Raw genomic sequence first — 115,343 nt, 5'->3', positions numbered from 1 at the left:
TTCTGGGCGATGCAAAAATTGTGCTTGAAATGATTTAAAAACAAGGGAAACCTTAAGCTGTTTCTGCGCCGCATGATAAAAACCATGTAAGCCTCCAGCTAAGTCAGCCCCGACGCACAGCGCACCAAAATACATGGAATTTAAATGATTACGACTACGTTGATTCAAAGGCAGGCAAATAATAATTTCATTGTCGGTAAGTTGAAGTAACCGGGGTTTTAAATAGCCGATCATGCGAACTTTAAAATGGCTAAATTTCCAGAGAAACAATTTAAAACGAGTTAAGACATTCATGAATTTTCCTTTTTAATCATATCCATACTCTGTATGAGTAAACGCCCACCTCCATCGGCTTGTGGATTGGCTTCGATAACTATAAGCGAAAATGCAATTGTAAGATTTAATTCAGGAATTGAAACAACTTCATTAACGCGCCAATAATAGACTCCAAGAGCTTTACCTTGTTCAACGACGTAAGGCTCGGTAATAAAGGTAGGATGGAGTGTAAGTTGGTTTACTCGGATGACATCGAGGTAATTGCCTAAGAAATTGGTTAGAGCGTCCCAGGCATTTTCAGTATAATTTTTACGTAATTCTGAATCATCACTTGCTTTATAGGTGTAATCTACGGACAAAGTATTCAATAGAATTTGTTTTACCCACCGGCTGATTTGCTCATCATTTTGAGCATAAAGAGTCAATGGTGATATGAAAAGTACGAGCCATAAGAGGATCCTTGGCAAAAGAGCTTTCATCTTTAAAATCCTTTTAATGTTTTAAAATGAAGAACTTAAATCTTTTATTGTAGTATAATCTGTAAATTAAAAATGTGTACTGAAAAATTGCGTTTTCTTATGCTGCACGCGTCTTTTTTTTGACGTATAATTGTATACTTTGTAACCGCAAAATATAAAACGCAAACCTAGTATTTAAACCAAATTATCGAGTTTTATGCATACTATCACCATACGTGGTGCAAGAACCCACAATCTAAAAAATCTAGACTTGGATTTACCGCGTGATAAATTAATTGTAATTACGGGTTTATCTGGTTCTGGCAAATCCTCTTTAGCCTTTGATACATTATATGCAGAGGGTCAACGTCGCTATGTTGAGTCTTTATCTGCTTATGCACGTCAATTTTTGGCAATGATGGAGAAACCTGATGTTGATTCGATAGAGGGCTTATCACCGGCTATTTCTATTGAGCAAAAAGCAACATCTCATAATCCTCGTTCTACAGTAGGAACTATTACCGAAATATATGATTATTTGCGATTACTCTATGCTCGGGTGGGGGAGCCACGTTGTCCTACACATCATGTTAGCTTGCATGCGCAAACCATCAGTCAAATGGTAGATCATGTTTTGGCTTTACCTACCGACAGTAAAGTAATGATTTTGGCTCCGGTAGTGCGTGAGCGCAAAGGAGAGCAGGTCCAGCTTTTACAACAGTTGCAAGCCCAAGGCTATGTACGCGCTCGTATTGATGGGGAGTTGTGTGAATTGGATTCCCCGCCTAAGCTGGGTTTGCGCACGAAACATACGATTGAAGTCGTAGTAGATCGTTTTAAGGTGAGACCCGACATTGCTCAGCGTTTAAGTGAGTCCTTTGAAAATGCGTTAAATTTAGCCGAAGGCCTCGCCATAGTGGCTTCAATGGATAATCAATTTGATGATCTTGTTTTTTCTTCCAAATTTGCATGTCCCGAATGCGGATACAGTCTCAGTGAGTTAGAGCCCAGACTTTTTTCATTTAATAATCCAGTTGGTGCTTGTCCTGCGTGCGATGGATTGGGTGTTGATCAGTTTTTTGATCCAGATCGGGTTGTGCACGATCAAACCGCCAGCTTGGCTGAAGGTGCTATTCGAGGTTGGGATAAAAAAACTACTTATTATTTTTCGATGCTTGAGTCGCTTGCTGGGCATTATGATTTTGATGTCCATACCGCATTTTGTGATTTGTCAGAAGAGATTCGTCAGATTGTTTTGTACGGTAGTGGACGTGAGGTGATAGACTTTCATTATCATCGCCCTAATGGTGGATATACGGTAAAGCGACATTCTTTTGAAGGAATTATTCCTAATATGCAACGGCGTTATCGTGAATCTGATTCAGGAATGATTCGTGAGGAGCTCGCGAAGTATTTGTCCTCTCGCCCGTGCCAAATTTGTCATGGTGCACGATTACGAGAAGAAGCACGGCATGTATTTATTGATGATAAAAATTTGCCCGAAATTACCGCCTATTCGATCGAAAAAGCGTATCTGTTTTTTAAAAATCTGCGGATGACGGGATATAAAGGTGAAATTGCGGCCAAAATTAATAAAGAAATTGTTGAGCGATTAGGATTCCTGGTCAATGTTGGTTTGGATTACCTTTCATTAGCCCGCAGTGCTGAAACTTTATCTGGGGGAGAGGCGCAGCGTATTCGTTTAGCCAGCCAGATTGGTTCCGGGTTGGTTGGGGTTATGTATATTTTGGATGAGCCTTCCATTGGATTGCACCAAAGAGATAATGATCGGTTATTACAAACATTGATGCACTTACGAAATCTGGGTAACACAGTTATTGTGGTGGAACATGATGAGGATGCAATTCGCAGTGCTGATTTTGTCCTGGATATAGGTCCTGGGGCTGGGGTACATGGTGGTGAAATTGTAGCAAGCGGGACACCGCAAGAAATCATGCAATCACCCGCGTCGTTAACGGGGCAGTATTTATCTGGAAAGCAATCCATTGCAATTCCCACTACCCGCTTACCCGTTAACTCCGAAAAAATGATTCATCTAAAAGGAGTGGTTTGCAATAATTTAGTGGATGTCGATGTCAGTATTCCCTTGGGTTTACTTACTTGTATCACCGGAGTTTCAGGCTCGGGGAAATCGAGTTTGATAAACGATACTTTATATCCGAGTGCGGCTAACCTATTAAATAGGGCAAGTTTATTTACTCCAGGCTCAGCCAAAGAAATTGTGGGTTTGAATCTATGCGATAAAGTAATTGATATTGATCAGAGTCCGATTGGCAGGACACCTCGCTCTAATCCAGCCACATATACAGGCATTTTTACTCATATCCGCGAATTATTTGCAGCAACTCCGGAGTCTCGAGCAAGAGGTTATCAACCAGGACGATTTAGTTTTAACGTGCGTGGTGGGCGTTGTGAAGCGTGTCAGGGGGATGGTTTGATTAAAGTTGAAATGCACTTTTTACCTGATATTTATGTTTCATGCGATGTATGCAAAGGAAAACGTTATAATCGAGAAACCCTGGATATTCAGTATAAAGGCAAAAATATTCATGAAGTTTTAGAAATGACTGTTGAAGACGCAAGCCAGTTTTTTGCAGCGATTCCTGTTTTGGCAAGAAAATGTCAGACTTTGATGGATGTTGGTTTGTCTTACATTAAATTGGGGCAAAGTGCGACGACTCTTTCTGGAGGAGAAGCTCAGCGCATTAAATTATCTCGAGAATTGTCAAAACGAGATACAGGAAGCACTCTCTATATTCTTGATGAACCCACTACAGGATTGCATTTTCACGACACCAAACAGTTATTAGCTGTATTATTTCGTTTACGGGAGCAAGGGAATACGGTGGTGATTATTGAACATAATCTGGACGTCATTAAGACTGCAGATTGGATTATTGATCTGGGACCTGAAGGAGGAAGCAAAGGTGGCCGTATTGTGGCAACCGGAACACCGGAGCAAGTCGCAGTTTGTGAGCGTTCTTATACAGGACAATTTTTGAAGCCTATTTTGAAGGTGCGATAATTTTTTTCTAGTTGAAATTATGGGTTCAACATATTGGGTTTATTTAAATAATGATATAGATAAAAACTCGCTGGCAAAAGGAATGCCCAAGTAATTCCTACGAAAAAATAAAAGGGATAACTTTTTTCGATCACTACTATGTTACAAGCTTCACCAATTTTATACGCAAAAGGCATCATAAAAAGGATGAGTAGGAACCAAATGAGATAATAACGAGTCAATTTTTCATTAAGAATAATAAGATTCAATCCGAAACTTAACCAAATACAAATCATCCATGGAGCAGTAAAATAAGAGCTGAAGGGATTTGCTTTAAAATAAATATAATTTTGATGCAGCCAAATAGTATCAGTGAGTGAGCCAATAACCCCAATAAGAAGTGCAAAATAAAGAGCATTTAAATAAGGCAATCGATTCATTGATTGCCAGGCAATTTGCACGGCAATGATGACGAGGCCAATTGTTGTTCCAAGCAATACATCATTTTGTGCTGCAAAATAGAAACAGGCTATCCAACACAGATAATATGCTAAAAAGTGAACACACCATCCAATTTGACTTTTATTCATTAACTTTTACCCGTATGTTCTGGTTTAGAAAAAAATCCTCAGTCATTCCACTATTTTTTTTGTAATTTTCGATCTATAACTAAATTGTAGAAAATTTTACATAGGATGAAAAATGAGTACTTTTTTTATTGCCCTTATTATTATTGTAGTACTTTTATTCTTATGGGCTATTAGTGTTTATAACACTTTAATTCGCTTAATTGAGGCGATTAATAACGACAAAAAGCAAATAGATATCCAGTTGGACCGTCGATTTAAAGTTTTTGAATCGCTCATTGAGGCGGTTAAGAAATATATGGATTACGAGAAAACTACTTTAAAAGATGTAGTTGCCTTACGTAATCAAGCGCAAGCTGCTAAAGCTGCGGGAGATGAAGAAGGTCGTATGGCTGCGGAGAACCAAATTTCTCAAATTGCTTCAGGGCTGAATGTAGTATTTGAAAATTATCCCGATTTGAAAGCAAGTCAAAATGTCATGCAATTGCAGGAAGAAATTGTTAACACTGAAAATAAGTTGGCATATTCCAAGCAGGCTTATAACGATGGTATAGAACGTTATAATGCTAAAAAGAAATCGTTCTTTGAATCGATGGTGGTGTCTTTTTTTGCCTCTGCATTAGATAAGGATTTTGTTTACTGGGGGCTTCCTGAAGAACAGATTCAAGCTAAAGAAGACTATACCGTAAAATTTTGAGTTTAGAACATGGGACTTGAAGACTATCATGGTGGCGTAGGGAATTGGCGCGAACAAATACGGTTGAATCAGCGTAAGACCTATGGAGTAATCGCTTTTTTTGTTGCAATTTTTTTTGTTGTGGGTTTAATTGCTGATTTATTCGTTTTGCAATCGACCTATCCTCAGTTGACTTTGCAGCAATGTTTTACTGCGTTGGTTCATCTACGCGTGGTTCCCTATGCCACTCTTGTTATGGTGGGTATTGCTACAGTGTCGTTATTAATAACGTATGCATTTTATGATCGCATTATGTTATTAGGTACGGACTATCATGAAATCACCCCGCAAACAGCTCAAAATTTGCGGGAACAACAATTGTATAATGTCGTTGAAGAAATGAAAGTTGCCGCCGGTTTACAGTACATGCCTAGAGTTTTTATTATCGAAGCAGATTATATGAATGCGTTTGCGAGTGGTTATAGTGAAAAATCAGCAATGGTTGCAATTACTCGGGGTTTAATGGAAAAACTGGACAGGGCAGAACTGCAAGCAGTAATGGCTCATGAACTAAGTCACATTCGTCACTATGATATTAAATTAACGTTAACCGTGGCGATTTTAAGTAATATCCTTTTGATCGCAGTGGATATTCTATTTTATTCCGCAGTCTTTAAGCGTGATGGTAAACGAGAAGACAACCGTTTGTTAATGGTGATTATAATTCTTCGTTATGTGTTACCTTTACTGACCATTTTATTAACCTTATTTTTGAGTCGAACCCGTGAATATATGGCGGATGCTGGTTGTGTGGAATTAATGCGCGATAATGAACCTTTAGCTCGGGCATTGCTTAAAATTAATGAGGATCATCAACAACACGCCGAACAGTACTCAGCGGAATACGGTAATACTCCTCATGAACAGGTGAGGCAGGCATCCTATCTGTTCGATCCATCCGATATTGATCCTGTGAAATCGTTAAGTAGCGCGTTTGCAACCCATCCTTCAGTTGAACAACGTTTACAGGCTTTGGGATTTACGCGTAAATAAACGAATGGCATCAACTTAAAGAAAACCCAGACTCTGCTTCGCTCCGTCCAAACTTATTCATTTTCCTGATGATTACTCACGAAATCCCACGCCTTTTTTTAATAAAAACATATTGAGAAATGTCAGCAACACTAACATAAGACAAATAATTCCCATGGCTAAAGAAATATTGACTTCGCTTTGGCCAATCATGGCTTGTCGGAGGGCATTAACCATATACAAAATTGGATTGAGCAAAGAAACCTTCTGCCAAAACTCTGGCAGCATGTTAATACTGTAAAATACACCACCTAAGTAGGTGAGCGGCGTGAGTATAAACGTTGGAACAATCATAATATCATCAAAATTTCTCGCCACCATGGCATTGGTGAAGCCAGCTAATGAAAATACAGCAGATACCAGCAATACAACAAGTAACGTCATTGGTAAGTGACTTAATTCAATGGCTAAGAAAAAACTGGCAATGATGTATACCAAGACCGCGACAATAAATCCTCTACATATGCCACCCAAGACATAGCCGAGTAGCAAGAGACTGTTACGCATCGGACTTACAAGCATTTCTTCGATACTTTTTTGAAAGCGAACACTGTAAAGTGAAGAAGATACATTACCGTAGGAGTTAACAATAACGGACATCATAATTAATCCAGGAGCAATGAACATCGGATAGCTGACTCCTTGAATAGAGCCAATACGCGGACCGATTAAACTACCAAAAATGAGGAAGTAAAGCGTGGTCGTAATAACAGGTGGTAAAAATACTTGGCTTGCTATGCGAAACATACGAACCAACTCGCGTCTTACCAAAGTATATAATGCAACAACTTGTTGTTTAATGGCCATTTTTTATAAGATCCAAAAAGAGTTCTTCCAAGCGATTGGTTTTATTTCGCATACTATGAATTTTTATTCCGTGTTTGGTGAACAGAGCAAATGCATCATTTAAATTCAAATTATTGTCTACCCGAAGTTCTATGGTAGTACTATCAACCAGGGTGGGCTGAAAGGGAAATAAATCGGGTAAGGTATCGATACGGCTTTCTGTATTGAAAATAAAAGTTTGATGGCGCAGTGTTTGCAGTAAAGCCTTCATCGATGTATTTTTTATTATTTCCCCTTTATCTATGATGGCAATGTTTTTACATAATTGCTCTGCTTCTTCTAGATAGTGGGTGGTGAGAATAATCGTTGTGCCTTCCGCATTGGTTCGAGTGAGAAACTCCCACATGCTGTGTCTAATTTCTATGTCCACTCCTGCTGTAGGCTCATCGAGAATGAGTACTTTGGGTTGATGCACTAAAGCTCTGGCAATCATGAGTCGACGTTTCATTCCGCCCGATAAGTGTCGTGCGATGGAGTTTCTTTTTTCCCAAAGTCCCAACTGTTGCAAAAGGGTTTCAACTCGGGGCTGTGCGTTCTTTCGTGAAATTCCATAGTATCCTGCTTGATTTAGAAGGATTTGTTCGCAATTTTCAAAAATATTAAGATTGATTTCTTGAGGCACAAGACCCAAACAGGATTTGGCTTTCTCAGGTTCTTTTTCCAAATCATAACCATGAATGCTGATACTACCTGAGGTTTTATTGAGTAATGAAGTGATTAGACCAATGGTTGTTGACTTCCCTGCACCGTTGGCACCCAATAAAGCAAAAAAATCACCGGTATTTATGGTTAAATCAATGCCTTTTACTGCTTGTACACCATTAGCATAGGTTTTGAATAATTGTTTAATGTCTAAGGCATGCATAGAAGATCAAATGAAAATGAAAAGATTATTATACACAATAATCATATTGTTTCACGAACAAGGTTAGATTCTGAATTATCTATTTAATCGCTTGTTTCATCTTGTTTTTAGTAAATTGGAGAATGCACCTTGGTTTAATACAAAGTGAGCAGGTGTTTTCATCCAACCAGTAATGCTGTAACGAGGTTGATGGGTAACACATACTTCATGAGGCAATTCACTATTAAAACAGATGAAGCGATTTTCTAAGGGCAACACACTCTCAAGTAATTGATCCCCTATATTGTACAGTTTTAATTCGCCTCCAAAATCAGCGTTCCAATGCTTATTTAAATAATACACACATGAAATTTTTCGTGTTTTTTGCGCAGCGAACTGATCCACATGTTTTTTATAATAAGTACCAGGTTGATAGGCAGCAAAGTGGGTTTCAAATTCATGTATGCCTAAAAAAAGTGACTGATTCAATATTTGAGCCAACTGTTTTATTCGTTCTAAAAAGATTTGGATTGCTGGATCTTGTTCATTTCCTTCAAGCCACAAAATTTCATCAGTACGAATAGAATCATTTTTATGTAATTCAAGTTTCAGACCAATTTTAGCGCCGCGAAATAATCCTTGCTCATACAACTCTTGTGCTGTTTCGCGCAATGATTGGCACTGCGCTTGCTCAAGAAAACCATCGATAATACAAAATCCTTGCCTACAAAGGTCATTGATCAGTGGTTCGGAATCAATCAAAGTACACGCCCCTCAAGGTGATATTCATATTCGCGCCATTGTGGCATAAATTTACTCATTAACCCATAAAATCGTTTATTATGACTTGGTTCTAACAGATGAACTAACTCATGAACAAGGACATATTCCAGACAAATCGAAGGTTTTTTAATAAGATTAAGATTTAACCAAATACGCGCCGCTCTGGTGTTACATGAGCCCCAACGCGTTTTCATTTTTTTGATTCCCCATTCTGCTACTTTAACGCCCACAATAGCCTCCCAGTGCTGAATGAGCTCAGGCAATAACATTTGCATTTGTTGTTTATACCAGCGCTCAATGATGGTTTGTATTTGAATGGGGGTGCTGTTGGGTGGGGTATAACAGTACATCAGTTCATTATTGATTTTAATTTGCGCAGGTCCATGATGTTCTTCGATGATTAATAAATATTTGTTCCCTCTGAATGTTATTGTTGAGCCTGTTTCAAAGGTGCTCTCTTCGACAACAGCACGATTACGAATTCGCTCTCTTTGTTCATGAATCCATTCCCTTTTAGACTCGAGACTTTGTCTTATAAGTTGTTCGCTGAATCGAAGAGGAGCACTTACCTTAACTAAGCCATCAGGAGGGTAAATACGTAAGTTCATATTCTTAATTTTTTTTCTTGATATTTCTATGGGAATACCATCGAGTTCAATGATCATCTCATTAACATAATGTAGCCAGGGTGGAGCGCAGCATAACCCGGGAAAGTTATCAGAAAAACCCGAGTATTGCTGCGCCTCACCCAGGGTATGCTCATTCCCAAAGTATCAAGGAATTAATCTGAGCTATTGTACTATCTCTGTGCTCCGATACAAGGGCTGTCTATATATTCGCCATTAATATCCAAAACCATATTAACATTAGCACGTTGGTAGCGAGCCAGAATATCATATTCCTGTTTGGTGAGATAACCATAGGAATTACCACAATATACGAGTGAGGTAGCCCCTGGTCGAGGTTTCACCTTCACGGGTATGTCACATTCCCAACGAAATTGGGTTAAATCACAATTTGCGAATGCTAAACTTAAGGGTAAGAGAGATACAGCAATAGCTACATACCATTTCCTTTTCATAGTGTGCACCATTTGCATGTTTATGTTTTTTAAGTATAGGATAATATTCTAAAAAAGCAGTCAAGGATCGTCATGCTCTCATCCAGTTCCGAATACATTAAAGCCTTGCGCGAAGGAAAATATTTACTATTTTTAGGGTGGACCGATTTTATTACTCAAAAATATAAACTATTAAATGCTGATGACACCGTCAATTTTTTGATTTTTGAATGGTTAAGTAATGGTTATTTAGAAGAGGACGCTCAAAAGTTAGCTGTTGTACAAGCAGTATATGATGTGGAGTCTAAGCCTTTACAAGGAAAATTAGATTACTCCCTTAAATCAATTACCATTGCTTTATTTGTGTGTATGGTTTTTCAGAAACTTGAAGGAGATATAAATGAACTCTCAAAAAAAGAAAATGCCCGGGATGAAATAAATCAGTTTATTGAAAAAACGCTTATGAAGTTGAATCCCTTTACTTATAAGGAGCGATTAGAAGAAATGCAAACACGTTTTTATCAGTGGGTAGAAGATACTGATAAAAACGAGTTAGCCGATGCATTTGAAAAAATTCACGCTATTACACAGCCACGGTATCTTCTTGAAGAGTATATTTTACATTTAGAGCGTATCAAAATAAAAGAGGATAAACTTTATACTACGCGCTTAAGTTTGGCAAAACGTTTTCTTGGTTATTTGTTTGAGCAAACCGAATTAACTCCTGCGGTAGCGGAAGTAATTGCTACTTATGTTAATTCTCTTCGTGAGTTGCAGCCAGGTAAAGGGGAAGTAGAACAATTAGATAGAATCTCTCCTCCTTCAACTATTGAACAAACGTGGAGAAAAGTTACAGCGATAGGAATTAGCTTTTTTAGTATTGTTTTAGGCGATAAATCGATCGGGGAAGTAATTTCCGGGAGCCCTATAATCATTGAAACTGTGGATTCGCCTAGTTCCAACCTAAAAAAGTAGAAGAACAAGCAACTTCAACTTGAAAATATTCCAACATTATAAAAAATAAGGAATTATGACGAGTATTGCACCTACAAGTACCAATATATAGGTATTCGAGATAAACATTGGATAGAGCATTAATACAACACCAATGCTCAATAAAGGAACGTTTTTTTGTCTTTTCCCATAGATAAGACCAATAACGCTAAATAAAACGCCCCAAAGAAGATAGGCAATGGTCATATTACCTAGACTCATCATTTCATTGGTTATATCCTTATTGATAACCTAAAACTACTCTATTCTCATAAGCATAAGACTGCAAGTAGTTAGCCTATCTGCGAAGCTGCATAGAATTATAAAAAACTATATGTTAAATTGCGGCAAATTTCCTTCTAAGAATCCCTCTAACATGACTCGATTTTTTAAAATGAATTCCGGGAAGATAACGCTTGAAGAATGTGATAATTCTGAGAATGCTGAATTTATAGAAATTTATTGGAATTGGAAGGCGCTTGCTGTGCCAATGGTACTAGGGTTAGAAGACGCTGTAAAAAGGTTTACCGATCGATTTGAAATTAATGGTGATTCGTATTCGGTGATTAATCCGTCAACTTGGTTCGCCCTATTCGAGCACAATGCAAAATATTGCTCGGCTAAAGAAGCCGAGCTTTTGTCAAAAGCAACCTTAGCTATGCGCCCATCTTAGATAATGGGAATGCCAGAATGCCGAAAAGTATGCTGGACCAAATTGAATTGGTTAACTCATTGAACCAATTACCTGATGTACCAAAAAGCGTAATAGCACAAAACTTATCAAACTCTGAATTAGGGATGCTTATCCGTACCGCCAAATCGAGCAAGAGTTTCTTTCAACCCATCCTGGATGTTCGTAAATTCTTATATTATCTGGTGCGTGGAAACCATGATGTAATTCAAGAGATGTTATTAAATGATCCATGGATTCTGTTACAAAGGGGCAATGTAACGGATTGTTCGGGGCGTACTTTTGAGAATATTAGTGGCTTTGAATATGCGCTTTGGGCGCTTGATAAACATATGTGGGCGCTGATGCTCGATTGTTTACCTATAAATGGGGGAGCTTCCCAACAGGTATTAGAACAATTGCGTATCCAATACAACGAATTTAATACAAATACCAAAAAGGTAACTTATAGGCTTAATGGAAAAACAATTGTTGAAAAGCACTTTGATTTTGAGAATACCATTATTAAAGAGTTGCGAAAGCAAATTAATTTGACAAACACAACTGAACCTGATGAGTGGGAAGAATTCGTTGAGAAGCAATGGCGTGAAGGTGTCGGCGGTGCACAAAGGCTGTTGCCTATGCATGTTGTTGATGAGTACTGCTCGAATGAGCCTTTTGATCCTGAGCCAAAATTTACCGCGCAGCCCAAATCGTCAAGAAAATTTTTAAATGTGAAAACTAAAAAGTATGAAAGTTGGTTCGATGATGATTCTAAGATGGGTTCAGAATTTGCAATATATAAAGGTCGTAACGGGCCGCTCTCCATGTGTAGCGGCGTGTATTGGTTCGGTGCTCAGTATGATTTGGATGCCCTAATGGCGTTATGTAAAATAAGAACAAAGGACTTTTCCGATCTCGGATCGCAACTTAATGAACAGATGACTTTGGTTAATCATCCTCCATGGTTCTGATTTGACTGAGCGGGTAGTAGTGCTATTTCATTTAGTTTTTAGGGCAAAAAATACAAAAGGGAATTTTGGTTTGTGGCTCGACCCATGAAAGGCAATTGATGTTTAAGTGATGAAATTGAAAAATAAATACGCATAGCGTATAATTATCCATCAATTAAGAGGGAGATAATCATCCTCTAATAGTTTTAATTAATTCATAGGTGTCGATATGTACAAGTTTACTAGGGAAGAGAAAGTAAATATAGAGCTCAAAGCTCAACTAGTGGGATATTTAAATAATGCTGGATCAGATGTTAAACAAGTTATTATTACCATTGGTGCCGGGCCTAAGCCAAGTGATTCCTATGCCCAAAATATGGTTTTTGATTCAGAAAGCAAGCACTTAAATATAAATATTGATATAGGTTATCCAGGTGATTATCCTTGCGGACTTCTTAAAGTATCTGCTGATCCAACAAAATCCAATTTTATGAGAGATATGGACAAAGCATTAGAAAATAAAAATGCTGTAATTTTGTTTAATGACGATCTTTATTATGCATCACCTAAGGATTTTAATGTTTATAAACTGAATACAAAGAATTCGAATCAAGATGACGTTAATTTATTGAAATCAAAATGCGCTGATACATATCATGAGGCAGATGATGATGAATTAGAATTAATCGTCCGTGTAACAGACCGAGCTCAACATGTGAAGGCCGCGAGTGTTAATACTGACGATAAAAAATATTTAAGGATGCATTTTGATAGTTCAGTGGCTGCGATAATTAAAGAACCGATTACTGATTTACTCCGAAAGAATGTCACCGTGGTTATCTCTGATTTTCGATCTCCATCTCTTTCGGAAGATGTTCATACCTTGGTAAAACCTCTCTTGGATTATTATAGAAGTCCTAATAGTAATGAAGGTAATCTTGTCCTAACGCAAGGATATTTTGATTGTTATCCTTTGTTTTGGCCAACAAAAGAATATCTCTCCGCAAATCCGAGGGATACTAAGGACTATTCTGATGCGATGCATAAACTTCGTGATAGAGCCATGGGAAGTGAAGCTGTGGGTAATTATTTTGGTAAAGTAGAGGATGCGGTATGCTCTATGACGGTATTATTACCTGAACATAATACAGGTATTCTCTTTTCTTATCCTGCTATTGGAGAAATTAGTAAAGCGAAGGTAATAGAAAAACCAGATCTCCAGGATGAAGCATATCCGACCTGTACGCTTTTTTAAAAATGAATGAAAAATAAAAGCACTTAAGCTCCTGATTGCTTGCCATAGGTGATGCAGAGAAAAATGTTAGAATCAATCAAATAACCAACATTATTGTTTGAATGATGAATAAAAAAATTATTGCTGCAGCATCGCTGGGTACGCTGCTTGAAATGTATGACTACGCCATTTATGGATTTATGGCCCCTATTTTAGCAACTATTTTTTTTCCTACTACCGATAAGCATATCGCCTTAATTGCAACATTTGCTATTTTTGCAGCAGGGTTTTTAATTCGACCATTGGCCGCCTACTGGTTAGGGAATCTCGGTGATAGTATTGGCCGGAAAAAAACATTGACGATAACTCTTTTCGTTATGACTTTTTCATCAAGCTTTATCGGTTTATTACCTACCTATAAAGTCGCTGGCATCATCGCCCCAATATTGCTCACTCTCTGCCGATTAGTACAAGGCATTTCTGTGGCAGGGGAAATGACATTGGCAAGTATTTTCATCTATGAAAATGTGAGTATGCGTCATAAAGGGTTCGCCGTTAGTTTTGTGGCTTTGGGTTCTATTTGTGGATTGTTACTTGCAATCCTTATAAGCAAAATAACCTTGTTATTTTTTTCCAAACAGGAGCTTATCTATATTTGGCGTTTTCCATTTTTAATGGGAATAATCGTTGGCCTTGTCGGTGTTTACTTACGAAGTAAGACCAGGGAATTAATAGATATTTCAAAAGTAATTGCAAACAGACAACATCATCCGTTACGCAGTGCTTGGCATTATCGAAAAAAAGCTATTGTTACTATTTTTCTTTTGGCAATTTATTGCAATGGAAGTTTTTATACACTTTTTGTTTATATGCCATCCTATTTACAACAACACGGATTAGCATTACCTATAGCGATGGATGTAATTATGGTGGCAATGATTTGTTATGGCGTTGGTCTAATAGTATCAGGATTTATCTCTGATATTTTAGGGAGAAAATTTCCTTTAGCATTAAGCTTAATCGCAACTGTATTTTTCAGTCTAGGAATAAATTATATAGTTAATGGCGGTTCTTTACTGCAGATTACTTTTGGGTGCAGTATTTTGGCGATTATTATCTCTATTTTTATTGGGAGTGTATTTACCGCGAGCCTTGAACAATTACCACTAGAAGAACGAGCAAGTGGTTTTACTTTATTTTTTAACCTAAGTAACTCTTTATTTGGTGGCACAGCACCACTGATTATTTTGCTTTTGAGTTATGTTTTTACAAATTTTGCCTTTTCGGTTTTTTTGATTGTAATGGCTTTATTAACTTTTCCTGCTCTATGGTTAATGCAAGACAAATCATGAAGCTAAGAACTTACCTTAGGATGGATAAAACTTAGATTTTGGCTGAATCTGACTGAAGACCGTTCTGTTTAGAGCCGTTATTGGCAAGCCTATGATTTGTTAATATTGTCTTAATGTTGCTCAATTACAATGTAGCACTTCTAGTACTAATCAATAAATTGGACCAGCATGCAAGAGAAAACTGAAGATCAACTACCCGAGATACCCGCAGAGATTTTAGAATATATCATGACATTTCTAGGCCGCCCAAGAGATTTAGCGACTTTAGAATTAGTCTGTAAAGATTGGAAGGCCTTTGCTTCAAGTGATGTTGTTTGGAAGCAAGCTATAGGCCAAACAAAAGAAGAATTTGCACACCCTGAGTTATACACGATTTTAACCTTACCAAATATTTCTGAATTTAGTTATAGGTCTATAATAAGGAGTTATGCGCTTATTGAAGAAGAGCTGCAACGGTTCTTTCAAAATACAGAGTATGTTAAACAAATATCATTTCCTGAAGGAGTTGGAAATAAAACGATCTCTTCAGATAGCAATCCTAGAGGTTATAAGTATAAATACGAGAATGGGATTTTTATCAGCGAAGAAGAACTCCATCGTTTTTTTGGACAGGCACGTAAGGAAAGTAACGAATATACTTGTTATACCAGGACTGAGGTTTTTGCCCGCTATAAAGAAATAAATGATGAAATACATCTATATGCATTAAAACATATTACTGAACATAAGGAATGGACCATATTTCAGAAACCTTTTATTTTCAATCGAAACCTTGTAAATAATTTTCCTTCCGTGAAGCCGGCATCGACTAATACCGAAGATAAAACAGCTCTACCTGCTCAAAAAGCAGCGGATAGTTCATTACACCGTGCTTCTGTTTTCAAGGCAGCAAGCAATCATGCCGTGAAGCACGCAGAAGATAAAAGAGCTCAACCTGCTCAAAAAACAGCGTATCATCCGTTACACCGTGCTTCTGTTTTTAAAGCAGCAAGCAATCAGGTGAATCAACCAAAAATAGAAAGAAAAGCTCAACCATTAGCAACTGGTGCAGCATATCAGCCACAACACTTTCAACCGGCGCCGAAACCTGCTCCCGCAAGAACGCCAGCCGTCAACCGCGCACCAATTTGTTTACCAAACAATAGCGGCTCATGCACAATCTCTTAATGTGAATTTCTTTTTGCCTACTTCTTCGAGACTCCTCGCGGATGTAGGCTATTTGATCCCGTAAACAAGTCTTGAATATTTCAGGAGGTAAAAGAACCTACTGGGAACTCACTGGATAATTGTGAGAGGGCTATTAGCGCCCCAAAATTCTATTGATAATAGCTGTAGCTTGCTTATCACAAAAAATAGCATCAAGTTCTGGTTCAGTAACACAACCTATATTGTGACAATATTCCTGAGAAGCTAAAGCATCGATGCATGTTTTTACACCGTTTTGAATCAATGAAATGGTCTGCGCCAATCGCTGATCGTGATCATGGTTTGTTATGCCTTTATATTGATCGACTAAATCAGTTAATCCGTTCAATACTTGTTGACGTGCGGCCTGATGTTGTGTGCGTAACTCACATAGTTCTTTTGCCAAATCATGCGTATCATTATCGCCCATCACCTCATTGGTATCTTCAATACATTCAGCAAGGTTTAATCGGATTTTATTGTTATCAGCAGGAATAACTGGATTATCGGGACCGGTATAAGAGCTATTATCTGCAAAGGCTACAGTAGTTATATTTAAAAGAATAAATGCGGTTAATGCTAATATATTCATACTATTCCCTTATTATATGATTCGGCTTACCCATATACTAAATGATAGACTGGAAAAAGCCTTTGGTTTACATGTAATAGCAAAGGGCAGGAGATAATAGAATCTCTTTGGGCTGTTGAGAAATATGAAAAAGTTCCCACCTATTAATCTATTAAACGCACATCTATAAAATCCCCATTAAAATTGATTATTTATTGTTTGATAGATGTTAATTATGATCAAAATGGATGATTATGATATAATTCGTTCCATTCTAAGCATCAATTCAGTCAGTGAAATCAGTAATGGGCGTATCCATCGTTTTCCAGCCTGATGAATAATTTAGGAACTATACAATGAAAAAAAAGAGTTTTAGTTTTTTGATTATTTCCACAATAAGTCTACTATCCTCCTTTTCCTATAGCCAAAATATAGGCAATTCTCTTATCCCTGGTTGGCCAAGCTACCTAGCTATGGGAGCTATAACGAATGGTGCCCCGCAAGAGCCGACTAATATTCGTGTCGATGCTGTATTTACATATAATGGTGCGGGTGGCGATGGTGACCCTGGAAAAATAGAAACTCCTTATAAAATTTGGAACATGATTAACATGGCTAAAAATATAAAAAGCAAGACTGGCCATGCTGTTAATCCTGTGTTAGTTGAATACGGCTGGCAATTAAGTGGTGGTTGGAATCCGGATAGCGTTACTAATTTAGAAGATCTAACAAAACATTTTTTTAATCTAATGTTTTTGTCTAAAACATTAGAGGCAAATGCTTATAGTAATACCGGAACGTACGGCACTATTTTATTAAATCCAGATATGCTGGGTTACTTAGGAAATACAAATCGTATCGAAGCAGTTAAATCCTTATACATCCCAGTAGGTCAGGCAGTTTCTAACGCTTATTGTATGATGGGTAAAAAAGTTAATTTTAATCCTACTAGTACGCCTACTTGCACTTATGGATGGGACAATAAACCGGTAACAATCAATGGTACTCCGACTGATTTATTGCTTTGGCTCAAATCTAAAACAGATAATTATACTGCTGGACAAGCGTTTGCTACTTGTATCAACGAGTATGTGATGCCTCTTTGTAGTACCGTACCCCCAAGTCATGACATCCCTGATTTCTCAGATAATTTTAATGGATGGTTACAGGCTCAAAACTGGATGACTAAACATTTTGGACCTCATGTAGCTCTCGGAGTTCATGAAAATATTTCTGCAGTGCCAGAAGGAGGGTGGTGGATTCATCGGGGGCCAACTGCTGTGAAGCCTTATGTGGATAAGGTTTTGGCTGATTTAAAGAGTTTTGAATTATTCACTAGTAAGTACAAACCTGATTTTATTTATTTTGATCGATATGGTGCCGATGATTACAGTAGTAAATTTCCAAATTTACTCATTAATCAGGCAACATTTTATAATGATGCCGCCTGGAAAAATTTCCTAACAATGACGCAACAAATTAGTGAAGGGTTGGGAAAACAAGCAGGAAAAAGCTATATACCTGCAATGTTATGGCAGATACCTGCGGCCCATATCCCTACACAGGACGAACCTTTTCTTGAAGCACATGAAGAAGGTTCTGCTCCGGTATATTTTTTCGGTGATTCAAAGTTACAACGTGATTTAAGCAATACAGCATCCTGGATTAATCTAGATATTCCTAATTTACCTAAAGGGTATAGCTTATGTGCTGGAAAAAATGCGACTCGTTGTTTGACATTAAACAATTTTAATTGGGCTCATAATAATAACGAGCAATTAAAAAAGGCAGTTGATGCACACATATTTGCAATTTTGTGGGGGGCGGGTGCTTTTGCTACAGGAGTTTGGGAAGTACCTGGAACTACTTTTCCTGATAATGGATGGATGGCAAAAAAATTGTCGACTTACTATAAAAATCCGCAACCTTTTTCCAAGAATTAATCCCATTGCCGGTAAAATAAGTAAGCTTTAGTTAAGATTTGGTAATTTTTTGTTCTTTTTGCCCAATATGTAGTGCTAAATGATGAGGGTTTGCTACACTTAAACATTATGGCAGATGTCTGATGCAGGTTGGATGCGGAGTTTATGCTGTAGTTCTGAGGGTTGTATTTTCATCTGATGTACAAAGCCTGTTCATTTTATAAAATGAACGAGATGCTCAAACTTCATCGAAAATATCAAGGTCTCATTCCTATCTCATATTTCTTATAGATAACGAATTTTCATTGTCGAGGTGAAAATGAAATTCAAATCGTTAATGTTCTCCATACATGGATGGTTTGATACGAGTCTTAAAGAGAACCATTTACAGCAAGGTACGATCCACTGGGCCCGTGTTTTCATTTTTATATTTCTGCATTTGTGTTGTTTGGCAGTGTTCTGGGTGGGATGGAGTCTTACAGCTATTGTTACAGCCCTGTTCCTTTATTTTTTTAGAATGTTTGCGATAACTGGTTTTTACCATCGTTATTTCTCACATAAAACCTTTAAAACGAATCGGTTTTGGCAATTTATTTTCGCTGTAATAGGCACTGCAGCGGTACAACGAGGACCACTTTGGTGGGCAAGTCATCATCGCCATCATCATCGATATACAGAACAATCACAAGATCCTCATTCCCCCCTTCAACATGGTCTATTGTGGAGTCACGTCGGGTGGATTTTTTATTCAGACAATTTTAAAACAGACTACAAAGCGGTACAGGATTTTGCAAAATATCCGGAATTATGTTGGTTGAATCGTTATGATAATGTGGTCCCTATTTGCGTACTGTTCATTCTCTATTTTATCGGTAGTTTTTTAGCAAATTATTATCCTCAGTTACAAACTGATGGTCTGCAGTTAGTTGTTTGGGGGCTTATTTCAACAATCGCCCTCTTCCATGCTACTTTTTCTATCAATTCCCTATGCCATGTATGGGGCACAAAAACATTTGAGACAGGAGATGAAAGTCGTAATAATTTTCTGCTGGCTTTAATTACTATGGGGGAAGGTTGGCATAACAACCATCACTATTATCCACGCTCAACAAGCCAGGGATTTCGCTGGTGGCAAATAGATATTACTTATTATTTATTATGTTTTTTAGATAAAGTTAAAATTATTCATGATCTTAATAAAGTTCCACAGGAGTTAAGGAGAGGTAATGAAGTCATAAAGGCTTTAGGCGAAAAAAATGTAAATACGGAATAGTGTTTTCAAAACATAAGGAATAAATCAATGGATTTATCTAAGTGTTAGGTTGAGAGGTTGTAATGAAGATAGCAAATCAAAGGATATTATCTAAAGACGTTTTATTCGTATCCTCATTTCTTTTTGGTTATTTGCTTTTTTGCCTTTTGTTTAACAATCAAATTCTGATTCATGGGGTGTGGAACCTGGGATGGGAAGGAAAATTAATATTTTGCCTTATTGTTTACCATATAACGATGATTGTCTTCAGTATTTATTTACATCGATGCGAAACACATCGCTCCGTTGAACTTGCACCGGCTATAAGATATTTTTCCCGTTTTTGGCTCTGGCTTGCTACCGGACTAAATCGAGCGGAATGGGTTTCAATTCATCGATTACATCATCAAAAAGCAGATCTACCTGCTGATCCACACAGTCCATTATATAAGGGAACATTTAATCTATTTTTAAGTGGATTTGAAATTTGTGCTCAATGCAGTCCATCATCGTTAATAGAAAAATATGGCACTATCTCAGATAATGATGCACTTGAGAAATTTCTTTTTACTAAATTTCAATCTTTAGGATTGGTCATCTTTTTAGCGTTATACATCGTGCTTTTTGGATTGTGGGGGATGGTCATGTGGGATTTAAATATTCTTGCAATTACTACTGTTTTATTTGGAGCATTTGCCGCCCTGACTCATAAATGGGGTTATCGAAATTTTGATACTAAGGATAATTCGCGTAATTTAATGCGTATAGGTATTTTGTTAAATGGAGAGGAATTACATAATAACCATCATAACAATCCTGCATCTGCCAAACTTTCTTTTCTAAAAAACGAATTTGATTTGGGGTGGTTTTATATCACAATGTTAATGAGATTAAATTTAGCGAAACTTCGTACTTCTCCAACTATAGAAAGAAAAGGGGTTGAATACGAGCTTCATGCTAAAAAACGCTAGGCATCTATGCCTTATTCCACCATCCGCCACCTAGTGATTGAAATAGCGCTGCAGTGTCATTGTAACGAGCAGTTTCAGCTTGAATTACTTTTAAATGGATTTTTAAATAGGATTCTTTTGCCCTTAATACAGACAAATAGTTTACTTTACCGAGTTGGTATTGCATGCGTACTATTTTAAAATGTTCGTGGGTGTTTATTTCTGCATTTGCCCGTTCACGCAACAACTCAGCATCGAATTCCAGAGCATGTAATACATCTGCTACCTGCTGAAAGGCTTCGAGTACGACTTTTTTATACCGTGCCAATTCATAATCATATGCGGCAATGGCAAGTTTGCGTTTTGCACGTAATGCTCCACCTTTAAGAAGTGTTTGTGCTATTTGCCCGCCATAGTTCCATACATTATTTGCAGGATTGAACAAAGTACTCAGTGCAGTGGAATACCATGCATACGTAGCACCTATATTTAATTTAGGAAAGAGATTCGCAGTGGCAACACCTATTTCAGCACTTGTTTTATGCAATAATGATTCAGAGGATTTTATATCCGGTCTTTGTTTGACCAGAAGCGAAGGAAGGGTAACTGGCAGATCGATAGGTAATTGCATATTTTGCAGTGTAAAGTCAAAAAGTTCTGTTTCACTTGGTAATGACCCGGTAAGCACTGCAAGAGCATTATGTTTTTTAGCCAAATCATTTTTGAGGATAGGGAGTTGCGCTTGAGTTTCCTTAAGTCGATTTTCACTGTTAAGTAGGTCTACTCTGGAGGTATGTCCTAGAATGTAGTTGTTATGTTCTAATTCCACCAGTTTTTTTTGACATGCTATAAGCTTTTTTGTTGCTGAAATCTGTTCTTGCAACGATGCAATCGTGATGCCGGTTGTTACTATATTTGCGGTTAAAGTTAAATAAGTGGCCTCCAATTCAAAGCGCTCATAATCAATTGCTGCTTTTAGAGCTTCTAACTGCCGGCGATTACCGCCAAATAAGTCGAGATTATATCTTACACTAACCGAGGCATTGTAGAGATCAAATGTATTTACTGAGGAAAATGGAAGCGTTGTTCCTGGGGTAGGTGTAAGATTAATTCCTGTGGCAAGTAAGCTATTTCTTTCACGACTTCCTAAAAATTGGGTATCCACAGTAGGGAATAAATTTGGCCCTGCTTCAGCAAGCAAATTGGCTTGTGCTTTGCGCAAATTGGCTTTGCTCATTGCGATTGATGGGTTATTTTGTAATCCTTTTTCAATGAATGAATTTAATTCTTTTGAATGAAATAGTTCCCACCATGATCTGGATATATTTTTTTTAAAGTTGAATTGTTGTGGTTGGCCCGCCCGACTATGAGCACCGACTGTTTTAGTGTTCGCAGGCCCATTATTATATTGGGTCGTTTTGGGAGCATCTGGTGCATGAAAGTTAGGTCCAACCTTACAGCTTGTAAGGATTATTGTGCATAAAAATAAATAAATTTTTTGCATTTGGTCTTCTTATATAAATGATTAACATCATTAATTAGCGAAATGACTCGCTGTTAATGATTATAAAATCAAGTTGATACTAACCGGCTGTCCGGGATGTAAGTAATTAAATGCTGTTTTGACTGGTTTTGCCTCGACTCGATAAACAAATTTTGTTCTGGAACTTTCACTAAATATGTAAGGGGGGGTATATTCGGTTTTTGAAGAAATATAGCTCACGGTTGCAAGGAACGTGTCCTTACATCCATCACAGCTGATGGTGACTTGATTTTTTAATTTTAATTTTGATAATAAAGGCTCAGGAACATAAAAAATAACTTTTAGATTTTCAGGGCTAACAATTGATAATACAGGACGACCTGATAATACTAATTCCCCAACAGTAAAATAGGTATCGTAAACGTAGCCTGAAATTGAAGAGTATTTCTTTTTGTTTGATTCACTCCATTTTGCTTGTGTTAATTCTGCCATTGACGATTCGACTAATGCCTGTTGGGAGATTAATGATGCTTGAGCATTAAGATAATTGTTTTTAACTTCTTCAAGTTGTTCCAGGCTGACCCCGCCCGATTTTATTAGTTTTTGATAACGAGCCAATAATGTACTTTGATAATCAAGGTCGGCTTGTTTTACTTTGACTTGTGCCAAAGCCTGGGTAAGATTGGCCTTAGCTTTCTTGAGCTGAGATAGTTGCGGCTGTACATCTAGGGTGAACAGCAGTTCCCCTTTATTAATAGTAGTTCCTTTTGGGGCATCAAGGCTGATAAGATTTCCTGAAAAACGGCTTGAGATATAGGTATAATCCGCATCAACATATCCCTGTAATGAATTGTTCTTTTCCTTACAGCCCACCATCAGGGTGCAAATCATGATGAGAAACAACCACCTTGGAATGAATTCTTGCATATTATTTTGATCTTAAATGAATTTATCGATTCAATGGGCTGAAATAAAAAAACTTACCACCAAACAGTAACATCTGACAATATATATCCAAAGAAAATGAAATTCGTATTAGAAATGAAACACTCATTGGCGACCTGTTGTTTGTGAAAAAGGAACTGAATTAGGATAAGAGGTTAAATCGTAACGATCAATAGATTGTCAGTCCGGCTCATATTAAGATACGATACGACATTATAGATTAAGATTCATATCAAAATATTAAAGGTGCATTGATCATTCATCGTAGTCCACGCTCCGCGACTTGTTCGCGGAATCCAGAAATGGAGGATAAAGCTGAAATGTTTGATTACTAATCAGAGCATGCAGGAAAATGCTGAGGGTTCCTTAAGAAATTTGAATATAACTTAATGTTTTCAAATGAAATATACTCAACTTTCTACGTACGTAGGGTGGAAAAATTTCGTGTGGATCTCTCAGGGAAAAGTCGCGAGACGTAGCCGGTGAAGATGGATTGTCAACACACCTTATCTTTTTGGATATTTCTGAAAAAAATTCAGAAATTTGTTTGAGAAAAATTAGTAGTTCTAGTTCTCATTCAAGGATGATAAATGATTAAAAATGAATTTCTTCGTATTTGGTCGGTTGCAAAGAAAGAAATTATTCAAATTAGACGTGATATTTTGATTTTCTCATGGCTAATAATCATTCCAGTTATTCAAATATTATTGTTTGGTGCGATTATTAACACTAATCCCCGCCATCTTCCAACTGTTGTAATTACCGCTGAGGATACCTCTTTTACCCGTGCTTTGTTACAGGGTCTAAAAAACACGAATTATTTTTCAATTGAAACAATAACTGAAGATGAAAAAAAAGCAGAGCGACTTTTACTTAGTGGAAAAGTTCTATTTGTTATTAATATTCCACCTAATTTTACCCGAGACTTAATACGGGGAAAGCACCCACATGTATTAATTGAGGCTGATGCATCTGACCCTGTAGCCGTTTCAAATGCATTTCGAGCCGCATCTGAATTACCCGCGAAAGTATTTGAACATGAATTACAAGGTTCACTCAGTTATTTAGCTTCTAGGGAGGCCCCCTTTATTTTTGATATTCAGCCTAAATATAACCCTGAGAATATTTCTCAATACAATACGATACCGGGATTAATTGCATTATTAATCTTTTCAACGTTGACTGTTTTAACTGCTGTTTCTATAAATTCAGAGTTCGAGCGGGGGACATTCGAGACCTTATTAATAACACCTTTAACACCAGCCAATATTATTTTTGGCAAGGTTATACCCTATTTTATTTTAGGCTATTTGCTTTTATTTATATTGTTAGCAATCGCCTACTTTATTTTCTCTATTCCTTTTCATGGCAGTTTGACTCTTTTTTTATTACTTTTAGCGCCTTATTCTATCTCTAGCCTAGGCACAGGACTCGCTATCTCAGCAGTTACTCGAACACAATTTGCTGCTGTAGGATTAACCAACGCGTATGGTCTTGTCGCAATTATGGTTTCTGGTTTTTTATTTCCATTCACGGGCGTACCTCATTGGGCGCAATCGATAAGCCAAACGATCCCGTTGACGCATTTTTTAAGAATTACTCGAAATAGTATGTTAAAAGGGGCTGGGTTTGATATTTTATGGCCTGATACTTGGCCTATAATTTTGTTTTCAGTCGTTATTATTTTTTTTGGAATCTTACTTTTTAGAAGAACGTTAGATTAATAACTTATTATGGTAATAGGATACTGCTTATGAGAGAACAGATAATTTATGAAAAAGAACGTTGAACCATATGAGGATCTTATTTTACAACATCCTTTGTTCTGTCTTCTGAATCGTTTAAATGCGCATCAGTTAATTGGATATGCAAAACCTGAATCTGCTGAAGCAGAACAACTACTTGTTATTGAAGGGGAGCCAATTGATTGTATTTTTCTTATTGTTTCAGGAAGAGCTGACGTAACCAGAGCAGTTCATTCATTAGGAAAAAAACAGACTATGCGTATTTCTGAATTAAAAAGAGGGGATATTATTGGTTTATCATCAGAAGGATTTGTGTCCCATACAGGACTTTGTACAGCCACAGTAAAAGCGCTTACCTCCATGGAGTTACTAAAAATTAGCCTTTATGATTTCCTAAGTTTTTTGGAACAGCCACAAATAAAGTATCCCAATTTAAAAAAGTTAAGTGAAGAGTTTCTTTTAATTCAGTTTATTCGTGCCCATCATCTTTTTAGCGATTTTTCTCATGAGAAAATACAGACCATGGTGAAAACAGCAAAAAATATTAAGGTTATGGCAGGTTCCTATTTGTATAAAGAAGGAGATATTACGGATGCTTGTTATTACTTACTCAAAGGAGAGGTCGTTCTTCTGAGTAAAAATAGTAGTTCTACTGTAATTAAAATAAATCAAATGTTTGGGGATTCGGGCTTTATGACGGATACCAAAAGAAAGGAAGATGCTTTTGCTAAAATTGATAGCGAATTGTTAGTTATAGAAGTAGAGCTTGTTAAAAAATTCATAACCGTTCGTCGTCCCTCTTTATTGCAAAAAATTCTTTTGAAAATTATGGGAAGAAAATAGGACCCTATATGCATTCACCAGACAGGGAATGCAACTTTAACCGTTTCATAATGAATAATTGAGTAGATTCGCACAAATTTTTAATAGGTATTTTATGGATAAAAGCAATTATATTATTGACGTGAGCAATTTAACTAAAAAATTCGATAAATATCAGGCGGTCAAAAACCTAAATCTTAAAGTTGAATATGGTGATATATATGGATTTCTTGGACCAAATGGGGCAGGAAAAACTACCTCTTTAAGAATGTTATGTGGCTTAATTACTCCCGATTCAGGTACTGGTCAATGTGTTGGATTTGATATCGTAACCGAATCTCGCCAGATCAAGGCTCTTGTTGGTTATATGTCGCAGAATTTTGGTCTTTACAAGGATCTTACTGTTTATGAAAATATGATTTTTTTCTCTGAAGTTTATGGGGTTGTTGATAGAAAAAATCAAATTGAAAAATATTTGCATAAATTTGATTTGGAGCAATATAAAAATCAGATCGCAGGAACTTTGTCTGGTGGGTGGAAACAACGTTTATCATTAGCTGTTTCTTTATTGCATGATCCCTTATTGTTATTATTGGATGAACCAACCGCTAATATTGATCCTAAAGCAAGACGAGAATTTTGGGACTTGATGCATCAATTATCAAGAGAGGGAATTACCATATTATTGAGCTCACACAATTTAGATGAAGTAGATAAATGTAATAAAATTGCATACATGTGTTATGGACGAACCCTTATGTCAGGAACGATTGAAGAAATTTTAAACTCTGTAAATTTGACGACCTGGGAGATCAAAGGTACAAATATTGCGATGCTTTCCCATCAATTAGAGTCTACTGATGGCGTTGATCAAGTTTTACGATTCCATAATACACTCCATGTAAGTAGCAAAAATCAGGAGGAATTATCCAGAGCAATAAAGCCTTATATTGAAAATGAGTTTTTTTATGGAAGCAAAATTGAATCGACTTTGGAGGATGTATTTGTTTGGCTCTCGACGTTCGGTGAGCAGAGATTATAAATGATAAAAATAGAATTCTGTCGCGTTCTAGCAGTTGCTAAAAAGGAATTTATCCAGATCAAACGAAACATTTCCACTTTTTTGTTTTTATTTTTAATTCCCATAATGCAAATCTTGTTATTTGGTTTTATGATTAACACGAATCCCAAATATTTGCCAACAACGGTTATATCCTCTGAAAATAATTCGTTTACTCGCACATTGTTAGAGGGGTTTAAACACACAGAATACTTTTCCTTAAATTCTTTTGCCCACACTGAGAAAGAAGCAGAAAATTTGTTACTTAGTGGAAAAGGACTGTTTGTTATTAATATTCCTCCCAATTTTTCAAGAGATTTATTAAGGGGAGAAAAGCCCCATGTACTTATCGAAGCGGATGCTTCTGACCCCGTTGCAATTTCAAATGCCTTTCGAGCCGCCGCAGCTCTTCCAGCTCAATTGTTTGAACGTGATCTGTCTGGTCCTTTTGATTATCTTTCTTCCCGGCAAACACCTTTTGAATTTGATATCCATGCCAAGTTTAATCCTGAAGGTTTTTCACAATATAATATTGTCCCTGGATTAATTTCTGTATTGATGTTTACAACTCTCACGCTTCTAACTGCGATGTCAATTACAGCTGAATATGAGGTTGGTACGTTTGAAACACTATTAATCACACCACTTAGCGCTGCAAATATTATTTTAGGTAAGGTTATTCCGCATTTTATAGTGGGTTATCTAATCTTATTTATGCTCTTGATCATTTCTTTTTTTGTTTTCTCAGTGCCTTTTTATGGAAGTTTTTTACTTTATCTATTGATTATGGCACCTTACTCAATTGGAAGTTTAGCAATGGGATTAGCTATTTCTGCATTTGCCAAGACTCAATTTCAAGCTGTTGCTTCAACAAATGCTTATATCTTAGTTGCAGTAATGATTTCTGGATTTTTGTTCCCATTCAGTGGGATGCCGTTTTGGGCTCAAGGTATCGGTGAATTACTCCCCTTAACCCACTTTTTAAGAATTACGCGTAATATTATGCTGAAGGGTGCCGATTTAAGCATTCTATGGCCTGATATTTGGCCCATACTGTTATTCATGGTTCTCATTGTATTTTCAGCGATTTTGCTTTTTAGAAAAACTTTGGATTAAAGATATTAGCTGGATCAAGGAAGTTTGTTTTAAAAACAGATTTTTTTGTCAAAAAAATCCCCGTATAAACGGGGATATTGGAATTTGTTCAGGGATTAAATATTAATCCGCTTTTTTAACAGCTAACTTTTCTTTGATGCGAGCTGCGCGGCCAGCCAAATTACGTAGATAATAAAGCTTAGCACGACGTACATCCCCACGTCTTTTTACAGTGATGCTGTCAACAATTGGACTGTAAGTTTGGAATACACGCTCAACACCAACACCGTGTGAAATCTTACGAACAGTGAATGCAGAGTTTAAACCACGATTACGTTTTGCTATGACAATACCTTCAAAAGCTTGTAAACGCTCACGGTTACCTTCAATTACTTTCACCTGAACCAAAACAGTATCACCAGGATTGAAGTCTGGGATTTCCTTGCCTTGCATTTGCTCAGCATTCAGTTGGTCAATAATATTAGTCATGGACTACTCCTCAAATTGGTTCATCCTTTAGGAATCACCGTGTTCATACTTAAACTCAGCAAGCAATTGCTTGTCTGTTTCACTTAACTGTATTTTTTCAAGTAAATCTGGGCGTTTAAGCCAGGTTTTACCTAGAGATTGCTTTCGCCGCCACAGTTCTATATCTCTATGATGACCACCTAATAAAACAGGCGGCACCTCTAATCCTTCAATGGTTGCTGGTCGAGTATAATGAGGGCAATCCAGTAAACCATTCATAAATGAATCTTGTTCTGCTGAACCAAGATGCCCTAGGCTCCCCGGTATTAAGCGAATAATCGCATCGATGAATACCGTAGCGGCCAGCTCACCACCACTTAAAACAAAATCTCCAAGAGACCATTCTTCATCTACATAATTTTGAAGAATACGCTCATCAATTCCTTCATATCGCCCGGCAATAAAGAGCAGGGGTTGTTTGTCATTTGCCACGTGATTCAAGTCATTTTGTCGAATTACCTTGCCCTGAGGACTCAGATAAATCGTTTTACAGTGACTAGGCATTTGACTGCGTGCCTGCATAATTGCCCCTTTCAATGGCTCATACATCATCACCATTCCCGGGCCGCCCCCATAAGGCTTGTCATCAACTTGCCTGTAGGGCCTGGAAGACCAATCTCTTGGATTCCAGTAATCGAGTTTAACTAGTCCTTGCTCAATGGCTCTGCCCGTAACGCCATAATTCAAGGCATTAAGTATTTCGGGTATTAAGCTGATTACTCCGAGATGAAGCACCGCTTAAAAATCCATATCCCAATCAACAGTAATTAACTGCTGGGTGGAATCAACATCTAATATAAATTTTCCAGGTAAGTAAGGTATTAAGTGTCTTTTATTACCTTCTACAACTAGCACGTCATTTGCACCTGTAGGAATTATTTCAATGACCTTCCCAAAAGATTCTCCTTGTTGGTTGATCACCTTCATGCCTATAAGTTGATGCCAGTAATATTCACCAGGTTCCAGTTTTTCCAGTTGTTCCTGTTGAACTGCAATTTCTATATTAGTGAGCTGAGCGACAAGCTCACGCTCAGGATAACCTTCAATTTGGACTATGATGGATTTATTTTGTACTTCAGCACGCAACAATTTGATTGGTTGCCATTTATTGTTAATAAAGGCATGCCAATTTGCATACTTTAGAACATTATCACGAGGTTCTGTAAAGGAATGAACCGTAACAAAACCTTTAACACCATGAGGCCGGCCCAAACGGGCAATTATTATCCAGTTTTCCTGATTATTCACGTTATTAAGCAGCTTCGCCTTTCTTATTAAATTCTTTTATCAAAGCGCTGACGCGATCAGATAATTGTGCCCCTACTTTTTGCCATTGGCTCAATTTCTCTGTATCGATATGCAGACGTACTTCTTGTCCACGAGCTACAGGGTTAAAATAACCAATACGCTCAATATAACTGCCATCGCGGCGTTTGCGGCTGTCAGTAACGACCATATGATAAAACGGACGCTTTTTGGCGCCACCTCTTGATAAACGTATAACGACCATTATTTTCCTCTACTTTAGAGTGGTTACGTAAAAATGCCGTGTATTGTACGAAAATTAATTCAGCATGTGAAGTAATTCTTGTGAATTATTTAAAATCATCGGGTAATATGCCTTTTAATCCTGCCATACCACCGATTCCACGCATCATTTTTTGCATTCCACCAGGTTTTGTAAATTTCTTCATCATTTTTTGCATTTGTTCAAATTGTTTTAATAATTTGTTCACATCTTGTATTTGTGTTCCTGAACCTAATGCAATACGTTTCTTGCGTGAACCCACGATAAGTTTGGGAATACGACGTTCTTTGGGAGTCATGGAATTGATAATAGCAATGGTTTGTGCCATCGCTTTATCACTGACCTGTTTCATTGCCTGTTGAGGCATCATTTGACTGACGCCAGGCAATTTACTCATCATGCCAGCAATACCACCCATATTATTCATTTGCAGTAGTTGCTGTTTAAAGTCTTCAAGATCAAAGCTCTTGCCTTTTTTCAACTTTTTGGCTAGTTTTTCACTCGCTTGTTTGTCTGCTTTCCGCTCGACTTCTTCAATAAGAGTAAGAATATCCCCCATGCCAAGAATTCTGGAGGCAATTCGCTCGGGATGGAATGGCTCCAATGCTTCTACTTTTTCACCGCTACCAATAAATTTGATAGGTTGTCCCGTAATTTGTTTTACAGATAGAGCCGCACCGCCACGAGCATCACCATCTGTTTTAGTGAGAATGACGCCTGTTAATGGTAAGGCTTCATGAAAGGCTTTTGCTGTATTTGCAGCATCTTGGCCGGTCATGCTGTCTACAACAAACAGAGTTTCAATGGGGTTTATTTCTTGATGTAAGGCTTTAATTTCAGCCATCATATCGGCATCAATGTGCAAACGACCCGCAGTATCAATCAGCAACACATCCATATATTGTTTTTTCGCGGCATCAAGTGCTTTTTTGGCAATACTAAGTGGTTGTTCGTTTGCTTCTGCTGGGAAGAAGGTGACATCTATTTGTTCGGCTAATACTTTAAGCTGTTGTATTGCAGCAGGTCGATAAACGTCGACACTGGCTACCATCACTTTTTTGTTTTCAGATTCTTTTAAATAGCGGGCTAGTTTTGCAGTACTGGTAGTTTTTCCTGAACCTTGTAATCCTGCCATTAAAAATACTGCAGGGGGTTGGGTTTTAAAGTTAAGTTCAGCACGCTCATCACCCATGATATGGATTAATTCATCATGAACGATTTTAACAAAAGCTTGATCGGGATTTAACTCAGTTAAGACTGTCTGTCCTAAAGCTTTTTGTTTTACTTCTTCGATAAATTCTTTAATAACAGGTAAGGCAACGTCTGCTTCAAGCAGTGACATCCTGACCTCACGCAGAGCGTGTTGTACATTGTCTTCAGTTAATCGACTCTGCCCTCGTAGACTTTTAAAGGAGCGGGTCAACCGTTCGGTTAAGGTTTCAAACATGTTCTATTACCCGAAAAAAATAGGAACTATAGCACAGAGAAGCTATGATATGAAACTGTCCAGCTCATGATCTAATTTGATGTAAGCCCGGAGTACTGTTTCTACTTAAAATCTCAAGAATTAAGTCAATAGTTATTATTACAATGAAATCTAAAAGCATGCTCGCTACGAATTACCTGTTTTTTTCAGTCCATTTGCTGTTCAGTGAAGATTTGTTTGTTCGTATTGAAGAGGGAAGTTCGCATCGTGTTCACTTCTCTGGCTTGGGCTAATGATTTTGTGCATAAAGACAGGAAAAAAGGCAGAGATTTTCTTATAAAATCATGCTATTTTACAGTGCGAGCTAAAAATCTATGGGCTAGTAAATAAAATCAAGGAACATTTTGTTTAATTATTGCCCGATTATTAAGGGTTCCTTAAGCTAATTTTTTATATAATTAGGCTTCTGCACGCCCAAAACTGCACTGAAGGAATGCGATGATCGAGAAAAAACATTCACTGACAATTTTCAGTCTGACTATGATAACAGTTGGTTCTGTGGACAGTATACGAAATTTACCTGCTACGGCCTTATTTGGTAGTCAATTAATTTTTTATTTTGTTTTAGGTGCTTTATTTTTTCTAATCCCAACTGCCTTGGTTTCAGCAGAACTGGCCTCAGGATGGGCAAAGCAAGGTGGGATTTACATTTGGGTAAAACAGGCTTTTGGTAAAAAAATGGGTTTTTTAGCCATTTGGCTGCAATGGATAGAAAATGTAATTTGGTACCCAACAATTCTATCGTTCGTCGCAGGTACTATTGGTTATTTAATTAATCCTGCATTGACGAGTAACCCTTATTTTCTTTGGGCAGTAATCGTTAGTTCATTTTGGGGGGCTACGATATTGAATTTGCGTGGAATGAAATCGTCAGCCGCATTCAGTAATCTTTGTTCTCTTGCAGGTTTGTTATTACCCATGTCCTTAATTATCGGTCTTGGGGCTTTTTGGGTTACACAGGGTAATCCATTGCAAATCCAATTTGACATTCCAAGTATCGTACCTCATTTATCTGATAAATCCATGTGGGTTTCTTTAACTGCAATCATCATGTCTTTTTGCGGTATTGAAATCGCGACCGTTCATGCGAATGATGTAGAAAATCCACAGAATGCTTTCCCAAAAGTATTAATTTATTCAGTAGGAATTATCTTAAGCACCTTAATTCTGGGGTCTTTAGCTATTGCAATTGTTTTGCCTGGCAAAGACATCAATTTAGTAGCAGGAATTATGCAAGCATTTGAAGCATTCTTTTCCAGTTACCACATGTATTGGATGATGCCTGTGGTTGCTGTAATGTTGGTTTTAGGAGGGCTTGGTGGTGTAAGTAACTGGATAATTGCCCCCACAAAAGGATTATTGGTTGCAGCAGAAGATGGCAATTTACCCGATTATTTCCAACGTACTAATGCAAAAGGTGCCCCAATTGTTATGCTGTTCACCCAGGCAAGTATTGTCACTATTTTGTCAGCTTTATTCTTATTTATGCCGAGCGTGAATGGATCTTATTGGTTGTTAACCGCTTTAGCTGCTCAATTATATATGCTGATGTATTTTATTATGTTTGCAGCAGCCATTAAATTGCGAATTGAAGAGCCTCATCATCCTCGCGCCTTTGCGATTCCTGGTGGCCTAATAGGCATGTTATTTGTGGCTGGAATAGGTATTGTTGGTGTATGTGCTACGTTGGCCGTGAGTTTTATTCCCCCAGAAGGAATTAATGTAGGTGGCATGGCACGCTATGAGTTAACTTTAATTGGTGGTTTAATTCTCATGTGTTTACCCCCATTTGTAAGTTCTTGGAGAGGAAAAACACCAATATTGGATGCAGCTGTTCCAGATTAGTCTTATGTTCCTGAGCCTCTGTAAAAAGGATATGTAGCACCATGAACATACCAACAGAATCTAATGAGTTGCTGAGTCAGTTAATGGCAAGGTTACCTGAATTGGAATGGAAAATTGGCGAGCTCGGTTCATTTTTTTCAATTAAACGCTTGCCCAAAGGGGTATTTCGTTTAGACACAGAGGCAAATGGTGCTGCATGTATCGCAGAAATTAAAGCGGATATACATGCATTATCCAAACAACAAAATAAGCGTAGTGCTTTATATCTGGCAGAGCGAATTAGGCAAAAAATTAATATTTTAGTTGTCTTATGTCAAATGCATCAGGGCAAAAAAAAATCAGAAGAAAAAGTTTCCTTCGGCATAAAGATGTTGGGTACCAGACAACAATGGATAAACGATCTTGAGTTCGAAATTAATACCCTTGAAGAACAACAACACGCAATGACAAAGGCTTTGGAGCATCTCAGACATAGCCAAAATTCCAGTGCAATTTTGCATTTAAAAGCAGAGCTAGGTGAGTTAGAGCGTCGACTGACTTTAGCGAAAGAAACATTAAATCGAGCTGTTTCTTAATCAATAATCTTTTTCTGAGCCGAGTAATGCGGTAAATTTAGAGTCTGTTTACATTTCGGCAGTTTGGTCAAAAATGTAAATAGGCCTTAGAGTGCCTTTTTGGGCATTCATTACTAAAATAATGACTCAAACGTAACATTAACTTGTTGTTTTATGAATAACAAAGAAAATGATATGCGTGAATGGGTGATTACTAAAAGGAGCTTTTTTAAATGTCAGATAAATATTCTCAGATTACCAAAGATATTAGTACTCAATTAGCTAAAATGCGTAAGGAAATGCCGGAAGTAATGTCTGGATTCTCTGCTCTTGCGCAAGCGGCAACTAAAGACGGTGTGCTCGATAAAAAAACTAAAGAATTAATTGCTATGGCTCTGGCTGTTGCGAAGCAATGTGATGGTTGCATTGGATTTCATGCGCAAGCTTTGATTAAATTACAAACCACACGAGAAGAATTTTTAGAAACTTTAGGTATGGCAGTTTACATGGGTGGTGGCCCATCTTTAATGTATGCTGCAGAAGCTTTGGAAGCTTTTGAAGAGTTTAGTAAATAAGTAGATGTATTCTAATTAATGCGTGTACGTTCACGCAAAATCGAATTGTAGCCGGGGCGCAAGCATGCAACCCAGTAATCTGAAACTCGGGTTCCGCTGCACGCTACCCAGGCTACGCTCAGATACTCCTATCCCTTAAGCAGTTAAGGTTTTTCTGCTGAAGGTTGTCCTAATGCTGCCGAAACATGGAGCATTTCATTTTTTGCTGCTGTATTTTGTTTACATGGATAGTGTTTACTCGCACCTAACCAAGCTATTTGTGATACGGTCATTGAATCTTTATCGCTTTGCTGACTTGAGATTTCTTTATATGTTTGCTGAATCAACTCACAAAGTGTAAATGCATTTAGCTGTACCCCGGGTGGTAAACAATATACAGGATTTCCTTGATTTTTTGCGACTTCATTGGCCTGAATCATTGTTTCTGCAATACTTTCACAAGTTATGGTTAAAACATGGCGCGCAGAGCGAGCCCATGCTTGGGCTTGGGGGTCTGCTTTAACTTCCATCTGTGGAATATTATCCGCGATACTCATGTAATTTTTTATGGTGTCTGCATGAATACAATGACACAGAAATAGGAAACTGATTAATACAATACGCATAATTATATCCATCCAATCAAATGCCATGAGGCTTAATTAAACCCAGTTTAAAAGCAATTAATAAAAATATAAATAAACCTACTGAAATACTTATTCTTATCGTTAATGCTTTAACGGTGCGTTTAGAGTTCCCTGAATCACGAATGAGGAAGAAAAGACCACTTGCCAAAGATCCGGCAATGATAATCATGACGCAGATGATGATAATTTTAGTGATCATTTGTTATACTCCCGAAATTGCCGTCGAATTATGACTAACATTTAAACAATTAATTAATGATGCCTAGTTTAACCTGTTTTAAATTTCGTTTCACCCCAAGTTGGCCGATGTCAATTCTGGCGATCCTATTTTTTTCGTTATTTGTTCGCCTTGGCTTCTGGCAAATCCATCGTGCAGATGAAAAAACCAAAATGATTGTTGCACAAAAAACACAAGAGAGGCAAAAACCAGTTCCTTGGTCAGTAAAGAAAGAACTGCCGGTCCAATATGAACGTATCACGGTAAAAGGTCACTATCTATCACAAGTACTTTTATTGGATAATCAGCATCACAATCATCAATTTGGTTATGATGTCTTGTCTCCCTTGCAGTTGGCCGATGGTTCTATCATTGTGATTGATCGAGGATGGGTTCCTGGTGAACTGACGCGGCGAGTTCTTCCAAACATTCAGATTCCCAAAGGAATACTAGAATTACAGGGCGCAGTCTATTTTCCCAGCAAGAATCAATGGGTTTTAGGGCCTGCTCTAGAAGAAAGAGGGAATAAAACGATCATTTTGGAGCGTGTGGATCATCAACTGATCAGCCAAGTTTTGCAAAAATCAGTCGCTCCGTTTATTATTCGCCTCGACAAGCAAGACTCAAATGGATTTGTACGTGAATGGGAAACGGTATCCATGCCTCCGCAGCGGCATTTAGCTTATGCTTTGCAGTGGTTTGCTATGGCATTGGTAATACTAATTATATTTGTAGCATTAAATCTGAAGAAAAAAAATGAAAAAACAAGCCAGTAAATATTATATTTTAGTGTTGTTGGTTGTAATATTCGTCACTCCGGGCGTAGCGGCTTATTTATTTTACCAGCATCCTTCTTGGTTGGGGGCTACTCGGGTTAATAAAGGAACATTACTGAATCCACCAATCATGGTGAATGCCTTAGAAGGAAAATCCAAATGGCGTATTGTCTTTTGGAGTCCAGAGGCTTGTGACCAAGTCTGTATGAAGCAGCTGGATCTACTCGCCCGAATTCGTCTGGCATTAGGACGTAAATTATATCAAGTGGATCAGTGGCTTCTTCTCAGTGATAAAGCACCTTCTTTATCACCAGAACAACAAACCTATTTAAAGGAAATAGATTTTAAAGTGGCAAAATTATCTGCAGCTGAGGTTGTTACTAAAGATGCTTTATTGTCTGAAACAAACGTATTTATAGCTGATCCAGGTAATTATTTAATTCTCAGTTATACATCGCAGGTCAATCCTAATGATGTATACAAAGATTTGAAGTTGTTGCTCAATACAACAGAAAAGAGTGATTAATCTAATGCAGAATAAATTATTACGGTATGCAGTATCACTTGCTGTGCTTTTGTCTTTATTAGTGGTTATGCTTGGTGCATATACGCGTTTGACTGATGCAGGCTTAGGTTGCCCGGATTGGCCCGGTTGTTATGGTCAGATGGTTCTTCCTAGCGCTAAGGAAAAATTGCAGGCAGCACAAACCCAATACCCGCAAATTCCCATCGAATCGAGAAAGGCATGGACGGAGATGGTTCATCGTTATGCTGCAGGGTCTTTAGCTTTGTTAATTTTTTTTATAGGTTTTTATGTAGTACGCAAGCGCGTTCAGGGTAATAATTTGCCATGGCATTTGCCTGCTGCACTAATTATCTTAGTTTTCTTTCAAGCGGCTTTGGGGATGTGGACAGTAACCTTGAAACTGTTGCCAGTAGTGGTTATGGGACACCTCTTAGGAGGTATGCTGATCGTTGCATGCTTAAGTCGTTTTCGATTGCAAATCAGTGCAATAAAGGGACAGGATTTATCGCAATGGCGTCCTTGGTTACGACTCGGGGTGCTTATTGTGTTTCTGCAAATCGCATTAGGCGGTTGGGTAAGTTCAAATTATGCAGGGATCTCATGCATTGGGTTCCCGATGTGTAATGGTGTATGGTTACCTGAGTTACATTTCGCACAAGGATTTAATTTATTTTCACCTGTAGGGGCTAATTATCAAGGTGGTTTACTCGATCATGACGTAAGAGTAACGATTCAATTTATTCACCGATTAGGTGCGATAATTACTGCAGCTTATATTCTTGTGCTCTCCTTATTGATTCTATTAAGAAGCAGCTTTAGTTATCTTAAAACCGCAGCTTTAGTATTGTCTTTATTAGTATTAGTTCAATTTACTTTAGGTATCTTGAATGTAATTTATTTACTGCCAATTAGTGTTGCTGTAGCTCATAATGGGGTTGCTGCTCTATTATTGGCAACATTATTTAGTACGCTGCATTTTACACGTAAGGGGCAAAATGATGCACGCTGAGCATGTAGTTCAATCCTCGTCTGCTACTTGGCGTGATTATCTCGAGTTATGCAAACCTCGAGTTGTACTACTTATGTTATTGACGGTAGTTGTCGGAATGTATTTAGCCACTCCTGGCTGGGTTAGTATGCCGCTGTTGGTTTTTTCCTTGCTTGGTATTGGACTGTGTGCGGGAAGTGCGGCTGCAATTAATCATTTGGTAGATAAACGAATCGATGCCATTATGGCGAGAACCAAAAAAAGACCTGTTGCTAGTGGCCAAGTTTCAGTAGGGCAAGCGTTATGGTTTGCTTTAATCATGGGAACTCTTGGACTTACGATTTTGGTGATTTTTGTAAATCCACTCACCGCATGTCTTACGTTCATTACCCTGATTGGCTATGCTGGTATTTATACAGGTTATTTAAAAAGAGCCACCTCCCAAAATATAGTCATTGGTGGATTGGCTGGAGCTGCACCTCCGCTGTTGGGCTGGACTTCTGTTACAAATCAATTGGATCCTCAAGCTTTATTGTTGGTATTAATAATCTTTATTTGGACTCCTCCTCATTTTTGGGCTTTGGCTATTTATCGTTATGAAGAATATCAACATGCTCAAATTCCCATGTTACCTGTGACCCATGGTATTGCGTTTACTAAATTGAGTGTTTATTTATATACCATTTTATTGTTAGTAGTCAGTGTATTGCCATTTGTTGTGGGGATGAGTGGTTTATTTTATTTAATAGGTGCTTTAGTACTTGGTGCGCGATTCTTATTTTGGTCGCATAAATTATATCGTACCGAGAAGCCCGTAGTTGCAATGCAAACATTCAGATTTTCAATAGTATATTTGATGTTATTGTTTGTTTTTTTATTGATCGATCATTATCTATAAGGAATAGGTATGAAATATGTCCCATGAACCAGTAATTTTTGTAAAAGCAGTGGTTGTGAGACTTATTCCATGTATGTTCCTATAAGGGGGTAAAATGAGTTTAAAGGCTAAGAGTGTTACCTTTACTGTAGTTGTTTTGCTGGCTCTTGCAGGATTGTTTTCAGGAATTTTTGTAGGCCAGCATGTGCATTTTAAGAAAAAAATCGATGTGTCTACATTTCATGGTACTTATCTTGAAAACCCAAGACAAGTTAATCAGTTCAATTTAACAGGAATTGATGAAAAGCCGTTTGGCAACAAGAGTTTAAAAGGAAAATGGACTTTAATGTTTTTTGGTTTTACAAACTGCGGTTATGTTTGTCCCACTACTATGGCAGAATTATCTAAAATGTATCGGATTCTTGAAGAGAAGGGGGTAAAGAATTTGCCTCATGTTGTGATGATCTCAATTGATCCGGAGCGTGATAATCAAGAGAAATTAGGACATTACGTCACATCCTTCCATCCCAATTTTTATGGGGCACGAGGAGATGAAGAATCCATTAAGTTAATGACCCGAGAAATGGGCATTGCTTATGCAAAAGTAATTGAAAAGGGAAATAATGATGCAACAAATTATGATATTCAGCATAGTGGTGCTTTAATGCTGTTCAATCCTCAGGGAGAACTCAATGCATTTTTTACCACGCCACATCACGCCGATTTATTAGCGAAGGATTATTTGTTGTTGGTTTCTTAAGGGACAATTTTTATAAAATATATTTTTGTTGCTCCAAGGTGATTTTTACATTTTTGGACTAGGCTTTATTTATACGAGCGAGTTGTAAGAAGGCTCGAAATTTCTAGAATAATAAAAAAATTGAGGAAAGCGTTTTTCATGAAAATTGCAATATTGGCCACAAATCCACATTTGTACTCTCACAAGCGTCTGAAAGAAGAGGGAGAAGCTGCTGGTCATGAGATTAGAATTATTAATCCTTTATATTGTTATATGAATGTCGCTGCTTCCTGCCCTAAAGTTCATTATAGAGGGGGGTCACCTTTGCCTCATTTTGATGCGGTCATTCCAAGAATTGGTGCATCGAATACCTATTATGGCACTGCAGTTTTGCGCCATATGGAAACTATGGGGATGTATGCTTTAAATGAGTCTTTAGCCATTGCGCGTTCTCGGGACAAATTCCGCTCATTACAGTTATTAGCTCGCAAAGGTATCCCCATGCCCTTAACGAGCTTTGCTCAATCACCTGATGATACTGAGGACCTGGTTCGTATGGTTGGTGGTGCTCCATTAGTTATTAAATTATTGGAAGGAACACAAGGGAAGGGGGTTATTCTCGCAGATAGCCATCAATCAGCGGTGAGTATTATTAACGCTTTTAAAGAAATGCATGCCAATATTTTGGTGCAAGAGTTTATTGAAGAATCTCGTGGGGTCGATATCCGTTGTTTTGTTGTTGGGGAAAAAGTAATTGCTGCTGTGAAACGACAAGCGAAAGATGGAGAGTTTCGTGCCAATGTTCATCAAGGTGGAAAAGCGATTAAAGTAAAGTTATCCCCACAAGAACGTGCCATTGCCGTCAGTGCTGCTAAAACAATGGGATTAAAAGTTGCGGGTGTCGATTTAATTCGCTCGAACCATGGGCCTTTAGTTTTGGAAATTAATTCCTCTCCTGGTCTTGAAGGCGTGGAAAAAGCCACTGGCGTCAATATTGCCGGAAAAATTTTTGAGTACATTGAGAAGCATGCAAAACCGATCAGTGCGAATGATCGGTTTCATGGTTAATGTGTGCTATAGCTCACAGCAATAGAGCACCGAGTGAGTTAGCGTTTAGCGATACGAAACCTCGGGATCCTCTCCCTCTTGTTCCAGCTCTCCATTTAGAGTTTCGTTATATTTTCTTTTAAAAAAGGAAGTATTTTGGTGATCTTCATAGAACGATGTGGCATTTTCAAATTCAGCTTTTGTCTTATCAAGCATATTTGTAAACTCATCTACAACCCTCATTGTTTTTGGTGTGAGAATTTGCTTTCCGCTCGGATCACCTCTTAATAAAAGAAGCTGAGTTTCAATCTGATTCTCCATGTTCGTAATGTCATTATAATTTTCCAGATTTTTAAGAGAAAAGTTAGAGAAACTTTCTAAAAAATCTTGCCTTATTTTTAGGTACCTCAGTCGTTCATCATCTATTGGCACTTTACGTAATACCCTATCAATTTTTTTATGGCATGCATCAACCCGTTCTTGAATTTTAACTTGGGCTATAGCAAAGGCCATTTGTGGAGATGTTGTAATTTGCGTTTTAGAATTTAAGTTGCAATATTCCACTAAATCAGGTTTTTCAGGTAACTCCTTCCATTGCTTATACAGACTCTCAGGGAACAGGCGAACTCCTGCATCGTTTTGTTCTGCGTTGATCCAGTTTCCTGATTGCAAAGGATCTGGTTTTAAAAGAATGAGATCATTGGTTATGATCATATTCAATTTATCTTTACTCTTTCTTTTAAACCAGGCTTCAGCGCATTTTGAGCCGAATTCGCCGAGGGAGAATGCATTTTTATTGTATGCTTTAGATTCTGATAAGTCGGTTCTATTCAAATCCAGTTCTTGTGGTTCAAAGTTTTTTGTTTTCCAAGCTCTTCTCGAACCCATAAAGGCAACAACTTTTTGAAAATTGCTCTGTTCATGACCTTCCACTCGCGTAAAAATATGTTTTGTATCATCTAGATCTTCAATTTGCTTCAGTAATTTTTTTCCCGAATTAGAGACAACCCATGAGGTAAATGTTTCTGGAATAACAACACCTAATCCAGGAGTTAAAAAAGCTGCTTCACGAACTCTATTTTTTATGCCATCCATAAGTTTATTGGATTGGCTATATAAATCTTTAATACCGGTATATCCCTGATTATTGGCTAATTCAATAACGAGTTTTCTCATTTGCGACATTTCACGAACAATCCCGCCATCTGCAGCAATGACATCATTTCCACTCATATTATAAACATCAGCAGCTAAAAATTGATTCGCTTTTTCCATTGCTGCTTTAGCTGCATAGGATTTTCCTGAGGCGGAAGGACCTGCAACGATTACTACAGGACGTTCTTTCCATTTCGGCCCCTCAATATGTGATGTGGATTTGATGACGACCGCATCCCTGAATTCTTTACTATTCATTTCCTCTTCCAAGGCGAGTTTGAATAAACGAACACCTTGTTTACCAAAAAAATTGTTCCATTTCTGTGGTGGCTTGTTCAGGTTGAGTATTACGCTGTTCTATATTGCCCTTATATTCAGGAAAATTATGCTTTTGAATGTATTCTAAAAATTTTTTTCTAAAAAATTGAGGATCTGAAGAATCATAAGGGTCGAGATCTTCTTCAAAATCTTTTATATAGGATTGAGTTAACGCAATGCGAGTTTGTTCATATTCCTCTATACCTTGATACAGCTCTTGTTCTCCATTATAGCTGATACAAAACTTCCCTTTATTCTCATAGTCTCCAATTTGTTGCGTTAATGAAAGTATCGTTGATGCATCTATTGGTGCTCGCATAATACAAATACCCCATAAATTTATAAGCATGACGCTTTAATTATAGACAATTTATGTTTATGCGCGCATAAAACTTAAATAAATCTGTTAATGGGATTGATCACTCTTACCGACCAACCAATCAGCACTTACCTCGAATTCTTGCGCTAATGCATTGAGTAATTTTTCATCTGGATTTGTGGCGCCGCTTAGCAATGCCTCCGCTTTGAACTTGGGAATCTTAACCAACTTCGATAATACCTCAATACGTTCTGCACTTGATTCGGGTGCACCAATATTATCAAGTTCTTTATTTAGTCTTTCAGAAAATCTCTTATTAAGCATCGGTTTCTCCTAATAATGATTTAGGTTAGGTTGAAATACATGTAATTACTCCTCTAGTCATCGACCTTACAGCTAAGCTAAAAGAGCAGCTATCTTATTTATTTCATATAGCATAAAAATAAGGTTTTGCAATGATTGTCCTAAAACATTCAGCACTTTAGGCTTTTTCCTTCCTATTGAAACTCATTTTCTCAGGATAAACTTGATTTGGGTTGATCTGCACAATCTTTCAATTTAGTATTGACCCTCAAAAGAGGCTTGTTTGGGATAAACATGATCGAAGAAGTTGCTGTAAAATATCCTTGTGATTTAATTATATTCGGTGCTTTAGGGGATTTGTCGTGTCGTAAGTTATTTCCTGCACTGTATCAACTCGAACGCGCCAATTTGCTTCATGCCCATACTCGAATTATTGGCTGCGCGCGAGATCCCCTTACACTAACGGACTATGCGGGGGTAATAAAATCTAAAGTTCAATCTTTTATCAGTGAAGGGCTGGATGAGCAGGTTTGGTCCCGTCTCATTCATAAGATGACCTATTGTCAGGTTGATCTAACACAACCCGAAGATTATTCAAGAATATTAGATTATGTAAGTCCTGATGAGCGAATTACAATCTCTTATTTTGCAATTTCCCCTTCACTTTATGCTCAAACATGCCAAGGTCTATCAAGTATTGGTTTAACCAAGCAACCGTCACGAGTAGTCCTTGAAAAGCCAATTGGCCATGATTTACCTTCATCTATAGCCATTAATAATGAGGTAGCGCATTTTTTTGCTGAAGATCAAATTTATCGAATAGATCATTACTTAGGTAAAGAAACGGTATTGAATCTTCTAGTATTGCGTTTTGCCAACGCGATTTTTTCTTCAAATTGGGATCATCAGGCTATTGATAAAGTTGAAATTAGCGTAGCAGAAGAAGTAGGCGTTGAAGGGCGATGGTCTTACTATGATAAATCGGGTCAAGTAAGGGATATGTTGCAAAATCATCTATTACAGATCCTTTCTCTTGTGGCAATGGAACCGCCAATGAGTCTCTCTGCTGAATGCATTCGTAGTGAAAAATTAAAGGTATTAAAGTCATTACGCCCTGTTTCTCATATCCATGCCAATGAACATACGGTGCGAGCGCAATATGTGGGAAATGTAATTAAAGGCCAACAGATCCCTGGGTATTTGAATGAAGAGGGTGCCCATAAAAACTCAACTACTGAAACTTTTGTTGCGATCAAAGCATTTATAGATAACTGGCGCTGGTCTGGTGTTCCTTTTTATTTATTAACCGGTAAAAGACTATCAAAAAAACAAAGTGAAGTAGTGATTTACTTTAAACCCCAACCGTACAATGTTTTTAAACAATTAAAACAAGAACTTTCTCCTAATCAGCTCATCATTCGTTTACAACCAGATGAAGGGGTTGAGCTACGAATGATGAATAAAATCCCTGGTCTTAGTGAAAGTATGCAATTACGAGATAGCAAGCTGGATTTAAATTTTAACCATCTCTTTAATTCACAAAGAATTGCCGATGCATATGAACGCTTATTGTTGGAGGTGATGTTAGGTCATCAATATCTGTTTGTAAGTCGTGAAGAAGTAGAGCAAGCTTGGAAATGGATTGATGAAATTGAGAAAGCGTGGGAACGACAAGAGACCCCACTCTATACTTACCCTGCAGGTACTTGGGGGCCTTTAGAAGTAATTCGTTTATACAATGGCAAAGCGCATGTATGGGGTGAGCAAAATGCAGTTACGTAGTTTTAGTGAAGCCTCTATCTTAACAGAGGACTTAGTAGATCAGTTAAAACGAATTCTTAGCCATGCAGTGGAGCAACGCGGTCACGCTTATTTAGTGGTCTCGGGTGGAAAAACTCCGATTGATTTATTTAAAGCCCTGGCCAAAACCGATCTGCCGTGGGATAAAATTACAATAACCTTGACTGATGAGCGTTGTGTGTCGGCTCAAGACTCGGATCGAAATGAACGTTTAGTACGACAATTTTTACTGCAACATTATGCAGCAAAAGCTCATTTTTTGAGTTTATACAACGAAGGTCATTCTCTAGAACAAACAGAACACGAGATTGCGTCTCTACCTACTTTTGATGCGGTGGTTTTAGGGATGGGGACGGATGGGCATGTTGCATCTTTGTTTCCTTGCTCAGATGAACTGGGTATGGGGTTGGATGAGAATGCTGCAGCAGTACTTCGAGTTAGCCCAAAGACAGCCCCTCATCAACGAATAAGCTTATCGAAAAAAAGATTGTTAAAGAGTCGCGTTATCTTTTTGCATTTATTAGGTCAGAACAAATTGACTGTATTGCATCAAGCAATGGCAGAGCATAACTCTATGGTGATGCCAGTGAGTGCTTTTTTAAATAACTTTGATGCAAACGTTCAGGTGCTGTATGCACCTTAAGGAAAAAGAATGCACCCGGTTGTAGCTCAAGTTACGGATCGCATCCGTGAACGGAGTATCCGTAGTAGAGATGTTTATCTGAAGCATATACAACAATTACGTATTAAAGGCCCTCAGAGAAGTGTGCTCCACTGTGGTAATTTAGCGCATGGCTTTGCTGCCTGTGCGAAACAGGATAAAGCAAACCTGAGAGGGATGACTAAAGCAAATATAGCTATTGTTTCTGCTTATAATGATATGCTTTCAGCGCATCAACCTTATCTGAATTATCCTTCGTTAATTAAAAAAGCGATTTCTGCTGCGGGTGGTGTCGCACAATTTGCTACAGGCGTTCCGGCAATGTGTGATGGAATTACCCAAGGCCAGAGTGGCATGGAATTAAGTTTATTAAGCCGTGATGTAATTGCCATGTCAACAGCTATAGGTTTGTCGCACAATATGTTTGATGGCGGCCTTATGCTCGGTATTTGCGATAAAATTGTTCCTGGATTGTTGATGGCGGCTTTGAGCTTTGGTCATTTACCGTTCATTTTTGTACCAGCAGGACCTATGCCATCGGGTATCTCAAATCAAGAGAAAGCGCGTATTCGTCAATTGTATGCTGAAGGAAAAGTAGATAAAAATGCATTGCTCGAGGCAGAAGCTGCTTCATATCATTCTGCAGGCACCTGTACTTTTTATGGCACTGCCAATTCCAATCAACTTATTATTGAAACGATGGGGTTGCAACTTCCTGGTTCATCATTTATCAATCCTGGCACGCCTTTACGTGAGGCACTAACCTGGGCTGCGGCACAACAAATTCTTTCTTTAACGGATTTAAATAATCATTATATGCCCATAGGGCAATTGATGGATGTAAAAAATATTGTCAATGGTATTGTGGCATTATTGGCATCTGGTGGTTCAACGAATCATACCATGCATCTGATTGCTATAGCTGCTATGGCAGGCTATTCGATTAATTGGGATGATTTTGCTCAATTATCTGCCGTTACTCCCTTGGTTGCCAAGATTTACCCAAATGGATATGCAGACATCAATCATTTTCAAAGGGCTGGTGGTATGGCCTATTTTATCCATACTTTACTGGATGAACAATTGCTGCATGAGGATGTGCATACAGTGATGGGTTATGGTTTGCAACGATATACTCAACAACCCTTATTAGATAATGAGCAATTGCTATGGGTTTCTGGTCCTCCTTGTTCAAATGATGAGAGTGTATTAACGTCAGCTAAAACTCCATTCAAAATTCAGGGTGGTCTGCAAGTATTAAGCGGAAATATAGGCCGAGCAGTAATTAAAACTTCAGGACTTGCTGCTGGGAAAAGCAAAATCGAAGCGCCTGCAGTGGTGTGCTCCAGTCAGGATGAGTTTGAACAGATGTTTCAAGAAGGCGTTTTAGATAAAGATTGCGTGGTGGTGCTGCGTTTTCAGGGACCTAAAGCCTGTGGAATGCCCGAATTACATCAATTAACTCCTAAACTCGGTGTGCTCATGGATAAAGGGTTTCAAGTTGCTTTAGTCACTGATGGCCGGATGTCCGGAGCTTCAGGTAAAGTTCCTGCTGCGATTCATGTCACACCAGAGGCAATAGATAATGAAGTACTTTCTCGCATTGAAACTGGCGATATGATTTTAATTGATGCTGAACAAGGCATACTGCAATTATTAGTTACAGATTATGAGTTAGGATTAAGAACTAAAGCGATTTTAACTGAAGTGGGGTCTTACTTAGGTATGGGCAGAGAACTATTCAGCAGCTTAAGATCGCAATTTACAGGAGCTGAGCAAGGAGCATGTAGTTTGTTTCAGGGAAAAGAGTCGTGTTATGAATCATGATTTAAAATCTTATGCGATCGTTGCAGATATTGGTGGAACTTTTGCTCGGTTCAGCCGTGTTAATTTAGAAAATCTGGTTATGGATAAAATTGAAATTTATTCATGTGCTGCTTATCCCAGTTTTGAATCCGTATTTTTAGCCTATAAGTCACAACATGGCTTGGACGAAATAAGGCAAGCCGCTCTCGCTATTGCTTGTCCCGTTCTTGATGATGTGATTTGTATGACCAATACACATTGGCGTTTTTCTATCAGTGAATTAAAGCAAAAATTAGGGTTGACAGAGCTTAAGGTTTTAAATGATTTTAATGCGATAGCAATGAGTTTACCTGTCTTATCGAACCAGCAAATGCTTCAGATAGGAAGGGGGATTGCAGATCAAAATGGAACTAGAGCGATATTGGGGGCCGGAACAGGACTAGGCGTTGCGTTTCTTGTGCCAACTCAGGATGGATACTCTGCTCATGCTGGAGAGGGAGGACACATTAGTTGGGGTGCAAAAACGGAGCAAGAGTGGTTTATTTATCGTTATCTCCGACGAAAATATGAACATGTATCCTATGAGCGCTTGTTATCAGGCCAGGGTTTGGAAAATTTATATCACGCACTAGCTACTTTGCATCAAAAAGAGACAGGTCCTCTTACAGCATCGGAAATTATTGCTTTGGCTTTAGCACAACAATGTCCTGTTGCTGAGGCGACAGTAGCACAATTTTTCGCAATTTTAGGTTCTTATGCTGGAGACCTCGCATTAATTTTTGCTGCCTTTGGCGGTGTTTATATCGCAGGTGGCATTGTGCCTCGATTAATTTCATTGTTGCATGACAGTGATTTTAGAACTCGCTTTGAAGAAAAAGGGCGTTTTAGCGATTTTAATGCGAAAATCCCGACCTATGTGATTACAGCCGAGCAGCCCGGGATATTAGGGGCTGCAGTTTATTTAAAACAATCGTAGCCTAGATAAAAATGAGAATAATCAGATATATCCTAATGACACTAAGTTAAGATACTCCCCTAAAGCCTACGTTCCGCGCCTTGTTCGCGGAAACCAAGGAATGTAGGCTTCGTGACTGGATCCCGCGAACAAGGCGAGGGACGTAGGCGGGGAGGTAATAGGAAAATACTCTTAACTTAGAACCATAAAGATATATCCTATTTCTAATCCATGATTACATTTTGTCCATCTAGACTACTGTCGACTATAAGGAGAGGTTCATGTCGTTTCCAAATTGGATGGTGCGGCCGGAAGTTGTATTTTGTACATCACCTGTTATCCCAGTTGTTGTAATTAAAGAAATAGAGCATGCTCTGCCTTTAGCTACAGCGTTATTTGCAGGTGGTATCCATATAATCGAGGTTGCACTTAGAACGCCAATTGCCTTAGATGCCGTTAAGTTACTTCTGGATACCTTCCCTGAGGCGTTAATTGGGGTGGGAACAGTAACTACCCCAGAACAATTAGAGCAGGTTGCAGACATCGGTGCCAAATTTGCATTAAGCCCTGGAAAAACACAAGCCCTCCTTACTGCTGGATGTACTTCCAGCATCCCATTAATACCTGGTGTATCCAGTGTATCTGAACTAATGGAAGGATTAATTTTGGGTTATACCCATTTTAAATTTTTTCCTGCAACTGCTGCGGGGGGGGCTAATATGCTACGGGCGATGCATGGTCCTTTTCCCCAAGCAAAATTTTGTCCAACAGGGGGGATTAATGAGGGGAATTTTTCAGATTATCTGGCATTGCCCAATGTTTCCTGTGTTGGCGGCTCATGGATTGTTCCCGACGAAGCAATTAAAAAAGGCGATTGGGCATTAATTACTGATTTATCTCTTTCGGCGCGTCAGAGCGTACGAGGATGGGAGTAGATAAAGAGTAGCCTGATGATTTAGGGATAAGGTTGTTCATACCCAAATTTTGGATTATCGATCAAGGAGTTAAATATGCCATGGATTGTTGCAATTATCGGTTCGGTCGCTGGTTTTTTGTTTGGCTATGATGAGGGAATTATTGCGGGTTCTATAGAATTGGTCAAAAATCATTTTGACTTAAGTGCTACCCATGTTGGGGTAATGGCTTCAGCATTGCCATTTGGAGCTTTGTTCGGATCTATGTTGATTGGTGCGATTACCGCATCAAGAGGCGTGAAACGTTTTGGTCGTCGCACCTTACTGTCTTTTTCAGGCGTGTTGTTTTTTTTAGGTGCATTAGGGGCTGGATTTGCGGATTCAATTACTATACTCATTATTTCACGATTAGTTCTTGGCCTTGCTATTGGTATGGCTTCAGTAATGGCTCCCTTGTATTTAGCAGAAACAGCAACTTATGAGACAAGAGGTGCAGTAGTTGCTATTTACCAATTGGCAATGACTGTAGGAATTGTCTGTTCTTACTCAGTCAACTACCTATTTCTGGAGAACAGTGATTGGCGTGCCATGTTTGCTTCAAGTGCGCTCCCAGCCCTGATTTTATGCATCGGAATTTTACTTATGCCAGAGTCTCCTAGATGGTTGTGCAGTGTAGGACGTCGTGATGCAGCATCCAAGGCTTTAAAAAAACTACGTAGAAGTCATTCAGTCGATCATGAGTTGATGGATATCGAAATGACCTTGGCTAATGAACCCAAAAAGGGAAGCTGGCTGTTGCTGTTTAAAAGTCCCTTATTACCGGTTTTGATGTTAGGTACAATGCTATTTTGTTTACAACAATTGAGTGGAATTAATGTAGTTATCTATTTTGCACCCGAAATTTTTAAAAATTTAGGAATGAATAGTACTACCGGACAAATATTGGCAACCATTGGCATTGGTATAGTTAATTTACTGGTGACCATTATTGCGATGCTTAGCGTTGATAAAATAGGCCGTCGTAAACTCCTGTTGTTTGGTTTCTCCGGCATGTGTTTCAGTTTGTTGTCCTTATGCATGTTTTCAGGATATCAAGTCACTTGGCTACCATATTTATCAGTTGCTTGTCTCATTCTTTATATTTTCTCTTTTGCAGTGAGTTTGGGGCCAATACCACATATTGCAATGGCAGAAATATTTCCCCTTCATGTGCGTGGAGCGGGAATGGGTTTCTCTGCTATGAGCAACTGGACTTTCAATACAATCGTTATTTTTAGTTTCCCTCTATTAGAAAAAATGTTGGGTATTGAATATACTTTTGCAGTGTATGCAGTGGTTTGTCTTTTAGGCCTTATATATACCTATTTTTATATGCCTGAGACAAAAGGCATCAGTTTGGAGCAAATTGAGAATTACATTGTATCAGGTAAGCCACTGCGTTTATTAGGACGAGAAGAGGTACTTCCGATAGAAGAGGTTGATAAAAAAGAACCGTCTTATTTGACATCTACTTAAAATAGAGTAGAAAAAAACTAGCCAATGTTTTCAAAAATCATTGGCTAGTGAAGAATTTCATCGAAGATTATTTTAATTTATTGGTTAATTTATCTCTTAACTCAATCGCACGTAAAACAGCTACATAACTCCAAGTTAGCGATGACGCTCCTTGTTGGACTCCGGTATTTAAATTAATTTGCTCACTTAGTTTCATGTCTTTGCCATATTTTTTTATAAGTTTCAAATAATTATCACCAACTTGGATGTGTTTCACTATGGTTGATTTATTTATTTTGTTTAAAGGTAAATGATCAGCCAGCGTATAGTAATATTCAGCCATAGTCGCAGTTAAAATAAACCAGGGATTACCTATGCTATTGGTTTGATATCCATCGTAGGTATCTCCGGGATAACGACCAAATAAAATTTCTCCTGAATGATTTTTATTAATGGGAAACATTGAATTAAATTGTTCATACAAAGCTTCTACTGTATTTTGGACGTAGATGCTATCTGGAGCTAAAGCACCATCTTTTTGAAGATTAAATAAAATGCCCAGGATTATAGAGGAATCAAGCTCTAAGGTTTTTTGAGGACCTGGATGGGGAAAAAGCGTTGCTTGAATTGTTTTATGCACTGGATCCAAATGCTGTGTTAGACGTATGTCTATCAGTTTGGCTTGTTGTTCATAATAAACTGCCGCTTCATTATCGTTGAGTCTACGAGCAAGGGCTGCGCCTTCATAGAGTGCTTTTTGTTGAGCCATGGCAGTAAAGAAATGATATCCATACGCTTCTTCCCAAAGATCATAATTTTTATCAGACCAGTGATGGGCAGTGTACTCCAAATCCATTTTGATAACGCCCATTGAATTTGGATCCAAATTGTTATTATAAAGATTGGCCTGTACATATTCTGTTTCATCATCATCTAATAATTGTTGGGCAAAACGAATTAGAACAGAGGCTCTTAGGGCTGGCCCATCATTTTGTGGTCTGCCCCAAGAACCATCAAAAGGATAACCATTAATATAAAATTTGGGTTCTCCCAATATATCTTGTCCGGGTAATGGATCATATTGATGCTGAAGCTTTTGGCTCCAAGAAATATAATTAAATAAGCGTTCTTTATATCCAAACGCATGGGTGGATTCATACCAGGTTTCAATTAATGTCATGGCAATCGCCGAGTCGCGAATCCAATCATAATAGTAATCTGGATTTTGCTTGGAAGGAGCTGCTACTATTGCTCCATTAGATTGAATATTGGCAAAAAAATGTTGTCTTAGTTTTTGAACGTCCTCTGAACTAAATACAGAACTTATTGCTTGAGAAACAAAAAATATCATTAAAAAACAGATCCTTTTCAACATAATCTCCTATTAAAGTTGAACGATTTCATAGTACCTTAAAATAACTGTGCAGAGTATAGGGTTTATTTAAGAAGATAGGGGAGCTAGGTGTAGCCGAAGTCCAGGGTTAACTCGATTATTTATCCAACTATCAAAGAAGATTAAATTAATTTGTACAACTTAATAGGATGATCCCGATGTTTAAGCATAACATCGCCTACCAATTCAGCCTTAATATTAGAAACTTTGTTGTAGGCCTCTTCAGAGATAAGTAGGTTTGTATTGTACGTTTTATTGGACTGTTCAATATGAGCCGCTGAATTCACCACATCACCCATAACCGTATATTCAAGACGACTTTTTGCACCAATAGTACCTGTTATCGCATTGCCATAATGTACTCCTATTCCTAATTTAAAATCAGGAATATTACCCTTTTTTATTTCCTCTTCAGTACGTTTAATAATCTGTAAAGCCGCATTCACTGCATGTTCTACATCATTTCCACTGGAGATGGGGGCGCCAAATATTGCCATAAAACCATCACCTAAAAATTTATTTATAATTCCCTTATTTTCATGAATGATTTCAACCATATATTTAAATAGTTTATTAAGATGCTGAACAACGATAGATGGGTCAGCATCTTCGGCAAAACGCGTAAAATTTCTTATGTCCAAAAACATAATACAAACAGGTATATATTCACTTGCATTCGAATTTTTTGATAATAATTTGGATACAACTTCAGGAGAAACGTGCATACCAAAAATATGTTCGATTTTATTACGTTCTTGTTGGGCTTCAAAAGCGGTATTAAATTGTTTTTTCATTTGAGACGTCACAAATCCTGTAACTATACCTCCAATTAACAATAATGCTCCCCGAGCAGCATAGGAAAACCATCCTGTTAAATAGTAAACGATGCCTGAAATATCGGTATAATGCAAAAAATAATAGGATAGGCCCAAATATTGAAGTGCTGCGATTAATCCTGCAAAAAAACACAGCCATACATTTAATGTCAGTGAAGTCAGAAAAATAAAAATGAAATAAATTAAAACGGGAGGCATTACCAGAACATAAGCTGATCTTTGAAAGTTGGCAATGATTATAAGAGCCAATGTTGGAATACTCATTTCGATAAAAGCGAAAAAATACCGTAGAAGAGTGGGAATATTTTTCTTATAGCGCATATATTGACAAATAATTTGATGCATCAATAGAAAATATATCCCTATGGCCGCTAAATAACCTGGAAAGATTATGACCGATGTTTTACCGTAATATTGATAAAATTGTTGAGGTGCGTAAGAAATAAATAGGATCCACATCAGAGATAAACCAAAAAAAAAGAAGGCTAAGATTGTCGTTCTTAACCGTTCCGTTTTTAATATCTCCAACTCCAAAGGCGTCTGAGTCATTTGCATAAGTCCATACTCTCTTTTTTTAATTTTAGACTAAATATTGAACAAGAATGTTATTGAGAGTGTCCAAATGTTCTAGGGGCAGGGTTTAATTTTCTTATTGTTTCGCAGGTTTTTTTATAATTTGTGAAATCATAAAGTAGACGGCAGGAAGCACAAATAAAGTAAATAATGTACCAATGCATAAGCCTCCAATAAGTACTGTACCTATTGCATGCCTGGCTTCAGCTCCAGCATCATGTGAAAGTACCAACGGTATGGCACCAAAAACCATTGCACCTGTAGTCATGAGAATAGGGCGCAGCCTTAATGAGCACGATTTTTTTATCGCATCGGCTAATGAAAATCCTTCCTTTTGCAATTGATTCGCAAATTCTACAATCAAAATACCATGTTTACTGATTAGTCCAATTAAGGTGACTAAACCGACTTGGGTAAAAATATTTAGGGATTGACCAAATAAGTAAGCGAACAGTAAGGCGCCAAAACAAGCTAAGGGCACGGTGAATAGAATGATGAGTGGATAAACAAAGTTCTCAAATTGCGCTGCGAGAATGGCATAAATAAAGAGTATCGCTAAAGCAAATAACAAAACCATGGTGTGCGACGATTCATTATATGCTTTAGCAGCACCACTCCAACTTAATTTGTACTGGTTGGGAAGATTTTCTTTCGCTAGCGCCAAGAGCGCATTCATTCCTTTTTTAAAGGATTGTTTTTCAGGCAATTGGGCATATAAGGTTGTAGAACGCATTTGGTTGACATGTTCTAATGCAGTGGGTTGTGCTCGTCGTTTCATTTGAGCGACTGAACCCAGGGAAATGCGTTTTCCAGAGGGAGCTGTAAGATAAAGTTCATCTAGAGTCCAGGGTTTGGATGATCCTTTCAAGGTTAGATTGTAAGATACCCCATCTTTTTGAAATGATAATGACTTATCACTACTGAAAAAAACCTCTATGGTTTTAGCCAATTGTGCGGGGGTCAATCCTAATTGAGCTAAGGCGTTTTTATCTATATTTACGGAGTATCCCATCGAATCAAGGCGTAAATCATAGCGCGTAGAGGCAAATTTTTTGCTTTGATCCAGTGTTTTTTTCAAATGTTCTGTTGCCTCAAATAATTGTCGAAAATTTTCGGTGGTGGAAATAACCAGTTCTAATTCTGAGTTATTGCGTGCATCATCCACTCCAGGTAATCCTGAGTCCCAGCTCCAGACCGAAGCATCGACTGACGGTAGTCGCTCTGCTTTAGGCTTTAATGAATTAACAATTTGTTCTGCAGAACGAGTTCTTTGTTGATGAGGTTTTAAAGGCATAACAATGCTACTGCCCCAATTTCCTAAAAATGTTAATGTATTTTTCGCTTCCGGCACGGTACCTACGGACTTCTGCATGAGTTTTGTATTGGCTTCTAGAGTATCTAAGCTATCACCAGATAGAGGTGGAGTATAAATTCCTATCAAACCGCGATCTTCTTTGGGGGCTGTTTCGCCAGGCATTATTTTGTAAAGGAGCAGACTTAGACTCAATGAGAGAAATAGGATGAAAAGCGTTGTTTTTTTTCTATAGATAAGGATATCCAGTAATTTATAGTAATACTGAGCAAGGCGACTTAGTGATCTATCAATCACTGGCCATAAGTGTTTCGTATTTTTATGCAGGAATGTAGCACACATCAAAGGCGAAAGAGTCAAGGCTACCATTCCTGAGATGAATACACTTCCTGCAAGGGCGACGGCAAATTCAATGAATAATTGACCGATCATGCCATCAATCAAAGCAATAGGTGCATAAACACTAGTTAATGTTAATGTCATAGCGACGATGGCAAAGCCTATTTGTTTTGAACCTTTAAGTGCGGCATCCATGGGCGATAAATTTTCTTCGATGTGACGCCATATATTCTCAAGAACAATAATGGCGTCATCTACAACTAAACCAACAGCCAGTACCATCGCAAGAAGCGTCATTTGATTGATACTAAAGCCTGCAATTTTCAAAAATAATAAAGAGCCTAAAAGGGAAATTGGAATTGCAATTAAAGGAATAATGGTAGCGCGTATATTTCGCAAAAAGATGAAAATGATGACTAAGACTAAGAAAATGGATTCAAGAATCGACGATTGAATGTTTTTGAGGGATGCTTTAATAAATTCGGATTGATCAATTATGATTTTAGTCTTGATATCATCAGGTAAGCTTTTTTTCAAGATATTGAGTTCTTTACGGACGCTTTGTGAAACCTCTATAGGATTTGCATCATTAGCGCGATTAATGGCGAGTACTAATCCTGAATGACCGTTGACCTTAACTCGAAATTGGCTATTGTCGGTGGTTAATTGAATTTTTGCTAATGACTTAAGAAAAATTGGATGATGATTTTGAGTTTTGATTACTAGATTTTCATAGTCTTCTGGGGTTTTTAATTCAAAATCAAGTGTAGTAGGAATCTTATCTTGATAACTACCTGCAGGTAGTGATAAATGGTTATTAGCAATTGCATTGGCAATTTCATCAACATTAATTCCAAATGTATATAATTTTTTTTGATCTAATTGAACAGTATAAGTGAAGGGTTGCCCCCATACATCGACGGAAGCAACCCCTTTCAAGCTACGAAGAGTATTTTTTAGATTCAAATTGGCATAATGAGTAAGCTCTCCAAAATTTAAAGAAGAGGACTCCAGGGCAATGCCTATAAAAGGTAAGCCATCAGCTTGGCGCTGACGCTCGATAACGGGTGCCTTCGCTGTTGATGGAAGTTGAGCTAACCGTGCTGCCTCATGTGCAGCATTCAGAGCTTTGTCCATGGAGGTTCCTGGACGAAATCTTAAGGTAATATATGAGTTTCCTGGGTTAGAACGTGAAGTCATCAGTTCCAATCCTTCTACCCCAGCAAGCTGGTCCTCAAGTACATTAGTCACAACTGATTCGACTAATTCAGGGCTGGCATTGGGATAATTGGTATTAATCGTAATGACTGGAAAACTGATATTGGGATATTCTCTTAAAGGTAACGAGTTAAAACACAGTATTCCCAAGAGCAGAACCATGCAATTAAGAATAATTGCAATCACAGGATGTTTTAAAAAATAGCTTGTAAATTTCATAAGCGGATGGCTAACCTTTATAAATTAAGACTTCCAGTCCTGGATATAATCGCTCAGGGCTCTTACTTACTATTTGATCTCCAGATTTTAATCCTGAAATAATTTCTACATTATCTTGCTCTTGTATCCCTGTTTTGACTGCTATAAGTTCTATCTTTTTATCAACGACCTTATAAACATGAGTTTTCCCTTGTTTGAGAAATAAAGCTTGAGTAGGAATAACTAAAGTCCCTGTTTTTTTATTCACTACGAGTTGGCTGGATACACTAGCTCCTACTAAGCAATGAGTGCATTGAATATCGACATCTGCTGGGCACATATGGGTTTCATCATCGATCATTTTTTGTACATGATTTAAATGATAAAGTTTGCCTAATATATAAATTGGCTGGTTTTCTTCGATCGAATGATTATTCGTACAGGGAATATCAATTTCAACGGTTAATGAATCCGGATCGTAGATGGTAACTACCGCCGCGCCTTCAGTTACTTGTGCCCCTTCTTTAATTTTAAATGCACCAATAACGCCATCAAATGGAGCATAAAAACGCATATTTTTTAATTCAATTTTGGTTTTGGCTTTTTCTTTTTGTGAGTCTATCCAGATTCTTTTTTTCTCTTCCACTTCACGTGCACTAACAAACCCTGTTTTTTGCAAATTTTTAAGGCGTTGATATTGAGTGTTTTCCAATCGTTCTGTTTCTTTAGAGAGTTGATAGCTTCTTTCAATGTCCGGATTTGTTATTTTAGCAATTAAGTCACCCTTTTGGACTACTTGTCCTGAACTCATGAGGGTGTCAAGCATTCCAGATCCTTTGGCAATAAGAACCGTAGCATGTTTAGGGCGTATGGTGCCTATAAGCTTTATCTTTTTTTCAATTGTTGAAGGCGTTATAGTAACTGTCTCTACTATCTTAGGCGATGAGGCTGGAGACTTTGCCGCATGATAATAGAATGTATAGTACACTCCTAAACCGATAAGCAGAATGCTCGATAATCCAATAATCTTGAATTTAGAAACGAGGGTACTCAATACTTTGGCAATGATTAACTGGGGCTTCACGAGATGCTCCTAGGTTGAGAATCAGATTGCAAATGCGCCATGGTAATTATGGCTTTTATCCATAAAGGGTCGGCATTCATACAAGGCACGATAATTAATTCGTTACCACCAAGTGTTATCCATTGTTGTTTGAGACGGATTCCTATTTCTTCAAGTGTTTCCAAACAGTCGGCAACAAAAGAAGGGCAAACTATAATCAGTTTTTTAATGCCTCGATCAATCAATTCAGAGAGAATCTGATCCGTATAGGGTTTTACCCAGGGTGTTTTACCCAGTCTTGATTGGAACGCTGTACTGAAGCTATTGGGAGATAAGCCCAGTTCTTGTGCCAATAAGCGACTGCTTTCATAACATTGAGCTCTATAACAACCCTGAGTATTATCTATTAAAGAAGGGCAGGCTTCAGTGCAAATTGTCTTACAGGTGCTTTTAGTAATTTGGCGTTCAGGAATCCCATGATAGCTAAAAAGAACATGGGAATGCTCTTCTAGATACGCTTTAATGATTTGAGCTTGTGCTTTTAGGTACGCTGGATGTTGAAAAAAATCACGGATGATTGTGATTGATGGAATGAGATCCCAGCAGCGCATAATTCGCATGGCTTCAGCAATGGATGAGCCACTAGCCGCTGATGAATATTGTGGGTATAAAGGCAGAATAGTAATGGACTCACAATGTTTTAACTGATTTAAAGCGGTTGCAATAGATGGTTCTCCATAACGCATGCCAAGAGCAATAATGTGTTCTGAACCCACTTCTTTTTGTAATTGGTTTATTAAGTTTTGGCTATGAAAGAGTAGAGGCGAACCTTGCTCAGTCCATATGGATTGATAAGCATGGGCAGAACGTTTTGAACGGAAAGGTAAAATAAATGCATAAACCAGGACATAGCGGAGCAAACCAGGAAGATCGATAACGCGCTCATCAGTAAGAAATTCGCGTAAATAGCTCCTGACAGATGATGTATCTGCACTCTTTGGCGTGCCAAGATTTATGAGTAATAAACCATGCTTCATCAACTAATTGTTAACCTTAAATAGAATAAGGTCATCATACATGAAGACAGTTTTTAATTCAGTACTTGTATCAAATTAACTCGTGCTCTTAGCTAATGGACGCAGCACCAGCAAGATACTGCGTTAACTTAATTAAGCCATTACAGTATCAGCACTTTCATTAAGCACAATTACATTAGCTGCATGCAGACCTTTATCACCCTGTTCTACATCGTAATTGACTGTTTGTCCGGGAACTAATGTTTTGTACCCTGTACCATGAATTGACGAGAAATGAACAAAAATATCATCGCCACCATTTTCTGGAATAATAAACCCCCAACCTTTGGCATTATTAAACCATTTAACTTCACCTTTAGCCATATTTCCTCCTTTTCTAGAGTCCCATTGCTTAGACCCTATTGTTTCTCAATCGCTCTGACGTTTGAGGTCAGTTAAGCAATTGCATTTATCCATAAATGACAAGTGAACCTATTTTTTTATAGGTTGTTTTAACATAACGTAAAATAGACGTACTACTCAATAGTATTTTTTATAAAAAATATAATTGTGTTAATAATTCCTTAAGTTGTTTATGCTAATTTATTAGTTATGGTGTGATAGAAGGAATTCAGATGAGTCAATACAGTACTTCTAAAATGTTAGGGAAACTGGCTGTTGGACAAAACAATATCCGTACTGAGGACGTCTCGCAGGAAACAGAGGAGGTTGAAAAAGAATTGGCTGCGCCTCAATTAGTGCCCTCTGCAAAAAAACCATCTGAGGAATTAGAAATGAAAAATGTCCTGAGCAATATCTTAGGGCCCTCATTTTCCAAAGGATATTCCCCAATGGATAAAAATAATTAATTAAACTGTCATTCGTATAAAAATTGTCATCCGTAATCTTAGCCCCTCTCCTTGTAGAGGGGCCTATTTTGAATGTTAAGCCTGTAATTTATAGTATTCTTTATATATACGAATTGTGGTAAAAATATTATAAATTTTACGAACAACCAAGGTGCTAAAGCCTCTATTTAGGTATATACTTTTTAAAAGAGGCTATTATTTTGAGGCTTGAATATGGCAGGATTTGCTGAAACTGCACATTGGAGAGATTCCGCTCGAAGTGCTCGATTTTTTATAGTTGATGCTCGAGCTGCATTCCCTATTTTTTTATTTTTAATGCACATTAGGATCTGGACAGGGATTTTGGTTTTAATCTCTGCAGTGTTTTTTGGCATTATTGAGCATTACGGTTTTACAGTCCCTGTTTTTTTAAGGTGGATAAGAAGCGTTTTAGCTGGATCGCTTAAATCTTCTAAACCGTGGTGGCGATAAGATGGAACGAGATATTAGTAAATGCATGTCAGTTATTGCGGCAAGTTTAAATGCAAAATTTTATCTTAATGATCGATTTGTGAGTTACGATGAAGTTTTTGTAGATACCGGGTTGTTACCCGCTATTGCCAAACGAGCGGATCAATTGTGCTCTCTGTGTCTTGGGTATGGATTAGGAGCAACATTTGACGAGGCAGAAGGTGCTTTGTTAGGACTCAGAGTGATTTTTGATGAAGTAACACCTAATGTACTACGTTTGTTATGTATGACTGATGTGTTAAACGAATTGATTCAAGGTGGACCGAGTCGTGATTATACCCCTTTAGATGAGTTGATGTACGACTAGTTGCCTTTTGTGAAATGAATTGTAAAGAAATCGAAAGCACTGATGATTTTGCATACATTTACGATATTTTTTGATACACTAAATCTATTAAAGATTTATATGTTTTAGGGGTGATGCGATGGGAGTTATGAAAGGTTTTTTTGCTCACGGAGAACATGGACAAAGCGACGAGCCAGCTGCTACAGATGCTGTTAAGGAAATTACTAAATTAAAAGATACTGTTCTAAAAATGAGAGCAGTGGCTTTAGCAACGGGTAAAGATGGCTTGGATTTTCTTGACGAGGCAATAAATAAACTAGATGATGTAAACAATGTAGTAACTAAAGGCCCTGAAGCGTTGCAATCTCTGCAAGCCAAAGAAGCTAAGCAAACAACACCACTATTCCATGAAACTAAGCAACAACTTCAAGAAACTAAGCAACAAGATGTAGCCCAAGAAGAAGTCGAAAATGAAAGTGGGTCTCGCTTAGGAATGAGTTAATAGTAACTCCAAGTAAATTTAAATCTTTTTTTGTACTATTCACAAAGAGCTTACACGTCTCTTTGTGAATTTTATCTTTTTTATATAATCGAAATTACTGTTATACTCCTTAATATTGCATTGATTTATGCAGAGTGTTTCATTGTTAAAAGGTTACATTTGATGTTATGAAAAAAGAAACGTTCACCGAAGAGCATAATGACGCGATTCTTAAAGCATTGGATTATGCGATTCAAAATGGACCTTGGGATAAGTCAAATTTTCTGCGGTCAATTGGTAATCGCTTAGTTGGAATACGCGAGAATTTTGCCAAAAAAATTAATGCGCGCAGCCAAGCGCAAATTCGCTCTGATGCTCATTTAGCAAATCGTCTTGCTTTACGAAGTGGTCAGCAGGAAGTTTTTGTTTCTTTATATTCTTCGGATGGATCCAATCTACAGTCTTGGGAACGGATAATCACCAATTTGCCGCGGCAAATGATTTCTCGTCCAATCTACACTAATGAAGAGCAGGTAACAGCTGTAATTAAGTCAAAAGAGAATAAACAGAATGAGGCTTATGTAGCGATTTACATTAATAAAACAGATATTATTCCTCTCTCTCCTGATAAAATTTTATATGATAGATTAGGTAACCCCTTATTAACGTTAAAAGATAGATCTTTAGACGTAGAAAATATTACCCGTTTTGTTCATATAAGTGGTGTATATAAATATTCACGTGGTCGTTTGACTAAAGAACAGTGATCCTGTTTTAACGTTGTATAAAAGCATAGATATACTTGCGAATCTCTCGCAAAATTATCTTAGGGCAGTATATACTTAAAGCAAACAAATTATTTTTGAAGTAATCATTAATGGCACAACAACCGCAACAACAAGGTCAAGATAGTGGCATGGGTCCAATATGGGTCATGGTGCTGTTGTTTATTACTGGGTTTCTTATATGGAAAATGGGACATCAGTATATTGTGATGGTTGTTTTCCAAATTAATATTTTGCAAGCAAAATTGGTTAATCTTTTTGTTCATAGTGAGCAACTAGCAAGTTTGATTCAAATCATGCAAACAATAGATCCCAATGCAGTAAATTGGGAACAGCTGCTAGATACAACACGTGCTGTTGGTGACTTCATGCGTTACCCCGTGGTTCTTGTTCTTCTTGTCCTGGCAGTTCTTTTGTATCAGTCAAATATTACTCTAAAGTTTCGCAAAATTTATGATATGAAGAAATTACGTGAGCAAGAGCAATTTAACTGGCCTGCAATTATGCCTATAGTTAAAGAAAATTTGGTAGACCAAGATATAAATCAAGGTCCTTGGGCTATGGCTCTAACTCCAATGGAGTTTGCGCGTAAATACAATTTATTAAAAAAGGAAGATGTATTATTAGACAATCCTGTACCGGGGCAGGAGATGACAGCAGGGATTCGAAGAGGAGATGCGAAACGAGTTTTTACCCTGCAATTAGGCCCTTACTGGGACGGTTTTGAGCATTGTTCACCACAGGCTTACGCGTTGGCTGCTGTTTTCCTTGCTCGTATTAATCGGGATAGAGACGCCGCAAATAATATTTTAGCTACGTTAGATAAATCTTATGTGACAGGAAAGCTTGACTATTCAGTTGCTAGACCAACCATAGAAAAATATAAAAACACGGAAATTATACAGGAAGTTGTTTCAAAACACGCCTATACTTTAAGTGTAATGGCTTCATTACTGGAAAAAGCCCGGGATGATGGTGTTGTTCCGAGCGCTGAATTTTTATGGTTAAGGCCTGTTGATAGACGTTTATGGTATATGCTCAATTGTGTTGGGAGACAAACACCTTTTTCAGAAGTTGCGGGCGCATATGCTCACTGGAAAGCAGAAAAAGAAATGGGACGGCGTTCTTTGGTGCCAATGATAGATGAGGCGATTAAAGCTTTGGAGATTGCCATAAAAGAAGTTAAGTTAACACCCCGACAAATGCAGGAGTTAGAGCCATGATGCGAGGTATTGAATCACGTCATGAGTTAGATCCCACACTCTTACTTAGGGATACGCGAACTTTGACGCAGAGATTAGCTGATTTCTTCGCTGATCCAACTAATATTTCGATTATACTGTTTACTTTAGCAGCAATGTCTTATTATTTCTCCGAGGCTGCAACATTCTTAATGCTTGTAGGTGCTGGAAGTTTTCTTTACAGTTATACTCGGAAACAAAAACTCCCTTTCCGTCTTCCTCTAATTTCTAGAGTAAAAGATTACAACGATATGAAGCCAGGTGTTAACAAGCCTAATATGGCTCGTGGCATCGCTTTTTTCGGTAATGATCGAAAAACAGGGCATGAATTATGGTTTGCTAATGATGATATGCGTACCCATGCATTAATTTTCGGCTCAACCGGTAGTGGTAAAACAGAATGTTTGGTTTCGCTTGCTTTCAATGCTTTGGTCCAAGGCAGTGGTTTTATTTATGTAGACGGTAAAGGTGATAACTCACTCTATGCTAAAGTTTTTTCCATGGTCAGAAGCATGGGGCGTGAAGACGATTTGCTTCTAATTAACTTTATGACTGGTGCACGCGACATTATTGGTCCTCAAGAAAGAAGACTGTCCAATACCTTTAATCCGTTTTCTCAAGGTTCTTCCAGTATGTTAACCCAGCTTGTAGTGAGTTTGATGGGTGACTCAAAAGGAGGCGGAGATGGAGACATGTGGAAAGGTCGTGCGATCGCTTTCGTTGAGGCATTGATGCGTCTTCTAGTCTATATGCGTGATGAGGGGGCCATCCTTTTGGATGCTGATACCATCCGTAACTATTTTGATTTAACCCGGTTAGAAACCATCGTTGTTGATAAAATCTTCCCACGTGATAATCAAGAAAGTGTGAATATTGAACAAATTCCAAAACTGGTTACAGACCCTTTACGTAACTACTTAGGTACCTTGCCAGGTTACAATAAAGAGAAAAAAGGAAAGCAAGTATCACAGGTTTTGGAACAACACGGTTTTATTACCATGCAGCTGGTCAGAGCGTTTTCATCCTTGGCTGATACATATGGACATATTGTTCGTACGAACTTGGCGGAGGTAGATTTTAAAGACGTGGTATTGAACCGAAGGATTCTCGTTGTGTTATTGCCTGCTTTAGAAAAATCTCCCGATGAGTTGTCTAACCTTGGTAAGATTATTGTTTCTTCATTAAAAGCAATGATGGCTGCAGGTTTAGGAGAGGACGTTGAAGGGGATTATCGAGATGTGATCTTGAGAAAGCCAACGAATGCACCTACACCTTATATGTGCATTTTGGATGAGTATGGATATTATGCCGTTCAGGGATTTGCAGTGGTTCCTGCGCAAGCGCGTTCTCTTGGATTCTCTGCAATTTTTGCAGGGCAAGATTTACCTGCATTCCAAAAAGCCTCTAAAGAAGAAGCGGCATCCATTGGTGCAAATACGAACATTAAAATTTGTATGAAATTAGAAGATCCTACCGAAACATGGGATTTCTTCACTAAAACAGCAGGTGAAGCCTATGTAACTAAAGTGGATTCATTCCAGGCTAAAGATACCAGCATTGCGAATACCTATATGGACAGTAAAAGTTCTTCTTTTGAAAAGAGAGCTCGTGTTGACCTTTTGGATTTAAAAGAACAAACAGAAGGTGAGGCACATATATTCTTCAAGTCAAAAATTGTTCGTGCCCGCATGTTTTATGCGAACCCGAAACCTGTTAAGAAGTTGAAATTAAACCAGTTTTTAAAAGTCGAAGCGCCACCAGACGATTATTTAATGAAGTTACAAAAGCAATTGACTTCATTTCAGGCCATATTGGAAAGCGGCGATTTATCAATTAACAAAACTGCAGAAAGTGAAGAAATTACGCTTATTTCTAAGTTGTTACGTGAGTCTCCCATAGAGGAGCCGATAGAGCGAGGTGTCTCCGCCTTAATTGCATTCCATGGTCATAATGAACCTGAACCTGTCGAAGATCTGATTGAGGAAGAAGTCGAAGGTGCGTTAACAATATTTAGTCCTCTACGAGAAAATGAAGGTGCGCCTCCAGTGTTGGTTAGTGATAAAGCTGCATTCTCAGAGTCCTTATTACCCATTAATGAAACACGTAACCAGATGATGAACATTGAACGTCTAGCTGGAGCTAAAGATAAATATGCAGGCACAGTAGCGAATGAATTGATTAAAGATTTTCAATTGGCTACCAGTTATCCGCCTGAGGAGAGAGATTTCATCGCTCCCGATGAGTTAACCGACCTGGTTAAATCCTTGTCAGAAAAAATCGCAACAGAACGTGAAAAAGCGAGTAAAAAAGGCGAAGAAGAGTAAACTACACCATCAATTGTTTGATTTACTCTGCTTCATCAATCCTAGGTCCTTCTCAAGCCATGTTGATTCCTGGCTAAAAGCGTTTCAGACGCCTTAACACAAACTTTATTCCTTAAGCATTCAGGGCCCTGAGGCTATTTTATGTTGAGAAAAAATAATTCTAGCCGCTTTGTCTTTATACAAAAAAATGTAAAGCAATAAATAAATTTTCAAAAAAATAGCTATTTTATTGAATTCATTGTAACGTAATGATTTGTATCCTTTTCTTAAAGATGGAACACAACAGAACTACAGTCAGAATCATTTTGAAATGGTCATTTTGAAATATGAGGATAGTGAGTGAGATCAGTACGTATTAATCTAATTCAGGCTGTTGGATTGGTTGTCTTATTGACGTTGACCGCCTGTAAAGGTGACTATTGGGCTCTTGATAGAGAGGAGCCTAAATATCCTTGTAAGGTCCTTGGTGCCTGTGATGCCACCATCATGAAGCTCGCTAAAAAATTAAATAAAAAAGGGGTAAAAGTAATTACTATTGGCCAGGATTATATGATAAGTATCCCAGCGAATTATCTGTTTGAACCAGAAACCCCGCGTTTAAAATGGAAGTCTTATCCATTACTCAATGAAATTGCTGTATTCCTGAAACAGTTTCGAAAAATTGCAATTAATATAGCGAGCTACAGCAACAAGTATGTATCACCACAAAGAGAACATGCGTTGACTTTAGCCAGATCGCGAGTTGTTAGCGAATACCTTTGGTCTCAGGGAGTAGATAGTCGTTTTATCTTTACACAAGGATTAGGTAGTGATAAACCTATTATTGGGTTTACTAAAGGCGGTGATAATTCAATAAATGCAAGGGTAGAGATTACGTTTAGACGAGCTGTAGCATAGGGGAAATAATGAGTCGCGATTCTTGGGAATTGATAAAAAATAGTAAAAATTTCTATGTTATCTCCTATAGACGTGGATTAATCACTTTAATTATATCTTCAATAGTAAATTGCATTTTTGGAGTTTTAATCGTTTATATTCATTTAACACAGCCTGAACGGGATTATTATGCAACGAGTGGAATAGCACCACCTATTCAGTTGCAACCTATTTTGGCTCCGAATTTTACACCAAATGCGTTACTTCCTCCTGATCCACCAGCGGAGAGTGAGGATAAATTGATACCACAATAAGCAATAAATAGAGGATATTATGGCTGAAGATGCCTTGACAGTTGTCGCACTAAGAAACAAATTTTATAAAGACAGCCAGCGTAAAGTAATGCTTGCATTGTTAATTGCTCTTATTGTCAATATAGTTCTAGCTTCGTTATTGGTATACATGATTACCCATCCTCCAGCACCCAAGTATTTTGCGACGAGTATTAACGGTCGTATTACACCACTTTTTCCCTTAAATGAACCTAACCAATCCGATTCTGCAGTATTGCAATGGGCAAACCAAGCAGCTATTGCAGCATTTACGTATAATTTTGTGAATTATAGAGACGAATTACAGGCTTCATCTGGGTTTTTTACACCTGAAGGTTGGGATCAATTTTTAAGTGCTTTACAACAATCAAATAACTTGGATGCAGTCAAAGCTAAAAAACTGATTGTTTCGGCAGTAGCAACACGAGCACCCATTATCTTACAAAAAGGTGTATTAAACGGCAGTTTTTCATGGCGAGTACAAATGCCTATATTGGTAACGTACCAAAGCGCCAGTGAATTTACGCAACAAAATAATGTTGTTACTATGCTAATTACACGTGTTTCTACTTTAAATTCGCCTAGAGGAATAGGTATATCGCAATTTGTTGTGGGACCTGCCGCAGGTGGAGTGTCTTAATGAAAAAGCTGAACTGGTTTTTAAGGTTTTGTCTGATCTCCGGAATAGCTTATGGGGTTCCTGGTTCTTCTTATGCGCAGGACCAATCCGATAGTGCGCAACAGGCATTACAGCAGTTACGTTTGTTGCAACAACGTTTATCACAAAATCAGCCAGCAGCGCAAAATCAGCTCGCAGGCCAAAATCCAACAGCAGGGCAAAATCAAGCTCTTGGACAAAATCAAGCAGCCCAAAATCCAGAAGCAAATATTCCTATTCCTCTAGCAAATAATATTTATAAGCCTCCGCCACCAAATCCTGCAGCTAATTCTAATCCTAACCCTAATCCTAATGCGCCGGAGATAGTGACTCGAAATGATGAAGAGATTATTGATAACAAAGCATATAAGGATATGACACGAAGTCTCTATCCATTGAATACAGAGCAAATTGTTCATTTAAAACAATTAAATGAAACTATGGAATATGCAAAGTCTTCACCTGTAGGTACTCCACCAAAACCTACTGCAACTTCTCAATTCGTGAATTTATCACCAGGCTCCACTCCGCCCGTTATTCGTTTGGCGCAAGGATTTGTCTCTTCATTAGTTTTTCTTGATTCATCCGGCGCTCCATGGCCAATTGCTGCTTATGATTTGGGAGATCCAAACTCATTTAATATTCAATGGGATAAAACAAGCAATACGATAATGATTCAAGCACTGAAATTATACAATTATGGAAATTTGGCGGTGCGTTTGAGAGGTTTAAATACCCCCGTAATGCTCACCCTTATACCGGGACAAAAAGCTGTTGATTATCGCGTTGATTTGCGTGTTCAAGGTTATGGGCCAAATGCTAAAAGCATGCCGCTAGAAACAGGAATTCCGCCTTCAGCAAGTGAATTGCTTCTTCATGTTTTAGATGGTGTACCACCTCCCGGAAGTAAACGATTAAGTATTACTGGAGGTGATGCGCGGGCTTGGTTAGCTAACGACAGAATGTATGTTAGAACGAATCTTACTATATTGTCGCCGGGCTGGTTAGCAAGTATGACCAGTGCAGATGGGACGCATGCTTATGAAATGCAAAAATCCCCGGTGTTATTAGTCTCCTGGCATGGGAAAGTCATGCAGCTCAAGGTAGAAGGGTTATAAATGGCTGGCAGAAAAGAAAATATAAAATCGCTTTTTTCAAACACGCGTACGCGTGTGATCATCATTTTTACAGTGGCATTATTATTAATTGCTGTGGTGATAGGGTATATAAAATTAAGAGCTATAAATAGCGGTCCTTCAGCAGTTGCTACTGTTGGAAATACTCCAGGAGCCATCCAGTCTATCCCGGGTGTACTCAATCCAACAGCTCAATATGCAAAATTGCAGGAAGAACAAAATATTAACCAGGCGCAAAAAGCAGAGCAAAGTGGCGGTAGTGCGATTCCTACAATTATCCGCACCCAGGCTTTGGGTGAAGGCGTTGGCGTTATAGGATCTCAAGGAGGGCAAAGTGGTGTTGGGTTTGCGACATTAGCTCGTGAGAATGAAGAAGGGTCTCAAAAAAGTCTTTGGCTGCAGGCACTTCAAAACGGGGGGTGTTCAAAAACAGTTGTTAACCAGGTTATTAGTCAAGGAGCTCAATTATCCGATCTGAAAGAAGTGTGTAGTTGTGCCCAGTTAAAAGATAATGGTTATTCTTTAAAAGATTTGAATCAAGTTTGTCCGTGTAAAGAGTTAAAGGCTGCAGGCTATAATGCAAGGCAGCTTAAAGATGCAGGCTATAATGCTGAACGCTTAAGGGACTGCGGTTTTAATGCATGCGAATTACGTAACGCGGGCTTTACTGCACGAGAACTTAAAGATGCTGGTTTTTCTGATGATGAATTGAAAGGGGCAGGTTATTCTCCAGAGGAAATAGCCAATGCGAGTGGTTTACCGCCAGGGATAACTGCTGCGGACGTATTAAAAGCAGGTTGTAGTGTTGATGCTTTGACTAAATTACGTAAAGCTGGAGTTACTGCTTCTGCCATTCGACGCATCAGTGGATGTAGTGCAGCACAATTAAAAGCGGCTGGCTTTACTGCTAAAGAGTTGCGCGATGCAGGATTTAGTGCGGCCGATCTTAAACGAGCTGGTTTTACTCCAGAAGAATTGAAAGCAGCCGGATATAGTGCGAGGGATTTATTAAATGCAGGGTTTACCCCTGATGATCTTGCTAAGGCGGGTTATTCTGCGGCCGATATAAAGGCTGCTGAAGGTGAATTGCCCCCCGGCATTACTCCTAATGATGTTAAAAAAGCAGGTTGTGATGTTGATGCATTAAAAAGGGAAAGAGCTGCGGGGGTTAGCGCCGCCCTTATTAGACAGTATGCTGGATGTAGTGCCCAAGCATTAAAAGCGGCTGGTTTTACTGATGCAGATTTAGCAAATGCTGGTTTTACCCCGCAACAAATCAGTGCAGCAACTCCATTGACGGATGAGCAAATCAAAGCTGCTGGTTGTAACCCAGATAATCTGAAAAAACTCTTCGCAGCCGGTGTTTCTGCCAAACGCATTAAAGAATTAAATGGCTGTAGTGCGGAAGCTTTAAAAAATGCGGGATATGATGCTAAATCATTACTTGATGCGGGATATACACCGGCGCAACTTCTTGCGGCGGGATTTACTCCTAAGGACTTGCAAAATGCAGGATTGAGTCCTGCAGATATTCTTGCAGCCGGTCGGGTTGCAGATTGCAGTGTGGAATCATTGAAAAAAGCAAGAGCTGCAGGGATCAGTGCCCTCACTATTAAGAAAACACTTGGATGCTCTGCCAAAGCACTAAAAGATGCGGGTTATACTGCAAAAGAGCTTAAGGATGCTGGTTTTACAGCAGCTGAACTAAAAAATGCAGGCTTTAGTGCTAAAGATTTAAAAGATGCTGGTTTTAGCGCTAAAGAATTAAAGGATGCAGGTTTTAGTGCTAAAGAATTAAAGGATGCAGGCTTTAGTGCTAAAGACTTAAAAGATGCAGGCTTCAGTGCTAAGGATTTGAAGGATGCCGGATTTACAGCCGCACAGTTAAAAGCAGCTGGCTTTAATGCGAAAGAATTAAAAGATGCAGGATTTAGTGCTGCGGATTTAAAAAATGCTGGTTTTAGTGCAAAAGAATTAAAAGATGCAGGATTTTCTGCTGGAGATCTTTTAGGTGCTGGCTTCACACCCGATCAACTTGCTAAAGCGGGTTATTCAGCTGGAGAAATAAATGCAGCAGGGGCTACATTACCACCGGGGGTTACGCCAGATAGTATCAAAAACGCAGGTTGTAGTGTTGAGGCGTTAAAGAGGGAACGAGCAGCAGGAGTCAGTGCTGCATCAATAAAACAATATGCCGGATGTACTGCCGCACAATTAAGAGCCGCTGGTTTTACTGCCCAAGAGCTAAAAGATGCAGGTTTTAGCGCCAAAGATTTGAAGGATGCAGGATTCTCCGCTGCCGAATTAAGAGCAGCGGGTTTTAGCGCTAAGGATCTGAAAGATGCAGGATTTTCCGCAGCTGAGCTGCGAGCAGCAGGATTTAGTGCGAAAGACCTAAAGGATGCAGGGTTCACAGCAGCAGAATTAAAAGCAGCCGGTTATGGCGCTAAAGATTTGGCGAATGCAGGGTTTACCTCTGATGACCTAAAGAATGCTGGCTACAGTGCTTCTGAGTTAGTGAATGCTTTTCAAGTGGCTGGCTTGGGTGCTCCCGATGTTGGGCAAGGTACATTTAATATTGGCGGTGTCCCAACAGTAGGTCAAGGCGGAGCAGAGGGAGTTATAACCCCAGGGTCTGCCGCGAGTAATCAACAATTGCAAGATATTATTAACAGACAAAATCAGCAATTGGCTGAGCAAAAATATCAACAAAAAATTCAACAAAAAAGTTCTGACATGTTAACGGCGGCGAATCAATTAATCGCAGAATGGAAAAACGTGCCTACACAGACTTATACTTCAGGTAATGAAGAAAAAGGCGCTGCTGCTGCCGCTGCAGGAATGGGGCCTGGTCCTGGGGGAGCAGCCGTTACTCAGACCACCACCACTTCAACTACTCAAGTAAATATGATTAAAACGGGCGATGTACTGTTCGCTGTAATCGATACTTCCGTAAACAGTGATGAGCCAGGGCCTATTCTAGCAACTATTGTTTCCGGAAGACTCAAAGGATCCAAACTAATTGGTAGCTTTAATTTACCATCCAATGCCGACAAAATGGTTATTACATTTAACACAATGTCAATTCCTGGTGCACCAAAAACGATTTCGGTCTCAGCTTATGCAATTGATCCAAATACAGCAAGAACGGCTCTTTCAAGTAAAACAAACCATCACTTTTTATTAAGATATGGTTCATTGTTTGCTTCATCATTTTTAGAGGGCTTTGGTAATGCGTTTCAGTCTGCTAATACTACGGTCACCATAGGCGGTACAGGTGGTGGTAATAACGTAACCATTGCAAACGGTGTAGGTCGTTCTACTTTGGAAAATGCGGTGATTGGTTTAGCTACCGTTGGTAAAACTTGGGGGCAACAAGCTCAAGTATTATTTAATACACCTACAACTGTTGAGGTCTTTGCAGGAACTCCTGTTGGGGTCTTATTTACTCAGGATATACAATCTATTTAATTTGATGGTAGGTAAAAATGGCAGATAATGATCAAAACGATGAATATAAATTCGAAGAATTAGATTCTCTTGAGAACGAATCATTAGATACTTCAGAGTTTGATACCAAAAGCTCTGCTCCTGCACGATCAGGAGGAATGGAGCCCCCAAAGAATATTAAGCGAAATGCTTTAATTGCGGTAGGTGTTATTGTTTTTGCTATGTTGATGTATAAATTCATCGGTGGGATGTTCTCTAAAAGTACCACCCCTCCTAAGGAAAGTATAACTCCTGCTCCTGTAGCAGAAGTGACACCCACTCCTCCTCCTCCGGTGACAGAGATTCCTCAGGAACCTGTTCAATCACAACCGGTAGTTCAAGAGCAACCTCCCCAGCTTTCGGCGGTTCAAGAAAGCAATGCAGCGCTTCAGCAAAAAGTAGCATCTATTGAGGCCAGTCAACAAACGGTTCAATCCGAGGTTAGCTCAATGAACCAGCAAGTGGGGAATGTCAATAATAATGTAAATGCATTGAATGCTCAGATTACGAAACTAAATCAGATGATTAGTGATTTAAATAATCAGGTAGCCAAACAATCAGAAGTAATTAATGTATTAATAGAACGAACAAAACCTAAGCCTGTAAAGCGAGTAGTACATATTAAACCAGTAGCACCGCAAATAATTTATTATATAAATGCAGTAATTCCTGGTCGGGCTTGGCTAATTGGCACAAATGGTTCTACACTTACAGTAAGAGAAGGGACAAAAATCGCAGGATATGGGACTGTTAAGCTTATTGACTCCATGCAGGGTCGGGTTTTAACGAGTTCAGGGCGAGTAATTAGATTTAGTCAAGAAGATAGTTGAGGTGTTGTATGGCTGATACATGTACGGGCGGAAGTGTAGCTTGCTGGATATCAGGTCAAGTTAATATATTAACTAATATTGCAAATTCGCTAGTTCCTGTAGAGCGTCTTATTACAGGGGGGGCATATCTGATCGGTTGTGCTTTTTTGTTCAAAGCAGTCTATAGTTTAAAGACATATGGTGAAGCTCGTACGATGATGTCAAGTAATACGAGTATGAAAGAACCGATTGTATATTTATTTGTTGGCGCGTTATTTATTTATTTTCCATCGGCTTTTTCGACATTAATGGTGAGTACTTTTGGTTATCAAAATGTTCTCCAGTATGCTCCAACAGGAGGTAATAATACGACACTTGACACCTTATTCGGTAGCGGGAGTGTTGTAGGAAGACCCTTGACAATTATTATTCAGGTCATCGGTTTAGTTGCCTTCGTAAGAGGATGGGTGTTGATTGCACGCTCTGCTTCGCAAGGACAACCACCGGGAGGAACAGGAAAAGGTTTAGTTCACGTGTTTGGAGGGATATTAGCGATTAACATTGTAGGTACAATTGAGATGATTAATAATACTTTATATGGGACATCGTGACAGGCAGGACACGATATTAATTTGATTTAATTGTTAGTAATTTAAAATTGGGGAGAAAAAGGTGAAGAGTAAAGTCATTAGTAAATCTAGTTACAAATATTGGTTAGGCAGTTTTATTTGTTTAAGCTTATTGGCTTTGGTAAGTCCAGAGGCTTCTGCAGGCGGAATGTCTGTAGGGAAGATGGCATCAACGATTACCGGGTCATTTGAAAACTTGACGAAATTAATCACTGCAGGTTCTTATCTGGCTGGATTGGGATTCTCAATCGGTGCTATTATGAAATTTAAACAACACAAAGATAACCCCACCCAGATTCCAATAGGTACACCAATTGCTTTGGTATTTATCGCTGCGGCCTTATTATTCCTTCCTTCTATTCTAGGGGTAACCGGAGTAACAATGTTTGGCGGTAGTGGTGGTCAAACTGCAGGCCCAACTGGAACAATTTATACAAGCGGCAGCTAGTAGCATAGAAGTTGCTTTTATAATGGTAAGATTCATTTCTGATCCTCTTCCCGCAAGGGAAGAGGATCTTTTAATGAGTGTTGAACGAATAATTGCCAAAAAAAGTTAATTGTAATAAATGTGAGCCTAGAATATGGCAGTTAATCAAGAACAAAATAAATTAAAATTAATGGCTACGCCGGGTTCATGGCGTTTGTATTCTGCCAGAAAGGTGGACGAACGATTTAAGTCGTTCGAGCAAAAAGTATTTCAAAGAGATAGATATACGTGTAGGTTTTGTGGATTTCAAGCACGTTTATTTCAAGAAGTGGTAAACATTGATAATAATTATGCGAACAACAAATTAGATAACTTGGTGACCTCTTGTTGTTTTTGTGCCCAGTGCTTTTTTGTTGAATCTGTTGGCGTGGGTGGATATGGTGGCGGCACACTAATTTATGTTCCTGAGCTAACCCAAGCTGAGTTGAATAGCATATGTCATGTACTATTTTGTGCGATCACCAATGATACGGGATATAAGTCCAGTGCACAAAATATTTACCGAGCTTTCAAATTTCGTTCTCAACTCGTGGAAGAAAAATTTGGTGAAGGAACGAGCGACCCTGCAATTTTCGGTCAGTTAATGATTGATGCAGGTGTCAATGACGAAGAGAGAAGGGCTCAATTATTTAAAGATATACTTCTATTGCCTTCAAGGGCCAAATTTCGCAAACAAATTGAAAAATGGGCCGCTAGTGCATTAGAAGAAATTTCAAGTTAATGTGAGGAACGGAATGGCGCATTGGTCAGAATCTCTTTTTGAAGGAATAGATACCTTCTTTGCCTGGCTAAGTACATCGCTCAAGCAAACAACAGAATCATATATTGATTTAGAAACAGCTGATAGTCCAACGGTGTTGGTGAATCACGATGGCTCCTTAGTATCAATTTTGAAGGTTGAAGGCGTATCAGCCCTTGTAGGAAATGCTGAATTTGAAAATTTAGTTGCAGGTCTAACCAACTCATTTCAAGCGGCTATGGGGCGTCCAGGACATGCCCTGCAGGTTTATTTCAGTCATGATAAACAAAACATAAGGAAGTTGATTCAAGATACGTACCAACCGGCTACAGCCACGGCAAAACGTCTGGAGCTGAATTTAGAAGACTTGTTTGAAGAACGAGTTAATTACATGGCATCGTATTGCGCAGAAGAACGCGTTTATTTTGTGCTGTTTACACGACCCTTCAATTTAACATCGGAGCAATTAAAGGTTGCTAACAAAACTAAAATGAAGATGATCAAGGATATGAAGGCGCCACCGTTTAAAAACAGCCAGACTATCTATGCTGCAATCCCAGAATTACGTGATACCCATGATGCCTATGTCCGTTCCGTGATGAATGATCTGGATGCCCATCATGTGTTTGCTAAATTACTAGAAGTTCACGATGCGATACATGCAATTCGCATGACTGCAGATCCTGACTATACAGCGGATGATTGGCGACCCAGTTTGCCTGGAGATAGGGTAACAGTTAGAGAAATTAATAGTTTTGAAGGAGATGCCTCTGATTTATTATGGCCATCATTAGCAAAACAAGTATTTCCTCGTGATGCAGAAGCCTTGGATTTGCGCACAGTGAGGGTTGGTGATAAGATTTATTCCTCAACCTATATTGATTTATTCCCTAAAGATCTAAGACCATTTATTCAGTTATTTACCCGCATTCTACCTTCACATGTTCCTTGGCGAATCTCTTTTTTAATTGAGAGTGAGGGACTTGCTACGATTAAGCTTAAAGGAATGTTGGCTGCGATTCTTACTTTTAGTTCGGCACAAAATCGTTTGATCAGTGATTCAGTGAATTTATTAAAATATATACAGCTTAATACGGATGAATCAATAGTGCGCTTGCGAGTTGTTGCAACAACTTGGGCACCTGAAGACAGAATGCCATTATTGCGTCAACGTAGTTCTGAATTAGTAAAAGCAATTGAAGGATGGGGTTCAACTGATGTTTCTGAAATTTGTGGTGATCCTTTTGGTGGTTTTGTTTCCACTATGTTAGGGGCTACGCTCAATAGCACCGCTGTACCTACAGTTGCGCCACTAAGTTCGGTAGTATCCATATTACCTATTACTCGTCCTGCCTCACCCTGGACAAAAGGTGCATTGCTTTTTAGAACACCTGATGGCAAGCCTTGGCCCTTTCAACCAGGGTCTACAGAACAAACTACTTGGATTGATTTGGTGTATGCACGTCCCGGTTCTGGTAAATCAGTTTTATCCAACGCGGTTAATCTAGCATTATGTTTGTCTGGTGGATTGTTACGTTTACCACGCATTGCGATTATTGATATTGGACCTTCAAGTAGTGGACTCATCTCTCTGCTAAAAGAAGCGCTTCCCGCATCAAAACGTCATTTGGTTGCTTATCATCGTTTAAGGATGACTCCTGAGTATTCTATTAATCCTTTTGATACACAATTAGGATGTCGCTATCCTACTGCACTTGAGCGTGCTTTTTTAGTTAACTTTATTACGCTACTCACTACGCCTCTTGGTGCAGAAAGACCCTACGATGGTATGCCAGATCTTGCAGGTATGGTTGTAGATGAATTATATAAAAGTTTGGCTGATGAATATAATCCCGCACCTTATTCACCTGGGGTTGAGGAATTTATCGACAGTATTTTAGAAGAAATTGGTTTTATTCGTGATTCAAAATCAACGTGGTGGGAAGTAACAGACTCGCTTTATTCAGCAGGATTTGTTCATGAAGCGATGTTGGCTCAACGCTATGCGATGCCTTTATTGGCTGATGCTGCATCAATTTGTCGTACGCCCTCTATTGAAGATTTGTATGAAAGAATAACGGCGCCGACTGGCGAATCCTTAATTAATGCGTTTTCACGAATGATCTCCGCTGCAGTGCGGGAATATCCTATTTTATCACGTGTGAGTGCCTTTGATATTGGTGATGCGCGCGTGGTATCGCTTGATCTTGATGAGGTTGCAAAAAGTGGTGGGGATGCCGCAGACAGACAGACGGCGGTTATGTATATGCTGGCCCGGTATGTCTTGGCAAGACATTATTATTTAACTGAAGAAAGCCTAAATAATATACCCGAACAATACAAGGAATATCATAAAGAAAGGGTGCAAGAAATTCGCGAAGATCACAAACGTATTGTTTATGACGAGTTCCATCGTACTTCAAAATCTGCAGCAGTGCGTGAACAAGTCATTATCGATATGCGTGAGGGACGTAAGTGGAAGGTACAAATCGCCTTGTTATCCCAATCAGTTGATGACTTTGATCCAGTAATGATCGATTTCGCTACTGCAATTTACATCATGGATGCAGGACCTTCACAAGCGATCGAAAAAACAACTGCAATATTCGGACTCTCCGATACCGCAAAAACTGCTTTGCGCACCCGAGTACATGGTCCAAGACAAGGTGGGGGAACGTTTTTAGCCCAATATGCTACTAAAACGGGTGTGAATGTTCAGTTGCTTACCCTGACCTTAGGACCTGTGGAACTGTGGGCGTTTAGTACTACAGCAGAAGATGCTACAGTGAGAAACCACTTATATCGTCATCTTGGACCAGCAGAAGCAAGGCGTGTTTTGGCTGCATTATTTCCTAATGGTTCCGTTGCCAAAGAACTAGAAACCCGATTAAATAGTATGAAAGAAAAAATGGGTTTAATTGAAGATGAACTGAAAGAAAGTATTGTAGAACAATTAATCAACGAAATTTTGGATGCATATTCAAAAAATCCTGATGTTAAGAGTTTACCTGCAAAATTAACCTGAGTTCGACATAAAACGAATAAAATAATTTTATCCTTTTAAGTCATAAACTTTATCCCGTATTTAATGTAATACGGGAGCCCTTCCCAATAAATAAGTTCGAGTTAAAAAATAATCCTATTTTTAAATCGAATTCAGCTTAGTGTAATTTAATATTCTCTTAAGAGAACTCCCCTATAATCAACCTCGTTCTGAATTATGAATGGATTGGCAGCGTTCAATGCATTCAGAAAAGAATAAAAATAATAAAAAAAGGGAAGCTTTAGAATGAGGTTTTATATGAAAAATGCAATCGCTATTTTGTTTTCACTATTGATAGGTATTAATACCAGTTTTGCCCTGACAAATACGGAAATTCCAGATGAAATGTACATTAAAGAACATTGGATCAGTTTAACCACTAGCTATGACATTGAAACAAAAACCCGAAAACTAGGAACTTTATATAGAAAGTTCTTTAGTTTGTTATTAACGTATGAATTTTTTGATCCATTTGATAACAAATTAGCTTATGCGCGTTCAAAATTTCTTTCTCTTACTGCTCATTTTGATGTGTACGATAATTTTGAAAATTTTATTGGAGCAGCTGATGAACGATTATTTGCCTTTTTCCCTACGTTTGATATTTATGGCCAAGATGGATATACAAAATTGGCTAAGGCGAGTATGAACTTTTGGGGCACAACATTCACAATCTATGATCCGGTAACTGATAAAGAAATGGCCACTTTATATCGACCATTTTTTCGACTGAAAAATGATTGGACTTTTAATATTACTAATCGCGAATTATTTAATCAGAAAGAAATTGATTCTCGGGTTCTGATGACTGTAATTGCGTTTCAAGGTGATAGAGAATATTGGGAAAGTACGCACCGAAATGACTTAAAGTTCATGGCGAAGAAATCGAATCAAACGAACGAAGTTACATCGGAGCAAGTAAGTGGTCTTTTAGAAAAAATTGCAGAAGTTAGTAAGCACGAAGGTATAGAAAACATAAAAAATCCTGATCCAAAAATGATGGATGTTCTTGCTAATGAGCTGGAGAGTAATTATAGAAAAACTCATATGCTTGCTGAGGCGACACAGACAAACCAGGAAAAACTTGCTGCTTTCGCTGAATATTGTTTGACTTTGGTACAATCCAATTCTCTTACTCATGAGAAGAAAAACGCTATTCTTTTCTTACTTAAAACACGTTTGGAAGGGGCTGTGAATCTGATTTGACAGCGATGCCACTAATTGGTGATCACTCACTACGTCTTCTAATTTACCTTCAGTTTTGACTGGACTTATAACAATAACCACGCCCCGCGGCTTGTCCGCGGGATCCCCTAGTTTCAAGGAAAACTTAAGGTGAATTGGAAGCACTAAGTTTGGGATGACGAGTTTTTTCGATATGCGCAAATTTAATTTGTTCTCAGGGGCAATGTTACAATTACTTTTAAACCTCCTTGGAAATTATTAGTCAGCGTAATATCGCCTTGGTGCATTTGAATAATTTCTCTTGCAATTGTTAATCCAAGTCCGGTGCCGCCTGTACTGCGTGAACGTGAATTTTCACCTCGGTAAAAGGGCAAGAAAACATGTTCTAGATCTGCTTCTGCTAATCCTGGTCCCTGGTCTGTAATTGTAATTTCTATTTTATTTTGTAGGCAATTTAAGTGAATCATCGCCTTATAACCATAATGAACTGCATTATTAATTAAATTATTGAACGCTCGTTTTAATAAATTTACCGTACCATAATAAACCAGTTTCGTGGTTTCACTAGTAAAACTGACATCATAGTTCAGTTCGATGGCATCATCTTTCAGTGATGAAAGCAGTGCTACCAAGTCAAAAAGTTGGGGTTTTTCCTCAACATTTACATCTCTGAAATAATCCAGAGTTTCACGAATCATGAGTTCCATCTCATTGATATCGGCCATTATTTTGCTGTAATTGGGATCATCCTCCAAATATTCAGCACGTAATTTTAAACGAGTTAGCGGGGTACGCAGATCATGCGAAATCGCTGTAACTACTCGAGTTCGATTGGCTAAAAGCTTGTTTACTTTTTCTTGGAGATCATTAATTTTCTTAAAAATAGTTTTTTGATCCTGGTTTCCAGTTATTGGGATAGGTAACCAATTTTCTTGATGCTCACTGTAATGAAGGCTTTGGATTAAGGTATGAATAGGTTGATTGAGTGTTCGTACTGCCCAATAATTGATGAAGAGTAACGCACCGATTAGGATAAGAAACAGGCTGACAACTGAGTTTGCTTGCACGGGATAAAAGGAAATTACCTTGATATTTAACCAGTTATTCTCTTTTATAAAAACGGAGAATTCTAATTTTTTGTTTTGTTTTATTAAATTAAAAAGCACAGGGGCTTTTAATGTCACAAACGCATTTTTATCGTACAAGGGTTTAGGAGATAAAGTTATTTCAGCCCAGGATATACTCTGATTTCGCAAGATCAGGGGCCATATGGATTGGGGATTTTTTTGTAATAGGGTGACAAGATGAGTCAATGAGCGTACTGCTTTTGGAGGAAGAGGCGAATGGATGTTTTCATAATAATATTTCCCTAGTTGCATCAGTGAAAAAATTATTAATAGATTCCCGAGAATTAATCCAATTAGGGTTTTTTTTGCCGTTTTAGTTAATTGGGTCATACCAAATCAACCTTGGTTTTGAATTGGTAGCCACCTCCTCGAATTGTTAATAAGGATCGTGGATTACGAGGATCCAGCTCAATTTTTTTACGCAAACGGCCTATAAGTACATCAATCGTTCTATCTTGCGAATCACAGTCTTTGTCATACAATAAGTCCATCAATTGATCGCGACTTAGAATTCGTCCAGGGTGTTCTAAGAAAATAATTAATAACTCATATTCTCTATGACTTAAAGGGATGGCTACAGATTCTTTATCAATTAAAGAATGGGTATTCCGATCAAGAATCCAATTATCAAAATGAATTTGTTGTAGTGGCGTCAGTTTTTTACGATCCTGTTGTAATTCGCCCTGAGTTCTTCTTAATTGTGCTTTGACACGTGCAAGTAATTCACGAGAACTAAAGGGTTTGGAAATATAATCGTCTGCACCCAACTCCAGGCCTGCAACCCGATCAGCAATACTGTTTGCTGCACTGAGCATAATAATAGGCATGCTGTGAGTTTGACGAATTGTTTGACATAGATTTAATCCATCAATTCCTGGGAGCATGATATCTAAAATAATTAAATCAAAATTATGTTCTCTTAATAGCTGTTTGATGTTTAAGCCATTCAAGGTCCAGGTGGTTCGAAAACCATTTTTAATCAAGTAATCATTAATCAAGTGCGTAATTTCTTGATCATCATCAATAATCAATATGTGGCTTTTTCTTGTGCTCATGAATCACCTGATAAAAGAAATTGTGTCTAGGTACGGCGAAGCGGAACCCTAAGCTTTGACGTATAAAATTCCGCCTATTAGGCTGTATTATAACAGTAAACCGCCCTATGTTTAGCATTGTAACAGGGTTGTTACAATAAACAGCGTATTTGTCATATTCCTATTACATTGCCTCATTACACTTATCAATGAACCTAATAGGAGAAATAAAATGAATGTGAAACGTTTCTTATTAATTAATAGCTTAGCTTTCAGTGTATTAAGTACCTGTATTGCAACAGCACAACCAGTAGCATCTGGTGCGACAGTTTCGATCAATCAAACAGGTCATTATCGTCAGCATGTTGGTAAATTGTTAACTCCAGAGCAACGGATGGAGTTGGCTAAAATCAAACAAAATCTTCGCACACAAATGGCTCCATTAATTAAAGAAAAACGGGCTTTGAGTATGCAAATAAGGGGCAAATTAGCTACCCCAAATGCAAAATGGAGTGATATAGCGAACTTGGTAGAAAAAAGAAATCGTGTTAATGCGAAAATAAGTACCCTCTGGGCTCAAACTCAATTTCAAACCTATCAAAAATTGGGTGTTTTATTGCCTGTCCATCATGGTCACCATTGTGGTTTTCAGAATAAAAATCTTACTAAAAGATCATAAAATGCATTAGACGGTTTCGTGTCTTTGCGAAACCGTTTATTTATTTAATTCAATGACCACAACTTTGATGGGATGATTACTCATGTTTTCATCAGTATGTAATTCACCAGGAACGTCTTTAGAGAGATAATACGCCTTATCCTTTTCCAATTTTAAGAAATGTTCTTTTCCTTTATTGTTGACTACTTTTAGCAATCCATTATCTAAGGCAACGATGACTCGATTATGTTCATGCCGATGCATTTTTAAACTGTGTTTTTTATTCGGATAGATCACGGTGGTCCAGACTGAAACTTCTTTATTTGAAAGTTGAGGAGTGCGCACGGTTTTTTGATCCTCTGCATAGGAATCCATTGATGTTAAAAAGGCAAGCGTAGAAAGGATAAAGATAATGTATTGTCGCATAATGTTTCTCCATGATTTTGGGAGACTATAATATATTGAGTGTGTTTTAAGAAGATGAATCAAGAAAATAGATTTCGATTTTTGATCCTTATTTTCCTCGAACCTCAACACTGTCACTGCCTATTTGTAAAAATGCGTTTAAGAAGCATCGGCGCATTTTGCAACAACAATCTGTTTAATTAACTCGGTTAATAGCATGTAATTTTGTGTTTTATGGGAGGTTGCCCGCCAGGCCACTCCAATTTCTCTATAGGCATAATCGCTTTTTAAAGGAAGTGAGACTAAATCAGTACCCGTAAGAATACCGCTATTAATTGCAAGATTAGGTAAAAAAGTAATTCCAGGCTGATGACTTACCATTTGAATTAAAGTATGCAGGCTAGTGGCGAAGAAATGATTGATCTTTTTGCTTTCTTTTAATTGACATGCTTGTAATGCATGTCCTGTCAAACAGTGTTCTTTTTCCAGAAGGAAAATACTGTTTTCTGGCAATTGACTGATTTCTTTGTCAAATCCTTTATGTGACCACGTTTTGGGTAATACCAATTTAAAATAATCTTTGCATAAAACCTGTGTCTGGAATTCTTGGGTAGGGTAGGGAAGTGCTAAAATAACAAGATCAAGTTTTCCCTCACTCAAATAGTTCAAAACATTGTCCGTAGTGTCCTCTCTGATGAATAAGATAAGTTCCGGATAAAGTTGCTGACACAGATTTTGTAAATCACTTAAAATAAAAGGGGCAATGGTAGGAATTACTCCCAAATAAAACGGTCCTTGCATTACTTTCCCTTGATTGCGCGCGTAGTCCACTAAATCATTGCTTTGTTCAATAATCAGTCGACTGCGACGAACAATTTCTTCTCCTAAGGGAGTGAACAGAAATGTTTTATGATCTCGTTCAAGTAATTGTGCTTCCAAAGTTTCTTCAAGACTTGTAATGGCTGCACTTAAGGTTGACTGACTAATAAAACACGAAGCCGCAGCACGGCCAAAATGTTGATGGTCATATAGTGTAATTAGGTAATGAAGCTGTTTAAGGCTAACTAATCTACTCATCGATTTTTCCGATTAAAGTTATCTATTTTATTCATTTTAAATAATTATACACCATAACTATAATTTAATTGAACCAAACGAATGAGGAGAATTTTATGTTAACTGTTGGTCAAAAAATTCCAGAATTTTCTGTTGTTGCAGCAAAACCTGGCTTTAACAATCATGAAGAAAATGGTGCGAGTGCTTTTGAAGTGATTACTGAACAAAGTTTTTCAGGAAAATGGAAAGTACTTTTTTTCTACCCTAAAGATTTTACGTTTGTATGTCCAACAGAAATTGTCGAGTTTGCAAAATTAAATAGCGAATTTAACGATAGAGATACAGTAGTACTTGGAGGAAGTACTGATAATGAGTTTGTTAAATTGGCTTGGCGAAGAGAACATAAGGACTTACATCACTTAAATCAATACAGTTTTGCAGATGTGCAAGGAAAATTAACGGATGGTTTTGGTATTAGGGATGAGGAAAGTGGTTGTGCTTTAAGAGCAACATTTATTATTGATCCAAACAATGTGATTCAACATGTGAGTGTTAATTCATTAAATGTTGGGCGTAATCCTCAAGAAATATTGCGTATTTTGGATGCTTTACAGACTGATGAATTGTGTCCTTGTAATCGTCCCATTGGTGGTGAAACATTATAAGCCTGAGCAAAATTCAGAAGTTCTTATCGATAAGAGCTTCTGTAGAGGAGAGTAAGTATGTCTATAGAACAATTGAAACAAATGATACCTGATTTTGCTAAGGATATTCGTCTTAATGTGAGCAATTTATTTGGTAATGTGGCCCAATCAGGTTTAACAGAAGCGCAGTTTTATGGGGTTGCATTAGCTGTAGCTTATACTTTAAAAGATAAGCATATTATCAATGCTATTAAAACAGAGGGTTCATCCTACATTACTTTGGAACTAGAACAGGCTGTAAAAACAGCTGCTGCTTTGATGGCAATGAATAATATATATTATCGAGCGATTCATTTGGCAGAAAATAAGGAACTTGCAGCAATGCCTGCTAATTTGCGTATGAATGGTATGTTAAATCCTGGGGTACCTAAAGCGGATTTTGAGTTATTTGCTTTGGCCGTATCTGCTATTAATGGCTGTGGGATGTGCATCCATTCACATGTAAAGCAATTGTTGGAGCATGATTTAAATAAAGTTGCAGTACAGTCTGTACTTCGAATTGCTGCGATTTTAAATGCATTGTTTTTTGTTCTATCACAGACTGAACTTTAAATTAGTGGTTCTGGGTTTTGGTATATAACATTACCCGGAACTAAAATTCATCGTATGTAGTACGTATTTTTACGCTATCTGTTTTCTTGTCCATTTCAGACTTCCTTAAGCTTGCAGGTTTATAATTTAATCAATATGTTGCTATGGGCGTCATGAAATTATGAAAAACCATTCCAAAAAGGACTCAGAGAAAAAAAAGGAACCTGAAAAGAATAAAGAAAGTGGTTTAAGTATTTCAAATGCTTTGCGAGCGACTAAAAGAAAACTATTTTCTCAGAAAACAAATTTAACAAAGGTTGCTGCAGAAAATACCTCATCATCTATAGATACAAGTAAAGAAAATAAACCATTAAAGACAGCACATGAACTAACGCAGCTATCAAACAAAGGAAATTCTCTTTATCAATCGATTAAATCACCTCCTGAGCATCTTAAAAAACAATTTATTAGTGATGAGGAAGCACGCAATCTACTTGTGCAGTATGAGTCGAGAAAAAAAGCAAATATGTCTCGAGAAGAAATGATCGATCTGTATCGAAGTTTGCAACCCAAACCCCCTACAGTAAAAGATCAACGCATTGAGCAAAAAAAACAACCATTACAAGTTGATACTGCAATAATAGAAGAAAAACCTAAGAGCAAAGTACCCAAGAAGAGCTCTTATATGATAAATGGAATGATTTATCGTCATGATCAAAAAGTAGAGGAAACAAAATCCATTTCTACGATAGATACTGGGGATGGGATTGATGTTCGCGATGTTGAAAGCCCTATGCAGAAGACGTCTCCTCTTCAAGAAAGAAATGCCGAGAGTTCAGTACAGAGCGATAAAATCGTAAGAACAAAACCAGCGCGCTTATATCAATCACGCATGGTAAATGGACGAATTTATCGTTATGACCAAGAGGTGCCTGTGTCAGAACAACGCCAACAAGAATTAAAAAGTAATGCACTTGTAGCTCGCGATGTCCAAAGTCATTGGAAAAAAGCCCGAGCAAATCGAACGATAGAGATTGATTTACCTCATTCGCAAGGCAAAACTACAGTCAAATTAATTGCTTCAAAAAAACTGGGTGGTGGTGCCTTTGGGACAGCTAAAAAGATTTTAGTGGAACATCTTGATGGCCGTCAGGAAAAAATGGTCGTCAAAGTGATTAAGCATGGGAACAACATTGATTTTAAACTTATTGAACGAGAAGGTGAAATTTTAGAAACGGTTGGCATGTTAAAGGGCGTTCGTGCGACTTCCTGGCAACACAACTTCTTTATGCCTTATGTTGGTAAAAAAATATCGCGTTACCTTATTAACCAAGATCCAGGAAATATGCAATTTTCTCTCTCCGCGGATGAGCGCTATGTGGCAATTATGGGGTTATTAGAAAGCTTAGTAAAAATTCATGGAAGAAAAGTTATTCATAGTGATATTGGTATCCATAATTTGGGATTGAGAAAACACCCTCTCTCAGCAGCATTATTTGATTTCAATTTGTCAGTTAGAGAAGGGGAAAAACGAGGTAATGCGGGTGTTCCTTTTACGGCTGCACCTGAAATATTGAAGGGAGAAGGGAATAGTTATGCGAGTGATGTTTATTCTGCTGCCATAACAATCGCTTTATTATTAGAAATAACCACTTATAAGATGTTACAGTTTATTGAATTGCCGCAACATGTTGCTCCAGTGGCTTTCTTAGCACCTAAAGACGATGGGCCCTTGAAAGAAGGGGCCATTAGTAAAATGCAAAGAACGTTTGGTTTCACGGCCCAACAGGCCGAATGTATTTATTCATTACTTGAGAAAATGACGAGTAAAGCTCCGGAGTTGCGACCTACAGTTGAAGAGGCATTCTCCTCATTCCATGAATTATTAAAGACTCCTAAAGCTTCAACAGAATATCGTGCACTTTCTTAAATTTACACTAATGGCTTGGGGAAAAAACTCCCTTCTCAAGTCATTTTTTACGTTGATTTAGGTACTATGCATCTTGCCAGTCTTCAGGTTCTAAAGGAATGATAAGCCATAACAGAATATAGGCAATAAATGCGGCACCACCCAGTAGGAAAAAAATAACAAAAATAATTCTTACCCATACTGGATCTACACCAAAATAAACACCTAAACCACCGCATACTCCAGCAATTTTTCGATCTTTACGTGAGCGCCATAATTTTTTGTAGGGTTGATTCATAATTTACCTTCAATAATCATTCGATATCTTAAGTTAGCCATTTTTTCCCTTCAACAAAACGGGCAACCATCATACTACTAATTGTATTACATGTTACATTGAGCATAGTCGCAAGTGGATCAATGATAATACTAATTGCTGCGATTGCTATTAAAACTGAAGGAGGAAATCCATAAACACTGAGGATAAGTAACTCACCAAGCATGCCTCCACTGGGAATTGCGCCCATTACGGTACCAACTAACAATGAAATTCCTAAGGCAGTAAGTAGCACACCGGGACTTGAAAAATTTAAGTGAAAGATTCCAAATAAAAAAGCAATCTTGAAAACCCCACCGATTACTGAACCATCTTTATGAATAATGGTGCCCAAAGGAATTACTGTTTCATAAATTTCGGGTGCGACTCGCATTTTTTTCGCTGCCAGTAAATTAGCAGGAATACTTGCGGCACTGCTGCAAGTGGCAATTGCGGTAACTCCGGGGAGAAAAATATTACTCCAAAATAATTTTATACCTTGAGTTTTTCCAGCTAAATAGGCAAAAGCTGTCGAAGCAATAATAAAATAAAGGACTCCGGACGTATAATAAATAACAGCGATTCGTAGGTAATTAGCCATCAACTGCGGACCTAGGTCATGGACTAATACAGCGAAATAAGCAAAAAAACCCAATGGAGCGTAATACATAATCAAAGCAAAAACACGCATGAAAATTTCTTCACCTGCTTTTAAAAAATCAATAAATATCCTCCCTTTTTCATTGGTATTCGATGCTGCTAGGCCTACGAGGATTGAAAATATAATAAGTGCCAGAATATGCTGCTGCGAAAGAAGTTTGCTAAATTCAGGAACAGTAAAAATATCGGCAACTTGATTGAGAAAACTCAATGCAGATGTTTTTTCTGGTGCGTTGAGTGTTAACTCAACTCCTTGAGCAGGAGGAAATAGACTGACAATAAAAAGAGCATAAACTGCTGCTATCACTCCGGTAAATAGGAATACAACCGTCATATAAAAAGCGATCTTACCCAGTTTGCCCATGGAGCCAATTCGTGCAATTGCGGAAGAAATACTAAAAAAAATTAAAGGGATAATCGCCGTAAAAATTAGGTTAAGAAAAATCTCACCAAAAGGCTTTAAATAGAGAGTAGCTGGCCCAAATAAGTAACCTGTAAGGCCCCCTAGAAAAATGGCCGTAATTAAGATAAATGGAAAAAAATAAGGTCCAAAAGTTTTTTGGGTGCTCATTACTACTGCCCTTGATTATTTTTAGGAACGGTTGTTATTGTATCTCTTTGCCTATGTGCCACGCTACCTATTGATGCATGTTTTAGGAAAAGCAAATGCATATAAAGGGATTTCTAGCTATTGATTTGGGCATGAAAAACAATAGTATTTTAATTTCTCATGAACTTTTTTTATTATTAAAATTCAATAATATACAGTTTATTTTTGGGTATAAAATGCAATAATTGAATCAATAGTTCCCACCATGTATAATCAACTGCGCTTCTAATGTAACCACTTGAAAGGATCTTTATGCCTACTGTTAATCCTGTTGTTTACAATTATACTGATCTCATGTCCTGGCAATCAGAATTAACTCCACTCGAAAATCAAATATCAGAACATTTACAATTTGTTGAGTATCAGAGGCAACAACTGCAACCACTTCAAAACGAACTAATGTCCCTGAATTTAAAAATTTCTTTAATAGAACATGAGCTGTCTATGGATATAGCGCTTGTCCAAGATTCAACACGTCCAAGAGCTCATTACTATGGAAAGAGTATTGGGATACTCAATACGTTCAACTTACAACTGGAATTAAGTCGTTTGGAAGAGGAACGTAATCAATTCAAACATAAGATCTACCCTTTGGAGCAGGCAATTAGAGAGGCCCAGGAACGTTTGCAGAACTTTTTTTCTCGAAGAACATGGTTAAATGAGCATATTCCCGCAGCAGAGATATTTATACAAACGTTACAAGAAAACCCGATGAAATTGGTCCAGGATTTGTCCAATAAAATTTGGGGGGCATTGGTAAATTACGAAGACACTCACCTGTTTGGTCTTTCTCCTCAAGTACGTACTTGCTTGATTGCTGTTCGGTATTTACAGCAACTGACCTTCTATCCTCTAGTAGGAGAGCCTGACTACCTGAATCAAATCCATCGCAGTAATTATCTTCGTTTGTGTGGTTTCTTATGGGATATGTATTCTAATGTACAAAAAGAAGGTAAAGACCCTGAGTTCGAAAAAATTCTAGGAAGTCTTATTGAAAGTACACATCTTGCGCAACATGGAGATTTGCCTTATCCAATGTTAACAGGTTATAGTGCGACTGCCTGGTTTGAAAGTAATAAACAAGGCGCCCCAGCATGTTTTGCAATTCAAGAACAATATTTACCTCATTTAGAAGAGCAAATACTTACTGATGGGCTTGCTTATATTTCTCAAAATACACCGCTAAAGCCTACCGCACTTCAAAAACACATTATCAATGCGGCCAATTTAATTGATGCTGAAGTAAAGCAGAAAAAGAAAAATCAGGAGGAAATTGATTATCATTTTTATGCACGAACGGTCCTTCTTTTGAATGTCGCTTTAGTTAATCCTACAGATAAAGAATCAGCGACACGTTTAGGAGCAATCGCTGAACATGCATCTGGAAGCACCTCTATTGGTAAACAGGTTTTAGGTAGTCTTCTCATCGTATTTGGGGCATTGCTTATTTGTGGGAGTATTGCTGGTTTTATCGCTACTTCTGGTTCGAGTTCCATATTAAGTGCCTGGGGTATCTCATTAGGTTTAGGTATATTAGAAACAGAACTTGTGTTTGGGATTGCTTCTACTCTGGCGGCAGCTACTGGAATTGGATTAACATTTTTTGCGGGGCCCAAAGCCATTGAATCAGGATCGCGTAAAGGTCTATCGCAAGAACTTATAGATATTAAAGACGGGATTGAAAGCTATGATGGACCGCCACCCTATCCCTATAGTGCTGTGGTCTTAAATTAATTTTGTCCTGCTTCATTGCATCATGCCTCTATACTCTATAATCTAATAGAAAATTAAAGGAGTTTCGCTTGGATTAGAAACTCCTTTGCTCCTTACTTTCATATGGATTAATGAAGATGAAGCATAAATATTTTTTTGGACCAAAGGTTTCTCCTAATGCACATAACGCCCAAGAATGTTGCGTTCAAATTCCATCCACCCAAGATATAGATCAAATGCATGCGATGCCTGCAGGTGCGGATGAAGATCAATTTGAACGTCTCAAACATATGACCCAGGTCATTGCAAAAATTCAATCAACGAACTCTTCCTTACCTGTAGCTACTACTGATTTAGTGAAGTTACCGAAACACTGGAAGCAATTATTTGCGGCAATGAAGAAAGGAGATGCGGAAGTTGCATTAGCTCTTCTTGCTCAATTTCCTGAAGAAGATGAACTGCTTCAGGCATTATTAGCAGTTCATACATTAAAGTATTTGCAGGAACTTATTATTTTCTGTATTCAAGCGCAAAAAAAAGGATGGAAACAATTATCTCCAGATATCATCGTAACTCCAGGATCATTTGAAGTATTAATCAAAGATATTGCCATGACTTTATTTCATTCGGGCAAAATACAATTTTCTTTTGGTCTGCCGACGCATCATGCAAACAGTAACGAGGGAAGTGGTTTTTGTATTTTAAATAAGTCAGCAGTGTTAATTAAATATCTTGAGCGCTCATCGAGTAAACCGTTAAGACATATTATTGTTGGAACGGATGTTAATCGAGACAATGGTCTATGTGATATTTTGATGAATTCAGCTTCGGATAAGAATATACGCCATATTGATATTTTTGACTCGAGGGTTTATCCCCAACAAGATGATGCTTTTATTTCTAAAATATTCAACAAGAGTGGGACGGATGTAGGACAAAAAATTCAGACATGGCAACGAGGAAGTTTCGAATATTTTGCAGTTGATTTAAGTCGCACAGTACGTAAACCTGGCGTAGTACATCCGGCTTTGGTTTTTGCATTAGAAAAAATTGAAGAGGAAATAAAACAGGCTAAAATGAATCAGCAAAAAGTAGCTCTGTTTTTACCTACAGGGTGGGATTCTCACGAAGAAGAAACTGCATACTGTGGGAAATTTGTTGATGGTCATTTTATGGGAACTGCAGAGGCACGAAAAACTCGTTTTAACGCAACCGACTTAACCTATTTTTATGAGAATTTATTTAAACTATATCAAGAGAACAAAAGCTGCATCGAAAAAGTATATTGGGGATTAGAAGGAGGATATGAACGAGAAATGTATGAACCACAAGTTCAATTGTTAATGTCACTTATTTTAAAAGATATAGTTCATCAGGATACACATGAAATTGTACCTGATAGTTCTAAAAACCCATGAGGAATTGACCTGATCCGCAAGCAGGGTCTTAAGGTAAATAATAAAAGGGATTGGGTAACTTAAATACCTTTTGCGCATATCCACCTTTAAGATCACTATATTGATCCCCTATCGAGGCCACAATAATGTAGCCTTTTTCAGTGAGCATTTTTCGGGTATTTGATTTAAATGGAATAATCGATTTTGAGGAATAATTCATGGGACGCAAATACAGACCGGACCATCCTGTATAACCAGCTTTGTGCAAATTTTCTTCCGTTGCCTTGCGCTCAGATTCATTTCTTCCTGTAACAAAAAACACTTTAATATTATGTTTTTGTGCATCTCGATATAAAGTGAGCATAGGCTCAATTGCTGGGGCATTAGCAGCCATTATGTCTTGATGATATGCTTCGCGATTCCCACCAAAATCACGCTTAATCATGTATTGATAATTTGATAAGCTGGTTTCATCGATGTCTAGAATCAGGGCGAGTTTTTTACCTGATTTCTCTTTTTGGTTCAGTTCGGCTTGTTGATCAATATAACTTTGGGCATTTTCAATGACTTGCGTTAACTCTTTTTGATAAAGGCCTGAATTATAATAGGTTTTGAGTTCATTTTTTACTAAAGTCAAATTCGGTGGATCAGAAAAAATTGGATTTGAAAAAAGAAAAGCAGTGCTGAGTATTAGGAGGGTGAGTGATTTATTGAGTACACGCTTCATAATCTATCCATTTTTTACTAAATGGCCAAATTATATCCTTGTTCATTTGTTTGTCAAATTAGCTTTGAATAATTACTAGAGTTCACAGGACATTTTCAATTCTTACTCAGTTGGAAAGAGGTTATGTACTTATATGGATAGCCTGCTCATCCTCAGTTATAATGCCTGCTTATTTAGTTTAAAATTGCCAGACCTATGCATTTGAAGCAACTAAAATTAGCCGGTTTTAAATCTTTTGTTGACCCTACAGTGGTTCATTTTCCGAGCCAATTGGTTGCAGTTGTTGGCCCCAATGGCTGTGGAAAATCAAATATTATCGATGCTGTACGTTGGGTTATGGGAGAAAGTTCCGCACGTAACTTGCGGGGTGAATCTATGGCCGATGTGATTTTTAATGGTTCTTCAAATCGTAAATCTGTAGGTCAGGCTTCAGTTGAACTGGTTTTTGATAATAGTCTTGGACGTTTGACAGGTCCTTTTGCCAGTTATGGCGAAATTGCCGTAAAACGCGTTGTAACTCGCGATGGTGATTCTTCATATTATTTGAATGGCAGCCGTTGTCGACGTAAAGACATCACCGATATTTTCCTTGGAACTGGTGCTGGAGCTCGTGGTTATTCAATCATTGGTCAGGGTACTATTTCTCAGCTGATTGAAGCCAGACCGGAAGACTTAAGAGCGCATCTCGAGGAAGCGGCAGGTGTCTCCAAGTATAAAGAACGACGACGAGAGACCTTACAACGTATTGATCATACGCGTGAAAATCTAACTCGTGTCGCTGATATTCGAGAAGAACTAGACAAACAATTACAGCGTCTTGAACGCCAAGCTAAAGCGGCGGAACGTTATCTTATTCTGAAAGATGAAGAGCGGTTATGCCGGGCAGAAATTTTAGCGCTAAAATGGCGAGATTTTATTGCCCAACAAGAAATAAAACAACGCCAAATACAAGAATTTGCAGTTGGATATGAGCAACAGCAAAGTGCATTAACCAAAGCAAATAAAGAGCGGATCATTTTGAATGAAACCCTGCATGATGCAGATGCACAATCGCAACAAATTCAAGCGAGTTTTTATCAGTTGGGAACTGAAATTGCACGTTTGGAAGAGACCATACAACAGCAGACACGTGAAAAAAAACGTTTGGAACAAGATCAACAGCAAATGCAGGAGGATTGGCGGGTAGCTGCGGAACAACTCAAACACGATAAAGAGGAATTGCTTCATAGTCAGCAGCACGCATGTGATCTGGAAAAACAACTTGGGCAACTAAGGAATCAATTTAAAGAACAAGAAACGAGTTGGCTCGCTTCGCAAAAACAACATGCAGAGTGGGAGCTTCATTGGCAGGAGGTACAGACACAGAGCAGTACTCTGAAAAGGGAATTTCAAGTTGCACAAATTAAAGCCCAGCATTTGGAAGAGAAGCATCAGCAAACCCTATTAAGATTAGAGAAGCTTCAATTAGAACAAGAAACTATTTCTGTAGCAGATTTACAACAAACACGTGAAAATTTAGAGAGTCAACGTACTAAATTAATTGCAGATCAAGAGTTTGATGAACTGCAACTCAAACAAAGTCAAGAAAATGCCGAACAATTACGCGCCAAATTACAAGATGTAGAGCAAAAGCTACATGGATTACAAGATGATTTCCATCAAGCAAATAGTGAGCATGCCGCGTTGATGGCAGCCCAGCGTGCTGCAAAACAAGGCATGCAAAGCAACAAAAATACAATTAAGGAATGGTCAGAAAAACCTCGGTTAGTGGATATTTTACAGGTGGAAACCAAATGGCAATCTGCTTGTGAACGCGTCCTTAACGAAGCATTACATGCCTATGTGCTCGAAACTTTTGATGAACTATGGCCACAGCGAGCAATTTGTGAGCGGCAAGGCGAACATATTGTTACGCTGCGAAAAATTGTGCATCAATCCGCGCCTTATCCACGTCTCATAGAGAAAATAAAAGGGGATATCCCGGCACATGTATGCCCGTTGGAGCATATTTATACTGCGGAAGATTTTGATGAGGCATTGAGCTGGTTGCCTGAGTTAGCCGGGCATGAGTCGATTATAACTCCCGACGGGTTTTGGTTGGGGCAGGGATGGGTGAAATTTGTTACTCCAGAAACTCAAGATGAATTAGGATTATTGGCACGCCAACAAAAAATTTCTGAATTATCTCTAGTTGTTCAGGTGCTCCAGCAAAGAATTGAAACCTTAAGAACTGAGCGTGATGAAACCCATCTGCAATTACAGCGAAGTTTAAAGGAGATCGAATTACAACAACTCAATGTGAACGCTAGTAATGAGGCATTAAGAATAAATAGTGTAGCTATGAGTTCTAATGAACAAGCCATCGCTCATGCTGAAAAACAAGTAACCGCTTTAGCCTCCGAGTGCGAAGAGTTGACCCTTACTTTGGAAGAAATGGCTGCAGAAGAATATGATATAAAAGCGAAATTGCATGCGTTAGAAGAACAATGTCGAGATTATGAACAACAACATGAGCAATGTGTACGTGAAAAGCAAGAATGGTCGCAGGCTCTGGCTTTAAAAAATAAACATGTAGAAGAGTCTCGTGTTGTGCTCCATCATGCAGAATTAGAATATGACAGAGAGCGAAATAAAATACAGCAAATTAACGATCGCATTCAGCGAGAACAAGATCGTTTAAATATTTTGGAGGAGCGGCTGGAAAATTTAGCAATGCTTTGCTTGCAGACAGAAGGTCCAGGGGAAGAGCTCAACGAGCAATTGGCCCTCCAGTTGCAAAAACATAGTGAAGTGGAATTACAACTGACTCTAAGTAGAGAGCAGTCCTCACAATTAAGGATGGCGCTTGAAGAGAGTGAGAAAAATATTTTAAACTGTGATTTTGAGGTAAAACGCATCCAAGAACAAATTAGCCAGACTCGAATGGAAGAGCAGGCTTTGGCTGTGCGTGCTAGCTCCGTACATGAATCGCTTGATGAATTGGGTTTGCAAGCACAAGCATTACTGGAGTTGATACCTGCTGGTGTGACTCAAGTTATGCGGGAAGATGAATTAATCGCCCTTTCTGAAAAAATAAAACGCTTAGGTGCTATTAACCTTGCTGCAATTGAAGAGTTTACTTCAGAACAACAACGTAAAGTGTATTTGGATGAGCAGTATAATGATTTAAATCAAGCGTTAGCAACTCTGGAAACAGCCATTGAAAAAATGGATAAAGAAACCCGCTCACGTTTGGAAAATACCTTTGATCAAGTCAATTCTTCATTCAAGGCACTATTTCCGCGGTTGTTTGGTGGTGGGAGAGCGCAGCTTGAATTGACTTGTGATAATCTGTTGGAAGCTGGTATTGTAGTAATGGCACAACCTCCGGGAAAACGAAACAGTACCATTCATTTGTTGTCCGGGGGAGAGAAGGCAATGACTGCGGTAGCATTAGTTTTTGCTATTTTTCAGTTAAATCCTTCACCTTTTTGTATGCTAGATGAAGTGGATGCACCTCTAGATGATGTAAATGTGGGGCGTTTTTGCGCTTTAGTGAAAGAGATGTCACAATTCGTACAGTTTCTTTTTATTACACATAATAAGGTTACCATGGAATTGGCAGATCATTTGATTGGGGTAACTATGCGTGAACCTGGGGTATCTCGCTTGGTTGCGGTTGATGTAACACAAGCTTTGGCTATGGAGTAAATGATGCAGGCAAATTGGAGCTTAATTCTTAATGTCCTGTTGTTAATTGGCGTTATCGTAGCAATTGGGCGCTTAATGAAAGCTCGAAGACAGAGCTTAAGTCCAGAACGTTATCAACCTAATCTGGGATCACCAGAAAGGAGTTCCGATAGCACACAGAATTATAATGATGACATTATTGCAGTACGTAAAGTGAATGCTACGGCAATGGAGAGTAAAATTGAAGTGGATAAGGATTTGCAATTAAAGAAAACTGCAACAAAGCCTTCTCAACCACGTTTAATGCCTATGGATGATGAAGATGACATTAAATTAAAGATAGAAATTGAACCAAAACCAACACCTAAAATAGACGTTGAGACAAAAGGTCAAACTGATAATCAACCTACTTTGATGATGTTTTTGCTTGCAAAAGAAAACAGACAATTTGCGGGATATGAGTTATTACAAACCGTTTTGGCCGCTGGTTTACGTTTTGGCGAAGGTCAATTATTTCATCGCCATCAATTTTCTAATGGTCAAGGTCCTGTTTTATGTAGCTTGGCAGCTGCAACTACGACAGGGGTTTTTGATTTACAAAATATTGGTGCCTTTAGTGTGCGTGGTCTTTGTTTGTATATGCACTCTTCAAAAAATCCCGGGATTGATATGGAGCGATTTACAGTGATGTTAGAGACAGCAAGGCAATTAAGTGAAGGTTTGGATGCGCACTTACTTGATGATCAGCGTAAGCCTTTAACTGAAGATCGTATCGCTCGTTATTATCGCCTATTACAAATTAATCAGTCTCATTTTGAGTCTGCTGTTGGATAGGTCTCTCTTCTAGCCCGGGTCCCATAGAGGCCCCGGGAATCGGATACGGTTATTAATCTTTTTTTAAATCTGAATTTTGTTGAGCCGCATCCAGGTTGCAGTTGGGTAGGGAATAAGAATTAAACTTTTTTTACTGTTATTACCCACTTGAACTCTACGCACAAGTGTTAGTACACTAGACTTTTAGCTATGTCTTAATACTATGAACCTAAATACTGTTGCTGCATTACTTGCCCAACCATGTCAGATCAATGCTGAACTTACTGGTATCTGTACTGATAGCCGTGAACTCAAGCCAGGGAGTCTATTTATTGCCATTAGTGGTGAACGGTTTGATGGACATGATTTTATAAAAGAAGCAGAAACTCGAGGTGCAATAGCTGCAATAGTGAGTCATGCTGTAGATGGAGTGCGTATACCGCAATTTGTTGTTCCAGATCCCATCCAAGCATTGGCCAAAATAGCAGCAGCGCATCGACACAATATACATTGCCCCGTCATCGCTTTGACTGGGTCTAATGGAAAAACTACAACCAAAGAAATGATCGCTGCTATTTTACCATCTCCCTCTCATGCGACCAAAGGAAACTTTAATAATCATATTGGTGCCCCATTAAGCGTATTACAATTAAATAATCAACATCGTTATGCAGTTTTTGAGTTGGGTGCAAATCATCCGGGTGAAATCGCACACACTGTTGCAATTGTTCATCCCGATGTGACATTGATTAACAATATAGCTCCAGCACATGTGGAAGGGTTTGGTTCTATAGATGGTGTGGCTCGCGCTAAAGGAGAAATACATCAAGGCTTATCTCTTGCCGGTGTAGCCGTAGTTAATGATGATGATGCCTATGCTCATTTTTGGGATGAGTTATTGATTGATAAAAAGGTTCTTCGTTTTTCTTTAGACCATCCTGCAGACATCTATGCTCAAGATGTTGTTCTAGATGAGCAAGGTTGTGGTCAATTTTCTTTAATCGTTCCTAATGGACAAGCGGATATTCATTTAAAAATTCCTGGTTTGCATAATGTTCGTAATGCGTTAGCTGCTGCAGCATGTTGCTATGCAGTGGGGATTTCCATAAAAGAGATTCAACAGGGACTGAATGGTTTTGGCGGTGTAAAAGGACGTTTGACAGTTCTTAAAGGGAAAAAACAATCTACAGTAATCGATGATACTTATAATGCAAATTTACGTTCTGTTTTAGCCGCTTTAGAGGTATTAGCAGAACGCCCTAACAAAAAAATTTTTGTGTTTGGCGATATGGGGGAGTTGGGGACTTGGGCAACTCAGCACCATCAGGAAGTTGGATTTGCGGCGCGAAGATTGGGTATTGATCAGTTACTTAGTTGTGGCTCACACAGCAAATTAGCTGCTGAGTCATTTGGTGTTGGTGGTGAGCATTTTTCTAGCCAAGAGTTATTGGTGCAAAGCCTGGTAGAAAAATTAGCACCAGATGTTGTTGTTTTGGTAAAAGGTTCTCGATCCAGTGCAATGGAAAAAATTGTGCATCAACTGATAGATTGAGGTGATCTAACGACAACCTATGTGACAATAAAGAACCAAAGAAATATTTTTTTACGATGCTGAATGGTATGTAGGTTTGTGGTATGCTTGGCCGCTTTTTTGGCCCATTATTCTAGTGGGCAGTATTTAACACAAACCCATAATTGGGATTAACCAAGAGGAACAATTATGCTCTACTGGCTAACGCAGCTATTTCAAGGGCAATATCATGCGTTAAGAGTTTTTCAATACCTGACTTTCAGATCCATTTTAGCTTCTCTAACCGCACTTCTAGTGGGTTTATTGTGTGGCCCTGTGATGATTCGCTGGTTGCGCGGCTTACAGATTGGTCAAATGGTACGGGATGATGGTCCTCAATCACATTTATCTAAAGCAGGAACCCCGACTATGGGGGGTGTTTTAATCTTGTTGGCAATCACGGTGAGTTGTTTGCTTTGGGGTGATTTGCAACAGTCCAGTTTATGGCTCGTTCTTTTGGTTACGCTCGCAAATGGGGTGGTAGGTTGGGTTGATGATTACCGCAAACTGGTATTAAAAAACAGTAAAGGGTTGCCTGCACGTTGGAAGTATTTTTGGCAATCAGTCATTGCTCTTATTGCTGTAATTTATTTATACATGCATGCTACGTTACCTGTCCATACTCAATTAACCGTACCCTTTTTTAAATCGTTAACCATAGGTTTAGGTATTCTCTTCCCTGTTTTAGGTTATTTTGTAATTGTGGGAAGTTCCAACGCGGTGAATTTGACTGATGGACTGGATGGATTGGCCATTATGCCTATAGTTATGGTTGCAGGTGCGCTGGGGATCTTTACTTATGCTTCTGGCAATTCAGTCTATGCACCTTATCTAGGTATCCCTTATGTTCCAAATACCGGAGAATTAACAATTTTTTGTTCTTCGATTGTTGGCGCAGGACTTGGGTTTCTTTGGTACAATAGTTATCCTGCTCAGTTATTTATGGGCGATGTGGGTTCTTTGGCTTTAGGGGCTGCTTTGGGTATTGTCGCGGTGGTCATTAGAGAAGAACTGGTTTTATTAATGATGGGTGGCTTATTTGTCATAGAGACAATTTCCGTTATTCTACAGGTAGGTTATTTTAAATATACCCATGGGAAACGCTTATTCAGAATGGCACCTTTACATCATCATTTTGAATTAAAAGGATGGTCAGAGCCTAAGATAATTGTCAGATTCTGGATTATTACTGTTGTTTTTGTCTTATGCGGGTTAGCCACTTTAAAACTTCGATAAAAAGGTGCGTTCATGAATTCTCCTTTGTATTTGGTTGCAGGTTTGGGTAAAACTGGAATATCGGTAGCGCGGTATTTACGTAGAAAAAATAAACCTTTTATTGCTTTTGATACTCGTGCACAAGCTCCAAGTGTGACTGAATTTACCGAAGAATTCCCGGATGTTCTTGTTTATACTCAGCATATTCCTGATGAAGTAATAGGCCAGTTGTCAGATATAATTGCAAGTCCTGGTTTGTCTTTGGATACACCGTTTTTAAAAAAGGCCATACAAATGGGCATCTCTGTATATGGTGATATAGAGTGTTTGGCTCGAGAGATTCATGCTCCAGTGATTGCAATTACTGGAACTAATGGAAAATCAACGGTGACTACTTTAGTAGGCGAAATGGCAAAAGCAGCTGGATATAAAGTTGCTGTGGCCGGAAATATTGGAACACCAGTTCTTGATATGCTTGATGATGAGCATCAGTATGATTTATGGGTTTTGGAATTGTCCAGTTTTCAATTGGATTTAACTTATTCTTTAGCGCCAATTGCTGCTACCATTCTGAATGTATCTCCTGATCATTTAGATAGACATCATACAATGGAAGCTTACGCGCAAGCGAAACAGCGAGTGTATCATCAAGCGCAAGTGGCATTATTTAATCGCGATGATCATTACACTGTTCCAGCTACAGATGTGAATTGTATTTCTTTTGGTATTAATGCCCCTGAAAAAAATAATTGGGGTTTGATTACTCAAGAAGATAAAATATATTTGGCAAAAGGTAGTACTTGCATTTTGCCCGTTGAGTCTGTGTTGATCAAAGGAGTTCATAATTGGCTTAATGCGCTTGCTGCTTCTGCTTTAGCGGATGCTGCAGGAATTTCACATCAGCACATCAACAGTGTGTTGACCTCATTTACAGGTTTACCGCATCGGTCTCAATGGGTGCGAACTCTTGATGGCGTAGATTGGATTAATGATTCTAAAGGGACGAATATTGGTGCAACTATCTCTGCTATTAATGGAATAGGAGGTTCTATGGAAGGAAAGATTGTACTTATTGCCGGCGGGCAAGGAAAGGGCGCTGATTTTAGTGAACTGGCTCAGCCAATAGCTGATTATGTAAGATCCATTATTTTAATTGGTGAAGATGCAGATAAGATTGAAGCTGCATTAGCTAATGTAGTACCTATTTCGCGCGCTTCCTCCTTGGATAATGCTGTGGTTGTAGCTAAGTCGCAAGCCAAACCAGGCGATGTTGTTTTATTGTCTCCTGCATGTGCTAGTTTAGATATGTTCCGTGATTTTAATCATCGCGGTGAATCGTTTGCGTCTTTAGTGAATGGATTGTAATCAATGCGGCCAAGACATGTGAATCAAAGAGGCAAACCTGTCAGTAAACCTATTTCTCTTTATGATAAATGGTTGATTAGTGTGGTCATCGGTTTGTTGATTATTGGGCTGATGATGGTGGCCTCAAGTTCAGTCATGATTTCTACCAAGTATTTCCATCAACCATTTCATTTTTTGATTCGCCAAGCATGTTATTTATTTGCGGGTTTAATGATTGCCCTTATCGTGATTAGGACTGATAGTAGTGTTTGGGAGCGGCTCAGCATGCCGATGCTGCTCATTTGCTTATTTATGCTCGTTATTGTGTTGGTTCCTGGAATAGGTCGGTCAGTGAATGGCAGCCGACGATGGTTGGCTTTAGGACCAATAGGTGTGCAAGTATCTGAACTTGCCAAGCTCACTATGATCTTTTACCTTTCAGGATATCTAGTCCGTCAACAAAAGGCAGTCAGTAATAGCATTTTGGGCTTTATCAAGCCGATGGTAATTTTGGCCGTTGTTTCCTTTTTGTTATTACTTGAGCCTGATTTTGGCGCTACCGTGGTGATTTCTGGTACCGTTATGGCGATGCTATTTTTAGCGGGTGTAAAATTACGCTATTATATAGGATTGATGCTTGTAGTTATGGGTGCACTGGCCTGTTTAGCGGTTTCCTCTCCCTACCGAGTTGCTCGCTTAACGGCATTTTTAGATCCTTGGGCGGATCAATATAATAGTGGTTATCAGTTAACTCAATCTTTGATCGCATTTGGTCGAGGGGGATGGGTTGGTTCGGGTTTGGGAGAAAGCATTCAAAAATTATTGTATTTACCAGAAGCCCATACCGACTTTTTATTTGCTGTATTGGCTGAAGAGTTAGGGCTGGTAGGCATTTTAATGGTCATGTTCTTATACACTATACTGGTTATTAGAGGTATGACTATTGCATACAATGCTTATGTGCAAGAACGGTTGTTTGCTTCATATACTGCTTATGGTCTGACTTTTTGGCTGGGGCTGCAAGCAGCTATAAATATGGGTGTTAATTCGGGATTATTACCGACAAAAGGGTTAACTTTACCACTAATGAGTTATGGTGGTGCAAGTATGGTTATCAATTGTGTTGTAATTGCGTTATTATTGCGCATTGATCATGAAAATCGTTGGCAAGCTCTTGGATTGGGGCCACTGTCAGCATAAGGGGGCATTTGTGGGTAATTCAGGACAATTTATATCTTCAAGGATGGGCTGCGTAGAACAAATACATTTCGTTGGAATTGGTGGGGTTGGCATGTGTGGTATCGCTGAAGTATTACACTACCAAGGATATCGAATTACAGGTTCGGATCTAGGCGAAGGCAGTACGGTACAAAGATTAAAATCTTTGGGCATTCCTGTTTATATGGGACATAAAGCCGAACATATAAAAGGTGCTGATGTGGTTGTGCGTTCTTCGGCTGTAGGTATGAATAATCCTGAAATTGTGGCTGCTCGCGAACAAATGATACCAGTAATACCACGAGCAGCGATGCTTGCCGAACTCATGCGCTTTCGCCATGGTATTGCTGTAGCGGGAACCCATGGTAAAACAACCACAACAAGTTTAGTCAGTAGTCTCTTAGCGGAAGGTGGTTTAGATCCAAGTTTTGTTATTGGTGGGAAATTAAATAGCCTTGGGGTTAATGCTCAACTTGGTCAATCCCCCTATTTTGTTGTTGAGGCTGATGAAAGTGATGCATCCTTTTTATTCTTAAAACCCATGATGGCCATAGTGACCAATATCGATGCAGATCATATGGATAACTATGAGAATGATTTTGATAAATTAAGAACAACGTTCCTTGAATTCTTACATCATTTACCTTTTTACGGGTTAGCCGTGGTATGTATTGATGATCCAGAAGTACGTAAGATTGTTCCCGCCATTGAGCGACCAACCTTAACGTACGGATTTTCTGAGGAAGCACATTATCGTGCGACCAATTGGACTCAAAACGAACTCATTAGTGAGTTCACTGTAGTACGTCCAGTCCCTTATTCTGAATTAAATATTCAATTTCAGTATCCAGGCCGCCACAATGTATTAAATGCTTTGGCCTCTATTGCGATAGCGACGCAATTAGGTGTAGACGATGCTTCTATTAAACGTGCCTTAGCGAAGTTTCAGGGAGTGGGGCGTCGTTTTCAAATGTTAGGTGAGAAAAAATTTGAGCATGGTTCAGCTCTTATTGTTGATGACTACGGCCATCATCCTCAAGAAATTCTATCAACCATCGATGCATTTCGACATGTTTGGCCTAATAAGCGTTTGGTACATGTCTTTCAACCGCATCGTTATACAAGAACTCAATCTTTACAAGAGCAGTTTGTGGATGTGCTGAGCCTTGCAGATGAATTATTCTTATTTGATATTTATTCCGCAGGGGAACCCGAAATCCCTGGAGTAAGCAGTGAGAGTTTGGCACAGAAAATTAGAGGTAAAGATAAAAAAGTAACTCTTGTGAATGAACAATCGCTTAAAGCAAAATTGAATCAGTTGATTAAAGATGGTGATGTGATATTGATGCAGGGAGCCGGTAGTATTGGTCAAATTGCTGTAAACTTAATGAAGGAAGTGTGAGAGCAACATGAGTCCAACTGAGAATGATTGTGGCCTTGTAACTGAATTTCAAGGCAGTTTGCTTTATAATGAGTCTTTGGCAGAATATACTACCTGGCGTGTTGGGGGACCTGCTGCCAAGCTATATAAGCCCAAAAGCATTGCTGATCTGGCTATATTTCTTCGCCAGCTTCCGGAAACAGAACCTTTATTATGGTTGGGATTAGGTTCCAACTCTTTAATTCGCGATACTGGATTCCCCGGAACAGTGATTTTGACTCAAGGATGCTTAAAAGAAATTGCACTCTTAGACAAGCAAATTGTTAAAGTTGAAGCAGGGGTTTCTTGTGCGAGCATGGCGCGTTTTTGTGCGCGTAATGATTTGGCTGGTGGCGAGTTTTGGGCGGGTATCCCTGGAACAATGGGAGGCGCTTTGCGCATGAATGCCGGTTGTCATGGTGGCGAAACGTGGCAGTTTGTGGTTGAACTGCAGACCATGACGCGAAATGGTGAAATAAGAATTCGTAAGCCCGGGGAATATGAGGTTGCCTATCGACATGTGGCTGTTCCTCCCGATGAATGGTTCATCTCGGCCACATTTAAGCTTCCTCCTGGTGATAAAGAAACTTCGTTACAGGTCATAAAAGATTTGTTGGCTCATCGTGCAAACACTCAACCGACTAATGAATACAATTGTGGGTCAGTGTTTCGAAATCCACCAGAAAATTTTGCAGCTCGACTTATTGAGTCCTGTGGATTAAAAGGCTTCAATATCGGTGGGGCAGTAGTTTCTCAAAAACATGCTAATTTTATTATCAATCATCAAGGTACAGCTACTGCAGCTGATATTGAAGCATTGATAAATTTAGTACAAACTAAAGTTCGTGAGCAGACAACAATTGAGTTGGTGCGCGAAGTTCATATAATCGGAGACCGTTAAATGTCCAAGCTTCTCAATTTAGTTCTGCTTTATGGTGGAAAATCTGGAGAACATGAAATCTCATTAATTTCAGCGGCATCTGTGCTTACCCATTTGGATGCTGAAAAATATAATATTATTCCAGTAGCAATGGATAAAGAGGGATTATTTCATCTTCATCAATATCAGGATTTACTTGCTTATAAAGAAAAGCTTCCTGTAGTAACCGAACACTCAAAACCTTTGGTTGGCTTGTTCATTAATGGACGTTTATCGGTTGATGCTGATGTCGTTTTTCCTGTAGTGCATGGACCTTTATATGAAGATGGATGCTTGCAAGGAATGCTTGAATTAGCTGGTGTTGCTTATGTCGGTTGTGATGTACTTTCTTCATCCATTGGAATGGATAAAGATATGGCCAGACGCATTGTTTGCGTTGATGGTTTAAAATCAGCAAATTATAAACTCTTATCATGGCATACCTCAGCATCTGAAAGACAACACTTTTGTCATGAGGTTGCAGAGGAGTTTGGTTGGCCTTTATTTGTTAAACCTTGCTCAATGGGTTCCAGCGTAGGCATACATAAAGCAAAAAATATGGCTGAATTGTTAGTCGCAGTTGATGATGCTTTGCGCTATGACGAAGAGATTTTAGTAGAGTCCTTTATTTCTGGACGAGAAATTGAGTTATCTGTTCTGGAGAGTACTGTACCTTCGGGTGAGCCAAGAGTTAGTATTGCTGGTGAAATACGTGTACATCATCCCGATGGTTTTTATTCTTATTCCGCAAAATACTTGGAAAGTGCACAAACCGATCTGATTGTACCGGCTCCTTTGAGTCAGAATTTATACGAGCAATTAAGAAAGGCTGCTGCAGATATTTTTATCCGCTTAAAATGTAAAGGGATGGCGCGTGTGGATTTTTTTGTTAATGATAAAACAGAAACAATCTATTTTAATGAAGTAAACACCTTACCTGGATTTACTTCAATTAGTATGTATCCAAAATTATGGCAGGCGAGTGGCTTATCTTATCCTGATTTATTGGATGAATTGATTCGTATTGCGATGGTGCATCAGAATTGCCGCCAACACTTGGTAACTAACTATTTGTGAGCACCATGAATAAAAATAGGGATGTTGATTCCAGTAATTTGCGATATATCTGTTGGTTGTTGGTACTAAGTTTAAGTGCAATATTCTTAACTTGTCGCTTAGGCTACTATTATCTATCCGATGCAGAGCGCTTTCCAATTACCACAATCAAAGTCGCTGCAAATTACGAACATGTGACGCATAAAGAGCTGGAAGGGGTATTATCAAAACACTTGAGTAACAGCTTTTTTACTTTATCAATCAATGCGTTACAGAATGAGTTGAATGAGCTTGGATGGATCGATACTGCATCTGTGGAGCGTGTTTGGCCAGATACATTGAAAATAAGGCTTGTTGAAAAAAAACCCGTTGCCATTTGGGATAATGCCCTCATGACTGAGGACGGAAGATTATTCAATGAAGGTGCTGTTCCAGAAGGGCTAAGCTTACCAAAATTAAAAGGACCACTATCTCAACAAGAAGAAGTCTTACAAGTTTACGAAAAATTGAGTAAGATATTGTCAATGTATGGTTTAAACGCCACTGGACTGCATCTAAGAGAAAACCAATCCTGGGTATTACTTTTAGGCAATGATATAAAAATATATTTAGGAAAGAAAGAGTTAGAGGAACGATTGCAGCGTTTTTGTAAAGCATATCCAGCAGTGTTTGCTGAAAAAATTGAGCAATTGTCTAGCGTGGACCTGCGTTATCCACGTGGTATGGCGGTGCAGTGGAAACAACAAACGGAACGATAATGGCAAAAAAAATAGAAAAAGATATTATCACTGGATTGGATATTGGAACTTCAAAAGTAATTGCATTAATTGGAGAAGTTACAGCTGATGGTGCAATAGAAATTATCGGAATAGGTCGTCATCCCTCTCGTGGTTTAAAACGTGGTGTTGTGGTTGATATAGAGGCTACTGTGAACTCCATTCAGCGAGCGGTTCAGGAAGCTGAGCTTATGGCTGGATGTGAGGTGCGAACTGTTTATGCAGGTATTGCGGGCAGTCATATTCGTAGTTTAAATTCACATGGCATTGTTGCGATTCGCGATAAAGAAGTATCACAAGCCGATGTAGAGCGTGTGATCGATGCCGCAAAAGCTGTAGCAATTCCTGCCGATCAAAAAATTCTACACGTTTTACCGCAGGAATTTATCATCGATCAACAAGGCAGTATTCGCGAGCCCATCGGCATGTCCGGAGTACGGCTTGAATCCCGTGTACATATTGTTACGGGCTCAGTAAGTGCTGCCCAGAATATAGTCAAGTGCGTCCGTCGTTGTGGTTTAGAGGTCAATGATATTATTCTGGAGCAATTGGCTTCAAGCCATGCAGTTTTAACCGAAGATGAAAAAGATCTTGGTGTGTGCTTGATTGATATTGGTGGTGGTACTACCGATATTGCGATATTTTGCGAAGGTGCGATTCAGCATACAGCCGTAATTCCCATTGCGGGAGATCAAGTAACCAATGATATCGCTATGGCGTTGCGCACACCCACAAAAGCAGCCGAGTCCATTAAACTGAATCATGCGTGTGCTTTAACTGAACTAGCAAACTCAGATCTCATGTTGGAAGTGACTAGCGTTAATGACAGACCAGGAAGAAAGATATCAGCAAAAACCCTATCTGATGTAGTCGCGGCGCGTTATGAGGAGCTGTTTACTTTAGTACGTAATGAATTACGACGTAGTGGTTTTGAAGATAGAATGGCTGCAGGCATTGTTTTAACAGGCGGTGCTGCTAATGTTCGAGGAGGTATTGAACTTGCAGAACTTTGCTTTGAAATGCCAGTACGAAAAGGTTGTGCTCATTATGTTTCTGGATTGGCTGAAGCAACAGAAAATCCTTCATTTGCAACAGGGGTAGGCTTGTTGTTGCAAGGATACCAACAACAGTATGTATCAAACTACAAGGTTCCTACAATGAATGAGAATACCCAAAGTATATGGGCCCGTATGAAAGAATGGTTTCAGGGTAATTTTTAGGTTACAACTAACGTATATAACTAAGTCGGTGATGATTCCATTTAAGGGTTTACTGCCGAGATTTGTTGAAAGATTAAACATATGAGGGGAGCAGGTTATGTTTGAATTAATGGAAGGCCAACACCAAAGTAATAATGCTGTTATCAAGGTAGTAGGTGTTGGCGGTGGTGGTGGTAATGCCGTCCAACATATGGTTGCAGAAAATATTGATGGAGTTGAGTTTATTTGTGCTAACACTGATGCTCAAGCACTGAGAGGCTCAAATGCAAAAATACATATTCAACTAGGTGATGAGCTGACTAAAGGCTTAGGTGCAGGTGCAAATCCACAAATAGGTCGCGAAGCAGCCGAAGAAGATAGAGACCATATCCGGGAAATCTTAAGTGGTGCAGATATGGTATTCATTACCGCCGGAATGGGTGGTGGAACTGGAACAGGCGCCGCGCCGGTTTTCGCAGAGATTGCTAAGGAATTGGGTATTTTAACTGTAGCAGTTGTTACCAAACCGTTTTCATTTGAAGGTAAGCAACGTGCGTTAGCCGCAGAAGACGGAATCCGTCGCTTAGCAGAACATGTTGATTCATTGATCACGATTCCTAATAATAAATTACTCAGTGTTTTAGGAAAGAACATCAGCCTTCTAAATGCATTTAAGGCTGCAAATAATGTCTTACTTGGTGCAGTAAAAGGGATTTCTGATTTAATTACACGCCCTGGTTTGATTAACGTTGATTTTGCAGACGTACGCACAGTCATGTCAGAAATGGGTATGGCTATGATGGGTACTGGTAGTGCCGTGGGTGAACAAAGAGCACGACAAGCTGCAGAAGCAGCCATTGCATCTCCATTATTAGAGGATGTAAACTTTTCAGGCGCACGAGGAATATTAGTTAATATTACTGCTGGTCTTGACATGTCAATTGGTGAGTTTGAAGAGGTTGGTGATGTAGTTAAAGAATTCATTTCTGATGATGCAACAGTGGTGGTCGGAACAGTAATTGATCCAGACATGACGGATGAAATGCGCGTTACAGTGATTGTGACTGGTTTAGGTGATGCAAGACAGCGCCACCAACAGGCACAACCCCAATCTCATCGGGCTCGTTTGCTTGAAACAACGCGAAGTGATGGTTCTTTTGATTATCAACAATTAGAGAGACCAGCAGTTGTTCGTAAACAAGCTCAATCAGGCGTGTCCTCTGGCGCAAAACAAGGGGATAGCATTCCAGATGTAGATTATCTTGATATTCCAGCATTTTTACGCCGGCAAGAAGAGGTGTAAAAATATATTAGACCCTTCATTTGCTTAGTGTGGATGAAGGGAAGTTTAATTTTTGATAAAAAAATAATTAGACTAAATATTAAAATATTGATACGATCACTAGGTTTTGCGTGCAAAATAAAAAATTTTAAAAAATGATATTATGAGGAACAAGGTGAGCACTGAATGACAAAACAAAGAACTCCTAAAAAGGTGATCCAGGCAACTGGTGTAGGATTGCATTCCGGTGAAAAAGTGCTTTTAACCTTGAGACCTGCTCCTGTTAATACAGGTATAGTTTTTAGAAGAGTGGACCTTTCGCCCGTAGTAGAAATACCCGCATCATACGAAAATGTGGGCGATACGATGTTATGTACCACATTACACCATGGACCAGTTAAAATTGCCACCGTGGAACATTTACTATCTGCCCTAGCAGGATTAGGGATTGATAATGCCTATATTGATGTGAATGCTCCAGAGTTACCCATTATGGATGGCAGTGCCGCTCCTTTTGTTTTCTTGATCCAATCAGCTGGAATACGTGAACAAAACGCGCCTAAAAAATACATTCGTATTCTTAAGCCTATTCGGGTGGAAGACAATGGAAAATACGTTCAATTTTATCCTTATGATGGGTATAAAATTGCCTTCACCATTGACTTTGATCACCCTGCTTTTAATGATAAGCCACAAACTGTAAGTTTTGATTTTTCAACGACTTCTTATGTGAAAGAAGTATGCAGAGCACGTACGTTTGGATTCCTTTCCGATTATGAAAAACTAAGAGAATGTGATTTGGCAAAAGGCGGAAGCTTGGATAATGCTATAGTAGTTGATGATTATCGTGTTCTCAACGATGATGGACTTCGTTTTGAATCAGAGTTTGTTTCTCATAAGGTATTGGATGCAATTGGTGACCTATACCTGTTGGGTTCGAGTTTGATTGGTGCATTTGAAGGGTACAAATCAGGTCATGAACTGAATAATAGATTGTTGCGTGAGTTAATGGTAAGACAAGACGCTTGGGAATATACTTATTTTGATAAAGAAGAATATCTTCCTACAATGCACACTGAATTTTATCCTGTCGAAGCGTAGGAATGTAGCCTGGGTGAAGATAACGTCGTAACCCAGGAAAACAGAACCGCATGTCTCTGGTTATGATTTGCCTCCACCTGGCTACGTTTATTTTGAAAATAAATGATTGGCAAGGGAGCCTTGTGGCATGAAACTAAATATTAGCCTTTTTACTTTTGCTTTGTTATGCAGTACCTCAATATATTCTGCAAGTACTCAAAAAACACCCGAAACAAATGCTGAACAAGCACTCCATATGAATTGGTTGGATACCAATATCTCCCCAAGCAAAGATTTTTATGCCTATGCAGTGGGTAATTGGCAAAAAAATAATCCCATTCCTCCAGATTATTCAAGTTGGGGAAGCTTTAATCTAATTAGTGAGAAAGTCCAAAATATTATTCATCAAATGTTAATCGATGCAGCTAAAAATACAAATGCAAAGCCAGGCAGTATAGAACAAAAAGTGGGTGATTTTTATTATAGTGGTATGGATGAGGCGAGCATTAATCAACTGGGTATTAAACCGCTGCAGCAAGAATTTGATCGAATTAATCATTTGAAAAGTTTAACTGATTTACAAAAAGAAATAGCTCATTTACACCAAATTGGAGTTGATGTTTTTTTTAATTTTGGCAGTATGCAAGATTTTAAAAACAGTGAGGATATGATTGCGGCGGCCATTCAGAGCGGATTGGGATTGCCCGATCGTGATTATTATTTAAAAGATGATGCTAAATTTAAACAAATTCGAGAAGCTTATATAAATCATATAGCCAAAATGTTTGAGCTATTAGGTGATTCCCCCGAGAAAGCAGCTGTTGAAGCCAAGACAGTGATGAAGTTAGAAACACAAATGGCAAAGGCTTCTATGTCACAGATAGAACAACGTGACCCTCATGCGGTATATCATATTATGGATAGGGCGCAACTTGCTCAAGTCACTCCAGATTTTTCTTGGCCAGCCTATTTTTCGGCAATGGGACTTGATCAAATAAAAAGTATTAATTTAGCAATGCCTGGTTTTTTTAAGGACATGAACAATCAATTGAAAACGGTATCTTTAGACGATTGGAAAATATATTTACGTTGGCATTTAATTGATGCCTTTGCCTCGTATTTGTCTGCTCCTTTTGTCGCTCAAAATTTTAAAATGGTTTCGGTTTTGACGGGTGCTGAGAAAATACTCCCACGATGGAAACGGGTTGTTGCTACGGAAAATGGGGCTTTGGGTTTTGCTATAGGTAAAATGTATGTGGACCGCTATTTTTCTCCTGAAGATAAGAAACAAGCTTTGGATATACTCAAAAATATTCGCACCGTTTTACAGGAAGACATTAGTACTCTATCCTGGATGACTCCTGCTACTCGTGAGGCTGCATTAAAAAAACTTTCAATGATGGAAGAGCGAGTAGGTTACCCCTCCAAGTGGAGAGATTATTCCAAATTGGTAGTTAATAGAGGTCCATACGTATTAAACGTAATTCGAGCTAATGAATTTTTAACGAATCGTGATCTTAATAAAATCGGTAAGCCTATAGATAGAACCGAATGGGTTATGACACCACAAACCATCAATGCATATTATGATCCTTCAATGAATAATTTGAATATTCCAGCAGGGATTCTTCAATCGCCGTTTTTTGATCCCAAAGCACCTGCTGCCGTAAATTATGGAGCCATTGGTTTCGTAATGGGACATGAAATGACCCATGGATTTGATGATCAAGGTGCACAATTTGATGGTCATGGAAATTTAAAGAATTGGTGGACTCCCAGTGATTTGGAAAAGTTCCAGGCAGCAACACAGTGCATTGTGAATCAGTTCTCTCAGTATGTTGTAGATGATAATTTGCATGTACAAGGCAAATTAGTTGTAGGAGAAGCTGCTGCAGATTTAGGGGGTATTACCCTAGCCTATAGAGCATTTAAGCATTCTGATGCCTATAAAAATGCACCTACAATTGGCGGTTTTACTCCGGATCAACAATTTTTTATCGCCACAGCACATGTTTGGGCGATGAACATTCGACCACAACAATTACGTAATCAGGTCACTACCGATCCTCACCCTCCTGCCCAATACAGAGTGAACGGAAGTTTAGCGAACATTCCTCAATTTCAGGAAGCGTTCCATATTCCTAGTGACAGTCCCATGGTGAATAAAAACCGCTGTGTGATTTGGTAATTACTCGGCTCCTCCTGAATATTCGGGAGGATGTTGCCGTATGCAGTGAAAATAAAAATAATTAAATTGCATCCATTCTGAACATTGGTTAGACTTTCTGCACTGTATCAATTAATTGTGGAGATAATGATGACTAAAGAAGAAATGATTTGTCGTATCGTACGTTATGTAACCCAAAAACCAAGCACCAAAAAAGCGTGTTGTGGATGATTAATTTATCTGACCTACTTGATTACAAAAATAAAACTGTAGTCAATCATTTTTGCTCTTATCATCCTGACTTTTCTGAACAAGAAGGTCAGGTTTTATTTGCGGATTTATTAGCTTGGATGTGGCTAAATGCGCAAAGGGCAAAACAAGGTAAGAAAACCTACCTTTTTGGGCCATTACTTATTCTTGATGAGATGTGGCACACCTTTATTCTCCATACACGTGATTATCTCGATTTTTCAATACGCCATTTTGATACCTATTTTCATCATGATGTTGAGCCAAGTGGTCAAGAACATATAATAGAAGAAGAAGAACTGACTGAATATCTGCAAGATTGTTTTGCTTATCTGGGCTCGGAATGGGTAGCTCGTCGTTTTGCAACAGCACTAACTGAAACACATTCCTAATTCTGTACTATTGTAGACACTGTCTTTAAAAGCAAGCTAAGTTTTTATTAAAAGGTTGTTGGCTTTTAAATAACGTTCTTGATGATTCACGACGAAGGATCTCCTGATTTTGACGAGGGCAATGAGGCTACAATGAATTAAGTCAATGTTAGTTCATGAAGACAGACAAACATCTTGACTGCTCCGTATACATTTCCTTTAATTCTCTCCGTCAGCCAAATGCAATAGTGCTTTTTGTAAGGGTTCATAGGTACAATTTTGGCTTTCACTAATAATGATCGATTTTGCTTTTTCAGATAACTCATGCTTTTGGGGTAGCACTGATTTGTTATATTGTGCTGTTGGCTCAATAACAACCACTTTAATTGAAGAAAGTTGATACATTCCAGCTTCTTTGCGTAATTTATCGCGCAACTCAGGAATCGCATAACGTAATTGAGTGGCCCAGGCAGCGTCAGAAGTTGTTAATAGCAAACATCCTTTATTAAAACTGCCAACCTGACATTGATTTGCTAAAACATCAGGAAGCATCAGCTTAATTTTATTTGCAAGCTCTTCTAATTGAACAGAGCGTTGGCAGAGGTCAGCAAGTTGTTTATTAAGGCAACGACTAATAGAGCGCATTTTTCGATTCTAAATAAATAAAAATGTAAGAGAGTTAGTATATACTTCGTATGAAGTATAGAATAGTAAATTCGAGCTAAATGCAATATTATAATTTTTTGTAGACTTTCATGATTATAGGTGAATCAATGTTTGAAAAGCCCTACGACAGTAATGTTATTTATTTTACCCGCATGCATTGGATTATATTTTTTTGGCCAGTTGTATCGTTATGCGCTGCTCTAATAATCGTTAATTATGTGGAAATCGATTTCTTACATAAACTTGGGTACGGTTTTGCAGCGCTAGCCTTGATATGGATTGGCATAACCTGGATGACGTATTATTTTTCTTCTCTCACAATCAAGAAAAATCATGTGATTATTCGCACTGGAGTCGTCGTGAGACAAACGATTGATATTCCACTAAGTAAAATTGAAGCGATAGACATTCGTCAATCCATTATGGGCAGTCTTTTGAGTTATGGGATGATAAGCATCACAGGTACAGGTGGTACTCGTCGTATTATTAATTTTTTGCATAACCCTCTGACGTGCAGACGCTATATTGAACAGCTGATGGGTGAATTACATCGTAATGATTAACCCTAGGTTTTTTGTCGCTTAACCTACAAAGGAGTCTGTTGCTTAGCCCAGGCTCCTGGGTTCAGGCTTAAGCTTTCACCCAGGTTACAATCGAACACTATCGATTCTTAGTTAATACAGCGAAATTAAATTCTTGATAGAAGCTCTGCTCTTGTTTTCTCATCAACAAAAGCGGCTTCAATGGCCATCCGTGTTATTGCATTCATTGTCTCATCACTATAGTGGTATGACTTTTGTACACGTTGATATTCCTGACCCAGGGTAGTACTCATAAAAGGTGGATCATCTGAATTGATGCTAATTTTAATCCCTGCATTATAAAATTTAGGTAAGGGATGCTCATTCATATCTTTAAACAGGCCCAAAAAGATATTACTTGTAGGACAAATTTCTAAAGTAATATTTCTTTCTTTTACCATTGCCATGGTATCTGGTGAATAAATTGAATTAACTCCATGTCCTATACGTTGGATTGGTAGATTTTCCATCGCCTCGACCATCCCGCTTGCAGGAGCAAACTCTCCTGCATGGACTGTGCATTGTAGACCAGCATCCGCCGCAATATGGTAGGCTTTACTGAATAATTTAGGAGGGAATTTTGCCTCATCACCGCCCAAACCAAAGCCTGTGACGCAAGGAAATTTATCTTTATGAGCTTGTTGCGCTACATGCTCTACTGCTTCCACACCAAAATGACGAACGGCGGTAATTAAAATACGTCCTATGATATTGAACTGTTCTTTAGCATCATCAATTGCTTGTTGAATTGCAGCTAAATGTTCAGCGGAAGGGATTTTACTGGAGAGCTCTGCATGATCGGGTGAGTACATCATCTCTACATAAATCGCATCTTCTTGAGCACGAGATCGTAAATAGTCAAAGGTGATATCATAATAATCCTGAGGATAACGAATTACGGATGCCAGTGTGTCATAAACCTTTAAGAAGTCGAGAAAGTCTTTGGATAAATAACTTTTTCCATCAGGTGCAACAAGGCCTTCAGGGAGAACTAATTTATTACGTGCAGCCAGCTTTGCGGCTAATCCAGGAGTGATGGTACCTTCCAAATGGACATGTAACTCCGCTTTCTTTAAACTCATCCTTTGCTCCTAATTTCTTTAAAAGTTAGAGTAATGGTAACTTAGATAAAAAAGCTATAAAATACCCGATTTAAATTATAGTTATTTGGATTGGTTATGAACTCCGATGATATAGATAAAGCTTATGTTAGTCCTTATGATAAATTTTTCTTTGAATTTGATGCAACTCATAATAAATCTGCATCGCAAATAAAAGAAATTAACAAGCACAAGCGTATTTTTATGATGCGTGATAATAAAGATTATGGAAATGAAAAGGGTGAAATCTGGGAAGAATTTTAATCTTCGCATAGCCTCGGTAAAAGCAATCCGAACTTTACATTAGATTGTTTCCAGGCGTTCATCCTCCAGGACAGTGATCGTTAGCATTTCTCCCTCAAAGGAGTCTATGACGAAGGATGTCCTTATTTTGCATTCTATTTACTGATAATGCCATCTCATTTACTGAGATCCTTCTACGCTTGTGAACATTTATTTAAAAGCCATCGTAGCCTGGGTGAAGGCGCAAGCCTTAACATGGGGAAATCTTTATCAGAAAAACCCGGACTCCGCTTCGCTGCATCCGGGCTACACGTAGTGTTTGACAAAATGCATCTTGTGATCGCTTATACATTACAAAAACAATCTTGCGAAACATGGATGATTTTATTTAGCCCAAAAAGAAATGTAATGCTTTGTAAGCCAGGATAGTCAAAATAGAAGCAGCGGGTAATGTTAAAACCCATGACATGAAGATGTTACGAATTACAATCAGATTTAACGCACCAATACCTCGTGCCAAGCCCACTCCAAGAACAGCACCAACTAATGTTTGCGTTGCTGAAACTGGAATACCTGTACTTGTTGCTACCACTACGGTTGTTGCAGCGGAAAGCGTTGCTGCAAAGGCACGGCTGGGTGTCAAAGCGGTGATCGCGCTACCTACGGTTTCAATGACTTTTCTACCGTACATAAGAAGGCCCGTAACGACACCAACACAACCTAATAAGATAATCCATGCGGGGTAATTATTAGCATCAAAAACTTGATGCGAACTCATGATCAAGCTATAGATGATTGAAAGTGGACCTACTGCTAAGGCCACGTCATTGGAGCCATGTGCAAAAGCCATCGCACAAGCAGTCATAGCCATAAGCACGGCAAAATATTTTTCAACTTGGATAAATCGCTCTCTACGTCTTATTCTAGGGTGTTCTGGGATGCGTTTAATGATGACCATTCCAATAATTGTAATAATAATGCTCGTTGCTAAAGTAACAGCTAGATTTTGCTTGAAATTCAGGTGAATATGAAAATGATTGAGCCCTTTAAATACGGTGATAAATGACAAAATAGAGCCAATAAGGAACAGATAAATAGGGATATATAATTTAGCTTTGGTAAGTGGGTTACTTTTAACAAAAATAGTTTGTTGAATGCTGGTAAACAATATGAAAGCAGTGATTCCGGAAATCATTGGAGAGGTAATCCAACTTACAGCAATACGACTTACTTGATTCCAATGAATTGCTTGGGGGCCTAGTACTATGGTCCCAAAACCTACCATCGAACCAACTAAGGCATTAGTAATAGAAACAGGAACTCCAAGATAGCTCGCAAGATTCATCCAGATTGTACATGCTAATAAAACCCCCAACATTCCCTCTATAAGGATCAAGGGTTGTCCAGAGAGTTCACTGGAGTTAATAATTCCATCACGCATTGTTTCGGTAACACCAGTTCCACCTAAAAATGCACCTGCAAATTCAAAAATTATGGCGATTAGCATTGCTTGCTTGACGGTAACGGCTTTTGAGCCCATTGTAGTGCTCATGACATTAGCTAAATCATTGGCACCGACACCCCAAGTCATCAAAAAACACAAAATGACTGCTACAAGAAGATATATAATTGAATAATCCATAGAAGTTGACTACCGGGCTATTAGAATTTGAAGACGACTGCCCACATGTTGAGCGCCATCGGCTAAATCATCAATCCATTGGACCAATTTGTAGAGAAAAATTGCATCAATTGCAGACAAGTCTTTTTCGATTTCAAAAATACGATGTCGAATATCTGCAAGGCGTTCATCAC

The 115,343-nt window shown here is 38.5% G+C and carries 111 protein-coding genes (2 of these 111 cut by a window edge); 72 read left to right on the top strand and 39 right to left on the bottom strand.

Annotation, left to right across the window (positions count from 1 at the left end; genetic code table 11):
* Both ACWTEW_RS17870 and ACWTEW_RS17865 read right to left on the bottom strand, forming a co-directional pair.
* On the bottom strand, positions 1-294 hold the 5' portion of the coding sequence (locus ACWTEW_RS17870; RefSeq protein ID WP_454783014.1) for a hypothetical protein. Its footprint begins 180 nt before the window's first position; only the first 294 of its 474 coding nucleotides appear in the window; it begins with the start codon at positions 292-294; its stop codon lies off the left edge, out of view.
* Entirely contained in the window at positions 291-755 is a 465-nt protein-coding gene (locus ACWTEW_RS17865; RefSeq protein ID WP_454783013.1) for a hypothetical protein, read from the bottom strand. Before ACWTEW_RS17865 ends, ACWTEW_RS17870 begins: the two co-directional genes overlap by 4 nt.
* Before the next feature lie 196 nt (positions 756-951).
* On the opposite strand from ACWTEW_RS17865, the gene uvrA reads away from it, so the two are divergent.
* Positions 952-3,780 (top strand): excinuclease ABC subunit UvrA, encoded by a 2,829-nt coding sequence (gene uvrA, locus ACWTEW_RS17860; RefSeq protein WP_454783012.1) that lies wholly within the window; start codon positions 952-954, stop codon positions 3,778-3,780.
* A gap of 17 nt (positions 3,781-3,797) precedes the next feature.
* Here the strand turns inward: uvrA and ACWTEW_RS17855 are convergent, their stop codons facing one another.
* Positions 3,798-4,349 carry a DUF2878 family protein gene (locus ACWTEW_RS17855; protein WP_454783011.1) on the bottom strand — a complete coding sequence of 184 codons (552 nt, stop codon included), beginning with the start codon at positions 4,347-4,349 and terminating at the stop codon, positions 3,798-3,800.
* 112 nt (positions 4,350-4,461) lie between these two features.
* Between ACWTEW_RS17855 and ACWTEW_RS17850 the strand changes: the two genes are divergently transcribed.
* Together ACWTEW_RS17850 and htpX are read left to right on the top strand one after the other, a co-directional pair.
* Positions 4,462-5,043, top strand: coding sequence for a LemA family protein (locus ACWTEW_RS17850; protein ID WP_454783010.1), 582 nt, complete (start codon positions 4,462-4,464; stop codon positions 5,041-5,043).
* 9 nt (positions 5,044-5,052) lie between these two features.
* Positions 5,053-6,075: a zinc metalloprotease HtpX gene (htpX, locus tag ACWTEW_RS17845; protein ID WP_454783009.1), complete on the top strand. Its 1,023-nt coding sequence runs from the start codon at positions 5,053-5,055 to the stop codon at positions 6,073-6,075.
* 72 nt (positions 6,076-6,147) lie between these two features.
* Here htpX and ACWTEW_RS17840 read toward each other — a convergent pair whose 3' ends face one another.
* The 5 genes from ACWTEW_RS17840 to ACWTEW_RS17820 all read right to left on the bottom strand — a co-directional run bounded on the left by ACWTEW_RS17840 (position 6,148) and on the right by ACWTEW_RS17820 (position 9,668).
* Entirely contained in the window at positions 6,148-6,921 is a 774-nt protein-coding gene (locus tag ACWTEW_RS17840) for an ABC transporter permease (RefSeq protein WP_454783008.1), read from the bottom strand.
* Complete coding sequence (locus ACWTEW_RS17835; protein WP_454783007.1) at positions 6,911-7,825, bottom strand: ABC transporter ATP-binding protein; 915 nt, start codon at positions 7,823-7,825, stop codon at positions 6,911-6,913. Before ACWTEW_RS17835 ends, ACWTEW_RS17840 begins: the two co-directional genes overlap by 11 nt.
* Positions 7,826-7,921: 96 nt before the next feature.
* A complete protein-coding gene (locus ACWTEW_RS17830; RefSeq protein WP_454783006.1) occupies positions 7,922-8,566 on the bottom strand; it encodes a 2OG-Fe(II) oxygenase in 645 nt (214 codons plus the stop codon).
* Positions 8,563-9,252, bottom strand: coding sequence for a M48 family metallopeptidase (locus ACWTEW_RS17825; RefSeq protein ID WP_454783005.1), 690 nt, complete (start codon positions 9,250-9,252; stop codon positions 8,563-8,565). The genes ACWTEW_RS17830 and ACWTEW_RS17825 overlap by 4 nt, the downstream gene beginning before the upstream one ends.
* Before the next feature lie 134 nt (positions 9,253-9,386).
* Entirely contained in the window at positions 9,387-9,668 is a 282-nt protein-coding gene (locus tag ACWTEW_RS17820; protein WP_454783004.1) for a hypothetical protein, read from the bottom strand.
* Positions 9,669-9,740: 72 nt separating this feature from the next.
* On the opposite strand from ACWTEW_RS17820, the gene ACWTEW_RS17815 reads away from it, so the two are divergent.
* Positions 9,741-10,622: a helical bundle domain-containing protein gene (locus ACWTEW_RS17815; RefSeq protein ID WP_454783003.1), complete on the top strand. Its 882-nt coding sequence runs from the start codon at positions 9,741-9,743 to the stop codon at positions 10,620-10,622.
* A gap of 36 nt (positions 10,623-10,658) precedes the next feature.
* On the opposite strand, the gene ACWTEW_RS17810 is transcribed toward ACWTEW_RS17815, so the two are convergent.
* The gene (locus ACWTEW_RS17810) at positions 10,659-10,865 is read right to left on the bottom strand and encodes a hypothetical protein (protein ID WP_454783002.1); all 207 of its coding nucleotides are present in this window, start codon (positions 10,863-10,865) and stop codon (positions 10,659-10,661) included.
* A 151-nt stretch (positions 10,866-11,016) separates the two neighbouring features.
* On the opposite strand from ACWTEW_RS17810, the gene ACWTEW_RS17805 reads away from it, so the two are divergent.
* From ACWTEW_RS17805 to ACWTEW_RS17785, 5 genes are all read left to right on the top strand, one after another.
* On the top strand, positions 11,017-11,313 hold the full coding sequence (locus ACWTEW_RS17805; protein WP_454783001.1) for a hypothetical protein: 297 nt from the start codon (positions 11,017-11,019) through the stop codon (positions 11,311-11,313).
* Between the two features lie 17 nt (positions 11,314-11,330).
* A complete protein-coding gene (locus ACWTEW_RS17800; RefSeq protein WP_454783000.1) occupies positions 11,331-12,284 on the top strand; it encodes an F-box protein in 954 nt (317 codons plus the stop codon).
* A gap of 208 nt (positions 12,285-12,492) precedes the next feature.
* Positions 12,493-13,518, top strand: a complete 1,026-nt coding sequence (locus ACWTEW_RS17795; RefSeq protein ID WP_454782999.1) for a hypothetical protein — start codon at positions 12,493-12,495, stop codon at positions 13,516-13,518.
* A 104-nt stretch (positions 13,519-13,622) separates the two neighbouring features.
* A complete protein-coding gene (locus ACWTEW_RS17790; protein WP_454783073.1) occupies positions 13,623-14,849 on the top strand; it encodes an MFS transporter in 1,227 nt (408 codons plus the stop codon).
* 168 nt (positions 14,850-15,017) lie between these two features.
* Positions 15,018-16,016, top strand: coding sequence for an F-box protein (locus ACWTEW_RS17785; protein WP_454782998.1), 999 nt, complete (start codon positions 15,018-15,020; stop codon positions 16,014-16,016).
* A 133-nt stretch (positions 16,017-16,149) separates the two neighbouring features.
* On the opposite strand, the gene ACWTEW_RS17780 is transcribed toward ACWTEW_RS17785, so the two are convergent.
* Entirely contained in the window at positions 16,150-16,626 is a 477-nt protein-coding gene (locus ACWTEW_RS17780; RefSeq protein ID WP_454782997.1) for a hypothetical protein, read from the bottom strand.
* Between the two features lie 335 nt (positions 16,627-16,961).
* Between ACWTEW_RS17780 and ACWTEW_RS17775 the strand changes: the two genes are divergently transcribed.
* The 3 genes from ACWTEW_RS17775 (at position 16,962) to ACWTEW_RS17765 (ending at position 20,750) form a co-directional block, all read left to right on the top strand.
* Positions 16,962-18,548: a hypothetical protein gene (locus ACWTEW_RS17775; protein WP_454782996.1), complete on the top strand. Its 1,587-nt coding sequence runs from the start codon at positions 16,962-16,964 to the stop codon at positions 18,546-18,548.
* Between the two features lie 298 nt (positions 18,549-18,846).
* Positions 18,847-19,800, top strand: coding sequence for an acyl-CoA desaturase (locus tag ACWTEW_RS17770; RefSeq protein WP_454782995.1), 954 nt, complete (start codon positions 18,847-18,849; stop codon positions 19,798-19,800).
* A gap of 62 nt (positions 19,801-19,862) precedes the next feature.
* Positions 19,863-20,750 carry an acyl-CoA desaturase gene (locus ACWTEW_RS17765; RefSeq protein WP_454782994.1) on the top strand — a complete coding sequence of 296 codons (888 nt, stop codon included), beginning with the start codon at positions 19,863-19,865 and terminating at the stop codon, positions 20,748-20,750.
* Between the two features lie 4 nt (positions 20,751-20,754).
* Here ACWTEW_RS17765 and ACWTEW_RS17760 read toward each other — a convergent pair whose 3' ends face one another.
* Positions 20,755-22,233 (bottom strand): efflux transporter outer membrane subunit, encoded by a 1,479-nt coding sequence (locus tag ACWTEW_RS17760; protein ID WP_454782993.1) that lies wholly within the window; start codon positions 22,231-22,233, stop codon positions 20,755-20,757.
* Between the two features lie 60 nt (positions 22,234-22,293).
* Positions 22,294-23,139, bottom strand: coding sequence for an HlyD family secretion protein (locus tag ACWTEW_RS17755; protein WP_454782992.1), 846 nt, complete (start codon positions 23,137-23,139; stop codon positions 22,294-22,296).
* 608 nt (positions 23,140-23,747) lie between these two features.
* On the opposite strand from ACWTEW_RS17755, the gene ACWTEW_RS17750 reads away from it, so the two are divergent.
* The 4 genes from ACWTEW_RS17750 (at position 23,748) to ACWTEW_RS17735 (ending at position 27,900) form a co-directional block, all read left to right on the top strand.
* Positions 23,748-24,881 (top strand): ABC transporter permease, encoded by a 1,134-nt coding sequence (locus ACWTEW_RS17750; protein ID WP_454782991.1) that lies wholly within the window; start codon positions 23,748-23,750, stop codon positions 24,879-24,881.
* Between the two features lie 48 nt (positions 24,882-24,929).
* Positions 24,930-25,745: a cyclic nucleotide-binding domain-containing protein gene (locus tag ACWTEW_RS17745; RefSeq protein WP_454782990.1), complete on the top strand. Its 816-nt coding sequence runs from the start codon at positions 24,930-24,932 to the stop codon at positions 25,743-25,745.
* Between the two features lie 94 nt (positions 25,746-25,839).
* A complete protein-coding gene (locus ACWTEW_RS17740; protein WP_454782989.1) occupies positions 25,840-26,766 on the top strand; it encodes an ABC transporter ATP-binding protein in 927 nt (308 codons plus the stop codon).
* Entirely contained in the window at positions 26,767-27,900 is a 1,134-nt protein-coding gene (locus ACWTEW_RS17735) for an ABC transporter permease (RefSeq protein WP_454782988.1), read from the top strand.
* 102 nt (positions 27,901-28,002) lie between these two features.
* Here the strand turns inward: ACWTEW_RS17735 and rplS are convergent, their stop codons facing one another.
* The 5 genes from rplS to ffh form a co-directional block, all read right to left on the bottom strand.
* Entirely contained in the window at positions 28,003-28,368 is a 366-nt protein-coding gene (rplS, locus tag ACWTEW_RS17730; RefSeq protein WP_454782987.1) for a 50S ribosomal protein L19, read from the bottom strand.
* A 27-nt stretch (positions 28,369-28,395) separates the two neighbouring features.
* Positions 28,396-29,142, bottom strand: coding sequence for a tRNA (guanosine(37)-N1)-methyltransferase TrmD (trmD, locus tag ACWTEW_RS17725; RefSeq protein ID WP_454782986.1), 747 nt, complete (start codon positions 29,140-29,142; stop codon positions 28,396-28,398).
* 3 nt (positions 29,143-29,145) lie between these two features.
* Complete coding sequence (rimM, locus tag ACWTEW_RS17720; protein ID WP_454782985.1) at positions 29,146-29,655, bottom strand: ribosome maturation factor RimM; 510 nt, start codon at positions 29,653-29,655, stop codon at positions 29,146-29,148.
* A gap of 4 nt (positions 29,656-29,659) precedes the next feature.
* On the bottom strand, positions 29,660-29,917 hold the full coding sequence (rpsP, locus tag ACWTEW_RS17715) for a 30S ribosomal protein S16 (protein WP_454782984.1): 258 nt from the start codon (positions 29,915-29,917) through the stop codon (positions 29,660-29,662).
* Between the two features lie 85 nt (positions 29,918-30,002).
* Positions 30,003-31,382: a signal recognition particle protein gene (gene ffh / locus ACWTEW_RS17710; RefSeq protein WP_454782983.1), complete on the bottom strand. Its 1,380-nt coding sequence runs from the start codon at positions 31,380-31,382 to the stop codon at positions 30,003-30,005.
* A gap of 477 nt (positions 31,383-31,859) precedes the next feature.
* Between ffh and ACWTEW_RS17705 the strand changes: the two genes are divergently transcribed.
* From ACWTEW_RS17705 to ACWTEW_RS17695, 3 genes are all read left to right on the top strand, one after another.
* Positions 31,860-33,266, top strand: coding sequence for an APC family permease (locus ACWTEW_RS17705; protein ID WP_454782982.1), 1,407 nt, complete (start codon positions 31,860-31,862; stop codon positions 33,264-33,266).
* A 41-nt stretch (positions 33,267-33,307) separates the two neighbouring features.
* Positions 33,308-33,841, top strand: a complete 534-nt coding sequence (locus tag ACWTEW_RS17700; RefSeq protein WP_454782981.1) for a hypothetical protein — start codon at positions 33,308-33,310, stop codon at positions 33,839-33,841.
* 212 nt (positions 33,842-34,053) lie between these two features.
* Positions 34,054-34,395 carry a carboxymuconolactone decarboxylase family protein gene (locus tag ACWTEW_RS17695; protein ID WP_454782980.1) on the top strand — a complete coding sequence of 114 codons (342 nt, stop codon included), beginning with the start codon at positions 34,054-34,056 and terminating at the stop codon, positions 34,393-34,395.
* Positions 34,396-34,538: 143 nt separating this feature from the next.
* On the opposite strand, the gene ACWTEW_RS17690 is transcribed toward ACWTEW_RS17695, so the two are convergent.
* Together ACWTEW_RS17690 and ACWTEW_RS17685 are read right to left on the bottom strand one after the other, a co-directional pair.
* The gene (locus ACWTEW_RS17690; RefSeq protein ID WP_454782979.1) at positions 34,539-35,000 is read right to left on the bottom strand and encodes a phosphatase; all 462 of its coding nucleotides are present in this window, start codon (positions 34,998-35,000) and stop codon (positions 34,539-34,541) included.
* A gap of 16 nt (positions 35,001-35,016) precedes the next feature.
* Positions 35,017-35,220, bottom strand: coding sequence for a twin transmembrane helix small protein (locus ACWTEW_RS17685; protein ID WP_454782978.1), 204 nt, complete (start codon positions 35,218-35,220; stop codon positions 35,017-35,019).
* 59 nt (positions 35,221-35,279) lie between these two features.
* On the opposite strand from ACWTEW_RS17685, the gene ACWTEW_RS17680 reads away from it, so the two are divergent.
* The 6 genes from ACWTEW_RS17680 (at position 35,280) to rimK (ending at position 40,212) form a co-directional block, all read left to right on the top strand.
* The gene (locus ACWTEW_RS17680) at positions 35,280-36,014 is read left to right on the top strand and encodes an SURF1 family protein (protein ID WP_454783072.1); all 735 of its coding nucleotides are present in this window, start codon (positions 35,280-35,282) and stop codon (positions 36,012-36,014) included.
* Positions 35,995-36,540: a hypothetical protein gene (locus ACWTEW_RS17675; protein ID WP_454782977.1), complete on the top strand. Its 546-nt coding sequence runs from the start codon at positions 35,995-35,997 to the stop codon at positions 36,538-36,540. The genes ACWTEW_RS17680 and ACWTEW_RS17675 overlap by 20 nt, the downstream gene beginning before the upstream one ends.
* 4 nt (positions 36,541-36,544) lie before the next feature.
* Positions 36,545-37,549: a COX15/CtaA family protein gene (locus tag ACWTEW_RS17670; protein WP_454782976.1), complete on the top strand. Its 1,005-nt coding sequence runs from the start codon at positions 36,545-36,547 to the stop codon at positions 37,547-37,549.
* Positions 37,539-38,426, top strand: coding sequence for a heme o synthase (cyoE, locus tag ACWTEW_RS17665; protein WP_454783071.1), 888 nt, complete (start codon positions 37,539-37,541; stop codon positions 38,424-38,426). The genes ACWTEW_RS17670 and cyoE overlap by 11 nt, the downstream gene beginning before the upstream one ends.
* 94 nt (positions 38,427-38,520) lie before the next feature.
* Positions 38,521-39,165, top strand: a complete 645-nt coding sequence (locus ACWTEW_RS17660) for an SCO family protein (RefSeq protein ID WP_454782975.1) — start codon at positions 38,521-38,523, stop codon at positions 39,163-39,165.
* Between the two features lie 138 nt (positions 39,166-39,303).
* Entirely contained in the window at positions 39,304-40,212 is a 909-nt protein-coding gene (gene rimK, locus ACWTEW_RS17655) for a 30S ribosomal protein S6--L-glutamate ligase (protein ID WP_454782974.1), read from the top strand.
* Positions 40,213-40,257: 45 nt separating this feature from the next.
* On the opposite strand, the gene ACWTEW_RS17650 is transcribed toward rimK, so the two are convergent.
* The 3 genes from ACWTEW_RS17650 to ACWTEW_RS17640 form a co-directional block, all read right to left on the bottom strand.
* On the bottom strand, positions 40,258-41,604 hold the full coding sequence (locus tag ACWTEW_RS17650; protein ID WP_454782973.1) for a hypothetical protein: 1,347 nt from the start codon (positions 41,602-41,604) through the stop codon (positions 40,258-40,260).
* A 40-nt stretch (positions 41,605-41,644) separates the two neighbouring features.
* A complete protein-coding gene (locus tag ACWTEW_RS17645; protein ID WP_454782972.1) occupies positions 41,645-41,983 on the bottom strand; it encodes a hypothetical protein in 339 nt (112 codons plus the stop codon).
* Between the two features lie 87 nt (positions 41,984-42,070).
* Positions 42,071-42,307, bottom strand: coding sequence for a hypothetical protein (locus ACWTEW_RS17640; RefSeq protein ID WP_454782971.1), 237 nt, complete (start codon positions 42,305-42,307; stop codon positions 42,071-42,073).
* A 273-nt stretch (positions 42,308-42,580) separates the two neighbouring features.
* Here ACWTEW_RS17640 and zwf point away from each other — a divergent pair, with 273 nt between their 5' ends.
* From zwf to ACWTEW_RS17610, 6 genes are all read left to right on the top strand, one after another.
* Complete coding sequence (zwf, locus tag ACWTEW_RS17635) at positions 42,581-44,068, top strand: glucose-6-phosphate dehydrogenase (RefSeq protein ID WP_454782970.1); 1,488 nt, start codon at positions 42,581-42,583, stop codon at positions 44,066-44,068.
* A complete protein-coding gene (pgl, locus tag ACWTEW_RS17630; protein WP_454782969.1) occupies positions 44,055-44,729 on the top strand; it encodes a 6-phosphogluconolactonase in 675 nt (224 codons plus the stop codon). The genes zwf and pgl overlap by 14 nt, the downstream gene beginning before the upstream one ends.
* A 9-nt stretch (positions 44,730-44,738) precedes the next feature.
* Positions 44,739-46,574: a phosphogluconate dehydratase gene (gene edd, locus ACWTEW_RS17625; protein WP_454782968.1), complete on the top strand. Its 1,836-nt coding sequence runs from the start codon at positions 44,739-44,741 to the stop codon at positions 46,572-46,574.
* Positions 46,564-47,529 (top strand): glucokinase, encoded by a 966-nt coding sequence (locus ACWTEW_RS17620; RefSeq protein ID WP_454782967.1) that lies wholly within the window; start codon positions 46,564-46,566, stop codon positions 47,527-47,529. The genes edd and ACWTEW_RS17620 overlap by 11 nt, the downstream gene beginning before the upstream one ends.
* Before the next feature lie 260 nt (positions 47,530-47,789).
* Positions 47,790-48,443, top strand: a complete 654-nt coding sequence (locus tag ACWTEW_RS17615; protein WP_454782966.1) for a bifunctional 4-hydroxy-2-oxoglutarate aldolase/2-dehydro-3-deoxy-phosphogluconate aldolase — start codon at positions 47,790-47,792, stop codon at positions 48,441-48,443.
* A gap of 75 nt (positions 48,444-48,518) precedes the next feature.
* Positions 48,519-49,937, top strand: coding sequence for a sugar porter family MFS transporter (locus ACWTEW_RS17610; RefSeq protein ID WP_454782965.1), 1,419 nt, complete (start codon positions 48,519-48,521; stop codon positions 49,935-49,937).
* A gap of 67 nt (positions 49,938-50,004) precedes the next feature.
* On the opposite strand, the gene ACWTEW_RS17605 is transcribed toward ACWTEW_RS17610, so the two are convergent.
* From ACWTEW_RS17605 to ACWTEW_RS17580, 6 genes are all read right to left on the bottom strand, one after another.
* Positions 50,005-51,267, bottom strand: coding sequence for a glycoside hydrolase family 15 protein (locus tag ACWTEW_RS17605; protein WP_454782964.1), 1,263 nt, complete (start codon positions 51,265-51,267; stop codon positions 50,005-50,007).
* A gap of 164 nt (positions 51,268-51,431) precedes the next feature.
* Positions 51,432-52,694 carry an adenylate/guanylate cyclase domain-containing protein gene (locus ACWTEW_RS17600; RefSeq protein ID WP_454782963.1) on the bottom strand — a complete coding sequence of 421 codons (1,263 nt, stop codon included), beginning with the start codon at positions 52,692-52,694 and terminating at the stop codon, positions 51,432-51,434.
* 100 nt (positions 52,695-52,794) lie between these two features.
* The gene (locus tag ACWTEW_RS17595; RefSeq protein ID WP_454782962.1) at positions 52,795-55,806 is read right to left on the bottom strand and encodes an efflux RND transporter permease subunit; all 3,012 of its coding nucleotides are present in this window, start codon (positions 55,804-55,806) and stop codon (positions 52,795-52,797) included.
* Positions 55,807-55,816: 10 nt separating this feature from the next.
* Positions 55,817-56,869, bottom strand: a complete 1,053-nt coding sequence (locus ACWTEW_RS17590; RefSeq protein WP_454782961.1) for an efflux RND transporter periplasmic adaptor subunit — start codon at positions 56,867-56,869, stop codon at positions 55,817-55,819.
* Positions 56,866-57,885, bottom strand: a complete 1,020-nt coding sequence (gene hemH, locus ACWTEW_RS17585) for a ferrochelatase (RefSeq protein WP_454782960.1) — start codon at positions 57,883-57,885, stop codon at positions 56,866-56,868. Before hemH ends, ACWTEW_RS17590 begins: the two co-directional genes overlap by 4 nt.
* Before the next feature lie 132 nt (positions 57,886-58,017).
* A complete protein-coding gene (locus ACWTEW_RS17580; protein WP_454782959.1) occupies positions 58,018-58,248 on the bottom strand; it encodes a cold-shock protein in 231 nt (76 codons plus the stop codon).
* A 251-nt stretch (positions 58,249-58,499) separates the two neighbouring features.
* Between ACWTEW_RS17580 and ACWTEW_RS17575 the strand changes: the two genes are divergently transcribed.
* From ACWTEW_RS17575 to ACWTEW_RS17490, 18 genes are all read left to right on the top strand, one after another.
* A complete protein-coding gene (locus ACWTEW_RS17575; protein ID WP_454782958.1) occupies positions 58,500-58,733 on the top strand; it encodes a hypothetical protein in 234 nt (77 codons plus the stop codon).
* Positions 58,734-58,946: 213 nt separating this feature from the next.
* On the top strand, positions 58,947-59,204 hold the full coding sequence (gene icmT, locus ACWTEW_RS17570; RefSeq protein ID WP_454782957.1) for an IcmT/TraK family protein: 258 nt from the start codon (positions 58,947-58,949) through the stop codon (positions 59,202-59,204).
* Between the two features lies 1 nt (position 59,205).
* Positions 59,206-59,550, top strand: coding sequence for a type IV secretion IcmS family protein (locus ACWTEW_RS17565; RefSeq protein ID WP_182391556.1), 345 nt, complete (start codon positions 59,206-59,208; stop codon positions 59,548-59,550).
* 118 nt (positions 59,551-59,668) lie between these two features.
* Positions 59,669-60,031 (top strand): hypothetical protein, encoded by a 363-nt coding sequence (locus tag ACWTEW_RS17560; RefSeq protein ID WP_454782956.1) that lies wholly within the window; start codon positions 59,669-59,671, stop codon positions 60,029-60,031.
* A gap of 167 nt (positions 60,032-60,198) precedes the next feature.
* Positions 60,199-60,777: a Dot/Icm secretion system protein IcmQ gene (icmQ, locus tag ACWTEW_RS17555; protein ID WP_454782955.1), complete on the top strand. Its 579-nt coding sequence runs from the start codon at positions 60,199-60,201 to the stop codon at positions 60,775-60,777.
* A gap of 110 nt (positions 60,778-60,887) precedes the next feature.
* A complete protein-coding gene (icmP, locus tag ACWTEW_RS17550) occupies positions 60,888-62,018 on the top strand; it encodes a type IVB secretion system coupling complex protein DotM/IcmP (protein WP_454782954.1) in 1,131 nt (376 codons plus the stop codon).
* A complete protein-coding gene (locus tag ACWTEW_RS17545) occupies positions 62,015-64,360 on the top strand; it encodes a TraM recognition domain-containing protein (RefSeq protein WP_454782953.1) in 2,346 nt (781 codons plus the stop codon). The genes icmP and ACWTEW_RS17545 overlap by 4 nt, the downstream gene beginning before the upstream one ends.
* Before the next feature lie 339 nt (positions 64,361-64,699).
* Entirely contained in the window at positions 64,700-65,257 is a 558-nt protein-coding gene (gene icmN, locus ACWTEW_RS17540; RefSeq protein WP_454782952.1) for a type IVB secretion system protein IcmN/DotK, read from the top strand.
* A gap of 8 nt (positions 65,258-65,265) precedes the next feature.
* Positions 65,266-65,550 carry a type IVB secretion system protein IcmM/DotJ gene (icmM, locus tag ACWTEW_RS17535; RefSeq protein ID WP_454782951.1) on the top strand — a complete coding sequence of 95 codons (285 nt, stop codon included), beginning with the start codon at positions 65,266-65,268 and terminating at the stop codon, positions 65,548-65,550.
* 19 nt (positions 65,551-65,569) lie between these two features.
* Positions 65,570-66,208 (top strand): type IVB secretion system apparatus protein IcmL/DotI, encoded by a 639-nt coding sequence (locus ACWTEW_RS17530; RefSeq protein ID WP_058466659.1) that lies wholly within the window; start codon positions 65,570-65,572, stop codon positions 66,206-66,208.
* Positions 66,208-67,344 carry a DotH/IcmK family type IV secretion protein gene (locus ACWTEW_RS17525; RefSeq protein ID WP_454782950.1) on the top strand — a complete coding sequence of 379 codons (1,137 nt, stop codon included), beginning with the start codon at positions 66,208-66,210 and terminating at the stop codon, positions 67,342-67,344. The genes ACWTEW_RS17530 and ACWTEW_RS17525 overlap by 1 nt, the downstream gene beginning before the upstream one ends.
* On the top strand, positions 67,345-70,833 hold the full coding sequence (dotG, locus tag ACWTEW_RS17520) for a type IVB secretion system protein DotG/IcmE (RefSeq protein WP_454782949.1): 3,489 nt from the start codon (positions 67,345-67,347) through the stop codon (positions 70,831-70,833).
* Between the two features lie 17 nt (positions 70,834-70,850).
* Positions 70,851-71,681, top strand: a complete 831-nt coding sequence (icmG, locus tag ACWTEW_RS17515; RefSeq protein ID WP_454782948.1) for a type IVB secretion system protein IcmG/DotF — start codon at positions 70,851-70,853, stop codon at positions 71,679-71,681.
* A gap of 8 nt (positions 71,682-71,689) precedes the next feature.
* A complete protein-coding gene (locus tag ACWTEW_RS17510; protein WP_454782947.1) occupies positions 71,690-72,271 on the top strand; it encodes a type IV secretion protein IcmC in 582 nt (193 codons plus the stop codon).
* Positions 72,272-72,332: 61 nt separating this feature from the next.
* Positions 72,333-72,737, top strand: a complete 405-nt coding sequence (locus ACWTEW_RS17505; protein WP_454782946.1) for a type IV secretion protein IcmD — start codon at positions 72,333-72,335, stop codon at positions 72,735-72,737.
* Positions 72,738-72,870: 133 nt separating this feature from the next.
* Positions 72,871-73,497 carry a type IVB secretion system protein IcmJDotN gene (icmJ, locus tag ACWTEW_RS17500; protein ID WP_454782945.1) on the top strand — a complete coding sequence of 209 codons (627 nt, stop codon included), beginning with the start codon at positions 72,871-72,873 and terminating at the stop codon, positions 73,495-73,497.
* Positions 73,498-73,510: 13 nt separating this feature from the next.
* Positions 73,511-76,540, top strand: a complete 3,030-nt coding sequence (locus ACWTEW_RS17495) for a type IV secretion protein IcmB (RefSeq protein ID WP_454782944.1) — start codon at positions 73,511-73,513, stop codon at positions 76,538-76,540.
* Between the two features lie 276 nt (positions 76,541-76,816).
* Positions 76,817-77,764: an LURP-one-related/scramblase family protein gene (locus ACWTEW_RS17490; RefSeq protein WP_454782943.1), complete on the top strand. Its 948-nt coding sequence runs from the start codon at positions 76,817-76,819 to the stop codon at positions 77,762-77,764.
* 182 nt (positions 77,765-77,946) lie between these two features.
* Here the strand turns inward: ACWTEW_RS17490 and ACWTEW_RS17485 are convergent, their stop codons facing one another.
* Positions 77,947-79,200, bottom strand: coding sequence for a sensor histidine kinase (locus tag ACWTEW_RS17485; RefSeq protein WP_454782942.1), 1,254 nt, complete (start codon positions 79,198-79,200; stop codon positions 77,947-77,949).
* A complete protein-coding gene (locus ACWTEW_RS17480) occupies positions 79,197-79,925 on the bottom strand; it encodes a response regulator transcription factor (RefSeq protein ID WP_454782941.1) in 729 nt (242 codons plus the stop codon). Before ACWTEW_RS17480 ends, ACWTEW_RS17485 begins: the two co-directional genes overlap by 4 nt.
* A 211-nt stretch (positions 79,926-80,136) precedes the next feature.
* Between ACWTEW_RS17480 and ACWTEW_RS17475 the strand changes: the two genes are divergently transcribed.
* The gene (locus ACWTEW_RS17475) at positions 80,137-80,583 is read left to right on the top strand and encodes a hypothetical protein (RefSeq protein ID WP_454782940.1); all 447 of its coding nucleotides are present in this window, start codon (positions 80,137-80,139) and stop codon (positions 80,581-80,583) included.
* Positions 80,584-80,619: 36 nt separating this feature from the next.
* On the opposite strand, the gene ACWTEW_RS17470 is transcribed toward ACWTEW_RS17475, so the two are convergent.
* Together ACWTEW_RS17470 and ACWTEW_RS17465 are read right to left on the bottom strand one after the other, a co-directional pair.
* Complete coding sequence (locus ACWTEW_RS17470; RefSeq protein WP_454782939.1) at positions 80,620-80,988, bottom strand: cupin domain-containing protein; 369 nt, start codon at positions 80,986-80,988, stop codon at positions 80,620-80,622.
* Between the two features lie 138 nt (positions 80,989-81,126).
* Complete coding sequence (locus ACWTEW_RS17465; RefSeq protein WP_454782938.1) at positions 81,127-82,044, bottom strand: hydrogen peroxide-inducible genes activator; 918 nt, start codon at positions 82,042-82,044, stop codon at positions 81,127-81,129.
* A 95-nt stretch (positions 82,045-82,139) separates the two neighbouring features.
* Here ACWTEW_RS17465 and ACWTEW_RS17460 point away from each other — a divergent pair, with 95 nt between their 5' ends.
* The 3 genes from ACWTEW_RS17460 (at position 82,140) to ACWTEW_RS17450 (ending at position 85,188) form a co-directional block, all read left to right on the top strand.
* Positions 82,140-82,688, top strand: coding sequence for a peroxiredoxin (locus ACWTEW_RS17460; RefSeq protein ID WP_454782937.1), 549 nt, complete (start codon positions 82,140-82,142; stop codon positions 82,686-82,688).
* Between the two features lie 57 nt (positions 82,689-82,745).
* Complete coding sequence (locus tag ACWTEW_RS17455; protein ID WP_454782936.1) at positions 82,746-83,279, top strand: carboxymuconolactone decarboxylase family protein; 534 nt, start codon at positions 82,746-82,748, stop codon at positions 83,277-83,279.
* Positions 83,280-83,439: 160 nt separating this feature from the next.
* A complete protein-coding gene (locus ACWTEW_RS17450) occupies positions 83,440-85,188 on the top strand; it encodes a protein kinase domain-containing protein (RefSeq protein WP_454782935.1) in 1,749 nt (582 codons plus the stop codon).
* Between the two features lie 64 nt (positions 85,189-85,252).
* Here the strand turns inward: ACWTEW_RS17450 and ACWTEW_RS17445 are convergent, their stop codons facing one another.
* Both ACWTEW_RS17445 and ACWTEW_RS17440 read right to left on the bottom strand, forming a co-directional pair.
* Positions 85,253-85,465, bottom strand: coding sequence for a PspC domain-containing protein (locus ACWTEW_RS17445; protein ID WP_454782934.1), 213 nt, complete (start codon positions 85,463-85,465; stop codon positions 85,253-85,255).
* 28 nt (positions 85,466-85,493) lie between these two features.
* Positions 85,494-86,714 carry a dicarboxylate/amino acid:cation symporter gene (locus ACWTEW_RS17440; RefSeq protein WP_454782933.1) on the bottom strand — a complete coding sequence of 407 codons (1,221 nt, stop codon included), beginning with the start codon at positions 86,712-86,714 and terminating at the stop codon, positions 85,494-85,496.
* Positions 86,715-87,005: 291 nt separating this feature from the next.
* Between ACWTEW_RS17440 and ACWTEW_RS17435 the strand changes: the two genes are divergently transcribed.
* Entirely contained in the window at positions 87,006-88,487 is a 1,482-nt protein-coding gene (locus ACWTEW_RS17435; protein ID WP_454782932.1) for a hypothetical protein, read from the top strand.
* A gap of 116 nt (positions 88,488-88,603) precedes the next feature.
* Complete coding sequence (locus ACWTEW_RS17430) at positions 88,604-89,884, top strand: arginase family protein (RefSeq protein WP_454782931.1); 1,281 nt, start codon at positions 88,604-88,606, stop codon at positions 89,882-89,884.
* A gap of 28 nt (positions 89,885-89,912) precedes the next feature.
* Here ACWTEW_RS17430 and ACWTEW_RS17425 read toward each other — a convergent pair whose 3' ends face one another.
* Positions 89,913-90,590, bottom strand: coding sequence for an HAD family acid phosphatase (locus ACWTEW_RS17425; RefSeq protein WP_454782930.1), 678 nt, complete (start codon positions 90,588-90,590; stop codon positions 89,913-89,915).
* 195 nt (positions 90,591-90,785) lie between these two features.
* Between ACWTEW_RS17425 and smc the strand changes: the two genes are divergently transcribed.
* The 15 genes from smc (at position 90,786) to ACWTEW_RS17350 (ending at position 110,959) form a co-directional block, all read left to right on the top strand.
* Positions 90,786-94,280, top strand: coding sequence for a chromosome segregation protein SMC (smc, locus tag ACWTEW_RS17420; RefSeq protein ID WP_454782929.1), 3,495 nt, complete (start codon positions 90,786-90,788; stop codon positions 94,278-94,280).
* A gap of 3 nt (positions 94,281-94,283) precedes the next feature.
* The gene (locus tag ACWTEW_RS17415) at positions 94,284-95,093 is read left to right on the top strand and encodes a cell division protein ZipA C-terminal FtsZ-binding domain-containing protein (RefSeq protein ID WP_454783070.1); all 810 of its coding nucleotides are present in this window, start codon (positions 94,284-94,286) and stop codon (positions 95,091-95,093) included.
* A gap of 202 nt (positions 95,094-95,295) precedes the next feature.
* Positions 95,296-96,624 carry a UDP-N-acetylmuramoyl-tripeptide--D-alanyl-D-alanine ligase gene (locus ACWTEW_RS17410; protein WP_454782928.1) on the top strand — a complete coding sequence of 443 codons (1,329 nt, stop codon included), beginning with the start codon at positions 95,296-95,298 and terminating at the stop codon, positions 96,622-96,624.
* Positions 96,625-96,792: 168 nt separating this feature from the next.
* On the top strand, positions 96,793-97,878 hold the full coding sequence (mraY, locus tag ACWTEW_RS17405; RefSeq protein ID WP_454782927.1) for a phospho-N-acetylmuramoyl-pentapeptide-transferase: 1,086 nt from the start codon (positions 96,793-96,795) through the stop codon (positions 97,876-97,878).
* A gap of 12 nt (positions 97,879-97,890) precedes the next feature.
* Complete coding sequence (murD, locus tag ACWTEW_RS17400) at positions 97,891-99,222, top strand: UDP-N-acetylmuramoyl-L-alanine--D-glutamate ligase (RefSeq protein WP_454782926.1); 1,332 nt, start codon at positions 97,891-97,893, stop codon at positions 99,220-99,222.
* Between the two features lie 3 nt (positions 99,223-99,225).
* Positions 99,226-100,401 (top strand): putative lipid II flippase FtsW, encoded by a 1,176-nt coding sequence (gene ftsW / locus ACWTEW_RS17395; RefSeq protein WP_454782925.1) that lies wholly within the window; start codon positions 99,226-99,228, stop codon positions 100,399-100,401.
* 10 nt (positions 100,402-100,411) lie between these two features.
* Positions 100,412-101,821: a UDP-N-acetylmuramate--L-alanine ligase gene (murC, locus tag ACWTEW_RS17390; protein WP_454782924.1), complete on the top strand. Its 1,410-nt coding sequence runs from the start codon at positions 100,412-100,414 to the stop codon at positions 101,819-101,821.
* 7 nt (positions 101,822-101,828) lie between these two features.
* Positions 101,829-102,740, top strand: coding sequence for a UDP-N-acetylmuramate dehydrogenase (gene murB, locus ACWTEW_RS17385; protein ID WP_454782923.1), 912 nt, complete (start codon positions 101,829-101,831; stop codon positions 102,738-102,740).
* Entirely contained in the window at positions 102,741-103,835 is a 1,095-nt protein-coding gene (locus ACWTEW_RS17380; RefSeq protein WP_454782922.1) for a D-alanine--D-alanine ligase family protein, read from the top strand.
* A 5-nt stretch (positions 103,836-103,840) separates the two neighbouring features.
* Positions 103,841-104,572: a cell division protein FtsQ/DivIB gene (locus ACWTEW_RS17375; protein WP_454782921.1), complete on the top strand. Its 732-nt coding sequence runs from the start codon at positions 103,841-103,843 to the stop codon at positions 104,570-104,572.
* Entirely contained in the window at positions 104,572-105,810 is a 1,239-nt protein-coding gene (ftsA, locus tag ACWTEW_RS17370) for a cell division protein FtsA (RefSeq protein ID WP_454782920.1), read from the top strand. The genes ACWTEW_RS17375 and ftsA overlap by 1 nt, the downstream gene beginning before the upstream one ends.
* A gap of 97 nt (positions 105,811-105,907) precedes the next feature.
* Positions 105,908-107,092 carry a cell division protein FtsZ gene (ftsZ, locus tag ACWTEW_RS17365; RefSeq protein WP_454782919.1) on the top strand — a complete coding sequence of 395 codons (1,185 nt, stop codon included), beginning with the start codon at positions 105,908-105,910 and terminating at the stop codon, positions 107,090-107,092.
* Between the two features lie 165 nt (positions 107,093-107,257).
* Positions 107,258-108,172, top strand: coding sequence for a UDP-3-O-acyl-N-acetylglucosamine deacetylase (gene lpxC / locus ACWTEW_RS17360; protein ID WP_454782918.1), 915 nt, complete (start codon positions 107,258-107,260; stop codon positions 108,170-108,172).
* Between the two features lie 127 nt (positions 108,173-108,299).
* Positions 108,300-110,339: a M13 family metallopeptidase gene (locus ACWTEW_RS17355; RefSeq protein WP_454782917.1), complete on the top strand. Its 2,040-nt coding sequence runs from the start codon at positions 108,300-108,302 to the stop codon at positions 110,337-110,339.
* A gap of 206 nt (positions 110,340-110,545) precedes the next feature.
* Positions 110,546-110,959 carry a glycine-rich domain-containing protein gene (locus ACWTEW_RS17350; protein WP_454782916.1) on the top strand — a complete coding sequence of 138 codons (414 nt, stop codon included), beginning with the start codon at positions 110,546-110,548 and terminating at the stop codon, positions 110,957-110,959.
* A gap of 198 nt (positions 110,960-111,157) precedes the next feature.
* Here ACWTEW_RS17350 and ACWTEW_RS17345 read toward each other — a convergent pair whose 3' ends face one another.
* The gene (locus ACWTEW_RS17345) at positions 111,158-111,583 is read right to left on the bottom strand and encodes a DciA family protein (RefSeq protein WP_454782915.1); all 426 of its coding nucleotides are present in this window, start codon (positions 111,581-111,583) and stop codon (positions 111,158-111,160) included.
* Positions 111,584-111,711: 128 nt separating this feature from the next.
* Here ACWTEW_RS17345 and ACWTEW_RS17340 point away from each other — a divergent pair, with 128 nt between their 5' ends.
* Entirely contained in the window at positions 111,712-112,167 is a 456-nt protein-coding gene (locus ACWTEW_RS17340) for a PH domain-containing protein (RefSeq protein ID WP_454782914.1), read from the top strand.
* A gap of 125 nt (positions 112,168-112,292) precedes the next feature.
* Here ACWTEW_RS17340 and ACWTEW_RS17335 read toward each other — a convergent pair whose 3' ends face one another.
* On the bottom strand, positions 112,293-113,267 hold the full coding sequence (locus ACWTEW_RS17335) for an adenosine deaminase (RefSeq protein WP_454782913.1): 975 nt from the start codon (positions 113,265-113,267) through the stop codon (positions 112,293-112,295).
* A gap of 96 nt (positions 113,268-113,363) precedes the next feature.
* Between ACWTEW_RS17335 and ACWTEW_RS17330 the strand changes: the two genes are divergently transcribed.
* Complete coding sequence (locus tag ACWTEW_RS17330) at positions 113,364-113,549, top strand: CBU_0585 family protein (protein ID WP_454782912.1); 186 nt, start codon at positions 113,364-113,366, stop codon at positions 113,547-113,549.
* A 367-nt stretch (positions 113,550-113,916) separates the two neighbouring features.
* On the opposite strand, the gene ACWTEW_RS17325 is transcribed toward ACWTEW_RS17330, so the two are convergent.
* A complete protein-coding gene (locus ACWTEW_RS17325) occupies positions 113,917-115,170 on the bottom strand; it encodes an inorganic phosphate transporter (protein WP_454782911.1) in 1,254 nt (417 codons plus the stop codon).
* Positions 115,171-115,179: 9 nt separating this feature from the next.
* Positions 115,180-115,343: the 3' end of a TIGR00153 family protein gene (locus ACWTEW_RS17320; protein ID WP_454782910.1), read on the bottom strand. It continues 508 nt past the right edge of the window; the window shows 164 of its 672 coding nt (coding positions 509-672); its start codon lies off the right edge, out of view; the stop codon is at positions 115,180-115,182.

The sequence above is a fragment of the Legionella stuttgartensis genome (genome assembly GCF_977063405.2).
This window is presented reverse-complemented; position numbering and strand designations above follow the sequence as displayed.

Excerpts from the sequence above, each read along its gene's own strand:
- ACWTEW_RS17700 (WP_454782981.1), top strand. The coding sequence starts at position 33,308 with ATGAACATACCAACAGAATCTAATGAGTTGCTGAGTCAGTTAATGGCA.
- ACWTEW_RS17765 (WP_454782994.1), top strand. The coding sequence starts at position 19,863 with ATGAAGATAGCAAATCAAAGGATATTATCTAAAGACGTTTTATTCGTA.
- ACWTEW_RS17435 (WP_454782932.1), top strand. The coding sequence starts at position 87,006 with ATGCCTACTGTTAATCCTGTTGTTTACAATTATACTGATCTCATGTCC.
- ACWTEW_RS17805 (WP_454783001.1), top strand. The coding sequence starts at position 11,017 with ATGACTCGATTTTTTAAAATGAATTCCGGGAAGATAACGCTTGAAGAA.
- ACWTEW_RS17480 (WP_454782941.1), bottom strand. The coding sequence starts at position 79,925 with ATGAGCACAAGAAAAAGCCACATATTGATTATTGATGATGATCAAGAA.
- ACWTEW_RS17695 (WP_454782980.1), top strand. The coding sequence starts at position 34,054 with ATGTCAGATAAATATTCTCAGATTACCAAAGATATTAGTACTCAATTA.
- ACWTEW_RS17785 (WP_454782998.1), top strand. The coding sequence starts at position 15,018 with ATGCAAGAGAAAACTGAAGATCAACTACCCGAGATACCCGCAGAGATT.
- ACWTEW_RS17350 (WP_454782916.1), top strand. The coding sequence starts at position 110,546 with ATGATTAATTTATCTGACCTACTTGATTACAAAAATAAAACTGTAGTC.
- ACWTEW_RS17775 (WP_454782996.1), top strand. The coding sequence starts at position 16,962 with ATGAAAAAAAAGAGTTTTAGTTTTTTGATTATTTCCACAATAAGTCTA.
- ACWTEW_RS17865 (WP_454783013.1), bottom strand. The coding sequence starts at position 755 with ATGAAAGCTCTTTTGCCAAGGATCCTCTTATGGCTCGTACTTTTCATA.
- ACWTEW_RS17800 (WP_454783000.1), top strand. The coding sequence starts at position 11,331 with ATGCCGAAAAGTATGCTGGACCAAATTGAATTGGTTAACTCATTGAAC.
- ftsZ (WP_454782919.1), top strand. The coding sequence starts at position 105,908 with ATGTTTGAATTAATGGAAGGCCAACACCAAAGTAATAATGCTGTTATC.
- rpsP (WP_454782984.1), bottom strand. The coding sequence starts at position 29,917 with ATGGTCGTTATACGTTTATCAAGAGGTGGCGCCAAAAAGCGTCCGTTT.
- dotG (WP_454782949.1), top strand. The coding sequence starts at position 67,345 with ATGGCTGGCAGAAAAGAAAATATAAAATCGCTTTTTTCAAACACGCGT.
- ACWTEW_RS17840 (WP_454783008.1), bottom strand. The coding sequence starts at position 6,921 with ATGGCCATTAAACAACAAGTTGTTGCATTATATACTTTGGTAAGACGC.
- ACWTEW_RS17430 (WP_454782931.1), top strand. The coding sequence starts at position 88,604 with ATGAAGCATAAATATTTTTTTGGACCAAAGGTTTCTCCTAATGCACAT.
- ACWTEW_RS17745 (WP_454782990.1), top strand. The coding sequence starts at position 24,930 with ATGAAAAAGAACGTTGAACCATATGAGGATCTTATTTTACAACATCCT.
- ACWTEW_RS17600 (WP_454782963.1), bottom strand. The coding sequence starts at position 52,694 with ATGACTCAGACGCCTTTGGAGTTGGAGATATTAAAAACGGAACGGTTA.
- smc (WP_454782929.1), top strand. The coding sequence starts at position 90,786 with ATGCATTTGAAGCAACTAAAATTAGCCGGTTTTAAATCTTTTGTTGAC.
- ACWTEW_RS17825 (WP_454783005.1), bottom strand. The coding sequence starts at position 9,252 with ATGATCATTGAACTCGATGGTATTCCCATAGAAATATCAAGAAAAAAA.
- ACWTEW_RS17605 (WP_454782964.1), bottom strand. The coding sequence starts at position 51,267 with ATGATATTTTTTGTTTCTCAAGCAATAAGTTCTGTATTTAGTTCAGAG.
- ACWTEW_RS17470 (WP_454782939.1), bottom strand. The coding sequence starts at position 80,988 with ATGCGACAATACATTATCTTTATCCTTTCTACGCTTGCCTTTTTAACA.
- ACWTEW_RS17660 (WP_454782975.1), top strand. The coding sequence starts at position 38,521 with ATGAGTTTAAAGGCTAAGAGTGTTACCTTTACTGTAGTTGTTTTGCTG.
- icmJ (WP_454782945.1), top strand. The coding sequence starts at position 72,871 with ATGGCAGTTAATCAAGAACAAAATAAATTAAAATTAATGGCTACGCCG.
- hemH (WP_454782960.1), bottom strand. The coding sequence starts at position 57,885 with ATGAAGCATGGTTTATTACTCATAAATCTTGGCACGCCAAAGAGTGCA.
- ACWTEW_RS17740 (WP_454782989.1), top strand. The coding sequence starts at position 25,840 with ATGGATAAAAGCAATTATATTATTGACGTGAGCAATTTAACTAAAAAA.
- ACWTEW_RS17810 (WP_454783002.1), bottom strand. The coding sequence starts at position 10,865 with ATGATGAGTCTAGGTAATATGACCATTGCCTATCTTCTTTGGGGCGTT.
- ACWTEW_RS17835 (WP_454783007.1), bottom strand. The coding sequence starts at position 7,825 with ATGCATGCCTTAGACATTAAACAATTATTCAAAACCTATGCTAATGGT.
- ACWTEW_RS17340 (WP_454782914.1), top strand. The coding sequence starts at position 111,712 with ATGTTTGAAAAGCCCTACGACAGTAATGTTATTTATTTTACCCGCATG.
- ACWTEW_RS17465 (WP_454782938.1), bottom strand. The coding sequence starts at position 82,044 with ATGAGTAGATTAGTTAGCCTTAAACAGCTTCATTACCTAATTACACTA.
- ACWTEW_RS17680 (WP_454783072.1), top strand. The coding sequence starts at position 35,280 with ATGCCTAGTTTAACCTGTTTTAAATTTCGTTTCACCCCAAGTTGGCCG.
- ACWTEW_RS17735 (WP_454782988.1), top strand. The coding sequence starts at position 26,767 with ATGATAAAAATAGAATTCTGTCGCGTTCTAGCAGTTGCTAAAAAGGAA.
- ACWTEW_RS17645 (WP_454782972.1), bottom strand. The coding sequence starts at position 41,983 with ATGCGAGCACCAATAGATGCATCAACGATACTTTCATTAACGCAACAA.
- ACWTEW_RS17780 (WP_454782997.1), bottom strand. The coding sequence starts at position 16,626 with ATGAATATATTAGCATTAACCGCATTTATTCTTTTAAATATAACTACT.
- ACWTEW_RS17455 (WP_454782936.1), top strand. The coding sequence starts at position 82,746 with ATGTCTATAGAACAATTGAAACAAATGATACCTGATTTTGCTAAGGAT.
- ACWTEW_RS17615 (WP_454782966.1), top strand. The coding sequence starts at position 47,790 with ATGTCGTTTCCAAATTGGATGGTGCGGCCGGAAGTTGTATTTTGTACA.
- ACWTEW_RS17425 (WP_454782930.1), bottom strand. The coding sequence starts at position 90,590 with ATGAAGCGTGTACTCAATAAATCACTCACCCTCCTAATACTCAGCACT.
- ACWTEW_RS17560 (WP_454782956.1), top strand. The coding sequence starts at position 59,669 with ATGGGAGTTATGAAAGGTTTTTTTGCTCACGGAGAACATGGACAAAGC.
- ACWTEW_RS17445 (WP_454782934.1), bottom strand. The coding sequence starts at position 85,465 with ATGAATCAACCCTACAAAAAATTATGGCGCTCACGTAAAGATCGAAAA.
- ACWTEW_RS17595 (WP_454782962.1), bottom strand. The coding sequence starts at position 55,806 with ATGAAATTTACAAGCTATTTTTTAAAACATCCTGTGATTGCAATTATT.
- icmG (WP_454782948.1), top strand. The coding sequence starts at position 70,851 with ATGGCAGATAATGATCAAAACGATGAATATAAATTCGAAGAATTAGAT.
- pgl (WP_454782969.1), top strand. The coding sequence starts at position 44,055 with ATGCAGTTACGTAGTTTTAGTGAAGCCTCTATCTTAACAGAGGACTTA.
- edd (WP_454782968.1), top strand. The coding sequence starts at position 44,739 with ATGCACCCGGTTGTAGCTCAAGTTACGGATCGCATCCGTGAACGGAGT.
- ACWTEW_RS17565 (WP_182391556.1), top strand. The coding sequence starts at position 59,206 with ATGGAACGAGATATTAGTAAATGCATGTCAGTTATTGCGGCAAGTTTA.
- ftsW (WP_454782925.1), top strand. The coding sequence starts at position 99,226 with ATGCGGCCAAGACATGTGAATCAAAGAGGCAAACCTGTCAGTAAACCT.
- ACWTEW_RS17575 (WP_454782958.1), top strand. The coding sequence starts at position 58,500 with ATGAGTCAATACAGTACTTCTAAAATGTTAGGGAAACTGGCTGTTGGA.
- ACWTEW_RS17495 (WP_454782944.1), top strand. The coding sequence starts at position 73,511 with ATGGCGCATTGGTCAGAATCTCTTTTTGAAGGAATAGATACCTTCTTT.
- zwf (WP_454782970.1), top strand. The coding sequence starts at position 42,581 with ATGATCGAAGAAGTTGCTGTAAAATATCCTTGTGATTTAATTATATTC.
- ACWTEW_RS17790 (WP_454783073.1), top strand. The coding sequence starts at position 13,623 with ATGAATAAAAAAATTATTGCTGCAGCATCGCTGGGTACGCTGCTTGAA.
- ACWTEW_RS17545 (WP_454782953.1), top strand. The coding sequence starts at position 62,015 with ATGATGCGAGGTATTGAATCACGTCATGAGTTAGATCCCACACTCTTA.
- ACWTEW_RS17380 (WP_454782922.1), top strand. The coding sequence starts at position 102,741 with ATGTCCAAGCTTCTCAATTTAGTTCTGCTTTATGGTGGAAAATCTGGA.
- ACWTEW_RS17760 (WP_454782993.1), bottom strand. The coding sequence starts at position 22,233 with ATGCAAAAAATTTATTTATTTTTATGCACAATAATCCTTACAAGCTGT.
- ACWTEW_RS17620 (WP_454782967.1), top strand. The coding sequence starts at position 46,564 with ATGAATCATGATTTAAAATCTTATGCGATCGTTGCAGATATTGGTGGA.
- cyoE (WP_454783071.1), top strand. The coding sequence starts at position 37,539 with ATGCACGCTGAGCATGTAGTTCAATCCTCGTCTGCTACTTGGCGTGAT.
- rimK (WP_454782974.1), top strand. The coding sequence starts at position 39,304 with ATGAAAATTGCAATATTGGCCACAAATCCACATTTGTACTCTCACAAG.
- ACWTEW_RS17375 (WP_454782921.1), top strand. The coding sequence starts at position 103,841 with ATGAATAAAAATAGGGATGTTGATTCCAGTAATTTGCGATATATCTGT.
- ACWTEW_RS17675 (WP_454782977.1), top strand. The coding sequence starts at position 35,995 with ATGAAAAAACAAGCCAGTAAATATTATATTTTAGTGTTGTTGGTTGTA.
- ACWTEW_RS17755 (WP_454782992.1), bottom strand. The coding sequence starts at position 23,139 with ATGCAAGAATTCATTCCAAGGTGGTTGTTTCTCATCATGATTTGCACC.
- ACWTEW_RS17640 (WP_454782971.1), bottom strand. The coding sequence starts at position 42,307 with ATGCTTAATAAGAGATTTTCTGAAAGACTAAATAAAGAACTTGATAAT.
- ACWTEW_RS17705 (WP_454782982.1), top strand. The coding sequence starts at position 31,860 with ATGATCGAGAAAAAACATTCACTGACAATTTTCAGTCTGACTATGATA.
- ACWTEW_RS17850 (WP_454783010.1), top strand. The coding sequence starts at position 4,462 with ATGAGTACTTTTTTTATTGCCCTTATTATTATTGTAGTACTTTTATTC.
- ACWTEW_RS17460 (WP_454782937.1), top strand. The coding sequence starts at position 82,140 with ATGTTAACTGTTGGTCAAAAAATTCCAGAATTTTCTGTTGTTGCAGCA.
- mraY (WP_454782927.1), top strand. The coding sequence starts at position 96,793 with ATGCTCTACTGGCTAACGCAGCTATTTCAAGGGCAATATCATGCGTTA.
- murB (WP_454782923.1), top strand. The coding sequence starts at position 101,829 with ATGAGTCCAACTGAGAATGATTGTGGCCTTGTAACTGAATTTCAAGGC.
- ACWTEW_RS17580 (WP_454782959.1), bottom strand. The coding sequence starts at position 58,248 with ATGGCTAAAGGTGAAGTTAAATGGTTTAATAATGCCAAAGGTTGGGGG.
- ACWTEW_RS17530 (WP_058466659.1), top strand. The coding sequence starts at position 65,570 with ATGGCTGAAGATGCCTTGACAGTTGTCGCACTAAGAAACAAATTTTAT.
- ACWTEW_RS17485 (WP_454782942.1), bottom strand. The coding sequence starts at position 79,200 with ATGACCCAATTAACTAAAACGGCAAAAAAAACCCTAATTGGATTAATT.
- ACWTEW_RS17510 (WP_454782947.1), top strand. The coding sequence starts at position 71,690 with ATGGCTGATACATGTACGGGCGGAAGTGTAGCTTGCTGGATATCAGGT.
- ACWTEW_RS17610 (WP_454782965.1), top strand. The coding sequence starts at position 48,519 with ATGCCATGGATTGTTGCAATTATCGGTTCGGTCGCTGGTTTTTTGTTT.
- ACWTEW_RS17335 (WP_454782913.1), bottom strand. The coding sequence starts at position 113,267 with ATGAGTTTAAAGAAAGCGGAGTTACATGTCCATTTGGAAGGTACCATC.
- ACWTEW_RS17330 (WP_454782912.1), top strand. The coding sequence starts at position 113,364 with ATGAACTCCGATGATATAGATAAAGCTTATGTTAGTCCTTATGATAAA.
- ACWTEW_RS17690 (WP_454782979.1), bottom strand. The coding sequence starts at position 35,000 with ATGCGTATTGTATTAATCAGTTTCCTATTTCTGTGTCATTGTATTCAT.
- uvrA (WP_454783012.1), top strand. The coding sequence starts at position 952 with ATGCATACTATCACCATACGTGGTGCAAGAACCCACAATCTAAAAAAT.
- ACWTEW_RS17410 (WP_454782928.1), top strand. The coding sequence starts at position 95,296 with ATGAACCTAAATACTGTTGCTGCATTACTTGCCCAACCATGTCAGATC.
- icmM (WP_454782951.1), top strand. The coding sequence starts at position 65,266 with ATGAGTCGCGATTCTTGGGAATTGATAAAAAATAGTAAAAATTTCTAT.
- lpxC (WP_454782918.1), top strand. The coding sequence starts at position 107,258 with ATGACAAAACAAAGAACTCCTAAAAAGGTGATCCAGGCAACTGGTGTA.
- ACWTEW_RS17415 (WP_454783070.1), top strand. The coding sequence starts at position 94,284 with ATGCAGGCAAATTGGAGCTTAATTCTTAATGTCCTGTTGTTAATTGGC.
- icmT (WP_454782957.1), top strand. The coding sequence starts at position 58,947 with ATGGCAGGATTTGCTGAAACTGCACATTGGAGAGATTCCGCTCGAAGT.
- ACWTEW_RS17795 (WP_454782999.1), top strand. The coding sequence starts at position 12,493 with ATGTACAAGTTTACTAGGGAAGAGAAAGTAAATATAGAGCTCAAAGCT.
- ACWTEW_RS17815 (WP_454783003.1), top strand. The coding sequence starts at position 9,741 with ATGCTCTCATCCAGTTCCGAATACATTAAAGCCTTGCGCGAAGGAAAA.
- ftsA (WP_454782920.1), top strand. The coding sequence starts at position 104,572 with ATGGCAAAAAAAATAGAAAAAGATATTATCACTGGATTGGATATTGGA.
- ACWTEW_RS17475 (WP_454782940.1), top strand. The coding sequence starts at position 80,137 with ATGAATGTGAAACGTTTCTTATTAATTAATAGCTTAGCTTTCAGTGTA.
- rplS (WP_454782987.1), bottom strand. The coding sequence starts at position 28,368 with ATGACTAATATTATTGACCAACTGAATGCTGAGCAAATGCAAGGCAAG.
- ACWTEW_RS17525 (WP_454782950.1), top strand. The coding sequence starts at position 66,208 with ATGAAAAAGCTGAACTGGTTTTTAAGGTTTTGTCTGATCTCCGGAATA.
- ACWTEW_RS17325 (WP_454782911.1), bottom strand. The coding sequence starts at position 115,170 with ATGGATTATTCAATTATATATCTTCTTGTAGCAGTCATTTTGTGTTTT.
- ffh (WP_454782983.1), bottom strand. The coding sequence starts at position 31,382 with ATGTTTGAAACCTTAACCGAACGGTTGACCCGCTCCTTTAAAAGTCTA.
- ACWTEW_RS17345 (WP_454782915.1), bottom strand. The coding sequence starts at position 111,583 with ATGCGCTCTATTAGTCGTTGCCTTAATAAACAACTTGCTGACCTCTGC.
- ACWTEW_RS17670 (WP_454782976.1), top strand. The coding sequence starts at position 36,545 with ATGCAGAATAAATTATTACGGTATGCAGTATCACTTGCTGTGCTTTTG.
- murD (WP_454782926.1), top strand. The coding sequence starts at position 97,891 with ATGAATTCTCCTTTGTATTTGGTTGCAGGTTTGGGTAAAACTGGAATA.
- ACWTEW_RS17355 (WP_454782917.1), top strand. The coding sequence starts at position 108,300 with ATGAAACTAAATATTAGCCTTTTTACTTTTGCTTTGTTATGCAGTACC.
- ACWTEW_RS17750 (WP_454782991.1), top strand. The coding sequence starts at position 23,748 with ATGATTAAAAATGAATTTCTTCGTATTTGGTCGGTTGCAAAGAAAGAA.
- ACWTEW_RS17770 (WP_454782995.1), top strand. The coding sequence starts at position 18,847 with ATGAAATTCAAATCGTTAATGTTCTCCATACATGGATGGTTTGATACG.
- ACWTEW_RS17440 (WP_454782933.1), bottom strand. The coding sequence starts at position 86,714 with ATGAGCACCCAAAAAACTTTTGGACCTTATTTTTTTCCATTTATCTTA.
- ACWTEW_RS17855 (WP_454783011.1), bottom strand. The coding sequence starts at position 4,349 with ATGAATAAAAGTCAAATTGGATGGTGTGTTCACTTTTTAGCATATTAT.
- htpX (WP_454783009.1), top strand. The coding sequence starts at position 5,053 with ATGGGACTTGAAGACTATCATGGTGGCGTAGGGAATTGGCGCGAACAA.
- ACWTEW_RS17820 (WP_454783004.1), bottom strand. The coding sequence starts at position 9,668 with ATGAAAAGGAAATGGTATGTAGCTATTGCTGTATCTCTCTTACCCTTA.
- icmQ (WP_454782955.1), top strand. The coding sequence starts at position 60,199 with ATGAAAAAAGAAACGTTCACCGAAGAGCATAATGACGCGATTCTTAAA.
- icmP (WP_454782954.1), top strand. The coding sequence starts at position 60,888 with ATGGCACAACAACCGCAACAACAAGGTCAAGATAGTGGCATGGGTCCA.
- ACWTEW_RS17450 (WP_454782935.1), top strand. The coding sequence starts at position 83,440 with ATGAAAAACCATTCCAAAAAGGACTCAGAGAAAAAAAAGGAACCTGAA.
- ACWTEW_RS17685 (WP_454782978.1), bottom strand. The coding sequence starts at position 35,220 with ATGATCACTAAAATTATCATCATCTGCGTCATGATTATCATTGCCGGA.
- ACWTEW_RS17490 (WP_454782943.1), top strand. The coding sequence starts at position 76,817 with ATGAAAAATGCAATCGCTATTTTGTTTTCACTATTGATAGGTATTAAT.
- ACWTEW_RS17650 (WP_454782973.1), bottom strand. The coding sequence starts at position 41,604 with ATGAATAGTAAAGAATTCAGGGATGCGGTCGTCATCAAATCCACATCA.